Below are 115,343 nucleotides of genomic sequence, written 5' to 3'. Positions count from 1 at the left end.
ATCGGCACCGGCGGTGTTGGCCTGTCCGTTGGCCAGCGCCAGCGCCTGGCCCTCACGCGCGCCCTCGCCGCCCACTCCCAGCTCGTCATTCTTGATGAACCGACCGCCCACCTCGATGCCCTCAGTGAGGAGACCGTCGTACGCGCTATCGATGACATGCGCCGCGAGGGACGCACCGTGATCGTCATCGCCCACCGCGCAGCCATGATGGAGGCCGCCGACTCCGTCATTGCCGTCCGCTCCGCCGCCGACGAGGAGGCACACGCATGAACCTCTTCCTGACCCGCACTGAGTCGGCCGCACTGCGCCGCTGTATCTCCATGCTCCAGGTGTCGCGCTCCGGGTTTGTTCTCTCGCTGCTCCTCGGTGTCACGGCCCTCGGATCGGCCATCGCGCTCGGCGGCACCGCCGCATGGCTGATTGCTCGCGCATCCCAGCAGCCTCCCGTCCTGTATCTGACCGTCGCCGCCACCGCGGTGCGACTGTTTGGCGTCTCGCGCGCGCTTGCCCGCTACCTCTCCCGTCTCGCCTCGCACAAGGTCGCATTGGCGGGCATGGACGCGCTGCGCGGTAACCTCTACGATCGACTGTCCGAGGCCCCGACGGCAACGCTGACAACACTGCGACGCGGCGACCTCATGACACGCGCCGGCTCAGACGTCGACGAGGTGGGAAACGTCGTCGTCAAGACGCTGCTCCCCTCCCTCGTCGCTGCCATCGTGGGCGTGGGAACGGTTGGTGTCGTCACCGTCATTTCTCCCGCCGCTGGGGCAATTCTCGCCTGTGCTCTCATTATCTCCGGCATCGTGGCGCCCGCGCTGATCGCGCGATCGGTTCGACTCGCAGAATCGCAGGGGGCGCAGGCCCGCACCGACATTGCCGCCACCACACTCGCGGTGCTGGAGGGCGCCACCGAGCTGTCACTGGCGGGTACTCTCGACCACGCGAAGCACTCTCTCGCTCGCTCCGAGAGCCACCTGTCCGCCGCTCTGGCCCGCTCGGCGCGTCTGTCTGCGCTGGCTCGAGGCCTCGACGTGTGCGCGATGGGCGCAGCCGTCATCGGCGCTCTGCTGATCGGCATTCCACAGACCACATCGGGCGCTCTCGCTCAGGTACTCCTCGCCGTCATCGTCCTTGTCCCACTGTCGTCTTTCGAGGGAGTCGCCGAGCTAACCCCCGCCGCTGCACAGTTGGTGCGAAGCGCCCAGGCTGCGACCCGCATCTGTGCCCTTCTCGAGGATGAAGCAACCCCTGAGCCGCACGACATTCCCGAAGGACACACCGTCATCGAGGCACGCGACCTGTCCATCGGCTGGCCGGGTGGTCCGACGCTGGCCAGCGGCATTTCGCTCACGCTGCGTCCCGGTTCTTCCCTGGCCATCGTGGGAGCCTCCGGCATCGGGAAGACCACGCTGCTGGCAACGCTCACGGGCGTGATCCCGCCCAAGTCTGGATCCGCTCTCATCAACGGCGTCCCCGCGTGGGGAGCGAACCGCGACCAGCTCACCGACCACATCACGATGACGGCCGAGGACGCCCACGTCTTCGCGACCACCATCTACGAGAACCTGCGCGTCGCCCGCGCATCGCTCACCCGCGACGAGGCCTCGGACCTTCTGACGCGAGCTGGCCTCGATCAGTGGGTCGAGTCTCTGCCTGACGGGATCGACACGGTCATCGGCTCCGGTGGAACGACGGTGTCGGGAGGCGAGCGCCGCCGCCTGCTCATGGCTCGCGCCCTTGCGGCTCCCGCTCCTATCCTGGCGATCGACGAGGCATCCGAACACCTCGACGCCGCCACCGCGGACCGCCTCATGGAAACGCTTCTTACTCCGTCCGCTGACCGCGCTACCCTGGTCGTCACGCACCGACTGAGCGCACTCGACCAGGCCGACCACGTCCTCGTCCTGTCTGCCCCCGAGCCCGGCGGCTGTGCACGCGTCGCCGCGCAGGGCACGCACGAGGACGTGACACGTACTCTGCCCGCCTACCAGTGGGCTCTCGAGCAGGAGGAACAATGAGCCACGAACGCACGGATTTCACGCTTCTCCGAGCGGCTCTCGACCTGACGAGTTCGCTCGACCTGAAGTCGGGACTGCAGAACTTCGTTGATCAGGCCTGCGCGCTGACCTCGTCGCCGCACGCTACGATGTGCGTGCTCGACACCTGGGGCGCCACCACCCTGCGCCTGGAGCACCACGACTCCTACCCTGCCCCGCCCGTGCCCGAGTCACTTCCGGCGGTCATCCCCGTCAACACACCGCTCCTCGTCAACTCCCCGCAGGACGCGCCCGACATCGATCTGCCCGCCTCCACCCCGCCCTTCCTCGGGGTCTCCGTCCTCGTGCACGAACAGGTCTACGGGCGCCTCTACCTGATGGGAAAGCCCGGCGGCTATACGGACGAGGACGCGGCCGTGGTCGCAGCCCTGGCCCCCGCGGCCGGGATCGCCGTCGAAAACGCGAACCTCTATGCGGATTCCAAGCGCACCGCCCGATGGATTAGCGCCTCCCAGTCCCTGACAACGACGATGCTGGAGGGCGCGGACGAAGAAGAAGCTCTCGAGCTCATTGCGAAGACGGTGCGCGAGGTCTCCCACGCTGACACCGCGATCATCGTCCTGCAGTCCGTGGGCGACACCTGGGCTGCCGAAATCGTCGACGGCAAGAACGCCTCCACCCTGCTTGGCCTGACCTTCCCGCCCGAGGGACGCGCGATGAGTGTTCTGCACGAGGGAACCGGTATGATCGTCGACTCCATGTCGCGCGCTCAGACGATGCGAGTGCCGCAGCTGGCGGCCTTTGGTTCCGCGCTCTACGCCCCTCTGCGCTCGCGCGGGGTCTCCTCCGGCGTGCTCATCCTTCTGCGCCAGATCGGTGCCCCGGAGTTCGACGCCTCGGAGCTCTCCCTCGCGGAGTCTCTCGCCTCCCAGGCGACGCTCGCCCTCGAGCTTGCCTCCGCTCGCCACGCGCAGGACGTGGCAGCGCTGCTCGATGAGCGTGACCGCATCGGGCGCGACCTGCACGACTTCGCCATCCAGCAGCTCTTCGCGACCGGCATGGCCCTGGACGCGGCCAAGCAGAAGGTCGCAGCCGGCCAGGCAGATCCCGCCTCCGTCGAGGTGCTCATCGATTCGTCCCTCGCCTCCATCGACGAGGCGGTCCGCCAGATTCGCACGATCGTGCACAATCTGCGCGAACGCGACAAGGCAGTCGGCCTCGTTGAGCGCATTCGCCGCGAGTCTTCGCTCACCCGATCCGCCCTGGGTTTTGCGCCGTCTCTGGTGATTACCCTCGACGGGACCGCCATCAACTCCGACCTGGACAACGAGCTGGTCGTCATCGATGAGTTCGACGGACGCGTCGACCCCGACCTCTCCGACGACGTCGTCGCAATCGTGCGCGAAGGCCTGTCGAACATTGCCCGTCACGCCCACGCGACTGCGGCGACCGTGTGCGTGGACGTCTCCGGGCAGGGAAAGTCCGGGCGCGTTCGCATCACAATTTACGATGATGGGCGCGGCATCGATCCGAGCCGGACACGTAACTCCGGGCTAGCCAACATGGCCGAACGCGCCCGTCGGCACAACGGCAGCTTCGACACGGACACGGGCGACGGCGGTGTCGGCACGCAGATCCGCTGGATCGCACCGCTCGAGGGTTGAGCTGTCGCGACCGCGAAGATGACGGTGGGGGTGGATGTTCCAATTGGAACATCCACCCCCACCGCGTTGTGACGAGAGCTATCTATCTCCCGGTTCTCAGCTGAGTATCACCCCAGCCACCGGCCGTCGCTCCCGAAGGTGTACCAGCGCCAGCCAATCCAGTGGCCACCCGTGTACATGTCGCCTCCGGTCCCGAAGTAGTACCAGGCGCCGCCGATCTGCTGCCAGCCGGTGGCCATCTGGCCCGAGGCATCGAAGTAGTACCAGGTGCTTCCCATCGGCTTCCATCCGATAGTCATAGCTCCACTGTCGCTCAGGAAGTACCAGCGCGAGCCCATCTGGAGCCAACCGGTATGCATCGCGCCAGACGGATCGAGGTAGTACCACGCACCGCTCGTGTAGAGCCAACCAGTCTTCATGACACCGTTAGAGGCGAAGCAGAACCACTTGTCTCCCACCATCTGCCAGCCGGTGACCATCGCACCGGTCTCGGGGGTCAGGTAGAACCAGGATCCTCCGAGGTTGACCCAACCGGTCATCTGAGCGCCAGCCCCGTTGTGGTAGCGCCACGCGCCGTCCCAGTACACCCAGCCCGTCAGCATGTAGCCGTTCTGGTCGAAGCGGTAGACGTTGCCACCGAGCGTGAGAGTCTCGTTCTTGGCGTAGCCGCCCGAGGTGATCTTCCACCACCAGCCGGCGCCGTCGTTCATCCAGGTGCCGACAGTGTGATCAGGCGCGGGTGCCGGGTCGGGAGTCGGGTCCGGGGTGGGTGCCGGGTCGGGAGTCGGGTCCGGGGTGGGTGCCGGGTCCGGGGTGGGCGCGGGGTCCGGGGTCGGATCCGGGGTGGGAGCCGGTTCCTCGGCCAGGGCGAGGGTCACGAGACCCGATTCGGCGAACCCGGCCTCGTTCATGGCCATGACGCGGATGACCGAGCCGTTGTTCTCTCCGTCGATGGTGAGGGTCAGCTCGGGGCCGTTTTCCTCTTCCAGGATGGACCACGAGTCGGATCCCTCGCGCTTGATCTGCCAGAACAGTGTCGGGGCGGGCTTGCCGGTCGCCTCGGCTTTGATCGTAACCTGCGTGCCTTCCTTGGCTGTCACAGTGCGGAAGGCACCATCGCCGGAGATCTGCGCATCCTCCGCGGGGTTGGCGGTCACGGTGAGGGGCTTGATGACCGGGGGCTCCTGATCGCCGGGGTCCGGCGTGGGAGCCGCTGCCGCGAAGGCCTCGACCTCAGCGAGCGCGAACTCGCCGAACTCGGTGGGCTGGATGACGCGGATGAAGCGCGCGTCGAAGCCCTCGAAGTCGACCGCGCTCGGACGACCTCCGACTCCGTCAACCTTGATCATGTGGACGCCGTCCACCGCGCCGGCAGTCGCCGGGTTGAAGTTACCGGACAGTCGCGTCGTGGAGGCGACGACCCAGAAGTCGTGCAGGCGCTGGTCGCAGGAGATTCCCTGGCAGTTGTCGGAGGAGGAGCGGTTCCAGACGTTGACGACGCCCAGGGGGTGGGTCTCGCCGAGGTCGACCTCCCACCAGGGGTTGGCCTGCTTGCCCGTGTGGGCAACCGATCCGTTGTCCCACACGCCGTCCGTGTTGCCGTCGACGGCGCGTGAGGCGGTGCCTCCCCAGCCGACCGAGGACATGGACGCCGTCTTGTTGAGGGCCAGGTTGTCGCTGCCCTTGGTGACAGTGAGGGTCGCGCGCTGAGAGGTCGTAGAGCCGTTGGCATTCGTGGCGACGGCGTAGAACTGTGCGCCGTCATCCTCGAGCGTCGTCGTCAGGGTGTACATGGCGTTCGTGGCGTCCGGAATCGCCGTTCCTTCGCTTGCACCCTTGGGGACTCGGTACCACTGGATGGTGGCGGCTGGTCGGCCCGAGGCGACGACAGTGAAGGTGGCGCTCTCACCCGCCTGCACGGAGACCGAGGAGGGGTCCGCGGCGATGACGGGAGGCTGGGTGGCCGCATTCTCGCCGTAGACGTGCAGGGTTGCGCTCACGGAGCGCAGACCGATCGGGTTGGCGTAGTAGGAGGGGTGTGCCAGCTCGAGACGCAGGGGCGTCACCTTGCCGGGCTCAAGAGTAAGTCCCTCGCCGACTTCTCCGGCCTCGATCTGTGCACCGGTCACCTCAATGGACGTGGTCCCAAGGGTGATCTTGTAGGTCGTAGAGGCGTCGAAGTTGCCCGAGAACTTCAGAGTCAGGTCGGTGATGGCCTTGTCCGTCTTGTTCACGAGGTAGGCGTCGTACGCCTGTGCGCCGGAGTAGCGCAGTGCGGAGGCGCGTCCGAAGAACTGCTCCGAGGAGATGGTTGCGCCGTCAACGGCGGTCACCGTTTGCGTGGGCACGTACGTCGGAGCGCTATCGAATGTCACCTTGACGACGGGGCGCAGGTTCGGCTCCGGGTTCTCACCCGACATCGTCACCGTGAGGGTGGTTCCATCCTGGGTGAACTCAAGCGAACGGTCGGTGCCGTCCACGGTCACAGCGGTCACGTGGCCACCGACGCTGGGAAGCGTCAGCGTCTTGCCAGGGCTCCACAGCTCAGGGAAGAAGTACAGGTCGTTGCCCTTGGTCATGACCTTGCCCCAGTTGGGGGCCGGGTACCACGTCGGGCGGGCTCCCGTGATGGCGTCGGGATGGCGCTGCATCCACTGGCCCACCTCGGTGACGACTCCGGAGTCGAAGGCGTCGATCGTACCGTCACCCCTGGGGCCGATGTTGTAGGCGAACTGGCCGCCCGAGGCAACCGTGCCGATGAGGTTGTTGATCAGCTCGCGTTCCTTGTAGCTCTTCGCGCTTTCGTCGCGGTTAGCCCACGAGCAGTATCCCCAGCAAGCCGGGTAGATCGAGCGAATCGACTCCCAGGGCCCCATGTGGAAGTCCGTGGTCACCGAGTTGTCGCCGCCGACCTCGAAGTCGCCGGCCTTGTTCCACACGCGGGAGTTGACCATCGTGTCAGGCTGGAGCTCGTGGACCCACTGGGCCATGCGCTGGGACTGTTCGGCGGTGGGGCCGCCCATGTCGAACCACAGCTCGGCGATCGGGCCGTAGTTGGTGAGGAGCTCGGTCAGCTGGGGCTTGATGACGGTCGTCATCAGATCTTCATCGATGGGGTTGACGTTGCCGTAGGGCTCGGGGGTCTGCTTGGTCCAGTCGATGATCGAGAAGTAGAAGGCGAGCTTGACGCCGAGCTTGTTGCACTCGGTAGACAGCTCCTTCATCGGGTCCTTGCCGTAGTTGGACTGCTTGACGATGTTATAGTCGGTCGTCTTCGTGTCCCACATGGCGAAGCCGTCGTGGTGCTTCGACGTGATCATCAGGTACTTCATACCCGAGTCGTGGACCGTCTTGCAGATGGCGGAGGCGTCGAAGTTTGCAGCCAGGTCCTTGGCCTTGAGCAGGTAGTCGTCGGTGGGGATGTTCTCCCAGGCCTTGATCTGCTCGGGGTAGCCCATGCCCTGGCGGTGGCCGTTGTAGTAGCCGCCGTAGACGGAGTAGACGCCGAAGTGCATGAACATGCCGTACTGGAGTTCTTGCCACTTGGCGATCTTGGGGGTGGAGCTCAGTGGGACCGCTGCGGGGACGCCGGTGGGCGCTGGTGGCGCGTCGGCAAAGGTGGGGGCGCTCATGGGTGCGAGCACCAATGCCGTAGCGACCGCACAACCGGCAAGCATTCGCTTGAGGTTCACGGGGTGTCCTTTCAAGGGGTAATGGTGGACGACAGTGTCCGTCCTCAACGGTGAGGATGAGGCGAACGTTACCCCACAGAGCTTTCCCATGAATCAGTTTGATAGTAGCTTTCTCACAAATCAGTGATTCCCCTGTTTAGTTCGAAACTAGAACGGCTATACAATTCAAGCTTCCCTCCGCGCGGACATACGACAAGCGGGCCGGATGATCCGACCCGCTTGTCATCCTCACTCCCCGCAGGGACGAGGCATTGGCTCAGTTACGCCACGCGGCAGCCCTCTGCCCAGCGACCCAGGCGGCGACCTGCGTGCGACGCTGCAGGCCCATCTTGGACAGCAGCGACGTGATGTGGTTCTTCACGGTCTTCTCCGCGACACCGAGCTTCTCACCGATCTCACGGTTCGAGAGGCCATCACCAATCAGGTCCAGGACCTTTCGCTCCGAGGGCGTCAGATCAGCCGTCGGATCCTCATGATCGACGCGCCGACGCGTGAGCGTACGCTCGTCCAGTAGGACGCGGCCATCTGCAACCGCCTTGATGACGTCCGTGATCTCCGCTCCGCGCACAGTCTTGAGGATGTACGCACGCGCACCAGCCTCGAGGGACTCAGCCAGGGCCTCGTCATCATCAAACGACGTCAGGACAACCGGGAGGATCTGCGGATGAGAGGAGCGCAGACGGTTCATGATGTCGATACCCGTGCCGTCGGGCAACTGCAGGTCAACGAGGATGACATCGGGGCGCACGAGGTCGGCGCGACGCACCGCGTCCGCAACGGACCCAGCCTCAGCGACAACCTCGAGGGCCTCGTCTCGATCAACGATCTCAGCAATGCCGCGTCGGACGATCTCGTGATCGTCGACGATCATGACGCGCGTACGCGCAGCGGTATTTTCACTCACGTGTCTGATTCTAACGGTCAGGAGGGCGAACGCCCTCGGTTACTACTGTTTACTGCCCCGGAGACAGGCGGCTCATCGCATCCTGCGCGGCCGCGTTCTCCGCGTGCTTCTTCGACGAGGCCTGTCCGGAACCGATCGCATCCGAACGCTCGGAGACGAAGGCTTGCGCCGTGAAGACACGCTGGTGATCCGGCCCCTCACCCTCCACCTCGTAGGAGACCTCGCCCAGGCCATGCGCCTGCGCGTACTCGATGAGGATCGTCTTCCAGTCCTGGTGCTGCCCGCGCGAGGGGGCATCCACGAGCAGGAAGCTCAGGCGCTCGAGGATGACGCGGCGTGCCTCTTCCAGGCCACTGGTCAGGTAGGTCGCGCCGATCAACGCTTCAAAGGTGTCGGACAGGATGGAATCCTTATCGCGCCCACCGTGCATCGATTCGCCTTTACCGAGGAAGACGAAGTCACCCAAGCCAATGCGTCGGGCCGCCGCAGCGAGGGGTTGCTGCGAGACGGTGGCTGCGCGCATGCGCGACAGGTCCGACTCGGCGACGTCGGGGTACTGCTCATAGAGCTTTTCCGCGATGACGATCGACAGCACCGAATCACCCAGGAATTCGAGGCGTTCGTTGTTGGCGATCCCGCCGGCCTCGTTCGCGTAGGAACGATGCACGAGAGCGAGCTGCAGGAGCGGGGCATCGATGCGAGTCCCCCATGCTTCCACGAGGGCATCGGTGTCCGTGCGCGGCGGTACCGGCAGGTGCTTGGAACGGCCCATCAGGAACGCCCCGACTCGGAGTCCTCCCCCAGCAGGGACGCCAGAGAAGCCAGGCGCGGATCAACGACAAAGTGGTCGTGGTCCTCGGGCAGGTCTGCCCACTTCTCGCCGCACACGTCGCACAGGCCCGCGCAGTCGGGCGCGCACAGCGGGCGGGGATCAACGAGGGGGACGATGGCGTCGCGCAGCTGGGTCTCGATGGAGATCGTGTCGCGCTCACCGATGACGAACAGGTCGTCTACTTCCTCATCCTCATCGTCCGTGGGAGTCAGGGCGGGGGCACCGGGTTCGAAGTAGACTTCGGCGCTTGCGACATCGTGATGGTCGCGCACCTCGTCGAGGCAGCGCACGCACTCTCCGACGAGGTCGACGGAGGTGGCCAGCTGAACGAGAACACCGTCCTCGACACTGGTCATATCCACGGAGATGTCCAGCGGAACGCCCGGAACGGCAGACATGGAGGGAGTCCCCAGGTCATCGGGAGTCGCCCACACGAGATCCTCGTGCAGGGTGGACCCGAGTGCGCGGGGCAGGCGCGCCAGGGACAGAACCAGCGTCTTGTCACTCATTGGTCAGGTCCACATCGGTGACGTCGACGCCGCGACGCTCGGCAATCGTGCGACGGCCAGCGTCCGTGCGGCGCGCCAGATCGGAGATGAGGTGGGCGAGCTCATCGAGGGAGTTCGCAACGTAGTCGTCGGCGCCCTCGCGCAGCGAAGCTGCCGATCGCTTCGCCTCGGAGACGATCTCACGCGCGCGGTCCTCAGCCATGCGCACGATATTCTCGGTGGAGACGATGCGCGCAGCCTGTGCGTTTGCATCGGCGATCGTGGCCTCGGCATCCGAACGTGCCTGAGAGATCAGAGCGGTCGCCTCATCCTCGGCGCGCGAACGCGTGCGCTCCGCTTCTTCCTCCGCATCGGCCAGGATCTGCGCGGCGCGCTCGTTGGCCTGGTCGAGGGTGGAGGACGCGCGCGAGTTCGCCTCGGCAATGCGGGTCTCGGCGGCCGAGTCCGCGCGGCCCAGGACGGCGTCAGCATCGGCCACGACGGCGTCGGCGGCGACGAGGTCTTCCGGTAGAGCCTCGCGAGCCTGATCCAGCAGGTCGAGCAGCTCGGCCTTGTTGATCATGATCGAGGCCGACAGGGGGACGGTACGCGAGGACTCGACGAGGTCCTCGATCTGATCGAGGGCGGCGATCACCGTGGAGGGACCGTAGACGGTTTCCTCGTTCCACTCGTCCTGAGTCTGGTTGTCGGTCGTGTCAGCCATGGCTGCCTCCTGCGTTCCACCGGGCATGATTCAGCTTCTATTGTCGGTCAGATATCGCTCAACTGCTGGAGGGACATACCGAGAAATATCCTTTTTGAGACCTAATAACTCACGGATAGCACTCGACGAGACGTGCGCGAGGGCGGGACGGGTGGGGATCCACCACGTATCGATGCCGCCGACCTCGTCGTTGAAGAAGGCCTGGGGCGCCTCGTAGTCGAGGTCGGTCGCCGAGCGCACGCCCTTGACGATGAGGGTTGCACCAAGGCGGGAGGCCTCGTCCATCGTGGCGCCCTGCAGCAGGACCACGTCAACGCCCGTCAGGTGAGCGGTGGCGTCGCGAATAAGGCTAACGCGTTCAGCGGGATCGATGAGTCCGCGCTTCGCGGGGTTCGCTCCGACGCCGATGATGAGGCGATCAGCGACGGCGCTCACGCGCTGCGCAACATCGAGGTGCCCGTTCGTGAAGGGGTCAAAAGAACCGGGGAACAGCGCGATCATCACTCCCCCTCATTCTCATTCATCGACGAGGCCGGGGCATCCGCGAGCGCATCCGCACCGTCCTCGGGTTCGTTCGTGGGCAGGGGCGGACCGGCGAAGTAGGCGACGGTTTCGCCCCAGGTGCGATGATCCTCCAGGACGAGGAACGGGGGCCACGTCGGGGCGGGAGCGCGTGTCGAGCGTTCGACGACGATGAGGGCGTCGGGGCTGAGCCACGGGCCGAGCAGGGAGAGCACGGCGGTCATGTCTGCCTCGGCGATGTCGTAGGGCGGGTCGATGAAGACCAGGTCGATGTCTCCGCGCAGGTCCTCCCCGGTGCGCGCGGCCAGGAACGAGCGGGCATCGGCCGTGACGACGCGGGCGGGCAGGCCCGTTGAGCGGACGTTGGAGGATGCGACGCGCGCCGCCGCGGCGGCTTTTTCGACGAGGATTGCGTGGGCGCTCCCACGCGAGAGGGCCTCCAGGCCAAGCGCCCCCGTCCCGGCGTACAGGTCCAAGACGGTGGTCCCATCAAGAACATTCATGTGGTCGAGGCGCGAAAAGAGTGCCTCGCGCACGCGCTCGGACGTGGGGCGCGTGCCGGACTTGGGCACGGCGAGGGTACGCCCCTTGGCGCTACCTGCGACGATTCTGGTCATGCCTCTACCCTACCGGGCACGCCTCACGAGCGTTGCATCCACTCGACCTGACCTTCGGATGCCCCGCGCAGGGCACGCGCCAGCTCCGGATGACACTCGAGCATTGGATCGGCGTCGAGGAGAGCATCGGCTTCCTCCTTCGCCGAGCGAATGAGGGACTCGTCGCGACGAACGGAGAGGAAGCGCAGGTGCGTGGCTTTGCCCGACTGTCCCGCGCCGAGCACGTCGCCTTCCTTACGCAGGCGCAGATCGGCCTCGGCCAGCTCGAAACCGTCTGTCGTCTGCGCGAAGGCCTGCAGCCGCGCGAGCCCCGACTCGGTGAGTTCGTGTCGATGCATGGCGATGCACAGGGAGGGAAGGTCGGAGCGCCCGACGCGGCCGCGCAGCTGATGAAGCTGCGCGAGACCGAATTGCTGAGCGTCGAGGATCACCATGAGGGTCGCTTCGGAGACATCGACGCCGACCTCGATGACGGTCGTGGCGACGAGAAGCGGAGCACGCCCGGCAGAAAAGTCCTCCATGATCTGTGCTTTCACGGGCGCGGGCGTGCGTCCTGTCAGCTCATGAATGGCCACGCCCGCGAGCGCGTGGTGCCCGCGCAGGTAGGCGGCGACTTCTTCGACGGAGGCCAGCGGTCGCGCGTGCTCTTCGTCGGCGTCGCTCACATCGTCACTGGCGTCGATGCGCGGGCAGACGACGTAGACGCGCCGCCCCTGAGCGATTTCCTCGGCGGCTCGCGCCCATGTGCGCTCCACCCACGCGGCGTTTGCGGCGTCGGCGAGGTAGGTGGCCACGGGCGTGCGTCCCTTGGGCATGCCGCTCATACGCGTCTCATCCAGGTCACCAAACACCGTCATCGCGATCGTGCGCGGGATCGGAGTCGCCGTCATGACCAGCTCGTGGACGCCGCGGCCATCTTCACGAGCGCGGCGCAGGGCGGCGCGTTGCTCGACGCCGAAGCGATGCTGTTCGTCGACGACGACCAGGGTAAGGTCGGCGAAACGCACAGATTCTTGGAACAGGGCGTGCGTGCCGACAACGATGAGTGGCTCGGCGGAATTCATGGCCATTTGAATCTCGCGGCGGGCCGCCGGGGTGGTTGACCCCGTCAGGAGACGCACGTCGGGAGCCTCCTCCCCCAGTGGGGCGAGAAGGGCACGCAGGGAGGCCGTATGCTGCTCAGCGAGCACCTCGGTCGGGGCGACGAGTGCGCCCTGATGGCCGGCTGCGACGACCTGCAGGAAAGACATGAGCGCGACGACTGTCTTCCCCGAGCCGACATCTCCTTGTAGGAGGCGCTGCATCGGGATCTCGCGCTCGAGGTCGGCGCCGATCTGTGCGACAGCATCCTTCTGAGAGTCGGTGAGCTGGAAGGGCAGGGAATCGCGGAAACGGTCCAGGAGCGGAGAGCTGTGAGGGGAGGCGACCGCCGGGGTCGCGCGCGCTCCGCGTCGGCGCATCGCAAGCCCCACCTGAAGCACAAATGCTTCCGTGAAGGCCAGGGCACGGCGGGCCTGCTGGTAGTCCTCGTCCGTCTCGGGCTGATGCAGACGACGCAGGCACTGAGCGTGTGCCGGGATGCGAACGCGTTCGCGCACCTGCGCGGGAACCGCGTCGGGAACATCGCTGTCATCGAGCTGGTCGAGAACCATACCAACCGCGCGGGCGATCGCCCACGATGCCAGGGACCCGGTCGCTGGGTAGATCGGAATGGGGCGCGAGGCGATGCGCTCGATGTCTTCCCCGTCAACTCCCTCGAAGGACGGGTGAGTGAGCTGCAGTTTGCCGCGGTAGGCCCCCACCTTACCTGCGAAAAGAAAGGACTGGCCCGGAGTCAAGATCCTCTCAATCGGCGCGAGCTTGTACTGGTTTTTGGCAAAAAACGTCGCGGACAGGAACTGAAGGCCGTCGGTGAGGGTGACCTCCAGGCGTACACCCGATCCGGAACGGTTTGCAATCAGGTGAGCGGAGGCAACCTCGGCGAGGATCGTGACGTCTTCGCCCTCACACAGGGAGGACAGGGGCGTGAGCCGACCCCAGTGGTAGTACCTGCGAGGCGCCACCATGAGCAGGTCGCCGACCGTCGCAACGCCAGCGCCCTCGAGCGCTTTCGCGGTCTTCTTGGGCAGGCGCAGGGACAGGGGAACATCGAGCGCGCTCACGACGAGCACCCGGCCACGAGGCTTGCCCCGCTCTGTCCGCCGTCCCATGTCTCCAGGTCGATCGAAGACGACGCATCACGCGTGGACAGCAGCTGACGCACCGTCGCCACCGTGTAGGGACCGTCATCGTCACGCGAGACCAGCAGGCGCCACGACTGTCCTCCCCCACGCGCGGCCTCGGCCAGAGCCTCGGCGATCCCTTCGGGGTCACCGTCCAACGGCAGCGGGGCGCTCGTCCACGCGGAGAGGGCATCGTGGGCGCCGTCGCGCAGCATCCGTGCAAGCGTCGGGGCGGCCGCGATGCCACCGGGCTGCGGAACGAAGAGCGGGGCACAGGCACGAGCAACCGCGAGGACACCGAGGTCATCATTACTGGCCGCCCGCAGAATTGCGGGTACACCAGGCGCGGAAGCAGGAAGAACGGAGGCAACTGTACCGACCAGGGCGGCACTGGCCTCGTCGCAGGGAGCCACGAGCGTCACCCCTGTGCGCGAACTGGCCGCGGAGACAATGCCGGCGGCATCGCTGGAGTTCAGGTTCAGAAAGACGACGGCTCCGGCACGAGCGAGGTCTTCGACCAGGCCGGGGGCACGCGTGCACGCGATGACGCGCGCACGCTCGACACGCCGCATCGGGCGACGCTGCAGGAGGCGCACGCCGCGGTGGCTCAGGCCCTCGTCGGCCAGCTCGTCGATGCCAATCTGCGCGTCCGGGCGCGCGTCGCAGACCTGGAAGCGCACGACCTGCCCGGAGGTGGGGTGTGCGGCCAGCGGGGCAGAGGTGTCCACGTGCAGGCGCCACTCCCCCATCCCGAACAGGTCAACACGACCCACGTAGGACAGGCGCGCTCCCAGGCCACCGAGGCGGGCGAGCAGCGCGCGCAGGTCTTCCTCGGTTCCTTCCACGATGATGTCGACCGTGAAGTCGCGTCCGGGCGGAGGCGAGGCAGCCTCAGGGGCTCGCGAGTGACGCTCGGCCAGGTCGGCAAGCATCGCTGTGAAGGACTGCAAGATTCCGGCGTCGTCGCGCATGGCAGCATCGATGCACGCGAGGACCAGGGCAATGAAAGCACCACCCGGGTCGATGCGCCCCGTCGCCTCATTCGTCGCCTCCACGAGCCCGATCTGCGCCTGGGACGAAAAGCGCGAAAACACATCCTCGACCTCGGGGAGCGTATCGCCCATCTCGTGAAGCTCGCGAACGGCACCGCCGAGCATTTCAACGAGGGCGTCCGACCACTCGATAGACGAGGCAACGGGCGTCAGGGATGCCGCCAGCATGCGGCGCGCCACGAGAGGAGTCACCCTGTGCTCGTCCCCGAGGGCACCAGCCCACGCTTCAAACAGCGCACCGAGCGCAAGGCCGCTGTGCCCAAGGCCTCGACGGATGATCGTCTCAACACCGGCCTCAAGCGCCACGCGCAGGTGGGCACGGGGTTCGAGGGAGTCCATCGCCGCGGCGAGGGCAGCCATCGTGGCCGCAGCGTTCGTCCCCGTATCACAGTCGGCGCCATCCCATCCATCCAGGTCATCCAGGAAAGGCGCAAGCCTCGCCGCTTCCTCGGCACCGGCGCGGCACGCCTCGATAATGACCGCAGCATTGAGCTCCATGACTCCCCTTTCCTGCCCCGTCCCATTGTCCCCGCGACGGTTGCTGTGTGCGACCTGACACGACCGATCACCCGTGCGACTTGTTGAAAGCGCGCATCATCCGCTATTCTGTCATGGTTGCCTTCGGTTCAAGCACCGGAGGATGCGTTCCCCGCGACCGTGGGGAACCAAAGACTGAACTGGAAGACATACCGAGGAGAACATCGTGGCTGCCGTTTGTGACGTGTGCGGTAAGGGACCCGGCTTCGGCAAGAGCGTGTCGCACTCGCACGTTCGCACCAACCGCCGGTGGAATCCGAACATTCAGCGCGTTCGCGCCCTGGTCAATGGGACGCCCAAGCGCCTGAACGTCTGCACCAAGTGCCTGAAGTCCGACAAGGTTGCGCGCGCGATCTGAGTCGACGACACTGACGTAACGCTGGAGGGGCGAGCCAATGGCTCGCCCCTCCAGCGTTTACCTATTCCAATCAATGAACCAAGGTGCCATCGCAGGTATGGTGAATGCCCGTGACTCCTCGTCACGGGCATTCACCGTTGAGTGTTGCGCCGGGCAACGGAACCGAGGGTTACAGAAGCTCTTGTGCCAAGTCGAGCGGGGTTCCGAAACGGTGGTTCGTGATCGAGACCGCCTGCTCGCGCAGGAAGGGCAGCAGCTCCGCATGCGGGCACGACGTCACGTCACCCGTGTACAGCGCGACGTCGGGGCTTCCCGAGCTCGCACGGCTTGCATGCGCCCAGCGCTGTGCCGATGTCTCATCACGCGGGCCAAGGACGCGCACGCGCATCCCCAGGCCACCCGAGTTCGCCACCATCGACAGGCGCGACTCCCACGAGCTCGCATCCTCGACAGTCACCTCAATGTCCATGGACTCCAGCAGCTCCAGCACGGGCTGGGGCAGTGTGTCGGCGACCGACAATCCGATGGGGCCACCGGCGAGGAGGCCGGCTGCCAGGACACGAACAGTATCTACCAGCGGCGTTCCGCTGCCCGCTCGCAGCAGAACCGGCGTGGGACGGTAGCGCAGGATGTTACGCTCACACGCCATGCCGGTCACGTCGCGATTCGCCCCGTAATCACAGGCCCAGGCGGCCGCGTCTGCGCGAACGGCACGGGTCAGCTCGGCCGCTTCTTCCTCGCTCAGATGTGGCGCGACAGCTCCGCTCAGGGCGAGCACACTCGGGGCAAGAGTCTCAGCGTTCGTGGCTTCCACCGCAGCGGTGGCACCGCGGTCCGACTCGATGTCGCCCAGACCCAACAGGTACGACGGGCCGCCGGCCTTCGTGGTCGATCCGATGGCCGAGCGCTTCCACCCACCAAAGGGCTGGCGGCGCACGATAGCGCCGGTGATGCCGCGGTTGACGTAGAGGTTACCGGCCTCGATGCCCTCCAGCCACGTGGCCAGCTCGGCACTATCGAGGGTGTGGAGGCCCGACGTCAGTCCGTAGTCGACCTCGTTGACGGCGTCGATTGCATCCTCGAGGGTGTCCACGCGCATCACGCCGAGGACGGGTGCGAAGTACTCGGTCAGGTGGAATTCGCTGCCGGGCACGACGCCCGCACGGATACCAGGGGTCCACAGCCCATCACCCAGGTAGCGGGGCTTGAGCACCCAGTGCTCACCCTCCCCCAGAGTCGTCAGGCCTCGCACCGCCTTCTCATCGTCGGGCACGACGACGGGACCGACCTGAGAGTCCAGAGATGACGGCAGGCCGACCCGCAGCGAGGCTGCCGCATCCACAAGCTGGCGCGCAATACGCGAGGAGCGTCCCGCCGAGCCAACGAGGATCAGCAGTGAGGACGCCGAGCACTTCTGTCCCGCGTGCGCGAAAGCCGAGTGGACGATGTCGCGCACCGCTAGATCGGGGTCAGCCGAGGGGGTAACGATGATGGCGTTCTTGCCACTCGTCTCACCCAGCAGGTGCATGTCGGTCTTCCAGGAGCGGAACAGACGCGCCGTGTCATACGAGCCGGTCAAGATGACGCGGTCGACACCCTCATGCGTGACCAGATGGCGCGAGACGTCCCCGTCGTCGAGCGGGGCGAGGGCCACAAGCTCGCGGGGAAGCCCGGCCTCGTGGAAGGCCGCAACAAGCTCCGCGGCGCAGCGCTTGGCCGGCGGGGCCGGCTTGAGAATGACGGAGCTGCCCGCCGCCAGAGCAGCTGCGACGCCGCCCACCGGAATGGCCACGGGGAAATTCCAGGGCGAGGCGACGACAGTGACGTCCACGGGCACAAAACGCGCCCCCGACATGTACGCCTCATCGGCGAGCTGCAACGACGCATTCGCGTAGTGATGGCAGAAGTCGATCGCTTCGCTCACCTCAGGATCGGCCTGATCGATAGTCTTGCCGGCCTCGGATCCGGCAACCTCGATGAGCTCGCCCCGGCGCGCGGCAAGAACATCGCCGACGCGATGCAGCGCGGCTGCGCGCTCCTCGGGGGTCAGGGCCTGCCAGTCACGTGCCGCCTTGGCGCTGGCCTTGATGAGACCATCGATCGCCTCGCTCGAGGACAGCGCCTGCTCGCCAGCGCGCACGGCCTCGACACCCCGCGTCGAGGTGGGGATGGCCGCAGCGATGTCGCGCGCCCACTGGCGGTTAGCAGCCAGAGCGGGATCGGAGTCCGCTTCGGAGCTAAATGGACGACGCGCGCGCTCGGCAAGGCTCCCCCGCTCGGGGCCCACCCCTGCCTCGCGCTCGGCCAGACGGTCCTGGACACGGTTGGGAACGGGCAGCGGCGCGTCCGGATCAACGTCGGACAGCGCGGCGAGGAAGCGGTCGCGCTCACGGGCGAAGACATCCTCGTTCGTGGCGATGTCGAAGACCCCGGACATGAAGTTCTCGGGTGCGGCGTTCTCCTCGAGGCGGCGCACCAGGTAGGAAATGGCGACGTCGAACTCACGAGGATTAACGACCGGGACGTAGAGAAGGAGGGAACCAACGTCACGGCGCACAACCTCTTGAATGCCAGTAGCCATGCCGGAGAGCATCTCGAATTCAACGCTGTCTTCGACGCCGCGCGCGGCGCGCAGCTCATAGGCGAAGGCAATATCAAAGACGTTCTGTCCGGCCACACCCAGTCGGATCGCACGGGTACGCTCGGGCGTCATCGCCCAGCTCAGCATCCGCTTGTAGTTGGTGTCGGTAGCCTGCTTGGACGGCCACGTCGTCAGCTCCCAGCCGTGAATCTCGGCGTCCACCCTCTCCATGGACAGGTTCGCGCCCTTGACGATGCGGACCTTAATACGCGAACCCCCCGCGTCCACGCGTGCCCGTGCCCACTCCTGGAGACGCTGGAGGGCACCGAGCGAATCAGGCAGGTAAGCCTGTAGGACAATACCGGCCTCGTAGCTGCGCATATCCGGCTGATCGAGGATGGCCGTGAACACCGCGATCGTCAGGTCGAGGTCCTTGTAATCCTCCATGTCGAGGTTCAGGAAGGTCCCGTTGTCGCGAGCGAGGCGGTAGAGCGGCAGGAGGGCACTCACGCCGTGATCGACGACCTCCTCGAAGCCCCACGGGTTGTGGGGGCCGGTCACCGCGGAGACCTTGATGGACACGTAGTCGACATCTTCACGGGTCACGAGGCGCGAGACCTCAGCCAGGCGATGGGCCGCTTCCTTTTCGCCAAGCACAGCCTCACCGAGGAGGTTGACGTTCAGGCGGTGACCGCCCTTGCGCAGGCGCGCGAGCGCGGGGCCGAGGCCCTTGTCGGTCGCGTCAACAACGAGGTCGCCGACGATCTCGCGGAACACTCGGCGCGCAGTGGCTGTCACAGTACGAGGAGCGAGGAGCGAAGCAGTCGAGCCGAGGCCCATCGCCGCAGCCAGAGCCGGGGGCAGGAAGTTCTTGCGGCCGGCCGACAGGCGCTTCATGGCCGCGCTGGCGACGTCCAGGTCCGCGGGACGCACGACGTCGTCGACGAATCGAGTGGTGAAGGTCAGACCATCCGGATCGGCGAGGATACGGGACAGGAGCTTGGCCGAGCGCGGCGTGGGCTCATGGGCTGACTCGTCGGCCCACCGGCGCGCGCGTAGAATTGCGCGCTCCCCCAGCGCCCACAGGTCATCGGGGCAGCGTCGAGCGTTGGAATCGTGGTGGGACGGGGTGGGAACAGCGGTGTTCGCCATGCGTAGACCTCCAGGCGTGGATGTGCGACGGTTTATCGGCCTCGCGTGGAGCGTCAACGCTGGACACGCTCAGCACAACTCCCGACGTTGTGAAGGATGCTGGTTTGTCCATCGTAACGCGCGTCAGGCTTACCTGGGCGGGCATCACGGAACGCCGACACGATCTATCAAGGGACCTAAGCCCCAAATCCCGCGAAACACTCACAACGCCAGATCATGAGTGTTGCTTCTCACATAAGGCCCGTCGCCCTACGCGGCGACGCCCCGCCTCACTCGGGGCGAATGAGCCACCGCTCTTTCATGTCAACGGCGACGCCAGCCATGACCTCGTGCATATTGAGCGTACGACCACCGTCCGCGCGCGAGCAGAGCCACTGGACCTGAAGCCCGTCCGATATCGCAACGAGGCGGCGCGCGATCTGCTCACTCGGAGCGTCCTCACGCACCTCGCCCGTGGTCTTGCCGTGCTCGAAAGCCTCAACGAGGTAGGAAATCGCACCGATGAGGTGCTCGCGGAACCAGGGGTGCGCCTGATGCTTCGAATCGATGACGGCGGCCGACATCGCCGTGTAGAGAGCCACGCCGTCGGGGTGACGCTGGTTGTGCGCCACCATATCCACCCAGGCGTCCAGCGCGGCCTCGGCCCCCTCCTCGGGGCGCGGGAGTCGGCTGACTATGCGGCGATCACGCTCATCCAGGACTGCGGCGAGCAGCTGGTCCTTCGAGGAGTAGTGATGCAGGAGCCCCGCCTTCGAAATATCGGAGGCGCGCGCGATGTCTGCAAGCGAGGTTGCCACGTAGCCCTGCGTTGAGAAAAGGGTCAGTGCCTCCGACAGGATGCGCGCCTTCTTATCCTCGCTACCGGCCTTCGGACGGCCGGGCCGACGGGTGCTCGTTGCCTTAGCATCGTTGCTCATGCGGGCTGCTCCATGTTCATTGTGACAGAGTTACCAAAAACCCATCATAGCGTGCAACCGCCTACGCGCCACCGGGTATGCGAACTTCTTTCGTCGAGTCCGCATACCCGGTGCGTCGATAGTCTCATTCGAGGCCTTACTATCCGAATCGAACATCGAACTGGGGCTTGCCCGACGCGTCCAACTCGGGGATTCCGTCCTTATCGGTCTTCAGCTTCGCGGTCACGCGAAACGTCATGTCATGCCGCTTCGACCCGCTCAAGGTGCCCTGGATCGTGTACGTCGGCTCGGCGACGTACACACCCCCATCCGCCACACTCACGGTCGTGGGCATCGTCTTGAGCTCCAGGAAGGACAGTGGCCGAGAACTAATCGCACCCGGGCAGGCGGTGTCAGTGCGGCCAGAGACGGTCGCACACGAGTTGATCAGCGGACCCATAGCCTCGAGCGCGGCGGCAGCCACCTTGTCGTTATAGACGCCCTCCAGGTACACCCGTGGGCCGGTGCGCGTGCTGTCAAAGTCCTCGTTACCTCTAACCAACACCGTCTGGGGCTCAGCGTCGATATACTCGCCCGTCTCCTCCGGGGTGACTGTGTAGACGCCCGGGTAAAGCACGATGTATGCACTGGAGGATTCCGTCAGCGTCGCGACCGACATCTTTTCACCACCGATCGAGAAATGCGTGACCTTTCTTGGCTCCACAAACACCCGCTCAATCATCGCGTTCTCAATCTTCCAGTTGGTCACCAGACCAAAGGTCTTCTTCTCCTCACTGACGCGGAACCAATGGGTGAAGCGTTCGCCGCCGAGGCGTATCGTCGCCTCCACCACGCGCTCCTTGGAGTTCTCCTCGTCGTCAACAGTCACGTCCTCCACCTCGATGCGGGCACTCGCCGAGGCCATAACCTTGTCGGAGAGGAAACCACGCTGGTCGTCGGGCAGCCCCGGATCAACCATCGCCGTCGCAGCGCTGGCCTTACCGTCCGCGAGCAGATCAAGATACTGGCGCACCTTCGCCTCGGGCGTACTCGTCCAGTTCGCAACAGTGAGGGCAATGGTTCCGACGATGACGACAGCAACGAGGGCCACAGCGCCCACGACGATGCGCTTGATACGACGGTGGCCCGTGTCCGACATCGGCGTGACCGTCACCCCGGTCTGAGGAACATCGGCCGCAGGGTCGGCCGCGTACTGGGGGTTGCTAGGAGTAGAAGGAGGCGTCGGAATCCCCGAAGGGTCCGGGGGCGAGGGCACCGCGCCTTGATTCGAGTCGTACTGCCGCTGAGACATTGCTCGTCCCCCACTCTCTTCCGCACAGATGGAATGCCCCCGACACGGTCGAATACTCGCCCAATGGCGCATCGGAGCCGCTAAATTTTCTCATACGGTATTTATTTCATCAACTGAATAATTGATGCACGAACGCATGGAAAACGCACGCGTGTCATCCCACCATGAGAAAGCGACGCCCCACCAAGGTTCCCCCGCCTGCACAAGGAGGTTTCGCGGCGGATTCAGCGCTTCTGCATCGTCACGGTGATGTTCGGTTTCCCGTCGATATCAACCTCCGGAATACCGTCCGCATTCATGATGACCGTTGCCTGTACGCGGACCGTCAGGTCGTGCACCGAGCCGTCCTGATAACGGAAGACGGCGTCTTCAAGCTCGTATGTTCCATCATCACTGGCGCTAGTCAGCGTCTGCGGTGAGCTCAGCAGCTCAATCCCCGTCACCGCTGAGGACCGCAGCTCAACTGGGCAGGAGGGACGCATGTTTGTCCCGAGTGTCGCGCAGTCCTGTAGGTTCTTGTGCGCAACGCGAAGGACATCGCCCCGCAAAGAACTCGCCAGTTGCCCGTTGAAAGACACGGATGTCGTCTCATAAGACGAGGCATGTGATCCGTTCTCCACAACCACCTGAGTTGCTTGAGCATTCACATACGGTCCAAGGCCTTCCGGCTGGAAGGTGTAGACGCCCGGAAAGAACAGATATTCGACCGGAGAAGAGTCGGAAGAACCGGCGTTTGCTGACACGCCACCGACGCTAAAGGAAGGAACGCGCAGACCAGAGACGGGAACCTTGACAAACAAGCCATCACGTATCTTCCAGACAGACGAGTCACCTTTTTCCTTGTGCCGTCGCTCCAGCGAGAAGGTATGAGTAAAACGGTCGCCATTGAGGCGCAGCGTTGCCGTCACTTCCTTCGTGTCGATGCCTCCATCGCCATAGGTCGGCTCACTGACCGATTCGACGACAATCCGAGATGAGGCGGCCGTTAGTACCTCGTTCGTCAAAAACAGACGCTGTTCGTTCGGGATGCCCGGGTCGACCATCGCCAGCGCGCCCGCTGCATCCCCCTCGGCCAAGAAGCTGAGATACCGACGCACCTCACCGTCGGGGGTTCCTTCGACGCGCTCGATTACCCACACAACCGGCATGAGAGCGAAGCTGAGGGCGAAGAGAGCAACGATTCCGACAAATGTGTTCGCCTTCTTGCGGCGCTTGGGCTCCATTCCCCGATACGCTGCAAACAACATTCCGGCGGACCCAAGGTTGGATCCACTGTTGGGCACAGCTCCGGGAACGCCGAACTGCGGTACCGCCTTCTTCCTCCACATTGAGAAGCCCCTACATCCTCGGTAACTACTTCGTAGGGGTAGCGTACGCCATCACTGTCTCTCGCACAAAGAAACGCTGCGGGCTGTGTGTCCTTCCAAAGCGGAGACGACCTCGATGGCCTCCGACAGTCAGTTAGTTGAAGCGCACCGTCGTGTTTTCGGTGGCGGAGGTACCTGTCCCATCAATGGCGACGACCGTCTGGGGGTCGACACTGCCTCCATCACTTCGACCTTCGGGCGTCAGGGTGTAGACACCGGGGAAGAAATAGTACTCCTGCCAACCTGTCGACAGCGGCTCGACGCCCGCGGAATCACCGGTCACGCTAAATCCGGGGACTCCATCACCCGTCACGGCCACGTGCACCAACAGATCGTCGAACAAGTACCACTCCTCCGGACGGTCCTTCGTCGGCTTATGGTGATAGACGGTGAAATCGTGAGTGAAACGCTCGCCGTTCACGCTCATCGTCGCCCGCACCGTCGCGCGGGAGACCACGCTCCATTTACTGGTCAGGCTTTCGACCGATTCAATGGCGATACGAGAGTCCGAGGCCGACAAGACATCATTCGTCAGGAAACGCTTCTCGCGATCTGTCATCGGCCTCGTGAGCATCCCAAGCGCTGATTCCGCGTCCCCATCGGCGAGGTAGGTCAAGTACTGCCGCACGGTGTCTTCGGGATTTGTACGCGGCACATCCATCAGATAGAACACGCCGAACACGAATAGGCCGCAGATAACCACGAGGATGACTCGCACCTTGGTATCAGCCTTGCGCTGTTTCTGAGAGACGACAGGAGGCGGCGCCGAGGACCATCCTCCGACAGGCTGCCCCGGTTCGCCCACATGCATCGCGCTCATCGCGCCCTCTTTCCCAATGCTCCGCTACGAGGTCTCAGTCAACTGCGTCGTCGTTCGGATCAACGACGGGCAACGCCTTCGTCGGCGGCACGCATGCATCGCCCTGCAGCGCGGGTAGGGACAGGCCGGCGGTCGCCGGAATCTCCTCCGACGACTCCGCGAGCTTGCGTGCCACGCGCGACATCGGACGGGACGAGGCCTGGGAGCCTTCCGTCGCTCGATTCATCCTCACACTATTCCTCTCTGGCACCGATGCCATTCATGTCATCCAACAGCGAGGACGCGTTCCTCGCGGCCCACATCACACTAGTCTACGGAATCGGCAGCGAAATGATCCCATGCCCCGCGCAGGACCGCCCCATCCATCATCGCCTGAGGTTCTTCCTCAGCCCGGCATGCTCGCACCGCGCCGACAACGCGGAAACCATCGGGCAGCTGCGCATCCGGCGGGAAAACGGCGATCATGCCATGTTCCTCTCCCCCTTGCAGGACCCACCGCACGGGATCGACCGCGCAGACGCGGGCTGCGGGAGCCAGGTGGGATGCCTCCGCCTCGATGGCGTCACGATCAAACTCAATGACGACGCCCGAGGCCTGAGCGATGCGCGCTGCGTCCGTCGCTGGTCCATCCGACAGGTCCATCATGGCGCGAGCGCCCGCAGCCGCGGCAGCCACGCCAGAGCCCAGCGGAGGCCTCGGCGCACGGTACGTTCCAATGAAGGGCGCCAGATCGCCCAGCTGCGCTTCCCCTCGCGCTGACGGATCGACGTGCCCACCCTCCAGGAGATCGAGGCCCGCGTAGGAGTATCCAAGGGTGCCGCTGACCGCGACGACATCTCCGGGGCGCGCGCCATCACGGCGTACCACCGGGCCCGGGCAATAGCCGAAGGCCGTGATCGAAATGACGAGCTTCTCCCCCGCACTCAGGTCTCCGCCCACCACACCGGCTCCGACCTCGCGCGCGCGGTCCCCCAGGCCTCGAACAACGTCCAGGAAAACGTCCGCGTCCATGTCACGCGGAGCCACCACCGAGGCGACGAGGGCCGAGGGGCGTCCGCCCATCGCATCGATATCCGCGAGGTTCTGAGCGGCAACGCGCGCGCCGACCTCGTAACCGGTCGACCACGACAGGTGGAAATGCTGATCCTCCACCATGACGTCCGTCGTCACGATGAATGATCCTTCGGGAGCCGCAACCTGGGCGCAGTCGTCGCCGATGCCGATCATCGTGCGCTCGCCGCGCGGGAAAGACTCGCGGAAATGAGACACCAACTGTGCCTCGGATAGCTCAGCTAACTTCATAGGAACCAGACTAGTCGCGGGCGCAGCTGCGCGCCGCAAAGCCGCCTCAGTTCTCGACGCATCGCACAGTCTGGGAGGTAAAGAGGCAGGTCGCGGCCGCGCTGGCCACGTTGAGGGACTCCGCGTCCCCCGTCATGGGAATGGACACGAGGGCGTCGCACAGGCGCATCTCGTCGCCCGAGAGGCCACGTGCCTCGTTGCCGAACACCCACGCGTGCGACTGGGACAGACGCGAGCGCGCCGACACTCCCTGCACGAGGAGGTCGGACAGGCTGAGCGAACCGGCACCACCGCTGGTGCCCAGCAGGGCCGCGCTGCGACCGTGAATGAGTGCACGTGCATCCGCGAAAGACGGAACCACGCACACGGGAATGTGGAAGACGGAGCCGGCACTCGAGCGCACGACTTTCGGGCTCGCGGCGTCCACCGTGCCCGCGACGGCCACGACACCGACCGCACCGAATGCGTCGGCCGTACGGATGATCGTGCCGACGTTGCCGGGGTCGCGTCCCTGAGCGATCACGACGATCGTCTCACCAACGCTCGGCTCGGGCATCTCACGGGAAATCGCATCGAGTGAGGCAACCGCGCAGATGCCCTGCGAGTCCCCCGACAGGGCCACGGACACCTCGGCGGTCACCCGATGCACCCAGCGCGTCGCGCGCCAGGCGGCTTCCACAACGTCCGCGTGGGTGTCCCATGCGTCCTCGCGCACGTACACGTCACGCACCGCATCCGGTCGGTGCAGGGCTAGTTCGCGCACTGCCTGAGGGCCCTCGACAAGCATGAGGCCCGAGCGTGAACGCGCCGAGCGCCCGACCAGACCCGATACCCTACGCACGCGATCGGCGCGGGGATTATCGAGAACGGTCAGGCGCTCGGCGAAAAGGCTCACCTATCAGGCCTTGGGGGCGTTGATGTCGGCGGGCAGCGCGTCCTTGGCGACCTTCACCAGGGCGTTGAACGCGTTGATGTCGTTGACAGCCAGCTCGGCCAGCATGCGGCGGTCGACCTCGACGCCAGCCAGGTTCAGGCCCTGGATGAGGCGGTTGTAGGTCAGGCCCTGGGCGCGGGAGGCAGCGTTGATGCGCTGGATCCACAGACGACGGAAGTCGCCCTTCTTAGCCTTGCGGTCGCGGTAGGAGTAGACGAAGGAGTGAGTGACCTGCTCCTTGGCCTTGCGGTACATGCGCGAGCGCTGGCCGCGGTAGCCGGAGGCCTGCTCGAGTACGGTACGACGCTTCTTCTTGGCGTTGACAGAACGCTTAACACGTGCCATTTTCTACTGTTCTCCTCTTACTCGAGCTCAGATGCCCAGCATGCGCTTGACGCGCTTGACGTCAGCGGTCTCCAGGACCTGGTCGGTCGCCAGACGGCGGGTCTTACGGCTGGACTTGTGCTCCAGCAGGTGGCGGGCGCCGGCCTGCTCGCGCATGATCTTGCCCGAGCCGGTCGTGCGGAAGCGCTTCTTAGCACCGGAATGAGTCTTGTTCTTCGGCATTTCTATTCCTTCGTTGTGAGGCGATGGGTATCGCCGTCAGTCCTGTTCGTCAGCCTTGTCGGCTGCCACTCGGGCCTGGTCCTTGCTGGCGCGCTCCGCGCGCTTGCCCCGGCGCTCAGCGCGCTCGGCCTCGCGGCGCTTGCGCTGCTCAGTCAGGGCGTCAGCCTTGCGCTTGGTGGGGGCCAGCACCATCGTCATGTTGCGCCCGTCCTGACGGGGCATCGATTCGACGGTGGCAAGGTCACCAATCTCCTCGGCGAGGCGCTGCAGGAGGCGAACGCCAGCCTCGGGGCGAGACTGCTCTCGACCGCGGAACATGATCATGACCTTGACCTTGTCGCCGGCGGACAGGAAGCGCTCAACATGGCCCTTCTTGACGCCGAAGTCGTGATCGTCGATCTTCAGTCGGAAGCGGATTTCCTTCAGCTGCGTGTTCGCCTGGTTGCGGCGAGCATCGCGGGCCTTCTGGGCGGCTTCGTACTTGTACTTGCCGTAATCCATGAGCTTTGCGACGGGCGGCTTGGCGTTCGGCGCAACCTCAACCAGGTCGAGCCCGGCCTCTTCGGCCAGACGCAGCGCGTCCTCAACTCGGACGACGCCGACCTGTTCACCTCCGGGTCCCACGAGGCGAACCTCGGGGACTCGAATACGCTCATTGATGCGAGTCTCGCTGATGAGCGGCTCCTTCCACAGAATCCTTATGCGTGTAACGAAAAGCCTCCGTTACGCGACGCGCACGGAGGCTTCCATAGGGTCAACACACACGGGTGTTGACCGTCGTACCCGATCCCCTGCGCAACGCCCTTGCGGGCGGCATCCTCTCTGTCGAGAGGCGGGTATCCAGGTGGGATTTCTCCGCTTGCGTTCCGGGCTTTCGCCCAGACGGTCATATGTACTCTACCAGAAACAGCACAAGAGCGCCAGATCAGCAATCATTGCACGCCTCACGCTGTGCTGGGACTACTCGATGCCGATTCAGCGCAGCACGGGCGCGATCTCGACCCGGTCGGCCGCAGCGATGAGGCGCGGGTTCGACCCCAGGGCGTTCAGGGCGGCCGACAGGCTTTCTTTCATTGACGAGGCATCGGCCCCCTGCGCGAAAGACGTGCGATCCACGGACACGAGCACGCGCGTGAGTCCGTCGCCCGCGTAGGCGATCTCAACGTCGGCGATGGCCGGGCACGCCGCGGAGGCCTCGGCGAGCAGGAGCTCACGCAGAGCCTCGTCGCACCAGGCAGGCAACCACTCATCCCCCTGCGCGAGCGCGGCCACGGCGGGACGCGGCAGTAGCACCGCGTCGGTACCCGGGTTGACGACAATGCGCCCACCCGTCTCGACGAGGGCGGTCAGCCCGATCGTGCGGAAGTCCAGGGCCATCGGACGGTCACCGGGGCGGTGAGCGGACAGTGCCTGCGCCGACGAGTAGATCGCGAGCGCCTCCCCCGCAGGGGTCTGCGCGCGCACGAAGTCGATCGGATTATGACCGTTTTCGCCGGCGTGAACGCCCGTCACGCGCGGGTCTGGTTCGACGTCGATGGGAACGATCACGCGTTCAAAGACGAGAGCATCGACGAGCGCCTCAAGCCTGGCCGCCCCCGCGTCGCTCCCCTGCCCCAGCGCGAGCGCCCGGGCGGTCCGAGGAAGCCCCTGCCCCACGTCTGCACGGTCGTGGCTCATCATCGACAGGCGCTGCGCCAGTCGGTTCTTCTGTTCCTCGGTGAGAGAAGGTGGCGTGTGAGTCATGAGAGTTCCTCGTATCCGGCAACGTCCAGCGCATCGGCCAGAGTGAATGCGCCCTGGTACAGGGCCTTTCCGACGATCGCGCCCTCGATGCCGAGGGCACGCAGGGCTTCGATGTCGGCCAGGGAGTTGACCCCACCCGAGGCGATGATACGTGCGGGGGTCTGGTCCGCGACGCGGGCCAGCAGGTCTCGATTGGAACCATTCATCTGACCGTCACGAGTCACGTCTGTGACGACGAGGCGGGCCACACCCGCCTCATTCAGGACGCCCAGGGCTTCCCAGACGTTGCCGCCCTCGCTACTCCCGCCACGCGCGGCCAGGCGATCGCCGCGCACGTCCAGGCACACGGCGACGCGCTCACCGAAAGCGTCAACGGCCTCGCACACAGCGTCGATGTCACCCAGAGCCTGCGTCGCAATGTTGACGCGCTCGGGGCCCATCGCCAGCCCGGCCTCGATGGCCGCTCGGCTCGTGATGCCTCCCGACAGCTCGACGCGCACGGGAACCTCACGGATCACCCGGGCGAGCAGCTCAGAGTTTTCGCCGCGACCGAACGCTAGATCCAGGTCCACGAGGTGCACCCAGCGGGCCCCGGCCTCGTTAAACGAACGAGCGACATCAATCGGGCTCCCCCAGGAGCCCTCGTCGATCGATCCGGAGGACAGGCGCACGGCCTGACCATCCGTCACGTCGATCGCGGGCAGCAGTTCGAGGATCGTCATGATTGCTTGCGTCGCAGCCAACCGAAGGGGCCACCGCCCTGGCAGCTGCCGTCGGCGGCCACGGAATCCTTATAGTCGGCGGGCGTCGTACGACCCAGCAGGAGATCCTCCGTCGCCGCGGGCATTGCACCCAGCAGCAGGCCCGCGGGAATCGTCTCCTCGGGCTCGCCGCTCACGTAGCGCTGGGCGGAGATACGACCCGAGACGCCCGGCTCCACGCCGTCCCCCTCGACGAGCCAGCTCATGAGAGCGACCGCCCCGTACTTCGACAGGTTTGAGACGGCGCGGGCCACGCGATCCACCGCGTCGGGCATCGGACGCTGGCCGGTCAGCAGAGCGTCGAGTTCCTCCTCGTCGGTCGGCGTCGTCTCGACGCGCAGCCACACGGCGGTCCACGGCTTGAGACGCACGATCGACTCACGCACACCCGTCAGCGCGAGCAGCGAGTGCAGCGCCTCCGGATAGGAAATCGGGGCGAGCACGAGGGCAACCGACAGGCGGCCACCCTCCAGGTGCAGGGACTCGTCAACGGGAGTGTCGTCCGGATCGAGGGACGGCAGAGAATCGCCCGCGGCAGGCGTCGATCCCAGCGATGCAACCAGCGACTGGAACTCCGCATCGATATCGTCGTTGTGAGCGCTCACCGCTCCTCCTTATACTGTGTGTCTCTACCCAAGGATACTGTCCATCCACGCCCTCGCGCGTGATGCGCTCTCCACCAGCGAAAGGATTCACCATGAGCACACCGACGATCCCCGTGCGCGGGGAGATCAAGCTCGGCCAATTCGTCAAGCTCGCCTCCCTCGCGGAGGACGGCGCACAGGCCCGCGAACTCATCCAGGCCGGCGACGTGACTGTCAACGGCGAGGTGGAGACACGCCGCGGCCATCACCTGAGTGCCGGCGACCTCGTCGAGGTCGACGCCCCCTGGGGAAAGGCCTCCGCTATCGTCGGATCCGCCTCCTGAGCACGCCCGTCGACGACGCGAGCCGAGTCCCATCGGGGCCCGGCTCGCATCATATTAGGACGAGGTCACGACCCCACCCGCGCCGACGACTGCCTTGATGTGGCTGAAGAAGGCGCTCGTCTGTTCGACGCGCAGCTTGGGATCCAGCTCGACGACCGTCGTACGCCCAGGCTCCGTCAGGTGCAGGCGCACCGGGGAACCGCCGGGATAGGACTCGAGGACACCGCGCAGGTCGGTGAGAAGCTCGGGCGTGCAACGCGCGGCCGGCAGGCGCAGGTCGAGGGGCAGGTCCGCCCCACCTGACAGATCCAGGAGCGTCATCGACTGGCCGTAGATGGTCATACCCTCTTCGCGCACGTTCACCTTGCCCTCAATCTGGACGATGATGTCCTGCGCGAGGTAGGTCTGAATCGACTCGTAGGAGCGCGGGAAGAAGAGCACATCCACCGAGCCCGACAGGTCCTCGATGGTCGCGATCGCCCACGCGTTACCCTGCTTCGTCACCTTCGTCGTCACGCCCGAAATAAGGCCCGCGATCTTCACGACGCGGTCCGCCATCGCCCCGTCGGAGCCGACGACCTGGGCGATCTCGTAGTCTTGGTGGCGAGCCAGCGCTGCCTCCACGCCGCGCAGCGGGTGGTCGGAGACGTACAGGCCCAGCATCTCGCGCTCGGCCGCCAGCTTCGTCTTGCGATCAAACTCGGGGAGGTCCGGGATGTCGATCGTCAGACCCGAGCCCGTGTCCTCATCCTCCCCCAGAGCGCCGAACAGGTCGAACTGTCCGATCGCCTCGTTGCGCTTAACGTCGATGATCGCGTCCACGGCCTCGTCGCAGCGCGCGAGGAGGGCACGGCGCGTGTGCCCCATCGAGTCGAAAGCGCCGGCGCGGATGAGGGACTGGATCGTGCGCTTGTTGCACACCACCTGAGGCACCTTGTCCAGGAAGTCCTGGAACGAGGCGAACCGCCCCTTCTCAGCGCGGGTTTCCACAATCGCATCGACGACCGGGCCGCCCACGTTCTGGATGGCGTTCAGGCCGAAGCGGATCGCCTCGCCGTCAGGCGCAAAGTTACCCATCGACGCGTTCACGTCCGGAGGCAGGACCGTGATGTCCATGTGACGGCACTCCGCCAGGTACAGGGCTCGACGATCCTTGTTGTCCTTCGTCGAGGTCAGCAGGGCGGCCATGTACTCCGTCGGGAAGTTCGCCTTGAGGAAGGCCGTCCAGTAGGAGACGAGGCCATATGCGGCCGAGTGGGCCTTGTTGAAAGCGTAGGCGGAGAAGGGAACGACGACGTCCCACAGCGCCTTGATCGACTCCTCGGAGTAGCCGTTATCGACCATGCCCTGGCGGAAGCCCTTGAACTGCTGGTCCAGGACCTCCTTCTTCTTCTTACCCATGGCCTTACGCAGAATGTCTGCCTGGCCCAGCGAGTAGCCCGCCAGCTTCTGGGCGATCTGCATGACCTGCTCCTGATACACGATCAGGCCGAATGTCGTACCCAGAATGTCCTCGAGCGGCTCCGCCAGCTCCGGGTGGATGGGCGTGATCTCCTGGCGCCCGTTCTTACGCAGCGCGTAGTTCGTGTGGGAGTTCGCACCCATCGGGCCGGGACGGTACAGGGCGCCGACGGCCGAGATGTCTTCGAAGTTGTCGGGCTTCATGAGCTTGAGGAGGTCGCGCATACCGCCACCATCCAGCTGGAAGACGCCGAGGGTGTCGCCTCGTCCCAGCAGCTCGTAGGTTTTCTTGTCGTCGAAGGTCAGGTGGTCGAGATCCGGGTCCGGCTTGCCGTTGAGCGCGATGTTCGCAAGGGCATCGGACACGACGGTCAGGTTACGCAGGCCCAGGAAGTCCATCTTCAGCAGGCCCAGCGTCTCGCACGTCGGGTAGTCGAACTGCGTGATGATCGCGCCGTCCTGCGGGCGCTTCATGACCGGGATGATGTCGGTGAGAGTGTGGGAGCTCATGATGACCGCACACGCGTGCACGCCCCACTGGCGCGTCAGGCCCTCCAGGCCGAGCGCGTACTGGACAACCTCGTGCGTGTCCGGGTTCTCCTCGTAGAACTTACGGAACTCCGCGGCCTCGGCGTAGCGCTTGTCCTTCTCGTCGAAGATGCCGTGGACCGTGATGTCCTTGCCCATGATCGCCGGGGGCAGCGCCTTGGTGAGCTGCTCGCCGACCTTGAAGTCCTTGCCGAGGATACGCGCGGAGTCCTTCAGGGCCTGCTTGGTCTTAATCGTGCCGTAGGTGACGACCTGGCTGATGCGGTCCTCGCCGTACTTGCGCTTGACGTAGGCGATGACTTCGTCGCGCCTGCGTTCGTCGAAGTCGACGTCGAAGTCGGGCATCGAGATTCGCTCGGGGTTGAGGAATCGCTCGAAAATCAGGCCGTGCTCGAGGGGGTTGAGCTCGGTGATCTTCAGGGCGTAGGCCACCATCGAGCCCGCGCCCGAACCACGGCCAGGTCCCACGCGGATGCCCTGGGACTTCGCCCAGTTGATGTAGTCGGCGACCGTGAGGAAGTAGCCGGGGAAACCCATCTTGATGATGACGTCTTCCTCGTACTGGGCCTGCTTGCGCACGTCGTCCGGGATGCCGCTCGGGAAGCGATCGCGCAGGCCTCGCTCGACCTCCTTGATGAACCACGAGGTCTTGTCTTCACCCTCGGGCACTGGGAAGTCGGGCATGTAGTTGGCGCCCTCCTTCGTGGTCGTGAAGTGCACGTCGCAGCGCTCGGCGATCTCGAGGGTCGAGTCGCAGGCGCCGGGCAGCTCGCTCCACAGCGCACGCATCTCGTCCGAGGAGCGGATGTAGTAGCCGTCGCCGTCGAACTTGAATCGGTCGGGGTCGTTGATGCGCGAGCCCGAGTTGATGCACAGGAGCGCGTCCTGGATCTTGCGGTCCTCGCGCTTGACGTAGTGCGCGTCGTTGGTCGCCACGAGGGGCGCGTTCATGAGCTTGGCGATCTCGAGGACCTGCTGGTGGGTGCGTCGCTCGATGTCGATGCCGTGGTCCATGACCTCGACGTAGAAGTTCTCCGCGCCGAAAATGTCGCGCAGCTCCGCGGCCTCAGCCACGGCCTCATCCCACTGCCCCAGGCGTAGGCGCGTCTGCACGGCGCCCGAGGGGCAGCCCGTGAACACGATGAGACCCTCGTGGAACTGGCTGAGCAGCTCCTTGTCGGCGCGGGGCCACTTGCCGAACTGGCCGTCCGTCGAGGCGTAGGACCCCAGGCGGAAGAGGTTGTGCATGCCGGTCGTGTTATACGCGACCAGGGTGAGGTGGTTGTAGGAGCCGCCGGCGCTCACGTCGTCGGAGCGCTGCCACGGCTCGCCCCACAGGACCTTCTGGCGATCGAAGCGCGACGTCCCCGGCGTCACGTACGCCTCCAGGCCGATGATCGGCTTGACGCCCGCGTTCTTGCAGTTCGTGTAGAAGTCGAAGGCGCCGAAAAGATACCCGTGATCCGTCAGGCCAATCGCAGGCTGCCCGAGGCGAGCGGCCTCCTCCGCCATCGCTTTCGTCTTCGCCGCCCCGTCGAGCATCGAATACTCGGAGTGGTTGTGAAGGTGCACGAAGGAATCAGCCATGCGTCGATTCTACTGTCCGGGGCGCGCGCACCCACGGTGAACGCCCCGAGCGGAGCGGTCGTTCATCTCACGGCGTGACGGCTACGACGAGGCCGGGGCCGGGAAGCGGGCAAGCCTCGCCATCGGGGGATCAGTCGCGCGGGTGGCGCAGCTCCTCAAGGGCATCCGCGAGATCAGCCGGGTACGGGCTGGACACGCTCATCGGCATGCCCGTGCGGGGGTGGGCGAATCCGAGGCGAACGGCGTGCAGCCACTGGCGGGTGAGCCCCAGGCGCTCCGCCTGGGTGGGGTCGGCACCGTAGAAGGTATCGCCCACGCACGGGTGCCCGACAGCAGCCATGTGGACGCGGATCTGGTGGGTGCGTCCCGTCTCCAGGTGTACCTCGGTGAGCTGGGCGCCCGCCATGAGCTCGAGCGTGTCGTAGTGGGTGATAGCGCGCTTACCACCGTCGATGACGGCCATGCGCCATTCGCGGGAAGGATGACGACCGATAGGCGCATCGATCGTGCCCGAGGCCGGGTCGAGGTGCCCGGCCACAACGGCGTGGTACACCTTCTCAATCGTGCGTTCCTTGAACGCGCGCTTCATGACCGTGTAGGCGAGCTCGGACTTGGCGACCATCATCGCCCCCGAAGTACCCACGTCGAGGCGGTGCACGATGCCCTGACGCTCGGGCGGGCCGTAGCTGGTGATGCGATAGCCAGCCGCTTCCAGGTTCCCCAGAACCGTGGGGCCTTCCCAACCGGGGCCGGTGTGTGCGGCGACGCCGACCGGCTTGTCGACGACGACGATGTCCTCGTCGTCGTACAGGATCGCCATATCGGTGACCGGCGTCGGCTTGTTCTCGGGTTCGGGGATGCTCACCTCGATAATGTCCATAGCACCGAGACGATCGGACTTTCCCGCGCTCACGCCGTTAATGAGGACGTGTCCCTCCCCCGCCAGCTCCGCGCAGCGCGAGCGCGACAGGCCGAGCATGCGGGCCAGAGCAGCGTCGACCCTCTCACCCACGAGGGCGTCGGGGACGGGAAGCATACGCGAACTCACTGCGCGTCCTCCTTCGAGGGCTCACGGGAGAGCGCGAGGGCCAGCAAAGGCGCCCCGAGAACGATCCAAATATCCGCAACGTTGCCGACGAACCAGGTGCCGTAAGCGATGAAGTCGGTGACGTGTCCTATGCCGAAGCCAGGTTCGGCAGTCAGTCGATCAATGAGGTTGCCGACGGCACCGCCCGTCAGCAACACGATTGCCAGCAGGGTCGACGCACGATGAACGCGCCGAGCAAGCACGACGAGAACGCCAATGATAACGACGGTGAAAATCGTGAGAATCCAGGTCTTCCCAGCCGCAAAGGAAAAAGCGGCGCCCGAGTTGTGGACGAGCCGCAAAGAAAGCCACTCCCCGATCAGAGGGCGCGGCTCCTGCCCGTCGAGGGCAACGCGCGCCCACATCTTCGACGCCTGGTCGGTAACAATCGCGGCCACAAATACGAGGCCCGCGTAGATCCACGTCGAACGGGAGTGGGTCGGGTGGGAGGAGTCAGCCATGGTTCCCTATCTTAAACGAGCGGCGGCGGCGCACCGCGAAGTGCACCGCCGCCGGTCAAAGCGATTGCGATCAGTTCTCGCCGTTGCCGACCTCGTTGAGGAGGGTCTCGAGGTGGCTGCGCAGGTTCGTGCGGTACTCGGCTTCGAAGGTACGCAGACCGTTGATCTTGTTCTCGAGCAGCTCGCGCTCCTGGTCGAGCTGGGAGAGCAGCGAATCCTTCTGCTTCTGAGCGTCGGCAATGATCGCCTCGCGCTCGGCGTTGGCCTCGGCGATGATCTTCGCGGACTGCTCTTCGCCGTCGCGCACGTACTCGTCGTGGACGCGCTGGGCAAGGGCCAGCATCGAGGTGGCGGACTCGGCGTCCTGAGGGCCGGTGATGGCCGGGGCGGGGGCCGGGGTCTCGACGACCGGAGCCGCAACGGGGGCGGGGGTCTCGGCCGGGGTGTAGTCGGAGTTGGACAGCTCGGCAATGCGACGCTCCGCAGCTTCGAGCTTCTCCTTCAGATCCTGGTTCTCCATCTGCAGGGAGTAGATGGTGGAGACAACCTCGTCGAGGAACTCATCAACCTCGTCCTGGTCGTATCCCTCGCGGAACTTGACGTACTGGAACTTCTTGTTGAGGACATCCTCGGTGGTGAGCAGGGCCATTTCTTCGCCTCTCGGTCGTTTCGATTGGACGCGCGGGAGCCGCACGCCTGGACGACCGGGAAGGCCGCCCGCTATCACGTCACGAAAATAATAACTGAAATTGTCACACTAGCAACATCCATCACGAGAAGAGGTCCATTTTTGTGGGGCCTCTCATCTCGAGATTTAGGTACTACAGGCTCATGAAGTACAGAACATTAGCCAAACGCTGCGTAACGATGAGGACCAGGAACAAGACCATGAAACCGACATCAATCGCCATGCCGCCACCGACGCGCAGCGGCGGAACATAGCGCCCAATCCAACGAATCGGAGGATCGGTCAGCGCGTAGAGAACATTCGCAAGAACGAGCAGAATCCCACTCGGGCGCCATCCGCGCGCGAAAAACTGAACCCAGTCCAGAATGACGCGCGCGAACAGCACCATCATGTACAGGTTGATGAGGACGCTCAGCCCCCACCCGAACCAGCCGAGGATGATCACAGAGATTCTCAGCCCTGGTTATACAGCGAGCCGCGTCGGCCCGACGTGTTGTCGCCCTGGACCTCGACGGAAGCCGGGGACAGGAGGAACACGCGGTTGGTGACGCGCTCGATAACGCCGTGCAGTCCGAAGGTCAGACCGGCGGCGAAGTCGACGAGGCGACGCGCCTCCTCTTCACCCATGTCGGTGAGGTTGATGATGACGGGCGTGCCATCGCGGAACGCCTCGCCGATCGTCACGGCATCGGAGTAGGCGGTGGGGTGGATCGTCACGATGCGCGTGAGGTCCTCAGCCGGCTCCTCACGGCGAATGCTCGTCAGGGTCGGGCGGGACACGGGAGTAATGTCGGCCACGGGTGCTACCTCTTCCACCTCATCGAATTCTTCGAATTCATCGATGGGCTCCTCGGGTGAGTACCAGCCCATGAACTTACGTGCGCGTGCACCGAACGACTCGCTCATTGTTCCTCCTTCAGCCGATGCATAGCCACAAGCTACAGTTACCGAGCGGCCTCGCCTCGCAGGGCGCTCGGCGCGTCGCGAGTAGGGGTGCTGGCGACCCTCATCACGGGGCATTCATCGACGAGGCCGTGGCACAGCGTGGCACGTTCACGGGACCCTCGCGGACGGGAGCCGAGGTCAGGCGGGAACGATAATCAGCGCTTGACGCCCGCACGAGGAGTCGCGGCGATAGGAGAAAAGAGAAGGGTCTTCTCGGGTGCATCGCGCATCGATATCGACGTCCACCCCCAAGGCTTCAAGGGAGGAGGCTGCGGCATGAGGCAGGTCAAGCGCGGAGGTCCCCCAAGACGTCAGAGTGCGAATGCCGGGCATGAGGGCCTCGCTCTCCTCGGCCATTCCTGCGGGCACCTCGTAGCAGCTCCCACAGATTGCCGGGCCAATGAGAGCGTCGATGGGACCGTCAGCGAGGGAGCGGATGCGCTCCACCGCACGAGCGATGATTCCTCCGAGGAAGCCGCGCCTGCCCGCATGCACGGCCGCGACGATCTGACCGGAAGCGGCAGAAAAGACGACGGGGAGACAGTCGGCTGTTTGAACGGCAAGGGCAGGAGCCCCCTGACAACCGCGAGCGTCGATGACGACGCCATCGGCATCGACGGGACCCCACTCCCCCGGCGCTGGATGCTCGAGCGCGGCCTCACTATCCACGTTAACGAGCTCATCACCACACACCCGAAGAAGCTCGACCCGGGTCGAGTGAGTTTGATCCATCCAGACGACGTCGCGGCCCAGCCGTTGCGCGAGCGACTGACGCCGCTCGCGAACGAGGGATGGATCATCACCCACATGCAAGCCAACATTGCCGCATAGCGCACCGGTGCCCGGGTCCACCTCAGTAAGGTGGACCCGGGCACCGGCCCAGAGCTGTTCAGTCATCAGCGCAGGAAGGGGGGAATATCCAGCTCTTCCTTCTCCGGGGCCTCAGGGTAGACGCGAGGAACCTCGAAGGAGTGCTCGGACTCGGACTCCTCGTATTCCACGGCCGCAGGCGCCTCGACGGGGGCAGGAGCAGCCTCGCGAACCGGCGCTGCCACGTCGGCGCGGTGCAGCGGGCGACGCGTGGACACCTGGCTGATGCGAGTGGTCTCGGCAGCGGGAGCCTTCGCCTCGGGAGCAGCGGGACGCTGCTGAGCGACGGGTGCCGCAACGCGGGCAGCGGTGGGACGCGACAGCTGAGCGTCGGTCGCGTCGTCGAAGCCGGCAGCGATGACCGTGACACGAATCTCGTCTCCGAGGGCATCGTCGATGACGTTACCGAAGATGATGTTGGCCTCGGGGTGGGCGGCCTCACGCACAAGCTGCGAAGAAGCGAAGACCTCCTGCAGGGTGAGGTCGGAGCCTCCCTGGAAGAACATGAGCACGCCGTGCGCACCGTCGATCGACGCTTCGAGCAGCGGAGACGAAATCGCGCTCTCGACAGCGCGTAGCGCGCGATCCTCGCCGGTCGCGGCACCGATGCCCATGAGGGCCGAACCGGCATCCTTCATGACCGACTTGACATCGTTGAAGTCCACGTTGATGAGGCCCGGCGTCGTGATCAGCTCGGTGATGCCCTGAACACCCGATAGGAGGACCTGGTCGGCAGCGCGGAAGGCATCGAGCACGGAGATGTTCGCGTCGGAGATCTCCAGGAGACGATCGTTGGGGATCACGATGAGGGTATCGACCTCTTCGCGCAGCGTGGTCACGCCACCCTCGGCCTGGGCTGCACGGCGGTTACCCTCGAAGGAGAAGGGACGCGTGACGACGCCAACCGTCAGGGCGCCAGCGTCGCGGGCGATCTTGGCGACGACGGGGGCAGCGCCAGTACCGGTGCCACCGCCCTCACCGGCGGTCACGAAGACCATGTCCGCACCCTCGAGCGCAGCGGTGATTTCGTCGATGTGGTCCTCGGCAGCCTTACGCCCGACCGCGGGATCCGCGCCGGCTCCCAGGCCGTGCGTCAGTTCGCGGCCGATGTCGAGCTTCGTCTCGGCATCAGACATGAGCAGAGCCTGCGCGTCAGTGTTGACCGCGATGAACTCAACGCCCTTGAGGCCGACCTCGATCATTCGGTTCACGGCGTTAACTCCGCCGCCCCCGACGCCGACGACCTTGATCACTGCCAGGTGGTTTTGCGGTGTCGCCATGGATGTCTCCCTTGCATCAGACCCTCAACCTTTAGTTGAAGGTTGATGTTTAACGTGCTTCGTGTCGGAAAGAAGTTAGGGGTCCGCGAGCGATCCTTCAAGCCAACACGCGGACAACAAAGAAGGCTTAACTGGTCACAGGGTGATTCGGCGATGACACGTCGTAGGTCGTCGCCTTCACATTCGCCAGCAACGTGGCGAGCACTCTCGCCTTTTGAGGCGCATCCGCGTTCGTTCCCCACTTGACAGTCTGACCGCCACGCAGCGTGAAACTCACCTGCGTGCCCGTCGACGTCACAGTGGCCACCTGCGCGCGCGTACTGTCATCCAGCGCGCCCAGTGCTGAGGCGATATCGGCGGCACCGACACTGCGATCTTCTGGCAGCGTGACCACCGGGTAGTCCCCCGCACTGGCAACCTGCTGGAACGCCACACCCTGGTCGTCCACCAGCTGATAGCCGCCGGTGCCTGCCTCCACAGCCATAGGCGTACGCATCGTCACGGAGATACGCAGGCTCGTCGGCCACCGACGAGTGACCGTCGCCGAACGCACCGCAACATTCGATTCGACCGCGCGCGCAACCGCAGACGTGCTCAGACGCGTCAACGGCACGCCCTCAAAAGACGCAATCGACGAGCGCACGGAGTCAGCGGTCACGAGTGCGCCGTCCTCACCCGAGACGATCACCGCTGACGAAGAGAACGCAAAAATCGGCGAGAAGAACGCAACCCATGCACCGCCGCCAGCTAGAGCGAGCGTCACAAGTGTGAGCGCAATACGACGCGCAACGAGCATACGACGCGCACGATGACGCTCGCGCAGGCGATCGCCCAGGTCCGCCGCTTCCTCGCCTCCCAGCACGGACGCAGCATCGGCAACCGGCAGTGGCCGGTCAACCACCGAGCGCGCGCGGCGGCGCTCCACCAGCGAGACGGGACGGCGGGTCGTTTTCTCTGCCTCCCCAACTTCCTCGGGCTCGGGCGTCGAAGCGATAATCTCGTCGAAAGGTGAGCCGGCCTCACCCGTATCAGACGGACGCTCGTCACGAGGGCGCGAGCCCCCCGGACGCCTTGGGGAAGGCGGCCTCATGCCTCCATCCGCTTCCACTCATCCAGCACGTCCGACGCGCAGTGAGTGATGGAACCCGCACCCATCGTCAGGCACAGGCCACCCTCGGGGGTCAGCGAAGCGGCCAAGCGAGCGGCCTCGTGCATGTCCTCGATGTAGGACGCCCCCTCGATGCGCGACGCGATCAGCGTGGAGTCCACGCCGGGTTCGGGATCCTCGCGTGCACCATAGATACCCGCCAGGACGACGTGGTCCGCGCCCGACAAGGCCTGCGCAAAGCGCTCGGCGAAGATACGGGTCCGCGAGTACAGGTGCGGCTGGAACACGACGGTGACCTCACCCTCTCCGGAGACGACCTGCGCCTCGCGGATCGCAGCCTCGACCTCTGTCGGGTGATGGGCGTAGTCATCAAACAGGCGACGCGTACCAACCTGGCCACGCGCCTCGAAGCGACGGGCCGCGCCCGTGAACTCGCCCAAGCCATCGGCAATCACCTGGGGTTCGAGCCCGCACTCAATACCGGCCACCCACGCAGCAGTCGCATTGAGAACATTGTGTTCACCGGGCACTCTCAACGTCAGCGACGCGCTGCGCTCCCCCCACGTCAGGGACGCGCCGGCTCCGTGAGCCTCGACGCGTACATCGGAAATCACAACATCGGGTGCCTGGAGCGCGCGCTCCGCACGCCCGTACGTCACGACGCGCAATCCTTCGCTGCGAGCAGAGTCCGCCAGACGCACAGCGCCCTCATCCTCCGCACACGTCACCAGAAGGCCACCGGGGACCAAACGACGAGCGAACTCGACGAAGATCTCTTCGAACTCCTCGCGCGAGTGGTATCGGTCCAGGTGATCGGGCTCCACATTCGTGACGATCTCGATCGCCGGAGAGTAATTCAGGAACGACCCATCGGACTCGTCGGCCTCGGCAACGAACACGTCGCCGGCACCCAGGTGAGCACCCGTTCCCAGCTGCGGCAGCACGCCGCCCACGGCGACGGACGGATCCAGGCCGCACGCCGACAGCGCGATCGCCAGCATGCCCGACGTCGTCGTCTTTCCGTGCGCGCCAGCAACGCCCACAAAGCGCATGCCCGACGCCGCCAGCGCGAGCGCCTGCGAACGGTGGATCACCAGCTGGCCGCGCTCGCGCGCGATCTCCAACTCCGGGTTGTCTTCGCGGATCGCGGTCGACACAACGACCACAGAGGCCGGGTCCACGTGCGAGGCCTCGTGCCCGACGAACGCGCGCACACCAACGGAGCGCAGATGTTCAAGAACCGCGGATTCCTCGCGGTCCGAGCCCTCCACGGTCGCACCGCGCGATACCAGCAGCTCGGCAACAACGCTCATGCCGGCACCGCCGATACCAATCAGATGAAAACGATCCTGCAGCGTCGGCTCACTCATGGCCGCCCTCCTTCACCTGTTCCAGGGCCAGATCAGCCAACGCGCGAGCCGCACCCGCGCGGCCCAGGGACTGCGAGGCGGCAGCCATGTCCGCCAGACGCGTCGAGCCCAGCAGCGGGAATACATTGCGGCGCACGAAGTCAGCCGTGAAGTCCTTATCGTCGATGAGCTGCGCTCCACCGGCGGCCACGTGGTCCGACGCATTCAGGCGCTGCTCGCCGTTACCGATCGGCAGCGGCACGTAGATGCAGGGCAGGCCCAGGGCCTCCATCTCGGCCACGGTTCCCGCACCCGAACGGCACACGACGAGATCCGCAACGGCCAGCGCGTCCTCCATCGTGGTCAGGTAATCAATGACGTGCCAACGATCCGACAGGCCCGCTGCCTCGACGGCGGCGCGCACAGGCTCATCCTTGCCCCGGCCCGTCAAGTGCACGACCTGGGCACCCTCCGGAAGAGCATCGGCGGCCCCGGTCATCGACTCATTGACGTGCAGTGCGCCTAGGGAACCACCCGTGACGAGCAGCGTCGGCACATCGGGGTTCACGCCCAGACGCTCGGCAGCCTCCCGGCGCGCCTGCGCCGCCCCCTGCGCATCTTGGCGGCGGCTCGCCAGATCTGCAATTGCCGCACGCAGAGGCAGGCCCGTCACGACCGTGTTGCCGCTACGCGCACTCAGAGGGGTCGATGGGAAGGTGAGGGCGACGACCGCCGCATTGCGCGCTCCCACCTTGTTGGCCAGGCCCGGGCGAGCATTCTGCTCATGGATGACGATCGGGACACCCGCGCGCTTGGCCGCGATGTACGCGGGCGTTGACACGTAGCCGCCGAAACCAACGAGGACGTCGGCCCCTTCCAGGGCACGCGAGCAACGCTTCACGGCGTCCGAGAAACGCGACGGCAGGGTGAAGAAGGCGAGGGAAGGACGGCGCGGCAACGGCACGCGAGGAATCTCCACCAGTGGGAAGCCGGCAGCCGGAACCAGATCCGACTCCAAACCAGCCGACGTCCCCAGAACCACGACCTCGGCACCACTCTCACGCAGCTGTGCTGCTGTCGCGAGCAGAGGATTCACGTGGCCGGCGGTCCCGCCGCCAGCCATCACAACCTTGACCATAAGCGTCTCCTTTACGCGTGCGTAGCCCCAGTTTAGCGAGCCGCGCGCCGACGGGGTGCCACGCGGGGGTCGCGCCCCGCCGACGCCTCGTCCGGCCGACCGATCATCCGCATGCCTGCACGGGCGCGCGCAAACGACGCCACGACCGCGATCGCAGTGATCGTAAAGAGGAAGGATGATCCGCCGTAGGACACCAGCGGCAGCGGAACGCCGATAACAGGGCCCAGACCCGTCACCGACAGCACGTTAATGGTCGTCTGAACGCCGATCCACGAGGCGACACCCGAAGACACGACGACGACAAACAGATCCGAGGACTCGCGGGCCACGCGAATCATGCCCCACACCAGCAGGCCCAGGCACACAAGGACAGCGAGGGTGCCAAGCAGGCCAAATTCCTCGCCGACAATCGCGAAGATGAAGTCCGTGTGGGCCGCCTGCAGGTAGTTCCACTTCTCTCGCGATGCCCCGGGGCCAAGTCCAGTCAGACCACCCGAGCCCAGCGCCCATAGCGAATGGTCGATCTGTTCGGGAGCCGACTCATCCGGGCCTTTCGACGTGCCCGGCAGGATCGCGAGGATACGACGAATACGAGTGGGGTTCGACAGAACGAGGAGCACCATCGTCGGCACAGCGAGCATGACGAGACCGCCGAACCAACGCTTCGGCAGGCCGGCCACCCACACGGCACCAAGAGCGCCCACCGCAACGACCATCGCCGTGCCCATGTCGCGGCCGAGCATGACCGCACCCAGGGCGATAAGGATGGGAAGGCCAACCGCTACCGCCATCGCGCGCAAATCCGAGCGCTTCGACGCCGACTTCGAGACCATCAGTGCCAAGAAGACGATGAGCGCGAGCTTCAGGAATTCCGACGGCTGGGCCATGATCGGACCGATCTTCACCCAGTTCGCGTTACCGCCCTCGGAACGGCCCAACGGGCTCAGGACCAGCGTCTGGAAGCCGAGCGCCCCCACAAACATGACCGGCGCGAGATAGACGAACCAGCGCTGGGGCACCAACTGGACGATCATCGCGATCAGCAGGGAGACGACGATGATGAGCAGCGGGCGTGCATACGCCGTGTAGGGGTTCTCCCCCTGCGCGATCGACGTGACCGTTTGCGCCGAAAAACCCATCACAAGACCAAACACCGAGAGCACGATGGCCGGAAGGACGACGAGATAGTACGTCGTCACCGGATCCTCTTGACGTTCCTGGCCGGACCCAAAACGGATTCGAGGCAGCGTGACCGTCGGGATATGCCACCCCCGCTTATTCGTCGCCACCGGCGCTCCCCCACTGGGTAGCCAGGCGCGACACCGCGTCAGCGAACGCATCGCCACGCTGACCGTAGTTGTCAAACTGATCCCACGACGCACACGCGGGTGCGAGCACGACGGTATCGCCCGGCATCGACAGTGCCACAGCCTCGTTCACGACGGAGAACATCCAGTCCTCGTGGCCGTCAACCTCTACGAAGGGAACCTCAGGGGCGCCTTCCGCCAGGGCAGCAACCAAGGCAGAACGGTCCTCGCCGATAACGACGACACCGCGCAGGATCGGCTCGACCTGCTTGATGAGCTCCGTGAAATCCTGACCCTTCGCGTCGCCTCCAACAATCCAAATCGCGCTGCGAGGAGGCAGCCCCGCCAGCGAGGCGCGTGCGGCGTGAGCGTTCGTGGCCTTAGAGTCATCCACCCACGTCAGATCCGCAGCATGGGCGATGATCGCGCGGCGATGACCTGCCGGACGGAAGGACCGCAGCCCCTCCTCCACGGCCTCGGCCTCGACGCCGTACGCGCGGGCAAGCGCGGCAGCCGCCAGCGCATCGCACAACACGGCAGCCGACGGGTGCGCCCCGTAAGCCCCCGACAGATCGGACACGTGCGCGAGGGCAGCCGCCTGCCGCGCGCGGTTCTCCACGAATGCGCGGTCGACCAGGAGCCCCTCAACGATGCCGAACTGCGACACCGAGGGGGCTGCGAGCGTCAGGCCGATGGCGCGCGCACCCTCAACGACGTCCGCGTTCTCCACCATGGCCTCAACGCGTCGATCGGACGCGGGATAGATACACGCCTTGATCGTGTTCTCGTAGACGCGGGCCTTGTCGGCTGCGTAGGCCTCGACGCTCCCATGCCAGTCCAGGTGATCCGCGTCCACGTTCAGACAGACCGACGCCAGCGGCGACACCGTGTGTGCCGTGTGCAGCTGGAAGCTCGACAGCTCAACCGCGAACACCTCAGCATCGGAATCAATGGCCCGCGTGATCGGAGTTCCGATATTGCCGACCTCTTCCACCTTGACGCCCGCGCTTCGCAGGATCTGACCGAGCATACCCACGGTCGTGGTCTTGCCGTTCGTGCCCGTCACCGTCAGCCAGGGACGTCCCGCGTGCGGGCCCTCCTCCTGCAGACGCCAGGCGAGTTCCACCTCTCCCCACAGGTCGATTCCTGCCTGCTCGCAGGCAGCAAACACAGGATGGTGCGCGGGCACGCCCGGGGACACGACGACGAGGTCGGGGCCGGCCTCGATGATCGCGCTCGTGAGGGCGGTCGGGTCCTGCTCAGCGTGGACCTCAACACCGGCGACGTCGTCAAAGAAGAGTGACTGCCCGCCGCGCGCGTCAAACGCACGCACCTGCCAGTCGCGGGCAAGCAATGCTCCCGCCGCACCCTGACCAGACTTGCCCCAACCGACAACAGCAGCGAGACGACTCATCGACGAGACACCCACTCCGCGTAGAACATACCCGCACCGGCGACCGCGACGATCGCAGCAATCAGCCAGAAACGAATCACGATCGTGACTTCCTTCCAGCCCAGCAGCTCGAAGTGGTGATGCAGAGGAGCCATACGGAACACGCGCTTTCCGGTGGCTTTGAAGACGCCGATCTGGATGACATCCGACAGCACGACAGCCACGAACAGACCGCCGACGATGATGGCGAGCAGCTGGGTCTGAGTGAGGATCGACAGGCCGGCGACCGCGCCACCCAGTGCGAGAGCGCCCGTATCACCCATGAAGATCTGCGCAGGCGACGCGTTCCACCACAGGAAGCCCGCCAACGCACCGATCAGCGCGGCACAGAAAATCGCCAAGTCGAGAGGGTCGCGCGTCGAGTAGCAATTCGCCTGATTCGCGCCCAGCTGCGTGCATGCCTGAATACGCTGGAAGTAGGTGATGAAGGTGTAGGCCCCGAACACGAAGATGGACACACCCGCCGCGAGGCCGTCCAGGCCGTCGGTCAGGTTCGTCGCGTTCGACCACGCCGTCACGATGAGGTTGGTCCAAATGAGGTACAGAACGATGCCCAGACCCAGGCCCGCAAAACCCAGGGTCAGGGCAGTGGGACGCGCGAAAGAAATCTCGAGCGTACCCGCGTACTCACCGAATTCGTTCGGCATGATCAGGGTGCCCAGCGCAAAGAGCGACGCCACTGCAACCTGTCCGATGATCTTCCCCGACGGGTGCAGACCGAGGGAACGCTGACGCATGATCTTGATGCCGTCATCGAGCAGGCCGATGACGCCCAAGCCCACGAACAGGAACACGAGCAGCAGGCCGGACCACGACGGGCCCGCACCGGCGACCGCTGAGCCGATCAGCCACGCGACAACGGTCGCCAGAATGATGACGACGCCACCCATCGTGGGCGTGCCACGCTTGGTCAGGTGCTGGGTCGGACCGTCCTGGCGAATGAACTGACCGTATTGGTGCAGCACCAGAAAACGGATGAGCAGCGGCGTGCCCGTCACGGACAGCGCCATGGCGATAATGAACGCCGAGATAAGTCCAATCACCGGTTCGTTCCCTTCTCTCGCAGGATGTCTGCGACCTGCCACGAATGTGACCCGTAGGAGCCTTTGACGAGGATGACGGCGCCATCCACGGCGTGTTCAATCACCAGGCGCGCGGCCTGCTCGGGATCCGATGCGACCTCACGATGAGGCACGCTTGGTGCTCCCTCTAGATAGTAGTGGGCATCCGAGCCCAGGCCAATGAGTGTGTCGACACCCGCATCGGCGATCAGCGACCCCACCTGCTCGTGCAGCGGCTGGGAGTCTTCACCCAGTTCCAGCATTTCTCCGAGAACAGCAATCTTGCGAGCGTCCGAGCCGATCGAGGCCAGCGCCGCGATGCCCGCGCGCATCGAGTCGAGGTTCGCGTTGTAGGAGTCATCGATCAAAGTGATCTCTGTGCCCTCCACGGTGAGCTCGTGCACGTCCATGCGGTGGGGGCTCAGGGCACGGGCGCTCGACAGGACTGCGGCCACGGTCTCCAGGCCGACGCCGAGGGTCAGCGCGCCGGCAGCGGCGGCCAGCGCGTTCGCCACGTGGTGCCGTCCGACGATCTTCAGGTCGATCTGCGCTTGGCCCTGAGGGGCCACGAGGGTGAAAGAAGCACGATCCGCACGATCGAGGCGCACGTCGAGCGCGCGCACGTCGGCGCGAGGATCGCCCGAGGCGGAGAAGCGGATCACCTCACCGGTTGCCAGAGGTGCCATTGCCTCGACGTTCGGGTCGTCGGTGTTGAGAATGACGGGACCACCCGGACGAGTGCCGCGGATGAGTTCGGCCTTTGCTGCGGCAACTCCCTCGAACCCGCCGAAGCCGCCGACGTGGGCATGTCCCACGCACAGCTCAATGGCCACGTCCGGGGCGACGATGTCCGTCAGGTAGGTGATGTGGCCGGGGCCCGAGGCGCCCATCTCGAGAACGAGGTGACGCGTCGTTTCATCAGCCAGGAGAACGGTTAGCGGCAGGCCGACCTCGTTGTTAAAGGAAAGCTTGGGGGCCACCGTCGGCCCGTCCTCGCTCATGATCTGGAGCAGCAGGTCCTTCGTCGTGGTCTTGCCCACCGAACCCGTCATCGCAATGACGTCGAGGTCGCCCCCGCTGCGCAGCTTGTCAACGTGTGCCCGCGCCAGGGCTCCCAGCGCCTCGGTCGAATCATGCACGACGATCTGAGCCACGGCCTCGTCGACTTCATGCTCAACGATGACGGCAACGGCACCGCGCTCGACGGCGCCCGACACGAAGGAGTGCCCGTCGGCGGCCTCGCCGCGGCGCGCGACGTAGAGCGATCCCTCGCCTGCCTCACGCGAGTCAGTGACCACCGGGCCTGTCACGAGCACATCGGGACCGACCAGGCGACCCGACACTGCCTCAGCAATCCACTGTGCTGATGTCTGCATGCTCTACTCCTTCAGACTCACGGCGTCGTCGGATACAGGTTAGCGGACGACGTGGAGGCGGGGATACCCAGGTTGCCGACGGCGGTGCGCGCAATGTCGCCAAACAGCGGCGCCGACGAATCGGATGAGACCGACGCCACCCTCGGGTTGTAGAGTACGACCGCGATCGCCAGACGCGGAGCATCCGCGGGAATGATGCCTGCAGTCGTCGACACAAGGCCCGATGCGCCGTCAATGATCGTTTCAGCGGTACCGGTCTTGACACCCACCCGGTATCCCGGAACCTTGGCCGCACCAGCGGTGCCCAGGTCATCTTCGACGACGGATTCCATCATGGTGAGCAGCTGCGAGGCCGCCGTTGCGTCCATCACCTGCACCGGCTGGCTCGTGTCGGGAACCTCGACCGTTCCATCCGCGTTCGTCCACGACTTCACGATATGCGGAGCAATGCGCACTCCCCCGTTCGCGATCGTCGCCATCGCGGATGCCTCCTGCATCGCGGTGATCGCGTAGGCCTGACCGAACATCGTCACGTAGCGGTCACGCCCCTGCCACTGATCCGAACTGCGCATCAGGCCAGCGGACTCGCCGGGCAGCTCAATACCCGTCTCCTGACCGAAACCAAAGGCGCGCATCATGGAGTAGCGCTGCTCATCGCTCATCGTCTGACCGATCAAGACGGTGCCGGTGTTTGACGACTCCGCAAGAACGCCCGTCGCCGTCAGAGTCTCGCCATCATGCTCATGGAAATCGGTGATGGGACCGCCCGCGTCGGGCAGATCCAGGGCATAGGGCACCTGGAAGACACTGGTGGGCGTGATCGTGCCCTGGTTGAGGGCTGCACCCACGGTAACGAGCTTGCCCACGGAACCGGGCTCAAAGGTGTCCTGAACGGCGTGCACCTTCTGGGGGTTAGCGTTGTCGGGTTCCTTGGAGTTCGAATCCGCCATCACGAGCACGTGACCCGTTGCCACGTCCTCGATGACGACCGCACCCCAGTCGGCCTGGTGCTTCGCGACACGCGCATCCAGCAGGTCCTGGACCTGATGCTGCAGGTCAGCGTGCAACGTGAGCTCCACGTTGCCACCGTTCTTCGGCTCGACGGTCGTCTTCTTGCCGCCGGGCATCACCGCACCATTGGGCGCAATCTCGAAGGCCTGTGCGCCGGGCGTACCCGTGAGCAGCGCGTCGAACTGGGCCTCCATGCCGGAGGAGCCCTGCCCCTCGGCGTTGACCGTCCCAATAACGGGGGCTGCCACGTTGCCGTTGGGGTATTCGCGCTCGAAGACGGACTCCCACTCAATGCCGTAGATGTCAAGCTTGCGGATCTCGCGATAGGACACCGCATCCACGTTGCGCTTGATGTACACGTAGGTGGAGTCACCCAGCATCATGCCGCCAAGCTCCGCCTCGTTCATGCCGAGGATCGGAGCCAGGAGGCGCGCCGCTTCCGCAGGACCACGACCGACCTCGTTACCATCATCGTCGCGGTGAACGAAGGCACGAATGTTCACCTGGTTGACGGCGATGTCGTACGTCTGGATCGAGTTCGCCAGGACGACGCCCGTCGCGTCGGTGATCGTGCCGCGCGCAGCAGCCACCTCCGTCGAGGAGGTACGCACGCGCTGGCCCTGAGCGGCCAGAGACGGCCCCTCGATGATCTGCAGCTGAACCAAACGCACGCCACAGATACACAGGGCACCAACAAGGATGCCTACGATCCATCGCGAACGGGTAATGACGGTATCCATTGGTACTCGCCTTCCGGGTTACTTCGCGGGAGTCCCAGCCTCGACGGTACCAGTTTCGAGGGTAATGAAGCCCGACTTACCCGCGGGCACCATTCCGTTTGCCTTCGCAGCCTTCTCGAGCTCCGTCGGCGAGGCCTTGCGATCGAGTTCCGCACGCATCGTCCACGACTGGGCCTCCAGCTCGTTGAGGACGAGCTGCTGCTCGCGAATCTCGAACGAGGTCTGAGCCATGCGCGTATTGAGAACCATCGACACGACAACGGAGGCCACAGCGACGGCCACGAAGAGCATGAGGATCGCGGCGACCGAACGGCGAGGACGGGTTCCCTCGACGATGCGCAGCTCGTGGGCCTCTTCGCGGCGCAGCTCGGGACGCGCTGCAGGACGTGCCTTCGCAGTTGCTGCACTCATGAGAGGTCCTTCCATTCGCGGATGAGTTCCGCACCGCGCAGTCGCACGGATGCGGATCGGGGGTTGTGGTCTTGTTCGGCCTGATCGGCCTTGTTTGCACCCTTCGTCAGCAGGCGCAGGCTGGGAGCCATCTCCTCGGGGATGATCGGCAGTCCAGGAGGAGCGCTACTGGTCGACCCGCGACGCAGAACATCCTTGACTATCCGGTCCTCGAGACTCTGGTAGGACTCCACGACCAGGCGTCCACCCACTCGAAGGCTTCCAAGGGCCCTGGGAAGCGCCCGTTCGAGGATGGTCAGCTCGTCGTTGACGGCGACGCGCAGCGCCTGGAAGGTGCGCTTGGCAGGGTTACCGCCGGTGCGCCGCGCGGGGGCGGGGATCGCCTCGCGGATAATGTCCACGAGCTCCCCGGTGCGCGTGATCGGCGCAGTATCGCGGCGACGGATGATGAGCCGAGCGATACGCGGCGCAAATTTCTCTTCGCCGTAGGTGCGCAGGATTCGGATCAGTTCACCTTCCGAGGCCGTGGCCAGCAGATCGGCTGCACTGGGACCGGTGGTTGAATCCATCCGCATATCCAGGGGCGCATCCTTGGAGTACGCGAAGCCACGCTCGGCCTCGTCGAGCTGCAAGGAGGACACACCCAGGTCCATGAGGATGCCGTCCACGCGCGCACCCTGACCGAGCTGGTCCTCGACCGCCTCATCAATGTTGTCGTAGGTGGTATGGACCGCGCGGAAACGCGTCCCAAAACGCTCAAGTCGCTCAGAGGCGAGGGCGATCGCCTGAGGGTCGCGGTCGATGCCGATGACCGTCAGGTTCTCGAAGCGCTCGAGCGCACCCTCGGTGTGTCCACCCATCCCCAGGGTGCCATCCACGAGGACAGCGCCGGGACGATCAATCGCGGGGGCCAGCATGTCGAGGCACTCCGTGAGGAGTACGGGAACGTGGCGTTCGCTCGCGGGGCGCGACAAATCGCGCACCGAGTCCGATGCATCGCGCATGCCGCGCCTCCTTTACGTCTCTTGCGATCCGTGCACCCAGGTCCCCCACCGTGCTCCGCCATCGGGGAAGTGATGTCGGAACAGCGGGCGGAGACCTGAGAACACGGGTCAGAACATTCCCGGAATGATCTCTTCCGCTGTATTGGAGAAGACCTCTTCCTGAACCGCGAGGTAGTCGCGCCAAGCCGAGGCGTTCCAGATTTCGGCTCGCGATCCCGCGCCAATGACGGCGAGTTCTCGATCCAGACCCGCATACGCACGCAGGTCTGCGGGGACGCTAATACGCCCCTGCTTGTCCGGAATCTCCTTATAGGCTCCCGAGAGCATCACGCGGATCCAGTCACGCGCCTGCTTGGACGACAGGGGCGCGCGGCGCAGTTCCGCGGTCATGTTCTCGAATTCCGCGGCAGGGAATGCATAGATGCAGTGCTCTTGGCCGCGAGTGAGGACGATTCCACCCTCCATGTCCTCGCGAAAGCGCGCAGGCAGGAACATGCGACCCTTGTCGTCGAGCTTGGGCTCGTACGTACCGAGGAACATGTCACCGCCCTCCCCTGTTCGGAACTTTCCCCCACTTTAACCCACTACACCCCATGTTTACACAAAAACTTACGGCGTGGCGTGAAAAACATAGTCCAGAAACGGCTTGGTTTCAGGGAAAAATTCAGGTGGAGAAAAGTGGGGGAAATCTTGCACACATTCGGTGCGTCACGCCCACGACAACACCTCTCACCACTGGCCGTATCATCGGATGAAGGAGCGCATTTTCATTGCAATCACAATGTTTTCACGAGGTTTGGGCGCACTCAGAGAACAGCGCCCCCCTCTCAGGGAGGACAGTGGGGAGCGCGGCGGGGAACCCCGGGGAGCAGGGTGGGGAGCAAGGTGGAGGAACACCGAGCGACTCACACAACACCACAGAGCAGGGAATCTCAGGTGGATCCGATGGAACGTCTCAGCCCGTATTCGCCACAATCACATGCGACATATCAAAGTGGGGCGCCCCGGTCTCCCGGCGCGCCCCACTTCGTCAGCTGTGTGCGTACGACGTCAGTCGTTATCCTTTCGATTATCCCAGCGTCGTTCCTGATCCTGGATGAAGGAATCCCAACCACCGCTCTCGTTCTTCTTGTCGGAGGCGGACTTCTCGGTGGCACTCGCCCTGCCCCCGGGCCGCGACAGCGCATAGAGCACACCGGCGACGGTCAGAGCAAAACCGGCGACCCCCAGGAGGATCGACAGCACGGAGTAGCCCAGAGAGACAGCGGCAACCAGAACGATCATGCCCAGGACGGCGCCCGTCAGGCCGAGCGCGATGCGCCGCGGACCACGAGGTGCCGCAGGCGCCTCGGATTCAGGTTCGTCAGAGACAGGGGCAGACATCTGCGAGGCCAACGCCGGGTCTTCCTCGCGCAGAGATGCTTCCATCTGCTCAAGGATCTTCTTCTCATACTCGGTGAGAGCCATTGGGCGCCCCTTTCACATGGGTGTTACCGACAGCTTAGCGCGTCCACGATGCCAGAGACTAACTGGCCTTACAGGAGGGTCCCCTGCTGCGGCTCGCCAACACCCACACCTGGCCCATCCGTGCCCGTGCTTCGTCGGTCAGAGGAAACCTCAGTGGAGGACGCCTGCCGGTCATCCGCGCCGAAGGACCGCCTCTCGGGTGTTTTCTTACCGAGCAGGGTGGCCGGAGCGAGCGCGCCCGCGCCAAACTTCGTGCGAATCTGATCCATCGCCCGCTCCGAAGCAGCCGGGCGCTCGTCACGATCCAGAGTGACGGCCACTCCCCCGGAGCGTGCCTGCAGCCCCTCAACGCGCACACCAAACAGGCGCACCCCACCAATTGGCATGTCCTCGCGCGCAAAGAGCTCACGCGCAGCCCTCGCGATATCTCGCCCCGTGTCCGTGGGAGCCACAAGGCTCACGCTGCGCGTGATCGTATGAAAGTCCGCGCCGCGCATCTTGATCCCAATAGTCCACCCGACGACCCCACCCGCGCGCAGCCGGCGCGCGCAATCGTGGGAGGCCGCCAGGATGAACTCCTCGATCTGCGCCCGCGAGCGCACGTCCTCCTCAAAGGTGCGTTCCATACCAACAGATTTTTCGGCGCGCGCGGGGGCCACCGGGCGCGGATCGATGCCCCACGCGAGGTCGTGCAGGTGATGGGCGGAGGCGACCCCAAGAAGCTTCGTCAGGCGCGCGAGGGGCGCGTGGGCGAGGTCGCCGATCGTATCGATGCCTTCGCGGTCGAGAATCGCCCCGGTGCGGCCGCCCACTCCCCACAGGGCCCCCACGGGGAGGCCGTGGAGGAATTCGACCGTGGCCTCGTGCGGAATGAGCAGCAGGCCATCGGGTTTTGCGTGCGAGGAGGCGATCTTCGCAACCGACTTGGTCGAGGCGATGCCGACGGAGGCGGGAAGGCCAACGCTGTCGCGGATGCGCGTGCGGATGAGGGTCGCGATCTCGAGAGGCGATCCGAGGCGCCGCCTCGCCCCGGACACGTCGAGGAAGGCCTCGTCGATGGAGACCTGCTCCAGCGCGGGAGTGATTGTCGCGAGGATCCCCATTACTTCCTGTGAATAGCGCCGATACAGGCCGTGGCTGCCGGGGACGAAAGCCGCATGGGGGCACAGGGCGCGGGCGCGCGAAGTGGGCATGCCGGCGCGCACGCCCAGGGCGCGGGCCTCGTAGGTGGCGGAGGTGACGACTCCGCGTCCGGACGTGCCACCCACGATGATGGGGCGGCCAACGAGGCTGGGGTCCTCGCGCATCTCGACCTGGGCGAAGAAGGAGTCCATGTCAACGTGGAGGATCGGGGTAGCAGAGTCGTCCGAACCCCAGTCGCGTTTGGCGCGCGCGTCCCTAGGAGCGTTTGACATGTCACCTCCTGCGCCTGTGGCCGTCGTCCATGGTTACAGTGTCCACCATGGCACGCTCATCTTCGTCACGCGACATCTCCTTCGACACGGATTTCGGCTCGGCGCGTATCCGGTGGGACGGGCCGCGCGCGACGCTGTTCCTGGGAGACGTGGAGTCGTCGGCGGTCGACACGTCGGATCCCACCTACCTGGAGTTTGAGTACATGCAGCACATGGATGCCGTCGTGTCCTCGCTGTGGGAGCCACAGGAGCGTTTCCGCGCACTTCACGTGGGTGGCGCGGCGTGCGCGCTCGCGTGCGCCTGGTCGGCGTCGCACCCGCAGTCCCGCCACGTCGCCGTCGAGGTCGATCGCCTGCTTGCCGACCAGGTACGCGAGCACTTTCCCATCCCCAAGGCCCCGCAGGTCAAGATCCGCGTTGGAGACGGGCGCGCCGTCCTTGATCAGACACGCGAGGATTCTTTCGACGTCATCGTGCGCGATGCCTTCGCGTCGGGGGTCACCCCCGATCACCTGCGCACGCGTGAGTGCGCGCAGCGGGCACGCGCAGCACTCACCGCACGGGGCATCTACCTGGTGAACTGCGCACACGGCGGACCGGCTAACGCGCGCCACGACATCGCGGCGCTACAAGAAGTCTTCCCCTTCGTGGCGTCCATCCAGGACCCGAAGGTCGGGCGGAGCGGACGCCGCGGCAACGTCGTCGCCCTGGCGAGCGCCACAGACGTCGTCGACGTTGATCGCATCGATCGCGCCCTGCGCACGCTGGCACTTCCGGCGCGCATCACACGTCCTCGGGACCTGGAACGGTGGGTGGCTGGAACTCCCGCGCTCACGGACGCGCAGGCGGGGTATCCGCAGGCCGACTAACGAGGCTGTGGCGCGCAGGCGGAGACACGCCCCCAGGGCATGGGCTCAGCCCGCCGCCGACGCCGCTCTCTTAGGCGCGGTGACGCGGAGAGGAAGGACCGGGACCCTCTCCCCTGCGGCGTGCCTCGACGCGAGCGAGAACATCTTCGAGGGTGTCGGGCTTAGCGGGTTCCTCGACCTCTTCGGCGCGCGGCGCGCGCTGGACGGACTCGATTTCTTCATCCTGGGCGCGAGAGACCTGCGCGAGGTAGGCCTCAATGACATCACCGATATCCTTCGGGGTCTTCTCCTCGGCGCCGGTCACGGGAGGCTGCCCCATGCCGGGAAGCGGGATCGCCCCTGCGCCACCGGTCCACGCATCGAAATGTTCTTCGAGGGCGGACACGGTATGCGAGATCTCCGGATTGCCCTCGACGAGCTTCTCGATGCTCTCCTGATCCTGGGCGGCCCCCTGTTCGAGATCACCGACAGGCAACGACAGGTCCGCAAACTTCGCGAAGGAGGTCAAGAGAGCCGAGGATGCGGCCGGGTAGCCGGTGTCCGCCATGTAATACGGCACCGCCCCGAGCAGCGCGAGCCCGCCAATTCCCTGCTGTCCCATGCGGATCTGCATGAAGGTGGACAGCGGCGAGGGGAACTGCATGTGATTCGAGATCGCGTTGGACCCCGACGGCAGGAGCGACTCGTCCGTCGCCTGGACGTGGACGGGCGTGGGACGCGTGTGCGGCACACCGGAGGGAACACCATGCAGCGAGAAGGTGATCTCCACACCCGCGCGTTCGCAGATATCGCGAATCGCGGCAGTGAAAGACTCCCAGTGGGCATCCGGCTCCGCACCATGCAGGACCAGGATCGGATTGCCCATGTCGTCTTCGACGAGGTCGAGGACAGTCTGCGGCATCACCATGTCCGGGGAGGACACCCAGTTATCCACGGTGACGATAGGCCGATGCGAGCGGTAGTCCATGAGCGTGTCGGCATCAAACGTGGCGACTCGCTCGTTATGCAGGGAACGCAGCAGCTGGCGGATCGCCATGCGCCCCGCCGCTCCGGCGTCAATCGCCCCATCGAAATGAATGAGGAGAATCTTCGCCTTCGCGCCGGCGGCAGGACCGTCGGCATACAGGTCAGTGGCATTCATACTCACGTCTCCTCCTCATACTCATTCTTCTGCCTCATGTCTAACGTACCTGTGCTGCACCCGCCACGTCACGCGGGAATCAATTTTGAGCTTGGGGCGAAGTCGCACACACGCGCCGGACAGTGGAAGCGCCGACGGCAAAAGTAGGGGACAATAGAGGGCCACAGAAACGAGGAGGAGCCATGGCCACGAGCACTCATGACGAGTCGTCGACCGACCTTCCGTTGCCCGAACAGGATTTCGTCGACCGCGCCTACGAGCGCCTGGATGCGCTGCGGGCCTCCTACCGCGAGCGCCAAGGACGCGTTCACTCCACCCACGGCGTCGGTAATGCGCAGGGCTGGACTGAACGTGAGGCCCTTTCTGCTCACCTGGGGGAGATGGCTGCTCGCCTCGAAGGCGTAGAGGAACGCCTCGTGTTCGGCCGCCTCGACATGGTGGATCAGTCGGTACGTCACGTGGGTCGTCTGTCACTGTCACACGAGGACGGCACTCCCCTCCTCGTGGACTGGCGCGCGCCCGCCGCGCGTCCCTTCTACCAGGCCACGTCGGCCGAGCCGGACGGCGTCGTACGCCGCCGCCATATTTCCACGCGCGACCGTCGAGTCACCGGCCTGGAGGACGAGCTGCTGGACGCATCGAACGCGTCTGGCCTGGAACTCCAGGGCGAGGGTGCCCTCATGCATGCGCTGAGCGAGGCCCGCGACGGCCGCATGGGCGACATCGTCGCCACCATTCAGTCCGAGCAGGACCGCATCATTCGTGCGTCCGATAAGGGCCTCATGGTGGTGCAGGGCGGTCCCGGCACCGGTAAGACGGCAGTCGCGCTGCACCGCATCGCCTACCTCCTGTACGCCCACCGCGAGCGCCTCGAGCGTTCGGGCGTTCTTCTCGTCGGCCCCTCGCGTCTGTTCCTGCGTTATATCGAGCAGGTGCTCCCCTCCCTGGGCGAGACGGGTGTCGTCTCGGTGACGTTGGGCGATCTGGTGCCCGGTGTGCATGCTCGAGCCGAGGACGACGAGGCCGTGGCGCGGATCAAGGGCCTGCCAGCGTGGGCGAAGATCGTCAAGGAAGCCGTGCGCGCGCTGGCCAAGCTCCCCAAGGAAGACCAAGTTCTGCGCGTGTGGAACCGCGAGGTGACGCTGACGCGCACCGACGTGGAGAGCGCGAGGCGCAGGGCGAAGCGTTCGGGCCGCGCGCATAACGTGGCGCGAGAGTCCTTCGCGCGCGAACTCATGGACGTTTTGGCCCTGCGCCTGGCGCGCGAGGCCGGGGACGCGGACTCCGAGGGCGGCGTCGATCCCGAGGTCAAGCGCTCGTGGCTCATCGAGATCCGTGATTCGGTGGATTGCAGGCGTGCGATCAACACGGCGTGGATGCCGACGAGCGCTCAGACTCTGCTGCGTCGCCTCTACGCTCGCCCCGAGGTGCTCGCGGCGGCAAACCGTAAGGCTGGCTCTCCTCTGCGCCCCGACGAGCTCGCTGCCCTCGTGCGCCCCCGCTCGGCGCCGTGGACGGTCTCGGACGTGCCGATCCTGGACGAGTGCGAGGAGCTCCTCGGCCCCATGCCGTCGTCTTCCTCCTCGTCGCGCGAGGCCGACGAGGGAGCGATCGAGCGCGCCCGCGAGGCGATCGAGGCCCAGAACCTGGGCGGCGGCATCGTGACCGCCCAGATGCTCGCCGAACAGGTGGCCGGGCAGGACACCTGGACGCCGCTGTCCGAGCGCGCCGCCAAGGACCGCACGTGGGCGTACGGCCACATCGTGGTCGACGAGGCTCAGGAGCTCTCTTCCATGGCTTGGCGCGCCCTGCTGCGCCGCTGCCCCTCCCGTTCGTTCACGGTCGTGGGTGACCTCGACCAGCGTCGCGGCTCCAAGCGCCCGCCCACGTGGGAGAAGGCACTCGGCCCTGCCGCCCGCGCCCTGGCAGCCGAGTACGCACTGACGGTCTCGTACCGCACGCCCGCGACCCTCACGACCCTTGCAGAAGGTGTCGTTGCGCGCGCCGGCGTCCCCGTCCTCTACCCGATGACTGCCGTGCGCGACGTCGAGGATTGCTACCGCGTCACCCACGTAGACGCGCCCGAGGACACCCCGGCCTCGTCGAAGGACAACAGCCCCCTGTGGCACGCCGTCGCCCAAGCCCAGCGCGAGGCCGAGGAGCGTCTCGATCGCGAGGCGGGGACCTCCCGCGGCCGCATCGCCCTCATTGTCGGCAACGAACGCGCCCGCGCGTGGGGAGCCGACGTGGACGGCGAGACGGCCCTCTCCGAGCGCGTCAGCCTCCTGTCGGCCGTGGCCTCCAAGGGCCTCGAGTTCGACTCGGTCATCCTCGTCGAACCCGCGGAAATCCTCGGTGATGGCGTCGGTGACCTTTTCGTCGCCCTCACCCGCGCCACCCACGACGTGCACGTCATCCACTGCGCTCCCCTGCCCGCCGGCATGGAAGAGTGGTAGGAGCGACCACACCCTGACACCGCGTGTCCCTTTCCGCTCCCGTCTGCCATGATGGGGACATGACACGCGCACTGCTCCTGGAAAACCCGCACCACGTCGCCGACGATATTTTCGCCAAGTTCGGCATCGAGGTCACCCGCGTGACGGGCGCCCTGTCCGAGGACGACCTCATCGACGCGCTCGAAGGCGTGGACTACCTGGGCCTGCGTTCCAAGACCGAGGTCACCGAGCGAGTGCTGCGCGCGCGCCACGAACTCAAGGCCATCGGAGCCTTCTGCATCGGCACAAACCAGATCGATCTGGCGACGGCTACCGAGATGGGCGTCGCCGTGTTTAACGCCCCCTACTCCAACACGCGCTCCGTCGTCGAGCTCGCCATCGGCGAGATCATCGACCTCTCGCGCCGCGTCACCGTCAAAAACTCGCGTCTGCACCGCGGCGTGTGGGACAAGAGCGCGGACGGCGCCCACGAGGTGCGCGGGCACACCCTGGGCATCATCGGCTACGGCAACATCGGCACCCAGCTGTCAGTCCTGGCCGAGGCCATGGGCCTCAACGTCATCTTCTACGACGCCGCCGAGCGCCTCGCCCTGGGCAACGCCACGCAGATGCCGACCATGGAGGCCGTCCTGCGCGAGGCCGACATCATCTCCGTGCACGTGGACGGCCAGGAATCCAACACGAACCTCATCGGACGCGTCGAGTTCGAGCTCATGAAGCCCGGTGCCCTGTTCATTAACCTGTCTCGCGGTCACGTCGTCGACGTTGATGCGCTACACGCCGCGCTCGTGTCCGGTCACCTGGGCGGTGCGGCCATCGACGTGTTCCCCGAGGAGCCACGTGCCAACGGCGACCCCTTCGACTCGCCCCTCGCAACCCTCGACAACGTCATTCTCACGCCCCACATCGGCGGCTCGACGGAGGAAGCGCAGTACGACATCGGCCGTTTCGTGGCCGCTAAGATCGGCGAGTACCAGGCCAGTGGCTCCACGGACATGAGCGTGAACCTGCCGAACCTGACGATGAATATCGGCAAGCGCTCGCGCTACCGCGTGCGCCTCATCCACCGCAACGTGCCCGGCGTCATGGCACGCGTCAACCAGATCTTCGCTTCCTCCGAGGCGAACGTCGACGCCCAGATCCTGGCCACTGTGGACGAGGTCGGCTATGTGCTCACCGACATTTCGGCGGGCCTGGGACGCGAGGCACTCGAGGAGCTCAGCCACCTGCCTGAAACGGTCCGTCTGATCGCGACGCCGCTATAAACTGTCGCGTTCATCGCGTTTCCACCTGGTCAACAGGCACGGCGGTTACGGTATCGTAGGTATATCGTTTCCAAAGGAGGACAGATGGACCTCACGTCGCAGCTGCGCGGCCTGTACGCGCCCGGTGTTGCCTACGAGATCGCAACCCCCGAGCGCCCCATCCCAGAGATGGTTCTGGAGGTCGCTTCGCGCTACCCGGAGCGCGCTGCCATCGACTTTTTCGCACGCCAGCTCACGTACGCGGAACTCGCTCAGGAGATGCGCCGCTGTGCGGGCGCCCTCCATCAGGCGGGCGTGCGCCCCGGCGACCGCGTCGCCCTCATCATGCCGAACTGCCCGCAGCACGCCGTCGCCGTCCTGGGCACGATGCTCCTCGGCGCCGTCGTCGTCGAACACAATCCCCTGGCGCCCGAGGGCGAGCTGGAGGGCGAGTACGCACGCCACGGCGCGCGCGTCACAATCGCATGGTCAAAGACACTAGAAAAGCTCACCTTCCTCGGCCGCGGCCACACCACCTTCTCGATGGACCTGACGACGGCTCTGCCCACGGCCTCGCGCCTGGCGCTCAAGCTCCCCGTCAAGGCCGCCCGCGATAAGCGCGAACAGCTCTCCAGCCCACGCCCCAGTTGGGCGCGCTCCTGGACGCGAGCCATGCGCTCGGCCACCCCCTGGCAGGGAAACTGCCCCTCCACCATGGACGACGTCGCCCTCCTCATCCACACGGGCGGCACCACCGGAGTCCCGAAGGCCGCCGCGCTTACGCACGCGAACCTGTCGGCAAACGTCGAGCAGTCGATCGCATGGGTTCCCGTCCTGCACGAGGGCGCCGAGGTCTTCTACTGCATCCTGCCCCTCTTCCACGCCTTCGGCTTCACAATCGGTTTCCTGGCGGGCCTGCGCCTGGGCGCGACGATCGCCATGTTCCCCAAGTTCGACACGGCAATGGTCCTGGCGGCGCAGCGTCGCCTACCGTGCACCTTCTTCCTGGGTGTTCCACCCATGTACGAGCGCCTCCTGGCTGCAGCCGAGGGCACAAACGTGGACCTGTCATCCATCCATTTCTCTCTGTCGGGCGCGATGCCACTGTCGGCCTCGCTGGCCGACCAGTGGGAGCAGGCGACCGGTGGCCTGATGATCGAGGGCTACGGCATGACGGAGGCCTCCCCAATCATCCTGGGATCACCGCTCGCTTCCTCGCGAGCACGCGGGGCGCTGGGCATCCCCTTCCCCTCCACCCAGGTGAAGATCGTGGATCCAGAAAATCCGAGCCGCGAGGTCACCGAGGGCGAGGTCGGTGAGCTCATCGCGCGCGGCCCCCAGGTTTTTTCGGGCTACTGGAACCAGGACGATGAGACCGCCGAAGTATTCACTCAGGACGGCTGGCTGCGCACGGGCGACCTGGTCCAGGTGCGCGACGGCTTCATCTACATGGCCGACCGTCGCAAGGAGATGATTAACTCCTCCGGATTCAACGTCTACCCCTCACAGGTCGAAGAGGCCGTGCGCTCAATGCCCGGTGTCCTCGACGTCGCGGCCATCGGCGTGCCAGCCGGCGAGTCCGGCGAAGACGTCGTCGCAGCGGTTGTACTCGAGGCCGGCGCGTCCGTAACGCTCACCGACCTGCGCAAGTGGGCAGAGAAGTCCCTGGCCCACTACGCCCTCCCCCGTCAGATCGTCGTCATGACGGAGCTGCCTCGCTCGCAGCTCGGCAAGGTCATGCGTAAAAAGGTACGCGAGCAGATCATGGGCGCGCAGGCGGCAGCAACGGATGCCGTGGCGGGTGCGCGCGAGGCCGTGGCGGGTGCGCGCGAGGCCGTGGCGGGTGCGCGCGAGGCCGTGTCCGAGAAGGTCGCCGAAGCACGTGACGCCGCTTCCGAGGCCATGGCCGGAGCCCGCGAGTCCATGTCCGAAAAGGTCGCCGAGGCGCGAGAGGCTGCATCCGAAGCAGTGGCAGGTACCCGCGGCGCCGTCTCCGATGCTGTCGCAGGGGCCCGCGAGTCCGTGTCCGAGGCTGTCGCAGGAGTTCGCGGAGCACTGAACGATGAGCAGCCGCGTCCCGTGACTGACGAGCAGGTCGACAGCTCGGATGCGCCTGAGCAGGCACTCGAGCACTAGCCGCACCTGACGAACAGATAAAAAAGTGCCCGGTCCCCGCGTGGGGACCGGGCACTTCTCATGTCACACGATCAGTCATCTCCGAGCAACGTGGGTTCATTGGAGACGGAACGCTTACGAGGGGCGCGAGCCTTGCGAGGCTTCTTTGTGGGCGCAGGAGCAGGAGGCACGGCATGGGTCGCGACCTCGGGGACGTCGGATGCAGACCCATCACCCTGGGAGCGCTCACGCAACGCGTGAATGGCCTGCTCAAAATCGTCGAGGGTATCGAACTGGCGATAGACCGAAGCGAAGCGCAGGTAGGCGATGACGTCCAGGTCCCTCAGGAACGGCAGAATCGCCTGACCGACCTCGTTCGTCGACACGTTAGAGACGCCGGTGGAGCGCAGCTGTTCCTCCACCTGCTGAGCAAGGATCGCGAGCTGATCGTCTGATACAGGCCTGCCCTGGCAGGCTTTCTTCACGCCCGAGACAACCTTGTTGCGGGAGAATGACTCGACGACGCCGGAGCGCTTGACGACCTGGAAGGATGACGTTTCAAGCGTCGTAAAACGCTTCTTACAGTGCGTGCACTCACGACGGCGTCGAATCGAGGCGCCGTCGTCCGCGATGCGCGTATCGACGACGCGCGAATCCGGGTTATGACAGAAAGGGCAGTGCACCCCTCAACGGTACACGTTCAGACACCCATCTGTCACAGGAGTCCCACGCGTCACCGTCATCGGACAGGAACGACGACACGCTGCCCGGGCTGCAGAGCTCCCTCAACGTCATTGAGGCGCTCAATATCAGCCACAACCTCTTCGAGTGGACGATCCGTCTTCACATTCTGCGCAAGCGACCACACGGAGTCACCACTGACAACAGCCTTCGTGACCGTCGGGCCATCGTAGGCAGCGGGCTGGATGGCCAGACCGAGGGCGCCGGCACCCACGGAGAGCACGAGCGTCGCAAGCGCGCCCGCAACAATACTGCGGCGAGAGGAGCGGGCGCGAGTACGCGGCGCAGCAGGAGCACGCAGGAATGATGGATCGTCACCGCGCTGAGCATCGAGACGACGACGCGCAGACGGAGCGGTGGAGATGTCACGAACGGTCGCCAGTGGCGCCTCCTCGACAGTACGAAGCGGAGAGCGACGCGCAGGGAACGAGACGGCAGTCTGCGTTGCAACGGGAACACTCATGAGAACCTCCAGAAAACTCAATCGAACATCTGTTCGTCGAACACCTGTACGATAGCAGGCGCCGTGCGCAATGTCGAGACGCACTCGAACATATGTTTCATTTTGCGTGAAATCGGCTTATCCTTGACGTATCCAGTGGACACCGAGCCATGCACATCTGCGTCCACCCCGATGCGAAGGAGAGGCCATGACGGAGCGCTCGATCAGCGATCGACACCGTGCGATCTTGCGAGTTATCAACGAAAAGCTGGCGTCGAGCGGCTTTCCTCCCTCTGTGCGCGAGATCGCATCCGCAGTCGGTTTGGCTTCACCGTCGACGGTGAAGCACCACCTCGACGCACTCGAGGCCGACGGGTACCTGGTCCGCGAGCCCGGTCTGCCTCGTGCCCTCGATCTCACCGATCGGGCACGCACCGAGCTCGGCATCGCTTCCTCGTCGCAGCCTTCCGAGAAGATTGTTCGTATCGAGGTCCCCGTCTCCCACGTGGAAGAGGAAGGCACGGCGATTCCGCTCGTTGGACGCATCGCTGCGGGTGCCCCCATCACGGCTGAGCAGCACGTGGAGGATGTCTTCCGTCTTCCCACGTCCATGACCGGACACGGCGATCTGTTCATGCTCGAGGTGAGCGGCGAGTCGATGGTCGATGCGGGCATCTTCGACGGGGACTACGTTGTCATCCGCTCGCAGAACGAGGCCCGCAACGGAGAATTTGTCGCCGCCATGATCGACGGCGAAGCAACAGTCAAGGAACTCTCCATCACGGGCGGTCACGTATGGCTACTCCCCCACAACCAGGACTACTCCCCCATCCCCGGCGACGAAGCCACCATCCTGGGCAAGGTCGTGACCGTTATCCGTTCTCTCTGACGCACCGCATAAGACAGTGGCACCACCCAACAAGGGTGGTGCCACTGTCTTATGCGAATGAGACTCAGAAGCCCAGGTCGCGGGCAACCTGACGCAGGCGCTGGGCCGAGGCGGTCAGACCGTCGCGCTCGTTGAGCGTGAGCGGCGGGTTAAGGACGCGCCCGGCGCCGTCGCGGCCCACGATGGTCGGGGCAGCCATGACGACGTCCGAGATGCCCTCCCAGTCCTCGAGCAGGGTCGAGATGGTCAGGACTCGCTGCTCGTCACGCAGGACAGCACCCGCGATGTTCGCGGCGGACAGACCGATCGCGTAGTTCGTCGCGCCCTTGCCCTCGATGATCTTGTAAGCGGACTGAACAACCTCCTGCGCGATGGAGTTGCGCAGCGCGGAGTCGAAGACGCCACCGGACAGGGTCGGGCCCCACTGCGACAGCGGGACGTTGCCGATCTCGGCGCTAGACCACAGGGCGACCTCGGAGTCGCCGTGCTCACCCGCCACGTACGCGTGAATGTTCTGGGTGGCCACACCGGTCTCGCGCGAGACCAGGTAGCGCAGACGGGAAGTGTCGAGCACAGTGCCCGAACCGAAGACCTGGTTGCGGGGCAGGCCCGTGAGCTTCAGCGCCACGTAGGTGACGACGTCGACGGGGTTCGTGACGAACATGAAGCGGGCATCCGGAGCCACATTCTGCAGGTTCGGAACGATCTTCTTCATCAGGTTCACGGTCGAACCAGCCAGCTCCAGGCGGGACTGCCCGGGCTGCTGCTTCGCGCCAGCCGTCACGATGATCAGGTCGGCACCACGAACGATTTCAACGTCGTCCGAGCCTTCGATCGAGCCGGCCGGCGTGAACTGGATGCCGTGGGCCATGTCGAGGGCTTCGGCCTCAACCTTGGCTTTGTTGATGTCCTGAAGAACGATCGAGCGGGCGTCGCCGCGCATCGCACAGGCGTACGCGACCGCCGTGCCAACGGCACCGGCACCGATGATGGCGATCTTGGAAGGACGTCCGGAGGACTTTGACGGGTACAGGGTCTGCGCTTTGTTTTCCACGAGTGTCTCCTAGAGTCTGCGGGCACCTTTATTGTCTCAGATAGGGGCCCGTGCGCGCCCGTTATCTGCACGACGTTTTACTGGCTCGAGGAGCACCCGCCCCTACTGGTTAGAACCCTTCGCGAGGCGTCGCAGGGCACCGCGAACAACGTCCGGATCCATCGTCGGCCACATGGCAGGCAGGGAACGCATGATGAAGCCGCCATAGCGCTTGGTCACCACGCGCGGATCGAGGATCGCCACGACGCCCCGGTCGTCGGTCGAGCGCAGGAGGCGCCCCACGCCCTGGGCCATCATGAGCGCCGCATGCGTGAGCGAGACCGACACGAAACCGTTACCGCCCCGGCGCTCGACATCCATCGAGCGGGCGCGCGAGACGGGATCATCCGGGCGCGGGAACGGGATCTTGTCGATGACGACAAGGCGGCAGGCATCCCCCGCGACGTCGACGCCCTGCCACAGGGACATCGTGCCGACCAGGCACGAGTCACGTTCCTCGCGGAACCGCTGGATCAGCTGTGCCAGGGTCTCTTCACCCTGCAGGTAGACGGTCAGGTCCGTACGCTCGCGCAGGGCCTGCGCTCCCGCCATCGCCCCGCGTCGTGACGCGAAGAGGGCGAGCATCCCGCCGCCCGAGGCCTGCGCCAGTTCCACGAGCTCGTCGAGCAGCTCCTCGGAGGGGCCGTCTCGCCCCGGCAGCGGCAGGTGGGTCGCCACATAGCGGATTCCCTGTCGACCGTGGTCAAAGGGGGAACCCACGTCGATACCGTGCCACGGCACCCCAGAGACCGCCATGCCGGCCTGGGCGGCCATGAAGTCGAAGTTTCCACCGATCGCGAGGGTCGCGGAGGTGAGGATCGCCGGTCGTTCACCGATGCCGGTTCCACCGATCGCCGCCGATACATCGAGGGGCCCCACCGTCAGTCGCGCATTGTCCGATTCGTCCTTCGTGATGTAGGCGATCGACTGGTCGGGGTCTCGTCCCCACGCGTCAAGAGCTCCGATCAGCTCGTCGATAGCGGCGCGGGCCAGGAGCTTGGCGGCGGGTTCTCCCTGCGCCTCGGAGACCTCGTGGCTGGCGCGACGGGCCGCGCCGTCCAGCACGATCATCGCATCGACGAGGGCGCTCGGCCGGTATTCCAAGAGCCCCGCCTCCAAGGGGGCCATCGCTGCACCCAGCCCGGCCCCGGCCTCGTCCAGGTCGGTGGAATCGATCGAGAGATTCGAGCGCAGGGAGCGGGCCACACGGCTCACGCGGGCGACCGTCAGGTCGGCTGCAGCCTGGGAGCGCACGCGGTCGGCCAGCTCGTGGGCCTCGTCGATGACGACGGCGTCGTACTCGCCGAAGAGTTCGCCCTCACCACACGCGTTGATACCAAAGAGCGAGTGGTTCGTGACGACGACGTCCGCGTCCGCGGCCTCCATGCGTGCCGCCTGCGCGAAGCACTCGTCGATGAGCGGGCAGTGCTTGCCCAGGCACTCGGGTTTGGCGACCGAGGCGTGGTGCCAGGCGCGATCCGAGACGCCCGGAACCAGGTCGTCGCGATCCCCCGTCGTGGTCTCGCTGATCCACTCGCGGATGCGCAGGATCTCCTTGCCGAGCTCGCCCGTCGGGCCGACGCTCACGTCCCGATCCTCGAACAGAGTGCCCTCGGTAGGGTACCCGCCGTCCAGCTTGTGCAGGCACGCGTAGTTCGACCAGCCTTTGAGCACCGCGACCTTCAGGCGCGCGCCCGTCTGTGAGGCGACCGCATCGACGACCACCGGGGCGTCCTTGACGAGGATCTGGCGCTGCAGCGCGAGCGTCGCGGTGGAGACCACCCCGCGCACGCCGTTCGTCGCGCAGTGCGTCAGCAGCGGCACCAGGTAGCCCACGGACTTGCCCGTGCCCGTGCCCGCCTGCACGAGAAGATGCTGGCGGTCCTCCAGGGCAGCGGCGCCTTCGGCGACCATCGAGGCCTGCCCCTCGCGCGGGGACCCGCCCATCTGGGCGACGACCGCGTCGAGAACGCGACCCGAGGCCTCGACCAGGTCCGCGCTCACTCCCCGCTCACCGCCGCGTCACCCACGGTGCCGCCCACCGCCTCGCGGGCGATGACGGCAGCCAGGGCCTCGTCGACGCGCGCGACGATCCGGGTGCCCGTCTCGACGTACTCCTCGCGCTCGACGTCGCCCTCCTCGTGGATGCGGTGCACGAGTGAGCCGGCCGAGTACGGCAGGATCGCATCGACGGCCACGCGTGGCCGGGGCAGCATGTCTTCGAGGGCCGCGCGCAGCGCCTCCACGCCCCAGCCCGTGTGTGCGCTCAGCGGAACAGCGTTCGGGAATACGGTGCGCAGCAGCGCGATCTGCTCGGGCGAGGCAAGGTCCGCCTTGTTCAGCGCGATCAGCTCCGGGATCTCCGAGGCGCCCTCGATAGTGTCGATGACCGCGCGCACGGCCTGCACCTGGGAGACCGGGTCGGGATGGGCGGCGTCCACGACGTGCAAGATGATGTCGGCTTGGCCGACCTCCTCCAGGGTCGAGCGGAATGCCTCGACCAGCTGGGTGGGCAGGTTGCGCACGAAGCCGACCGTGTCGGTGAGGGTGTATTCGCGACCGTCCGCGGCGCGCGCACGGCGCACCGTCGGGTCCAGCGTCGCAAACAGCGCGTCCTGGACGAGGACGCCCGCGTCCGTCAAGCGATTGAGCAGCGTCGACTTGCCCGCGTTCGTGTACCCGGCGATGGCCACCGAGGGCACTGCGCCACGGCGGCGCGAATTGCGCTGGGTTCGACGGGCGGGTTCCATGCGCGCGATGTCCGCGCGCAGCTTCGCCATGCGCGTGCGGATGCGGCGACGGTCCAGCTCGATCTTGGTCTCACCGGGGCCCCTGGAACCGATACCCGCGCCGCCCGCGACGCGGCCGCCGGCCTGACGGGACATCGACTCACCCCAGCCGCGCAGGCGCGGCAGCAGGTACTCGAGCTGCGCGAGCTCGACCTGCGCCTTGCCCTCACGGGACTTGGCATGCTGGGCAAAAATGTCGAGGATGAGGGCCGTGCGGTCGACGACCTTGGCGTCGACAACGTCCTCCAGCCCACGACGCTGGGAGGGGGCCAGCTCCTCGTCAACGATGACGGTGTCGGCCTCGACGCCGCGCACGATGTCGGCCAGCTCGCGGGCCTTGCCAGACCCCAGGTAGGTTGCGGGGTCGGGCTTCATGCGGCGCTGGATGATGCCGTCGAGAACGCGCGAACCGGCGGTCTCCGCGAGCGCGGCCAGCTCACGCAGCGAGTTCTCCGCCTCTTCCTCACTCTGCGTGGTGCGCAGGCCCACGAGCACGACCTTTTCGAGTCGCACCTGGCGGTATTCGACCTCGGAGATGTCCTCACGGTCGGAGGCACCTGTGTCGACGCGGCGCGTGCCCGCGCGGGCCTCGCGCTCGAGGGCACCGGCGTCCTGGGAGGTGTCCTGACCCGTCGTCGATGCGAGCGCCGTTCCCGAGCGCGCGAGGATACGCGCGACAACGCCGTTGACGCGCTGGTCGCGCTCCTCTTTCGAAGAGTCCGCACCTGTATGGGTCGTGTCCATAACCATCCTTTTCGTGGGGGATTCTAGTGTCGCACGCGCCGCCCCCATCTGCGCCTGCGCGCGCGGGCGCGATAGGCTTTCTTCCGTGGACGAACAGTATTTCACCGACTCTTCCCCTGCGAGCGCGGAGGAAATCCGTACGATCGAGGTGAGCGCACGCGGCTTCGACCTGTCGATGCGCGTATCGTCGCGCGTCTTCTCAGGCTCTAAGCTCGATCTGGGCACGCGTCAGCTCCTGGAGATCGCCCCGGACCTGCCTAAGGACGGGACATTCCTGGACCTGGGCTGCGGGTGGGGTCCGATCGCGACGATCATGTCTCTGGAGTCCCCGAACGCCGCCGTGTGGGCGGTGGACGTGAACTCACGCGCGGTGGATCTGACGCAGCGCAACGCGCAGTCCAACGGGGCGAACGGCGTGCGCGCACTCAAGGCGGAGGAGGCGCTGACCTCCTCGCAGCAGACAGACACGCTTTTCGACGTCATCTGGTCGAACCCGCCCGTGCGCATCGGCAAGGACGCGATGCACGAGATGCTGCTGGCATGGCTGGGCAGGCTTGCCCCCACCGGCGTCGCCTACCTGGTCGTCCAGCGCAACCTGGGCGCGGATTCGCTCATCACGTGGCTGAACGGCCAGGGCTTCCAGGCCTCGAAGTACGCATCCAAGAAGGGCTTCCGCATCATCGAGGTCCGCCCCGCCTGACACCCGCCTCTTCCCCGACGAGGCCGGGGCCTCGTCGCGCTCCCCGGTGCCGTTTTCTGGATGCCGGTCTCAGGGCAGGCAGATCTCCGCAACTCGGGTCGCGGGTCCGGTGAGGAACACCGACGCGTCCGTGATGCGGGGGCTCTCTCCCGTCCAGTCGATGACGCCGTCGAGGCCGACGATAACCGTTCCGCCCGGAATGTCCACGACCCACTGGCTGGGGGCTTCGGGGCCGCGTCGCAGGGCGGTGGCCAGGGCCGCCGCGCAGCACCCGGTGCCGCACGCCTGTGTCTCCCCCACGCCTCGTTCGAGCACGCGCATCTCGATGTGTCCGCTCTCCGCACCGGCTTCGGTCAGGTCGACGACCAGCTCGAGGTTGGTCCCCGCCTGGGGCGCCGGATCATACGAGGGGCGCTGGGCCTGCGGGATCTGGGAGACGTCAACGGTCGGCAGGAAAACCTCGCGCAGGGTTTCCTCGTCGGCAAGTTCGACGACCGTGTGCGGGTTGGGCATGTCCACCCAGATACCGCCCAACACGCCGTCGATGCCCGGGACTCGCACGTCGATCGTCTCGCGCGCCGGAGACGCCGCCGGACCCATGTCGACACGGTAGCTCGCCCCCTGCCCCTCGTCCTCCGATTCGGGGGTCACGCGCTTGATGCCGCCGCGCGTGGCCACATCCAGCGTCTGTCCAACCGACAGATCCACGAGGCCCTCGCGACGCAGGTGATCAACGAAGACACGCACGCCGTTGCCGCACATCTCAGCCTTCGAGCCGTCCGCGTTGCGGTAGTCCATGAACCACAGGCCGTCACGTTCAACCGCCCGGATAAAGCCATCCGCACCGATCCCGAAGGCCGGCGAGCACAGCGTCGCCACCTCGACCTCGCTGGGGTCGTAGTCGTCGTATTGGTCCGTGGCAACGACGAAGGAATTACCGGCACCGTGGGCCTTGACAACGCGGGCGTGGGCGGGCAGCTGCGTGTTCATCATGACTCCACCGTAGCCCCCGGCTCCCGGGCGCGCAGCCCCCGCCCGTGTTACGAGCGCCCCAGGGTGGCCTCGGCCTCGCGCTGCGTCAGCTCGACGACGTGGCGCACCACGGCCTCGTTCGAGTCGAAACTCTCCACGTCCAGCCAGTGCACGCGAGGATCCGGTCGCAGCCACTTGACCTGGCGGCGTGCCAGCTGACGCGTGGCCAGCGCGATAGATTCCACGGCCTCGTCCTCACTCATCTGCCCATCGATGACGGCGAGCGCCTGGGCGTACCCCGTCGCCCGCGACGCGGTCTTCGCCTCGCGCAGGCCCACATCGATGAGGGCGCGCACCTCCTCGATGAGGCCACCGTCCATCATGGCGCGGGTACGCACCGCGATGCGCTCGTCGAGTTCCTCCATCGGGCGACGCAGCGCCACCATGAGTGAGGGCGCCACGAACTCGTGGCGCGGCATGGATGCCGAATAGGGGCGCCCAGTCAGCTCGATGACCTCAAGGGCGCGGATGATCCGGCGGGCGTTGTGCGGGTCGATACGCTCAGCTGAGATCGGGTCGAGCTGGGTCAGGCGATCGTGCAGGCCGCGCGACCCCATCGGCCCCTCGGCTTCTTCTTCGAGTCGGGCGCGCACGGCCGGGTCCGTGCCCGGGAACTCGATGACGTCCAGGAGGGCGCGCTGATAGAGGCCGGAGCCTCCCGCGACCACCGCGACGCCCCCGCGCTCGTGAATGCCCGCTACATCGGCGCGCGCGTGCTTCTGGTAGGCGGCCACCGATGCCTCGTCCCGAACCTCAAGCACGTCGATCTGGTGATGGGCGATCCCGCGGCGCTCCTCCACCGGAGTCTTAGCCGTCCCCACGTCCATGCCTCGGTAGAGCTGCAGGGCGTCCGCGGAGACGATCTCGCCCGCGCCGCTCGCACCCAACGCACCCGGAAGCACGCAGGCCAGCTCCAGGGCCAGGTCCGATTTGCCCGAGGCCGTGGGCCCCACAACCGCGCACACGACGTCCGACGCGCGCCTCACCGATGTCTCCATGGCCACCAGTGTACGGGTGGCTCCCACAGATACCACCCAACAACGGCTAGTCTTAAGACCATGAGCACAACTGACACTCTCCCGGTCACCCTCGACCGGGTCATCGAAGCGGTCGAGGCCGTGGGGCTTATCCCCTTCGTGTCCAACACCGGCCAGGTCGCGGCCATCCTGCCGAACCGCACCGTCCGCATCGCTGTCCCCGAGGGACACCCCGTCCAGGGAGTCGCGGACTACCCGCGCTTCTTCGACCCCTCGCACGCCGACGCCATCGCCTCCGCGGTACGCCGCCTCAATGCGTCGACCTACCTGCCGAAGATCACCTCCGGCACGACCGAGACCGGCGCCATTGCCCTGCACCTGCAGCACACCTTCAACTGGGTCGTGGGTGCCACGGATGCGCAGGTTCACGCCGAGGTCTCCCAGTTCATCATGGCCGCTGTCGCCATGATGAACCAGCTCGACATCATGTTCCCCGACCAGTGGACCAAGGAGGGCTCCAATGCCTGAGTGGAAGAGCTTCACCTTCGGCGATGACGGCGAGGCCAAGGCCTCACCGCTGCCCACCCCCGCCGCTCCCTCCCCCGCGATGGAAGCCGACGAGTACGCCGCCAAATGGGGCACCGAGGTGTCCGAGCTGACGATCGAGCGCATCGAAAAGGTGCTCGAGGGCGACGGCCTGCCGCACGGTTCGAATGAGTTCATCGCCGTCACCCAGCTGGAGGACGTGCAGTTCCAGATTCATCGCGAGCCCGCGGATGCCCCCTGGGCGCAGATCGAGACGCGCATTGCTGTGCCCGGCGAGGGGCACACGGAGGTCTCCCTGCAGGAAAAGGCGAACCAATGGAACAACGCCCACCTGCAGCCGACCGTCTTCCCGATCGAAGATGGCGATGGCTGGGCCCTGATGGCCGCGTCGCGTTTCTTCGTCGGCGAGGGTCTGTCGGATCGTCAGATCCACGCGATGCTGCGCCGCGGCCTGATCATCGGCCTGTCCGCCGCTCAGGAAGTCCCCGCGCTCTTTGGTGAGGGTGCCGAGGAGTAAGCCTCCGGCTCGACGCAGATGAGTAGTGCCCCGTTCCTCCACCTGGAGGAACGGGGCACTCTCAGTTGAGTGTGCGCCGACTACATGCGAAGGCGCGGCAGGTACCGCGTGTGCGGAGGGGCCACGGGTCGCATAGGGGGGCTCGAATCGACCCGCACTACCGAGAGTGCTCCCGCATGTCGATCGCCTCGTCGTCGTGACGATCGCCACGACACAAAAGTAACTCAGGAGTCGTGGGTCACACATTTGTTTGATGAAGACATTTTCCCATCTTTTGTCACCATCAAGCGAGCAAACGTGCAGTATTTCTGGTGGGTAGCCAATACGTGAGCCTCCCCAGGTCGTTCACCTGAGGAGGCTCGAAGCGGTTGGGTGCCCGATCAGCTCGGGGGACCCACGCGCAGCGTGGGAATACCCAGCGATACCGTGTTGTCGGGTTCGTCCGAGGCCTGGCGTGCCTCCCACGCGTCACCGGCGCGCGTGCGGCGCACCTCGAACAGGCCGCCCTGCGCGCCCGAGTCAGCGATCAGGTGGTGCGGCGCGCCGTAGGTGACCGTCGCGCGGATCATGTCGCCCGGGCGCGGACGATCCGCCTCGGCCATACCCTCGGGCAGGGCGACGTGCACGAGACGGTTGTCGCGGGCGCGTCCCGAAATACGGTGTGTGGCACCATCCTTACGGCCATCACCCTCGGAGACGAGGACCTCGACCTCGGTCCCGGCCAGCGCGGCGTTATCCTCGGCGCAGATACGCTCCTGGAGCTTGATGAGACGCTGGTAACGCTCGAGCGCAACGTCGTCCGGCACCTGATCCTCGCGGTCCGCCGCGGGCGTACCCGGGCGTGGAGAGTAGAGGAACGTGAAGGCGGAGGAGAAACGAGCCTGCTCGACGACGTCGAGAGTCGCCTGGAAATCCTCTTCCGTCTCGCCGGGGAAGCCGACGATGATGTCCGTCGTGATCGCAGCCTCCGGGATGGCGGCGCGCACGCGCTCCAGGATGCCCATGAAACGATCACGGCGGTAGGAGCGGCGCATCTGACGCAGGATCGCATCGGAACCCGACTGCAGAGGCATGTGCAGGCTCGGCATGACCGTGGGAGTCTCCGCCATCGCCGCAATCACGTCGTCCGTGAAGGCTGCGGGGTGAGGCGAGGTGAATCGCACGCGCTCAATGCCCTCGACGCGGCCGACAGCGCGCAGCAGGTCAGCAAACGCACCGCGCTCGCCGAAACCCACGCCGTAGGAGTTGACGTTCTGTCCCAGCAGGGTCACCTCGATGGCACCCTGGGAGGCGACGGCCTCAACCTCGGCGAGAATATCGCCGGGACGACGGTCGCGTTCCTTGCCGCGCAGGTGCGGGACGATGCAGAACGTGCAGGTGTTGTTGCAGCCCACGGAGATGGACACCCACGCGGCGTACGCGCTCTCGCGATGGGTGGGCAGGGTCGACGGGAAGACCTTGAGGGATTCCTCGATCTCGACGGCGGCCGCGCGGTTATGCTCGGCGCGGCGCAGCAGCGCCGGGAGCACGTCGATGTTGTGCGTGCCGAACACGGCATCAACCCACGGGGCCTTCTCGACGATGCCGTCGCGCATCTGCTGGGCGAGGCAGCCGCCGACCGCGATCTGCATGCCCGGGCGCGCTCGCTTGACGGAGGCGAGCTGGCCGAGATTACCGAAGAGACGGGTCGCGGCGTTCTCGCGCACGGAGCAGGTGTTAATCACGATGACGTCGGCTCCCATGTCGCCGGCGTCGGTCGCGCGGGCGGCGGCCTCGGGGACCTTCTCAACGGGAACGAGGCCGGCCTGCTCCAGCAGACCCGCCATGCGTTCGGAGTCGTGTTCGTTCATCTGGCAGCCGAGCGTGCGCACCGCGTAGGTGCGGGGAAGCACGGTGCCGTCCTGCATCATCGTATTCATCGCATTGAAGTTTAGTCGTCAGCCACTGTGGCGGCGAAGTCGAGCACGTCACGCACGAGAGCGAGGGCTGCGCCAATCGCACCCGCACGCACGGCCGCGCGATCACCGCCCAGGTGCAGAAGGCGGTGCTCCTCCCCCGTCGGGTGCGCACAGGCGATGTGGACGGTCCCCGCTTCGAGTCCGTCGGCGGGACCAGGACCTGCGACCCCCGTCGTCGACACACCGATATCCGCGCCGAACAGCAAGCGCGCGCCGCGAGCCATCTGGCGAGCGACCTGCTCATCGACCGGACCCGTCGCCGCCAGCTGACTCTCCGAGACACCCAGCACCGAGGCCTTCGTATCGACCGCGTAGGTGCAGGCACCGCCTCGCACCACGTGAGAGGCGCCGGGCACGTCCACGAGGCGCGCAACGAGACCACCGCCCGTCAGCGACTCCGCCGTCGCGATCGTCAGCCCACGCTCCGTCAGCTCGCCGATCAGCTGAGCGAGCTCCACGTTGCTTATCTCGGTCACAGTCCCCACTGCCAGGTCTCCTCTGCGCTTTCGTCGTCGTCACTCCACGTATCGAGGGCCTCGCGCACCGCCGCGGCCGCGACAGACGGCGAATACCCCTTGCGCGCGAGCATGGAGCTCAGTCTACGGTAGGCGGTCTCACGAGGAACGCCCGCGAGAGAGCGACGCTTGCGGGCCACCAGCTGCGCAGCACGCTCCGCCTCGTCGTCCCGATCAATCTGAGAGAGAGCCCGCTCGATGGTCGCGGAGTCGAGCCCCTTGCGCACGAGGACCTCGCGCAGCGCTCGACCAGACGCACCCGTCCCGGAAAACCGCGAGCGGACGAGCGCATCCGCGTAGGCCTGATCATCGACGAGGCCAACAGCCTCCAGGCGGCCGACAACCTCGGTAGCGAGCTCCGCGCTGAAGCCTCGCCCTTCAATCGCGCTGGTCAACTCGAAGCGAGAACACGCGCGCGCGTCGAGCTTACGCAGGGCGACTTCGCGCGCGGCCTCGATCGCCGCCGTGCCCGTCAGGGCCGCATTGCGTTCGCGAGCGCGCGCAAGCCGCTCGCCCGGGGAGGAACGCCTGCGACGCTCCTCCCCCAGCTCGGGATTATCTTCGGGATCCAGATAGCGGACCACGACTCAGAAGCCCGCATCCTCATCAGGATCAATGTCGGGCACGTCCTGGGACGCCTGGTCCGGATCCGGGGCCTCGCCAATACCCAGCGAGACGAGGATCTTCTGCTCGATCTCGTTGGCCAGCTCAGGGTTGTCCACGAGGAACTGACGCACGTTCTCCTTGCCCTGGCCCAGCTGGTCGTCCCCGTAGGTGAACCAGGAGCCGGACTTGCGCACGATACCGGCCTCGACACCCATGTCGATGATCGAGCCTTCGCGCGAGATGCCCTTGCCGTAGACGATGTCGAACTCTGCCTGCTTGAACGGCGGGGCCATCTTGTTCTTGACGACCTTGGCGCGCGTGCGGTTACCGACGGGGGCGCCGGCTTCCTTGAGGGTCTCGATGCGGCGCACGTCGATGCGCACCGAGGCGTAGAACTTCAGGGCCTTACCGCCCGTCGTAGTCTCCGGGGAGCCGAAGAAGACGCCAATCTTTTCGCGCAGCTGGTTGATGAAGATCGCGGTGGTGCCGGTGGCGGACAGGGCGCCCGTGATCTTACGCAGGGCCTGGCTCATCAGGCGGGCCTGCAGGCCGACGTGGGAGTCACCCATCTCGCCTTCGATTTCGGCCTTGGGCACGAGGGCCGCGACGGAGTCGATGACGATGATGTCAATGCCACCCGAGCGGATCAGCATGTCGGCGATCTCGAGGGCCTGCTCACCCGTATCGGGCTGAGAGACCAGGAGGGAGTCGGTGTCCACTCCCAGGGCGCGCGCGTAGACGGGGTCAAGGGCGTGCTCGGCGTCAATGAATGCGGCGTTGCCGCCGGCCTTCTGGGCGTTGGCGACTGCGTGCAGAGCGACCGTGGTCTTACCGGAGGATTCGGGGCCGTATACCTCAATGACGCGGCCGCGCGGGAGGCCGCCGATGCCGAGGGCGACGTCGAGTGCGAGGGAACCCGTGGGGATCACCTGCACGGGCGGGCGATTGTCATCGCCCAGGCGCATGACGGAGCCCTTACCAAACTGCTTGTCGATCTGTGACAGGGCGACTTCGAGCGCCTTATTGCGGTCGTTGGTCGCGGGCTTTGCGGCGGGTGCTTTACGGGCTGCCATGGTGATCCTTTCGTCTGCGGCCTCTCCGGCCTGCGGGTGTCCTGGCCTGGAATGCCACCCCTCTCCGAGGCGACATGACGAGTATGCGACCGGCCATCGTCATCTGCGTCCCGCGCGCGTCACCCCTGTGGATGACACGCGTCGGAGCGTCGTCGCCCACAAGCTTAAATGGAACACATGTTCGACTACTGTTCGACACGCCGTCTGCGCGACTTGCAGGTATCGATCACAGGAATCGAAATGACAGAGGTTCAGCGCCCTCGCTCGCGCGGATCGACACGATGAATCCAGCGCGCATCCTCGCGCCCGGTTTCTTCGCACAGGGTTGCCCAGACCTCATCCGGATTCACGCCGATGGACAGGGCGTCGCGCGCGGTGGCCCCCAGAGAGGCGAGGTAGAGATCGGAAACATACGAGCGGCCGAGGGCTGACCCGAAGGTCGCCTCGACCGCCTCGTAAAACTCAGAGTGCTTCACGCGTCAGGAAATCAGCGTGACGGGCATGATGTCGTCGGGCACCGCGTCGGGGATGACCGCGCCGTCGATGATCGCCATGCGCTCGGAGACCTCGCGCAGGACGAACCAGAGCGGAACACGCAGGGCCGAGGTGATGGCCTCAAGCAGTTCCGAGGACGCTTCCTTCTGCCCGCGCTCAACCTCGGACAGGTAGCCGAGGGAGACCTGGGCCTCAGAAGAGACTTCGCGCAGGGTTCGACCCTGGCGCTGGCGGATGCCACGCAGAACATCGCCCAGCTCGCTGCGCAGCAGCGGGGTTTCGCTCAGTGTCTTTTCCATAGTGTTACTGTAGCCGTTCTGTTGTGAGGAGTGCAGTGTTAGTTCGCGCATCGAAACGCTGTGACGCTGCGCGTTCATTCCTCGCCTTGCATTCATACCCGTACAACGCGAGCCCTCTCAGGATTATTCCGCCGCCGAGTCGATGAGCGCATGCATTGCGTCACCCACGCTCAACTCTGGACGTGCTGCCCCGCAAGGCCACGCTTCGGAGACTCAGAAGCGGCTTCCTGGGTCGCAGGCACCTCCGGAGCCTGAACCTCGGCCTCACCCGCGGACGAACCGCGCATGAGGCGCACCCCCTCGATGACGTACATAACGCCCGAGTAGAGCGTGAGCGCCAGGGCAACACCTGCAAAAATCTGGCCGAGGCGGATCAGGATAACGACCCACCCCTCGTTCACTTCATTCAACGCCGTGAAGTGTGCCCACGGGATTAGCAGCATGCCCAGAGCGATCATCTGCATGAAGGTCTTTAGCTTGCCCGCCTGATTCGCGGACACGACGACGCCGCGGCGCAGGAAGAAGGCGCGCATCGCCGTGATGCCGAGCTCTCGAACGGCAATGAGGATCGTCAGCCACCAGGGCAGGAAGCCCTGGTAGGACAGCAGGGCGAAGCCACACAGGGTCAGTGCCTTGTCGGCGATAGGGTCGGCGATGCGACCGAAGTCGGTGATCTGACCCCACGAGCGCGCGAGCTCTCCGTCGAAGCGGTCCGTGATCGCGGCGACGGCGAAGACGAAGAAGGCCGCCCACAGCGCGCTCCACGACTGACTTTGCAGCCCCAGAACGACGAAGATAGGGACGAGGACCAGACGCAAAACGGTCAGCGCGTTAGGCAGGTTCACCACGGGAACCTTGCTGTTTCGCTGCACGCGCGACACATTATCGCTCATGACCGTTTCCTTTCCTCTCAGCGGCCTGTGAGCTGCCAAGCGTCCTCGTTATCCTCGGGCTCCTCATCGACCCAGTCGGGCGAGGACCCACCAAAGTTATGACCAGAGTACGGGTCAACCCCGCTGCCGCGCGAATCGCCGGCGGATGCCGTGCCCATTTCGTAACCGGAAGCGGGCGATTGCGTGGGAGCGGACGAGGCCGGAGCTTCCCCCGCAACAGCAGCGGGTGCACCGATGGCCGGGCTGGGTGCCCCCTCGGGAGCGGCCGGAGCGGGCGCGGGGGCGGGCTCAGGCTCGGCGATGCCGGCTGACTCTCCGCGCAGCATGGCAAGGACCTCGGGCAGCTGTTCGGGGGTGACGAGCACCTGGCGTGCCTTGGATCCTTCGGAGGGGCCGACGATTTCGCGCGACTCGAGCAGGTCCATGAGGCGACCGGCGCGGGCGAAGCCGACGCGCAGCTTGCGCTGGAGCATCGAGGTGGAGCCGAGCTGGGTGGAGACGACGAGCTCGGCTGCCTGCAGCAGGTCTTCGAGATCGTCTCCGATGTCCTCGGCGACCTTGGCTTCCTTCTTCTCCGGCACGACGTCGTCGCGGTAGTGCGTCTCCATCTGGCTCTTGACGTGGGCGACGATCTGGTGGATCTCGGATTCGGAGACCCAGGCTCCCTGGACACGCATGGGCTTGGAGGCACCCGCGGGCAGGTAGAGGGCGTCGCCCTGGCCGATGAGCTTTTCGGCGCCGGGCTGATCGAGGATCGTACGCGAGTCGGTCAGCGAAGAGGTCGCGAACGCGAGGCGCGAGGGGATGTTGGCCTTAATGAGGCCGGTGACGACGTCGACGGAGGGGCGCTGCGTGGCCAGGACCAGGTGGATGCCGGCGGCGCGCGCCAGCTGCGTGATGCGCTGAATCGACGCCTCGACGTCGCGCGGCGCGACCATCATGAGGTCGGCGAGCTCGTCGACGACCACGAGAAGGTACGGATAGGGGTGCAGCGTGCGCTCCAACCCGGGCTTGGCCTGCACCTGTCCGGCGGCCACCGCCTTGTTGAAGTCGTCGATGTGCTTGAAGCCGTAGTCCGACAGGTCGTCATATCGCGCATCCATCTCCTTGACGACCCATTCGAGGGCCTCGGCGGCCTTCTTGGCGTCGGTGATGATGGGCGAGATGAGGTGCGGGATGCCCTCGTAGATCGTGAGTTCCACGCGCTTGGGGTCGACCAGGATCATGCGCACCTGCTGGGGCGTCGCACGCATCATGATCGACGTGATCATGGAGTTAACGAAGGAGGACTTACCGGAACCGGTCTGGCCGGCCACCAGCATGTGCGGGGTCTTGGCCAGGTTGGTGACGACGTAGCCGCCTTCGACGTCCTTGCCAACGCCGACGACGAGCGGGTGCTGGTTGCGCCGGGCCGCAGCCGAGCGCAGGACGTCGCCGAGGGCGACGTTTTCGCGGTCGGCGTTGGGGATCTCGATGCCGATGGCGCTCTTGCCCGGGATCGGCGCGAGGATACGAACGTCGGCGGAGGCCACGGCGTAGGCGATGTTTTTCGACAGGTTGGTGAGCTTGTCAACCTTGACGCCGGCGCCGAGGACGACCTCGTAGCGGGTGACTGTCGGGCCTCGGGAGAAACCGGTGACGCGCGCGTCGACATTGAAGTCGGCGAAGACCTGTCCCAGGGCCGCGACAACCTGGTCGTTGACGGCGGATCGGGTCATGTGGGGCGGTCCGGAGACCAGGAGGTCCTCCGAGGGCAGCGTGTAGCTGATCGAGTCGTCGAGGTTGGGCTGGAAGGCCCCCTCGGGTTCGTCGGTGATCGGCGGGGGCGCCGACTCATCCTCGGGCTCCGGTTCGGGCTCGGGCACGTGCGCGGGCACCTGGACGGGCGCGGGGGCCACGGCGGGACGCATCTGGGTGAGCATCTCGGTGGGGGCGTCCGGCGTGGACTGACGAGGCCGGGGCGCGGGAGTCGGGGCGGGCGCGGGAGCCGCGATGGGGCCGGATTCCAGCAGGCGGGTCTCCCCCACCGACTCGGTGTCGGTGGCCTTGCGGAAGGACTCGTCTCCGTCGTATTCGTCGAGGAACGCGTCGTCTCCGGCCGCGAGGTCTTTGCGCGCCTTGCGGCGCGCTTCCTTGGCGGGATCGCCGCCGACCTGATCGGCTGCCTCGGCGTCGCCCGCTGGGCGCTCACCGCTGAGGTGGGCGGCGAGGTCGCGCAGCCGCGCGGGGACATCGGCGACAGCCGTCCGCGTGGCGAGCAGGATCGAGTAGGCCAGGAGCAGGATCATCAGGGCTCCCGCACCCCAGCCGGACAGGAGAAGGGCCAGGGGGCGCGCGACGAACCAGCCGAGCAGGCCACCAGCCGCCTCAATGCCGGGATCGGCACCCATCGCGGGGTTGCCGCGGGAGATGTGCACGAGGCCCGTCAGCGCCGCGGTGATGCCGATACCGCCGGCCACGTGGTGCGGCAGAGCCGAGCGCCCGGAGCGTGCCGAGACAAGCTCGACGGCGAGGGCAATCAGGACGAGGGGCAGGACAACCGAGAAGATACCGAACAGGCCTGCCGACGCGTGGTGAATGGCATCCCCGGCCTCGCCGGAAATCTGGAACCACTCGCGCAGCGCGATGACGATGGCTGCGGCGACCGCAACGAAGGCGGCGGCGTCACGCTTGACCTGTGAATCAGTCGCCTTCCACATGCGGACGGCGCCAACGGCCGCACGACCGACCGCCGAGAAAAAGCGCGCCAGGAAACCCGGCTGCGTCGGCTCGGGCTGGGGCGTGTGAGCGGAGCGAGAGGCGCCTCCCTTCGCGCGCGGGCGCGCGGGAGCCTTGCCTGACGAGGAGCGTGGAGACGATTGTGCCATGATCGTTCCACCATATCGCCCACGGTGCCCCCGCTCCGCCAGGCGCGCCGCGTGAGATCAGCGCAGGATGTTCGTAACAACCCCGGTTTCGAGCACGTTCTCAACCTGATCACGGGTGGGGACGGGCAGGGCCGACTCGTGGGAAATCGCAAGAGCCGCGCCCGCGTTTGCCATCAGGCACGCGGTCTCCAGGTCGTAGCCCATGACGAGACCCGCGCACATCTCGGCGATGTGCGTATCCCCCACGCCCGCGGTGTCCGCGATGGGCGCCTGGAACGCAGGAATCGAAATGACGGGGGCGTCGGCGAACTTCTGCAATTCGCAGCCTCGGTCCCCCGAACGCCGCACCGTGGCAGCGTCGGGACGCATGTAGGTGCGGATCGTCGATCCGTGCTGGTTGGCGTCCAGGATGCCGGCCAGGGCAGCGGCCTCCCAGCTGTTCATCGTCACGACGTCGGCGCGCGGGAAAATCGTTTCCCAGGCCTCGACGGGCACCTGGGCAACAGCCGGAGACACCGAGACGACGAGGGTCACGTAGGGAGGCAGAGCGGCGGCCCACTCGCTGAGCTCGGAGGCGGCGTGCGCGCTCGTCATATCCGATGCGGCCACATGTACGACGTCGCCCTCGCGCAGCTCGATACGGTCGAGAGCCGCGCGCGACGGCTCAGATTCGACACCGGCCGTCACGACCGAGCGCATCGAGCCGTCCTCGACGATCAACTGGATGACCACGCCGATGTCACCAACCAGCTCGGGGGTCAGGACGTCGACGCCGGCCTCGACCAGCTGCTGACGCACCGCGAAGGAGTTCGGTCCCGTGCCCAGGGGCGAGGCGGCAGCCGCGGGCACCCCCATGGCAGCTGCGGCGCACAGGGTCGTAAAACCGCCGCCGGGACGCGAACTAGCCGCATCCGCGTGAACGGACCCTCCTCGCTCCGGCATGTACGCGATATGCATCGGCAACACAAGAGCGACAGAATGCGTCGAAATGAAACGACCCGACACGTAGATTCCTTCCTTCAAGCGCGCGCTAACGCCCAGCACGCCAGGGCCTCGTCAATGAAGAATGCCTGCCTACTGCTCGGTCACGACCGGGACGATCATAGGACGACGACGCAGACGGCGCGCAACCCAGCGCCCGATGACGCGGCGCATGGCCTGCTGCAGAACGTAGGGGTCCTGGCCGCCGGGCGCCGCCGCATCCTTGAGCGCCTGCGTGACGTCGGGGAGGATCTCCTCAAATACCGAATCGTCCTCGGCCATGCCGATCGCGCGAATCTCCGGGCCGGCCAGGACCATGCCCGAATCGTGCTCGACGACCGCGAAGATCGAGATGAAGCCCTCCGACCCCAAGGTGCGGCGTGTCTCCAGCTCGTCCTCGGAGATTTCTCCGATCGAGCGGCCGTCCACGTACACGTACTCGCAGGGCACGATGCCCGACACGCGCGCGACGCCGTCCTTGAGGTCGACCGTCACGCCGTCCTCCGCCAGAACCACGTTCTGCGGGTCGATGCCCGTCTTGACTGCCAGCTGACCGTTGCCCACCAGGTGACGGACCTCGCCGTGGATGGGCATGACGTTCTTGGGCTGAACAATGTTGTAGCAGTAGATGAGCTCGCCGGCGCTCGCGTGACCGGACACGTGCACCTTCGCGTTCTCCTTGGACACAACGCGCGCCCCCAGGCGGGTCAGGTCGTTGATGACGCGGTACACGGAGTTCTCGTTGCCGGGAATCAGCGAGGAGGCCAGGACAACCATGTCGCCCGGCTCAATCGTCACGGTTCGGTGCGAACCCACCGACATGCGCGACAGGGCAGCCATCGGCTCGCCCTGCGAACCGGTCGCCATGTAGACGCGCTCGGAGGGCGGCAGCTCACCGATACCCTTGAGATCCACAATGAGACCCTCGGGAATCGACAGGTAGCCCTTCTCTTCCGCGATGCGCATGTTGCGCTCCATGGAGCGGCCCACGAAGGCCACGCGACGCCCGTGGTGGGCAGCGGCGTTGATGACCTGCTGGACGCGGTGCACGTGCGAGGCGAAGGAGGCAACGACGATCTGGCCCGTGGCCTCGCCGAACACCTGGTCGAGGACCGGGCCGATCTCACGCTCAGGCGTGATGAATCCGGGCACCAGCGCGTTCGTGGAGTCCACCATGAACAGGTCGACACCCTCCTCGCCCATGCGGGCGAAAGCGCGCAGGTCGGTGAGGCGACGGTCCAGCGGCAGCTGATCCATCTTGAAGTCGCCCGTGATGAGGACGTTGCCCGCATCGGTACGCACGAAGACCGCGAGCGCATCGGGGATCGAGTGGGTGACGGAGACGAACTCAAGGTCGAAGGGTCCGACGGTGAGGCGGTCGCCCTCGGCGACGACGTTGAGGCTCGGGTCGGGCAGGCGGTGTTCGCGCAGCTTGGGGGCGACGAAGGCCAGGGTCAGGTCGGAGCCGTAGACCGGAATATCGCTGCGCAGCTTGAACAGGTAGGGCACCGCGCCAATGTGGTCCTCGTGGCCGTGCGTGAGGACGAGGCCGACGACGTCGTCCATGCGATCCTCAATCCAGGAGAAATCCGGCAGGATAAGGTCGACGCCGGGCTGGCTCTCCTCGGGGAAGAGAACGCCACAGTCCACGACCAGGAGCTTGCCCCGATACTCGAGGACGTTCATGTTGCGGCCGACCTCGCCGAGACCTCCCAGCGGGATCACTCGCAGTGCGCCCTCTTCCAGGGGCGCGGGTTCGCTGAGGTTCTCGTACAAAGACTTCATGATGCCAGTCTGCCACGTTGGCGCTGCTTTGCCCGCATCGGGAGACATGTTGGGCAGGTCGCTCCCCTCACATTTGGCGTATTCGGGGACGCCGAGCCGTTAGTTCTCGCTCAGGTGTCCGTCTTCCATGGTGTAGCAGCGGTCGGCAAAGCTGCGGGCCTCGGCCTCGTGGGAGACAACAAGGACGGCGGCCCCCCGATCCGCGGCGTCGCGCAGGAGGGTAAGGACGGCAGTCGCGTTCGCGCTATCGAGGCCGGCGGTCGGCTCGTCTGCGATGACGATGGCGGGGTCCATGAGGAGGGCGCGCGCGATCGCCATGCGCCGCAGTTCGCCGCCCGACAGCTCGGTGGGTGCGGCATCGGCGAGGTCACCCAAACCCACGGCGGCCAGCAGCTCGCGGGCACGATCCGCGGGTGCCTCGGCCTTGGCGTAGAGGATCGAGGGGAGCAAGACGTTGTCAAGGACCGTCAGGGCACGCAGGGCCGTGTGCCCCTGGGGGACGAGGCCGATGCGCTCGTTGCGCAGGCGCGAGCGCTCCTCGTCGCGCAGTGAGTACAGGTCCGTGCCGTCCAATCGTACGTGCCCCGCCGTCGGCGTGAGGATGCCGGCGAGCATGTTCGCCAGGGTGCTCTTGCCGCTGCCGGAGTGTCCCGAGACGAGGGTCAGTAGGCGTTCCTCCAGGTCGATATCCAGCGGGTGGACGGCCGTGAATAGGCGCTTTCCCCCGCGGGCTCGGGCGAATTCTTTCGTGAGTCCCGTTGCCTCGATGATCATGTCATTCCCCTTCCTTCAGGGCCAGGCTGGCGTCCATTGTCGTCACGTACCGTAGCGCTATCCACGAGGAGACGAGGGCGACGAGGCCCACCGACGCGAGCGCTCCCAGAGCGAGCAGCGCCAGAGCGGGCAGCGACGGGACGAGGAATCCCCCTCCCAGACTTTGACGTACGAGCCCGGAGAAGGACATGAGGAGGACACCGGAGACGATGATGCCGCCGATGCCACCGAGTGCGTTGACCGCGAGGGCCTCGCGAATGATGATGCGCGAGATCATGCGACGGTGTGCACCGGCGGCGATAAGAGTCGCGAATTCTCTCCTGCGCTCGACGACCATCAGGACGAACATGAGGGTGATCATAAGCAGGCCGGCTCCCCACGCGACGGCGATGAGGGTGGTGACGGTGCGCGAGGTTGCGTCCAGTGACGCCGCGATGCCGCTCACCAGCTTCGTCGAGGTGGCGACCGAGACGCCGGGGACCTGCTCACGGATCTGCGCGGCCACGGCCTCGGCGTCGTATCCAGGTGCCACCTTGACCATGACCGAGGAGATGATGCGGTCGGTTTCGAGCGTCGAGTACTTGTTGAGTCCCTTGCGCAGCGACGAGTCGATAACCTTCTTCGCGGTCTCAAAGTTCATGTAGACCGCGTTGTCGAGGGTCGATCCGGTCGGGTCGAATTGGCCGACGACCCGCAGGGTGTTGTCGAAGAGCTGGAAGTTCTCCGGGTCGTTGGCGAGCACGTTGGCGCCGACGATCACCTCATTCTCCCCCAGCTGCGTCTGCCCGACGGCGTCGTTCATCCACGGCTGGATCGTGAAGTCGGTGGCCGGGTCGTAGGCGATCACCTGGTAGCGGCCCGAGCAGCAGCTCGCCCTCGCCGAGGCGAGGAACAGCTGGGAGGAGGCGGCCTCGACCCCATCGACGGCGGCGACTGCCTCGCGCGTGGACGCGTCCATGTAGAAGTACGACGGTTCGGCGTTCACGAGGAAGGTCTGCGCGTCGAAGTCGGTGTCTGCCTCGTCGGGCGTCACCATGATGTCGGCTCCGAGGCGCGACTGAGTCGTGCGCAGGCCATGTTCGATACCTTGGACGACCAGCGTTCCACCAAAGATCGTCATCGTCATGAGCATGGAGAAGAAGACCAGAGTCCCCGTCCGCACGGGGTATCCGCGCAGGTTCATCCACGGTAGTCGCGACAGCGACAGCATTGCGTCATTCCTCCTTGACAATTGTCCCTAGATCAGGACCGATTTGTTCCCCGCGGCCGCCCGGCTCACCCGAGCGAGCGCGAGCCGAGTGCCGACGATGCCCACGCAGGTCACGACGACGATCGACAGCCCGGCGAGAGGCAGCGACGTAGCGAGGACATGAAGAGCCTCAACCACGCTCCTCTCCCCCACCAAGGGCAGGACGAGGGCCGCGAGCCCTGTGCCCACGAGTGCACCCGCCGCATGGAGGAGCCCCGATTCCCGCAGCATGATGCGGCTGACGATGGCGCGTGAGGCTCCGATCGAGCGCCACACGGCGAGTTCCTGGCGGCGTTCGTTCATGAGGCTGAGCTGAGCGACGGCGAGCGCTCCGAGGAGCACCAGCCAGATAGCCCCCAGCACCCCGATTGCGACGAAGCGATGCGATCGGATGCCCGCCCCCGCATCAACGAGGGCCTCGCTGCTGCGCACGGCTTTCACCTTGCGCACGTAGAGGTTGATCCAGTTGGTAACGCTCTCGATCGCGTCACTGTCCGAGGCGCGCACGAGCGCCGCGGAGTAGTCGGTAGCCGGGTCGAGGGAAGCGTCGACGTCTTGCCCCGCCGCGGAGGCGTCCGCGACGATGTCGGCGAGAGTGTCCATGGGGACGAAGACGGCGCTGTCCAGCTCCGATCCGGTGGCGAGCAAATGCGCGCCGATCGGGCGCTCGCGCCCAAAGACGGAGAGGGTTTGCCCGTCCGCGCCGGGCACGGCGCTACCGACGAGGACCGATCCGCGCGGCAGCGACGTCCCTTCCCCCTCGGCAATCCACGGCGAGAGCACGAAATCCGTCTCAGGTTCGAAGCCGACGATCCACCGAGTAGTGCCATCCGCCAGCGTTTCGGACACGTAGAGCTGATAGGACACCGCGGCGATGTCCTCGTTGGACGACATGCGCGCCAGAGCCGAGCGCGGCTGGTGGCAGACCACCGGGGTTCCGAGCATGAGGAGGCGCTTCTTCTCCACCCGGTTCAGGCAGGTCGTCGGATAGACGACGAGGTCTGCTCCGAGCCTGCGCTCAGCCAACGACAGCTCGCTCCTCATCGCATCGACGAGGACGAACCCACCGAACACACAGGCTGCCTGGGCGAGTGCCAGGATTGCAATGACGAGGGATCGGATGGGGTGGGCGCGGATGTTCATGAGAGGAACTCGGCGCAGTGACAGCGCCTTGCTCATCGGCTCTCCTCACCAGCCCCCGCGACGTTGATCCACAGGGCCGGGCGCACCCCGTACTGCAGGTCCACATTTGCTCCACTGAGCGAGGGAGTGCCCGAGGCATCAACGAATTGGGTCGCGAATCCGTAGGTTCCAGGAGAGCGCAGCCACCAGTCGGCCGTGCCATCCTCGCTGACGCTCAGAGGCCCGGCGGCTGCGTGCTGGCTCGCGAGGGCCACTCCGATGTCACTGCGCGCAGCGGGCGTGTTGAAGTAGATGACGCTCTCGGTCTCGCTGAGCGCAAAGACCCGATCGTCGGTCGCGGCCCCGCCACTCGCGCCGGTGATCGACTGATCCGCGTTCTCGTTGTGCACCGTCTCGATGAGCCCTCGCTGAACGGGGGTGAACGCGCCCTCGTAGAAGTCGCCGTTCATCCACGCACGCAAATCGGAGTTCTCCCACGTGACTTCCTCGAAGGGCACGTGGTGGTACTGGCGCGCCTCGAGAACGTCTGCACTCAGGAGCAGGAGCTGGCCATCGATGTTATCGAGGACGATCCACTGAATCGGCTCCGGCCCGTTATCCGCGTTGCCGTCCTGCTCGTAGGACCCGAAGGACACGGTGTCGCCCTTGGATGCCGAGCGGTACGGCAGCGCGGGATCGGCTTCGACGAGGGCCTGCGCTCGCTGGGCCGCGTCACCGTACCCGCCGAGCGCATGGAAGAGCTCGTACGCCCCCTGGGTATCCCCGGCCTCGTCCAGGGCGACGGCCTCGCGATAGCGCACTGCGTTGCGCACGACGATCGTGAGAACGGCGACGAGGGATAGCACGAGGAGAACCGCGCCGATGCGCACGGTTGTCGAACGTCCTAGGGCCCTCACGCCGCCATTGTCTCCTATCCGGGGCGATACGTCAGGCGGAGGGCTTCGCGTCCTTCTTCCAGGACGCCACCAGGGCTCCGATACCGCTGCCGGCGACCAGGACGCTCATGATGCGCACGAAGGGCTGGAAGACGGTGTGGCAGCGCATCGTCTTCATCGCGCACAGCGGGCAGATCCCGCCGGGGATGAAGAACACAACGACGCTGGCGATGACCGCGAGCGCGAGCAGGGCCAGGCGCGCAGGCTTGTTCTTGACGAGGGAGGAGGCGCCGTACAGTGCGATGAGGCCGACGGCGCTGCCGGCCACCATGTTCTGGCACTGGTGGCAGTGCATCCACGAGCCGTCGGCCCGTTGCTCGCACGCCGAAAAGACGGTCACACCTCCGGCGAGCAGCAGGGCGCTGAGAGCGGCCGGGACCAGGGGAATGATGACGTCCTTCTTTGCCACGGTATCCATTCCTTGAAGACAACGATCAGTATTGATGAGCTTTACCTAAGTATATTAAGCATAACTTTCAACACTCGTCAACGAGCAATAATGCCACCATGGCGCCCCGAACATACACCTCGCCCCCGCCGGGTCTCGACGGGGGCGAACTATATGTCAGAGTAGACCAGCGGTGCACAGGGCGCGACGCAGGGCCGACACCTCATCGTCGCTGATGCCCACCATCGGCAGGCGCACGGCCGGGCTGTCGATGACACCCTGGAGCCACAGGGCGTACTTCGCCATGACCGCTCCCTGTCCGCCGCCCATGATGGCGTGCACGAGGGGACGCAGAGAGTACGACAGCTCGCGCGCCTCCCACACCTGGTCGCTGTCGAGCAACTCGATCATGCGACGGTACTGGGCCGAGGCCACGTGCGTGACCACGGAAATGAAGCCCGAGGCACCGCCCGTCATCCACGCGAAGTTCAAGCCGTCGTCGCCCGAGTAGTACTCCAGGCCCGTGCGGTGCATGCGCTCCACGCCGGTCTCCACGTCACCCGTCGCGTCCTTGACGCCCAGGATCCGCGGGTGCTGGGCAAGGATATCGAGGGTCGCGTCAGAGAACGCGATGCCCGTGCGCCCCGGAATGTCATAGAGCATGACGGGCAGGTCGGTCGCATCCGTCACGGCGCGCACGTGCGCACGCAGGCCCTCCTGGGAAGGACGATTGTAGTACGGGGACACGATCAGCAGACCGTCCGCTCCGTGCTCCTGAGCGCCCTCTCCGATACGCACCGCGTGCGCAGTGTCGTTCGAACACGCGCCGCACAGGATGAACGCTCGATCCCCCACGGCCTCACGGACGGCGTCCGTCAGGTCGTTCTTCTCCGGCTGGTGAGTCGTCGGCGACTCGCCCGTCGTGCCGGACAGCAGAATCGTGTCACACCCTTCATCGACCAGCTTGGTCGCCAGGCGCTGCGCAGAAGGCAGATCAATCTCGCCGGTGTCGGTCATCGGCGTGACCATGGCGGCTGCGAGGGAACCGAAGCGGCGGGGAGGAATGTTACTCATGCGTTCCATGATACGCATGGCCCCTCACAATGGGCGCGCACCGCCCCCGACGTGGACGGAGCACCACGCACGCAGCCGCGTGGCGTCGCTCGCGCCGTGGGCCCTTAGTCGCGCTCCGCCCACCACATGTGCTGCGTGGGGCCATCGCCCAGCACTCGCACCGCGCCCGAGGGCGCAAAGCCCGCCGACGTGTAAAAACGCTGGCGCTCCTCATCATCCACGCCGACCCACACGCGCAGCTGGCCACTCGTCAGGTCCGCGACCGCCGACAGCAGGCGCGACGCATGCCCCGACCGGCGGAAGTTCTTATCCACCGCCAGCTCATACACCTGCGTCGCGGCCACCGCCGCCTCACCAGACTCAGCGTCGGGGGCCGAGGCTTCCCCGGCCTCATCAGGACCGGCCAGAGCGAAACCCACGATCGTATTGCCGTGGAGGGCGACGAGGAGGGCGGTACCGCCCGGCCGCGGAGAGGCCAGCGTCGCCTCCCACTGGGCGGCGAGCGCCTCCTCGGTAATGCCCTGGGCATCGAGGGCGTCCTGCCCCATGAGGGAGCGCCAGGCCTCGCGCTGCAGACGAGCGATCGCGCGCGCGTCGCCGCTCTGAGCGGGGCGCACGGAGCGGTCCGGACCCGCGCTGCGGCTCACAGGCCCATCACCTGGTCGAGGCCAATCGTCAGGCCCGTGCGGCCGACCACGCGGCGCACGCCGAGCAGGACACCGGGCATGAAGGAGACGCGGTCGAAGGAATCCGTGCGGATAACCAGCTGCTCGCCCGCGTTGCCCAGGAGGATCTCCTCCGAGGCGGTCAGGCCGCGCAGGCGCACGGCATGGACCGGAATGCCATCCACACGGCCACCACGGCTGCCGAGCTCGTCGGTTTCGGTCGCGTCGGGCATCTCGCCCAGGCCGGCCTCAGCGCGCGCCTTCGCGATGCCCCGCGCGGTCGCCACGGCGGTGCCGGAGGGAGCATCCACCTTAGCGGGGTGATGCATCTCGATGACCTCGGCGGACTCGAAGTAGGGGGCGGCCATGGCGGCAAACTTCATGGCGAGCACCGCGCCCATCGCGAAGTTCGGGGCGATCAGGACGGCGCGCCCAGCGGCCTGCGCATGCTCGCGCACGCGCGCGTAGGACTCTTCCGTCCAGCCGGTCGTGCCCACGACCACGTCAACGCCCGCGTCGAGGAGCGCGTGCACGTTGGACTCGGTGACGCTGGGGATCGAAAAGTCGACGGCGACCTGCGCGCCGTTGACGCTCTGCGGCGTGATCTCGTCGCCCGCATCGAAGAGGGCAACGACCTCCATGTCCGGGGCGTCGGTCACCGCCTGAACGACGGTCGAGCCCATGCGGCCTTTGGCTCCTGTCACTGCGACGCGAATCATTGCGCTCTCCTTCTTACGGTTATGTGGCTGTCTTCAGGGTATTCCCGCGTTCGGCGCGACGAGCGCGGATGGACAGGGGGTATCTCACTCCCCCACTGTTCACTCGGTGGGCAGGACGAGGGCGCGGCAATCCAGCTTGGCGATGAGGGAGGCCGCCAGGGCGCGCACGTCGGCGGATTCCACCGCGTCGAACTCGGCGAGGGACTCATCGATGGGCCGGTAGCGACCGATGATTTCCGAGCGGCCCAGTCGCATCATGCGCGACCAGTTGTCTTCGAGGCCCAGGACGACGCCTCCGCGCACCTGTCCGCGCACGCGCGTCATCTCTTCCTCGGTCGGGCCGTCCGCGGCGAGGTCTTCCAGCTGAGCGCGCATGATGGCCTCGACCTCACCAACCTTGTCGGGGCTGCAGCCCGCGTACATGCCGAAGGTTCCGGTGTCGGAGTAGGCGACGTCGAAGGCGTAGGTCGTGTAGGCCAGGCCGCGCTTTTCGCGCACCTCCTGGAAGAGGCGCGACGACATGGAGCCGCCCAGGACCGACAGCAGGACGCTCATGGTCGGGCCCGCCGGGTCCGTTGCCGCCAGGCCCTCACAACCGATGATGACGTGCGCCTGGGTGACGTCGCGGCGGCGGGTGATGTCCTTGTCGTGGTCGGCGATGGGGTTCACGGTCGTGGATCGACGAGGCCGGGGCGAGGCCGCGCTGCCCACGTCCCAGGGCGATCCCTCCAGGGCGGCCTGCACGCGCTCGCACACTGAATCGTGGTCGACGTTGCCGGCGGCGGCGACGATGAGGGATGAGGGGCCGTAGTGGGCCTGGTAGTGCTCCCAGACGTCCGCGCGCTCGACCTCACGGATGGCCTGGGGCGTGCCGCCGACGGGGCGTCCGATCGGGCGGTCGCCGTGGACGGCCAGCTGGAAGGTGTCGTGGACCGTGTCCGTGGGCGAGTCCTCCCCCATCGCCAGTTCGTCGAGGATGACGCCGCGCTCCATCGAGAAATCTTCCTCGTCGAGGCGTGAGTCGGTGACCATGTCGGTCAGCGTCTCAATCGCCATGTCGAGGTCCGCGTCACGCACGCGCGCCCAGTAGGCGGTGTGCTCGCGAGCAGTCTCCGCGTTTGACTCGCCGCCCACGCTGTCGAAGGCGACGGCGATGTCAAGGGCGGAACGCTTGTTCGTCCCCTTGAACAGAAGGTGCTCGAGGAAGTGGGTCGACCCGGCCGTGCGCGGCCCCTCGTCGCGCGACCCCACGGGCACCCACAGGGACACGCCCGCGCTCTTCGTTGCGGGAATCTCCTGGGTCAGGACACGCGTCCCGGCTCCCAGGATCGTGCGTTCAATGCGGGTGTCGCCATCCTCGATGGATAGGCGGGCCTCGTCGAGCGGCAGCGGCTTGGGCGTCATACTTCTCCTCTTGCGTCCCCCATAATCCGGGGGTTGGCACGAAACGTTCACAGTGTAGCCGCAAAAAGGCCGGTGGCCGGGCGGAGCACACGCTCCGTCCCGGCCACCGGTCCGATTTAGCTAGCGGGAGCTACTCACTCCTCGGAAGCGCCATCCTCGCGCTCGTCGTCACGGCGGCGACGGGTGCGGGTACGGGGGCGACGCTCGCGACGCTCGGAGCGATCGCGGCGCTCACGGCGCTGCTCGGTCTGCTCGCCCTCGGCGGCCTCGAGCTCGCCGGCCTCGCCGTCGATGACGGCGTGCAGGCTCAGCTTGCCGCGGTCGCCGATCTCAGCGATCTCGACCTCGACCTGCTGGCCGACCTGCAGGACATCGTCCACGGAGTCGATGCGCTTGCCGCCCACGAGGCGACGGACCTGCGAGATGTGCAGGAGGCCGTCCTTACCGGGGGTCAGCGACACGAACGCGCCGAACGAGGTGGTCTTGACGACCGTGCCGACGAAGCGCTCGCCGACCTCGGGCATCTGCGGGTTCGCGATCTGGTTGACCATCGTGCGGGCGGCCTCGGCGGAGGCGCCGTCGGAGGAGGCGATGTAGACGGTCCCGTCGTCCTCGATGGTGACGTCAGCGCCGGTCTCGTCCTGGATCTGGTTGATCATCTTGCCCTTGGGGCCGATGACCTCGCCGATCTTGTCGACGGGAACCTTGACGGTGATGATGCGAGGAGCGTTGGGGCTCATCTCATCCGGGCCGTCGATCGCCTGGTTGATCAGGTCGAGAATTGCCAGGCGGGCGTCGCGGGCCTGGGCCAGCGCGGCGCGCAGCACCTGGGAATCGATGCCGTCGAGCTTGGTGTCCAGCTGCAGGGCCGTGATGAAGTCACGGGTACCGGCAACCTTGAAGTCCATGTCGCCGAAGCCGTCCTCGGCGCCCAGGATGTCGGTCAGGGTGACGGCCTTGAACTGGCCATCGACCTCACCGGTCATCAGGCCCATCGCGATGCCCGCGACGGGGGCGCGCAGCGGCACGCCGGCCTGGAGGAGGGACAGGGTCGAGGCGCAGACGGAGCCCATCGACGAGGAGCCGTTGGAGCCCATGGTCTCGGAGACCTGACGGATCGCGTAGGGGAAATCCTCACGCGAGGGCAGGACGGGAACCAGGGCGCGCTCGGCCAGGTCGCCGTGGCCGATCTCGCGGCGCTTCGGGGAGCCGACGCGGCCAACCTCGCCCGTCGAGAACGGAGCGAAGTTGTACTGGTGCATGTAACGCTTGGCGTTGACGGGCGACAGGTTGTCGATCTGCTGCTCCATGCGCAGCATGGCCAGGGTGGTGATGCCCAGGATCTGGGTCTCGCCACGCTGGAACAGGGCGGAGCCGTGCACGCGGGGCAGGACCTCGACCTCGGCGGAGAGGGAACGGATCTGGCGCGGGGTACGGCCGTCCATGCGGATCTCTTCGCGCAGGGTGCGGTTACGGATCGTGGCCTTCTCGAGCGAGCGGAAGGCAGCCTTGAGGGCCTTCTCCGACTCGGGGAAGCGCTCGGCCAGGGCCTCAAGCATCTCTTCCTTGACGGCGTCAACGGCCTCGTCGCGAGCGAGCTTGCCCTCGGTCAGCAGGGCCTGGGCGACCTTCTCGGCCGCGAACTCCTCGACCGCCGCGTACTCTTCGTCGGTGTAGTCCAGGAACAGCGGGAACTCAACGGTCTCCTTGGAGGCCTTCTCGGCCACCTTGAGCTGAGCCTCGCACAGGGCCTTGATGAAGGGCTTGGCGGCCTCGAGGCCGTCGGCCACGACGTCTTCGGTGGGGGCGGTGGCGCCAGCCTGAATGAGCTCCCACTCGTTCTTGCCGCCGCCGGCCTCGACCATCATGATCGCGACGTCTTCGGAGCCGTCTTCCTTGGTGACGATGCGGCCCGCGACAACGATGTTGAACACGGAACGCTCGAGCTCGCTCCAGCGCGGGAACGCGACCCACTGGTCGTCGATGAGCGCCAGGCGGGTGCCGCCGATCGGGCCGGTGAAGGGCAGGCCGGCGATCTGGGTGGACATGGACGCGGCGTTGATCGCCAGAACGTCGTAGGCGTCGTCCGGATCGATCGTCAGGACGGTCTCGACGACCTGGACCTCGTTACGCAGGCCCTTGACGAAGCCGGGGCGCAGCGGGCGGTCGATGAGGCGGGCGGCCAGGATGGCCTCGGTGCCCGCGCGGCCTTCGCGGCGGAAGAAGGAACCGGGGATGCGACCCGCGGCGTACTGACGCTCTTCAACGTCGACGGTCAGCGGGAAGAAGTCGAACTGGTCCTTGGGGTTCTTGCCCACCGTGGTGGCGGACAGAACGGTGGTGGAATCGTCCAGGTAGGCCAGGGCAGAGCCGGCGGCCTGCTTGGCGAGACGGCCGGTTTCGAAGCGCACGGTGCGCTTGCCGAAACGGCCGTTATCGATAATCGCCTCTGCGGCGATGATGTCGGAGCCTTCCATCATGGGGCGTTTCTCCTTGGTTTGTTGGTGTCGCGCTCCACTTCGGCCTTCGATCGAAGCCCACGGATAGACGCTCCGTAGGCCACTGTCGAAAACCGGCGGCTTTCGCGCGAGAAATAACGGTTTGCCCGAGGCGGGCGTGTGAAAACCGGCCCGTCTCCGCTACGGGAGGCGGGCCGACCCAAAATCAGCGGCGCAGGCCGAGACGCTCGATGAGCGAGCGATAACGCTCGATGTCGATGTCAGCCAGGTAACCCAGCAGGCGGCGACGACGGCCGACCAGCAGCAGCAGGCCACGACGGGAGTGGTGGTCGTGCGTGTGGGTCTTGAAGTGCTCGGTCAGATCCTTGATGCGGCGGGTCAGCAGCGCGATCTGCACCTCGGGGGAACCGGTGTCGCCCTCATGGGTCGCGTACTCGGCGATGATCTGGTCCTTGACGTCCTTGCTCAGCGGCACAGGCTTCTCCTTTGTGTTCGTTGCGCGGGGCATCCGGGCTTTTCCCGGGTGCTGACAGTCCGCGGCCGGTGTACGGCCTTTCTACAGTAGCACGCCACCGGCATTATCCCCACAATGAGCGACCAACCTAACGATTCTGCCTTCTCACGAGGCCTTCTCCCCTCCCCGCTCTGCGCTCCCCCGGCCTCGGGCTGGGTGCGTGCGCCCCCTTGGGAGCGAGACCAGGCGAAGCGGAGGGCGCCCTATCGCGCGGTGACGGAGTCGGGATCGACGCGCCCGGCGACGCCGATGCCGAGGACGGAGGCCGTCTGGCGCAGGTCATCGTCCATCTGGGTGAGCAGTTCGTCGAGGGAGTCGAAGGAGAGCATGGGGCGGATGCGCGATACGAAGGTCACCGCGATACGTTCGCCGTACAGGTTGAGGTCGGAGCGGCCCAGGACGTGAGCTTCGACGGTGCGTTCGACGCCGTTGAACTGGGGGTTGGTGCCCACGGAAATGGCGGCGGGGAGGAACTCGGCGGATTGGGTGCCGGGCACGGCGCGCACGACCCACCCGGCGTAGACGCCGTCGGCGGGGATGACGCCTTCGACGTCCTCGGACAGGTTTGCGGTCGGGAAGCCGAGGGTGCGGCCGCGCTTGAAGCCGTGGCACACGGTGCCGCGGATGCGGTGAAGATGGCCGAGGACGCGGGCGGCACCGGACACGTCGCCGGCGGCGAGGAGCTCGCGCACCCACGAGGAGGACCAGCGGCGCCCCTCGGGGGCCTCGATGTCGGTGACCGTAATGACGTTGAAGCCGTAGCGGCGCCCGAGCTCGCGCAGCGTGTCGATGGTGCCCGCGTTGCCGCGTCCGAAACGGAAGTCTTCTCCGACGACGACCTCGCGCGCACCGCAGCGCTCCACCAGGTACTCGTAGACGAACTCGTCGGCTTCGAGGCTGTAGACGCTTGCGTCGTAGTGGGCGACGAGCGTGGCGTCCAGTCCTGCGGCGGCCATCGCGTCGAGGCGGTCGCGCAGCGGGGAGATCAGCTGGAGGCCCACCTCGGGCTTGTGGACCTGGATCGGGTGCGGGTCGAACGTGATGGCCACGGCTTCGACGCCGAGCTTATGGGCGCGCTCGATGCAGGTGGAGATGACCTTCTTGTGTCCGTTGTGCATGCCGTCGAAGTTGCCGATGGTCACGACACTGGCTTCGTTGCCGGGGATGTCAGTGAGGGAATACCAAACGTTCATGAGTCTCTTTCTAGAAAACCAGGACGGTACGCAGGCGAGTCCCGTCAATGCGGAGCAGGCCGAGAACAGTGCCGTCGGGCGCGACGGCGGCGATCGGCGCGGCCTCCTCCTCAGGGGTGCTCTGCGGGCAGTAGCCAGCCTCGACCGCCCACTGTGCCAGCTCGTCACGCGAGCGCCTCGGGGCCTGGCCGTGCGCGAACGCCCCAGCCTCGGCGTCGGACAGGAGGAGCGAGGGGAACATCGTGCGTGCAGCCTCGCCCAGGGGGACGAGGGGCAGGACCGGTTCTGCGTCCACCTCCCCTTCCGGGGTGGCTGCCCCGACGGCGGCGCTCAGTTCCTCGAGCGTCATCGCCGTCTCCAGGGGCACGTCGCCCACGCGCGTGCGGCACAGCGCGGTCAGGTGGGCACCCACACCGAGCGCCTCGCCGGCGTCGCGCGCGAGGGCGCGCACATAGGTGCCCGAGGAGCACTCGACGACGACATCAACATCGACCACGCGAACGGGGCCGGAGGGAACCTGTTCGTCGGGCGCATTGTCCGCGTCGGATTCCTCCAGCACGCACTCGACGGGGCGCGGGGGCGAAAGGACCTCCAGGCGCGAAATGCGCACCGGACGCGCCGCCAGCTCGACGTCTTCACCGGCGCGGGCAAGCGCGTAAGCGCGCTTGCCGTTCACCTTGATCGCCGAGACGGTCGAGGGCACCTGCATAATGTCCCCGCGCAGCGGCGCGAGCGCAGCCTCGAGCTGCTCCTCACTCAGCGAGGCGCAGCCAACGGCCTCGGTCGCGACGCCCTCAGCGTCGTCCGTGTTGGTGGCGACGCCGAAGCGGATCGTCGCCCGATATTCCTTCGAATGACCGCTCACCCAGGTGAGCAGCTTCGTCGCCTTGCCAATGCCGATGACGAGGACTCCCGTGGCCATCGGGTCCAGGGTGCCGCCGTGCCCCACCTTGCGGGTGTGGGCCAGGCGTCGCACGCGCGAGACCACGTCGTGGCTGGTGAGCCCCTGCGGCTTGTCGATGACAAGCAGGCCGGGACGAGGATTATCGGGGCGACGAGCCATGAGGGTCAGGCCCAATCCTTCGCGTCGGCCTCGTCCTCTTCGTCGTCGTGACGGTAGGGGTCGGCGTCGCCGGCGTAGGTCGCACCCGCGGACGCGGCAGCGATGGCCTCGTCCTTCGCCTTAGCCTTTGCCAGGGCGTCCTCGAGCGCGGCGGCGCTCTCGGGCAGGGCATCGGGGATGAACTCCAGGGTCGGGGTCAGGCGCAGACCTAGCGCCTTGCCCACGCGGGAGCGGAAAAGACCCTGCGCGGACGCGAACGCGCGCGCTGCCTTCTCGCGCTGCTCGTCGTCACCGAGCACCGTGTAGAAGATGGATGCGTGCTGCAGGTCGCCCGTCACGCGCACGTCCGTGATGGTCACGAGCTCCAGGCGAGGATCCTTCACCTGGCGTCCGATCATCGACGCAACGGTCTGCAGGATTCGCTCCTGCACCTTTCGAACGCGAGCTTCGTCAGCCATCGCGCCCTCCTTCCGGGCGGTATGCCCTGGTCAAAACACTTGGGTGGGAGAAGATCGGGGTCCGAGCGTGCCCGGACCCCGATACTTCAAGCCATGCGATCAGTCACGAGCCTTCTCGCGCATCTCCCAGGTCTCAATGATGTCGCCTTCGGCGATGTCCTTGTGACCCAGCGTGATACCGCACTCGTAGCCCTCGCGGACCTCGGTGACGTCGTCCTTCTCGCGACGCAGGGACGCGATCTCGAGGTTCTCGGCGACAACCACACCGTCGCGCACCAGGCGAGCCTTGGTGCCGCGCTTGATCGTGCCGGAGCGGACGATCGAACCGGCGATGTTGCCGAACTTGCCGGAGCGGAAGACCTGACGGATCTCCGCGGTACCCAGCTGGACCTCCTCGTAGATCGGCTTGAGCATGCCCTTGAGAGCAGCCTCAATGTCGTCGATCGCAGAGTAGATGACGTTGTAGTACTTGATCTCGACGCCCTCGGCATCCGCCATCTCGGCCACGCGCTCGGCGGGACGGACGTTGAAGCCGATGATGACCGCGTTGTCGACGGTCGCCAGGTTGACGTCGTTCTGCGTGATCGCACCAACGCCGCGGTGGATGATACGCAGCGCGACCTCGTCGCCCACGTCGATGCGCAGGAGCGAGTCTTCCAGGGCCTCGACGGCACCGGACACGTCGCCCTTGATGACCAGGTTGAGGGTGTCGACCTCGCCCTCGGCCAGGACCTTGTCGAAGTCCTCCAGGGAGACGCGCTTGCGACGCTTGGCCAGCAGGGCCTGACGCTCAGCAGCCTCACGCTTGTCGGCGATCTGGCGGGCCGTGCGGTCATCCGACGCGACCAGGAACGAGTCGCCGGCGCGCGGGACGGACGTGAGACCGAGGACCGCGACGGGCATCGACGGACCAGCCTCGGAGACGTCGTTACCGGCGTCGTCGAACATCGCACGCACGCGACCGTAGGACGAGCCGACCACGAGGGAGTCGCCCACGTGGAGCGTGCCGCGCTGGACGAGCATGGTCGCGACTGCGCCGCGGCCCTTGTCCAGGTTCGCTTCGATGGCGACGCCGCGCGCATCGGTGTTCGGGTTGGCCTCGAGGGTCAGCGCCGCGTCGGCAGTCAGCAGGACGGCCTCGAGCAGCTCGCGGATGCCCTGGCGCTGCTTGGCGGAGATGTTCACGAACATGACGTCGCCGCCGTACTCTTCCGCGACCAGGCCGTACTCGGTGAGCTGGGAGCGGATCTTCTCCGGGTTCGCCGTGTCCTTATCGACCTTGTTCACCGCGACGACGATCGGAACGCCGGCGGCCTGCGCGTGGTTGATGGCCTCAACCGTCTGGGGCATGACGCCGTCATCGGCTGCGACCACGAGGATCGCGATGTCGGTGACCTGGGCACCGCGGGCACGCATGGCCGTGAAGGCCTCGTGACCGGGGGTATCGATGAAGGTGATCGGGCGGGCGGTGCCGTCCTCAGCCTTGACTGTGACCTGGTAGGCGCCGATGTGCTGGGTGATGCCGCCGTGCTCGGTGTCGACAACGTCCGTGTGACGGATCGCGTCGAGCAGCTTCGTCTTACCGTGGTCGACGTGACCCATGACGGTGACGACCGGCGGACGGGGCACCATGTTCTCGGCGTCGTCGAGTTCTTCGGCCTCGAGGTCGATGTCGAAGGACTCGAGCAGCTCGCGGTCCTCGTCCTCGGGGGAGACGACCTTGACGTCGTAGCCGAGCTCCGCGCCCAGGGCCTCGAAGGTGTCCTGGTCGAGGGACTGCGTGGCGGTTGCCATCTCGCCCAGGGCGAAGAGGACCGTCACGAGTGCCGCGGGATTGACGTCGATCTTCTCGGCGAGGTCAGCCAGCGATGCGCCCTGGCGGATGCGGATCTGCGCGCCGTTACCGCGCGGGATCGACACGCCGCCGATGACGGGTGCGTTCTGCTGCTCGTACTCTTGGCGCTTCGCGCGCTTCGACTTGCGTCCGCGCTGCGAACGGCCGCCTCCGCGACCGAATGCGCCCGGCGTGGAGCCGCGACCGCCGCGGCCACCGCCGCGGGGACCGCCGAAGCCGCCGCCGTTGTTCTGGGGTGCGCCGCCGCCTGCACCGGCGCCGGGACGCGCGCCGCCGCGACCGCGGCCACCGCCGCGACCGCCGCGCTCTGCGCCACCGTTACCGGAGGCGGCGTTACGAGCGAAGTTCGCCTGGCCGGGCATCATACCCGGGTTGGGGCGGTTGCCGCCGGGACGCGGGCCACCGTTACCGGAAGCACCCTGACGCGTAGCGCCGGAACGCGGGCCACCGTTACCGGAAGCACCCTGACGCGTAGCGCCGGGACGCGGGCCACCGTTACCGGAGCCACCCGGACGCGGGGTGCCGGGACGCGGGCCACCTGAGCCACCCGGACGGGGCATGCCCTGCGAGGATGCGTAGGGGTTGTTGCCCGGGCGCGGTCCACCGGGACGGGGGCCGCCGGGGCGAGCCGGGCGCGGAGCGTCGGTGCGACGCGGCGCGGGCTTGGGGGCGCCAGCCTCTGCGGGCTTACGGCCAGCGGGCTTGGGGGCACCTTCGGGCTTCTTGGCACGAGGCTTGGGCGCGCTCTTCGCGGCCGCGGCGGGCTTAGGCGCGCCGGGCTTGGGAGCGTCCGCCTTGGGAGCGGCCTTGGGGGCCGCGTCAGCGGTCGCTTCTGCGGGAGCCGCAGCCTTCTTTGCGGCGGGCTTGGCCGCACTGGGCTTGGGGGCCTTAGCGGCGGGCTTTGCGTCCGCCTTCTTGGTCTTGGGGGCCGCCGCGAACTTCTCGCGCATCTGCCGCACAACGGGCGGTTCGAGCGAGGACGACGACGACTTGACGAATTCACCTGCTTCCTTCAGGTGACCCATCAGTTCTTTGCTGGTGATTCCGAGCTCTTTGGCGAGCTCGTGGACACGCAACTTTGCCACATTTCTCCATTCCGGAAGCGTCTCCGGTCCGGAGACGCCTTACTGATATTGCTGGCAGCTCATCGCTGGGTACTCATCGGGTGCCCATCAGCTTCCAACCCGCTTCCATTTTCTCGGCGTTGATGGCCCGTGGCCATCACTGGTGGTTGATCAACTCCTCCACGTCGTCCCACACGCCATCCGGAACGTTTCCCGTTCGGAACGAGCGCGCGAGGCCGCGTCTGGCTCGGGCTTTCTGGACACACCCCGCGTCGGGGTGGATCCAGGCTCCTCGGCCTGGAAGAGTCGCCGTTCGATCAAGGTGAATCGATCCGTCCGGCGAGCGAACGATCCGCACGAGGGCGGCTCGGTTCGCGTGCGTGCCGCATCCAATGCAAGTGCGCTGGGGCCCAGGGGTGGGCACTGGCGGCACAGAATACGACACAATCCCCTAGCTTAGTCCAGCTAGGGGATTGCTCGTCTCAGATTCTATGAGCGACTTGTCACGTCGTCGGGGGTCGAGACGCGCGAGGCGATCGCGTCATCGCCGGTTTCCGTGTCGGCGTGGATGTCGATGTGGTAGTTCGTCAGGCGCGCGGCGAGGCGAGCATTCTGGCCTTCCTTGCCGATCGCGAGGGAGAGCTGGAAGTCCGGAACGATGGCCGTCGCAGTGCGGTTGTCCACGGAGTGGACGACGACGCGGGTGACGCGGGCCGGAGACAGCGAGTTGGCGACGAAGCGCGCCGGATCGTCGGAGTAGTCGACGATGTCGATCTTCTCCCCGCCCAGTTCAGCCATGACGGAGCGCACGCGCGCACCCATCGGGCCAATGCATGCCCCCTTGGCGTTGATGCCCTCGCGGGTGGCGGCGACGGCGATCTTCGTGCGATGTCCGGCTTCGCGGGCGATGGCCTTGATCTTGACGAGGCCCTGCTGAATCTCGGGAACCTCACGCTGGAAGAGGCCGGCGACGAGGTTGGGGTGGGTGCGCGACAGGGTGATGCGCGGGCCGCGCTCGGTGCGCTCGACGCCCACGACGTAGGCGCGGATGCGGTCACCGTGGCGGTAGGTCTCACCGGGAACCTTCTCACCGTCGGGCAGGACGGCTTCAAAGTCGTCGGAGACCTGGACCATCGTGGGACGTCCGGGACGCGGAGCCTGGACGGTGCCCGTGATGACCTGGCCTTCGCGTCCGGCAAAGTCGCCGAACACGCGCTGGTCATCGGCGTCACGCAGGCGCTGCATGATGACGGAGCGCGCGGTCGACTGTGCGATGCGACCGAAGTTCTTCGGGGTATCGTCGAATTCGCCGATGGGGTTGCCGTCTTCGTCCTCGTCCATGGCCATGACGGTGACGCGGCCGGTCTTCTTGTCGATTTCGATGCGGGCCTGGGAGATGGCACCGGGCAGGTTGTGGTACGCCTTGAGCAGCGCCTCTTCGATGGCATCGACGAGGGTCTCGAGGCTGACACCCTTTTCGTTTTCCACCATCCGCAGAGCGGTCATATCGATTTCCATGGTCTCCTACTTCCCCGTTCCAAAGTCGACGCGGGAGCGCGCCTTCCTCATGTCCTGATAGTCAATGGTAGTCGTTTCACCGTCAACATCGATCGTTGCGCTGGTCTCGTCTGCGGCAACGACACGTCCGGAGACGTAGCCACCGGCGCGCAGCTTGATGCGCACGAGACGTCCGATCTGTCGCATCCAGTGTCCGACCTTCGTCAGCTCACGTTCGGCCCCGGGAGTCGACACTTCCAGCAGGTATTCACCGTCGATCGGATCCGCTGCATCCAGGGCTTTCGACACGGCGCGGGACACGTCCGCGAGCGTGTCGGAGTCGATTCCGTCGGCGCCAATGGGCGCTTCGACGATGACCCGCAGGAGCGGCATCGCATCGGAGCGTGAGCGGGTCACTGAGTCCAGTTCCAGTCCCGACTGTGCGACCACGGGAGCCAGCAACTCCTCGAGCGGTCCCTCTGACGTGGACGATGCCATATGCGCCTATCTTTCTCTCGCGTACGCGGGTCAGTTCCCTATCCTACCCGGGGGTGTGGGATGATGCGGGTGTGCGTTTCGCAAAACTGACTTTGACCACACATCGTCTCCCCAGCCTCATCGCGACCGGAGCGGCGCTCGTTGCGCTGTCCGCGTGCTCGTCCTCGTCTTTGCCGACTCTGTCCGGTTTTGACGCGGTGCGTGACCAGGCCGCGCGCACGGAGTCTGCGGCATCCGATCGGGCGACCCAGCTCGCCGAGGTCGCGACGGACTGTGCGTCCTGCTCGGCGGCTCTGCGCGCCGTCGCGTCGGCATCGGGCGAGCGACTCGAGGCGCTCGGCGGACTGTGGGATCCGTGGGGCGGGGCAACGCCCGAGGGCCAGTCCGCTCCGGCAGCAGTATCCGAGGCACCTACCGACGTCTCGGCGTACGTGTCGTGGCTGGCACGCACGGCCACGCGCGACCTTGAGATCGCCGCCAACCCGGACAAGACCTCCGCAGAAGAGGCACGCACGCTCGGCGCCTCGGCGCTCGGACGCTACGCGAGCGCCGTGACGCTCGCCCAGGCGTACGGCATTGAGCTGGATGCTGGCCTGGACCAGGCCCTTCTTGTCAATGACCGTGTGAACGCAGCCTCGCGCCAGGGTGTCCAGACCTGGTCTATTGATCTCTTTGATGCACCGGCGCTAACCTCGTCGTTCGCACCCTCCGGCAAGAACCTGGCTGCCTCGCAGGAGCTGTCGGCTGCGGTCGCGACCTGGGACTGCACGGCGTCAACTCTGCCGAAGGCCCAGGTGAGCGCGGGTACCCTGACCGACGCCTACGCCGTGTCGGGCGAGCTTTTGGTGCGCGCAGACGTCGCCCTGCGCGCCGGTGCGGCGGATATGCGTACGCCTCGCTGCGACCTTGGTTTCCTCGATGCCCCGTCCCTGGCCGTGAACTTGCTGGCAGCAGACGCCGCGATGTTGACCAGCGACTCCGCTGATGTGCGCGCAGCGGGGGCCAGTGCGGCGATGGCAGACATTGAACAGTGGGCGCCTCGCACGACGCTGCCTGCCCTGATCGGCACGCGCTGAGAATCGCCACCAGCGCCGAGTAGGCGCTCCGTCATACACGCAACAGGGCCGCTCCCCATCCGGGGGCGGCCCTGTGTCATTGCCTGGGCTCAGACCCTGGCTGCGATGTCGTCACCGATCTGGGAGGTGGAGCGCACGAGCGGCGTTCCGGCCGCCGCGGCCTCGGCACGCGCTGCCATGTCGGCGTCGATCGCCGCGCGCACACGCTCGGCTTCCTCGGCGAATCCCATGAAGTCGAGCATGAGCGCGACCGAGGAAATGGTCGCAGTCGGGTCCGCCTTGCCCTGCCCCGCGATGTCGGGGGCGGAGCCGTGCACGGGCTCGAACATGGAGGGGAACTCACGCGCGGGGTTGAGGTTGCCGGACGCGCTCAGGCCAATGCCACCGGTGACGGCCCCGGCCTCGTCAGTGAGGATGTCGCCGAAGAGGTTGTCGGTGACGATGACGTCGAAGCGGCCCGGGTCTGTGACCATGTAGATGGTGGCGGCGTCGATGTGGCAGTAGTCGACGCTCACGTCGGGGTATTCCTCCCCCACCTCGTCGACGATGCGGCGCCACATGTGTCCGGCGTTGACCAGGACGTTGTGCTTGTGGACGAGCGTGAGGTGCTTCTTGCGCGAGGCGGCGGCCTCGAAGGCGTAGCGCACGACGCGCTCGACGCCGTAGGCAGTGTTGACGCTGACCTCAGTCGCGATTTCGTGGGGGGTGCCCACGCGCACGGCCCCGCCGTTGCCGCAGTAGAGGCCCTCGGTGCCTTCGCGCACGACGACGAAGTCAATGTCGCCGGGGTTGGCCAGGGGGCTGGGCACGCCCTCGTAGTACTTCGAGGGGCGCAGGTTCACGTAGTGGTCGAGGGCGAAACGCAACTTGAGGAGCAGACCGCGCTCGAGGACGCCGGAGGGCACGGAGGGGTCACCGACCGCACCAAGCAGGATGACGTCGTGGTGCTTGATGGCCTCGAGGTCCTCATCGGTGAGGGTGTCGCCTGTCGCGTGCCAGCGCTCGGCACCCAGGTTGAAGTGGGTGGTGGAGTAGTCGATGCCCTTGTCCGCCAGGACGCGGTCCAGGACCTTGAGGCCTTCGGGGACGATTTCCTTACCGATGCCGTCACCGGGGATTACTGCGATGTTCAGTGTCATGTCTCCATCTTCCCCCGCGTCTCCCCCGCGCGTCCGGGTGGTTCCAACCCGTGGTCTCTTTGGGCCGTGACGTCCCCCATAGACGAGGCCGGGGCCGGGAGGGCACTCACGCTCCCCCGGCCCCGGCCGAGACATCAGGTCAGATCAGATCCACGCACCCGAGGATGCGAAGTAGTACCAGCGACCGTCGATGGTCTGCCATCCGGTGACCATGTGGCCATCACCGGCGAAGTAGTACCAGGTGGAACCGATGTGCTGCCAGCCGGTGAGCATGGCGCCCGAGGGGGCCAGGTAGTACCAGCTGCCGGCGTGCTGCCAGCCGGTGCGCATCGCACCGGAGGCATTGAAGAAGTACCAGGTGCCGTCGACCTGGGCCCAACCGGTGGCCATGGCGCCGGTCGCGGGATCCAGGTAGTACCAGCTACCGGCGTCCTTGAGCCATCCGCTCACGCGGGCACCGAAGCCGTTGTAGTAGCTCCACGTGCCGCCCTGGTTATCCCATCCGGTAACCATCATGCCGTCCGCGTCGAAGCGGTAGGTGGCATCGCCGATGGTGATCGTCTGGTTCATCGCATAGCTGGAGTCCTCCAGCTGCCACTTCCAGCCCGAGCCGGTGTTCACCCAGTGCGCGGGGGTCACCGCGGGGGCGGGCTCGGGGGTGGGCTGCGGTTCCGGAGTCGGATCCGGGGTGGGCTGGGGTTCCGGAGTCGGATCCGGGGTGGGCTGCGGCTCGGGAGCGGGCTCCTCGCCGGGATCGGTCAAGCCAAGGTAGGCAGCGTCCACGCGCATGAACTCGATGTTCTTGTAGCCGCCGGACTCATACAGCAGGCCCCAGGTGCCGTCACCGAGGGGGTGCAGCGTCGAGTAGGCCATCTCGCCGCTCTCGAAGACCTTGCCGTCGTTCCAGGTGAAACCGTCGTCGTAGGACACGCGGATGGTGCCGTTGGCGCGGGCGCTGGAGGAGTCGGCGTTCGAGAAGAGCAGGACGCGAGCGCGGGCGGAGCCCTCGGGGGCATCCGGGTAGGCGCGCACGATGGAGGCGTTGTTACGCGGGTCCGTCAGGTCCCAGTTGTGGCGGAAGGGACCCCAGGTCTGCCCGCCATCGTAGGAGATTGCTTCGAGGCGCTGACCGGCGGTGCCCTGCGTGCGCGAGTTGAGGAGCAGGCGACCGTCGGAGAGCTCGACGACCTTGTTTTCGTCGGCACTGCCCTCGGTCGGTGCGCCGGGCTTCCAGGTCACGCCGTGGTCGTCGGAGTAGACGGAGACGGCCATGAGCGAGGTCGTTCCGGAGTTGGCAACGGCGTACTGCTGGATGAGGCGGCCGGCGTGGGCGCCGTAGCGCAGCTGGATGCCTTCACCGGAGGAGGCGAAGCGGGTGAACCACTGTCCTTCGTATCCGGCGGTCACCTGGTCGGTGATGGTGCGCGGGTTCACCCAGGTTTCGCCGTTGTCGTGGGACTCGACGACGTGGGCGTGCAGGATGTTACGGGCCGCGGGATCGGTGCCCAGCTGGGACTGGAAGAGGCCGGCGTCGTAGGACTTGACCGAGAACAGGAAGATCGTTCCGGTGGTGCGGTCCACGACGAAGGAGGGGTCGGAGTAGCCGATCTTCTCCGCACCGGGGGTTCCGGCGAGGGCGGCCTTGATGGGGGTCCAAGACTTACCGCCGTCCTTGGAGATGCGGTAGACGATGGAGTTGGCCTGGGGCGCATCCTGACAAGTGTTGGGGCGACCGTCCCACGAGGCGATGATCCAGCCATTGTTGGCGGTGGTCAGAGCGGGGATGCGGTGGCAGCTAAATCCTGCGAGGCCGGGGGACGCGAGGCGAACCTTGTCACCAATCGCGTAGTCATGCGGGGTTTCCAGCGGATCCGGGGCCGGGGGACGCTCGCCCTGGGCGACGGTCACCGGGTCGGCGTTGGCGGTAATGCCACCGGCGATGACGTCGGTGCCGTTACGGTCACGGGTGGCCGCCCACGTGGTCATCGGGGTGAAGGTGCCGGCCGCAACGTCGTCGGCGGTCACGGTGTGCGTGGCGGTCGTGCACTGCTTGGTGGTGTGCGCGGCGAGGTTGTGCCAGCGGCAGTTCGGAGCGCCGGTGGTGAGGACGCCGGACAGGTTCGAGTCCACCGGGAAGACGGTGAGCGCGCTGTCGGTGTTGTTGGTGTAGGTGACGGTGATGGTGATCAGGTCACCTTCGTACACCTTGTCTCCGTGGGAGTCGGTGCGCGTGACGGTGACGGTGATGGGGGCCGAACCTTCGTCGGTTGCCGAGGCCGTCACCGGAGCAGCTGCACCGGTGTCACTGGTCGGGGTCGCGAGCGCGGGAACCGAGAGAGTCGCGCACAGCAGCACGGCTCCCGAGGCAGCCGCGAGGGCGCGCCCGTAGTGGCGGAGGGTCATCATTGGTCCTTCCGATATGGGTTGTCAATCAGCGGTCAGTGAGTCATGACTCACTATCCACGAGATTCATCATACAAATTTAGATGCTCGCTAACCAGTTATAGGACAGACAATTTTATCAACGTCTAGGACAATTACCTTAGAACTATCAAGATTCATGCATGACCGTCAGACTCCCACCCCACAACAGTCCAAGATGCTCAGAACCCTCACCCCGCACCGCACAACAACACCAACCCCTCCCCCGTCAAACAAACCAACCCAACAATCAACACACCTCACCTGGACAGACTGACCAACATCAAGCAGTGGAACAGACCATAACTAGTTGCCCAGCAATCACTTACCTGTAAACTAGTTCTGTCAATCAGTCTTTCGTAGTAAGGAATGAGCGTGCGCCCCTCCCGTCGAACTCTGACACGCGTCGCGTCAGCCGCCGTCGCCTCCCTCGTGATCGTTGCGCCGATCTCCACCGTCTCCAACGCAGACGCCCTCTCCCCCGCTCCCCTTCCCTGGGTAAACGGCGCGGACGAGGCACCGGCGAACTGACCCCGCGGAAACCCTGCCAAACGTAACCGCGCCTGTGAGCACAAAAGAGCCCCGACCTCGTCCCACATTGGGAACGAGGCCGGGGCGTGACGCTATCCGAAACGGAGAGCGAGATCAGCGCGCGGCGCTGCCCTCGGTGTAGTCCTCGTCGGAGTCGGTCCAGCCGAAGGCCTTGCGCAGCTTCTGGCCGGTCTTCTCGATCGGGTGGGCCTCTTCCTCGGCGCGCAGCGCCTTGAACTCGAGGGCGCCGTTATCCTGATCGGCGATGAACTTGCGGGCGAAGGTGCCGTCCTGAATGTCGGCCAGAACAGCCTTCATGGCCTCCTTGGAGGACTCGCCAATGACGCGCGGGCCGGAGACGTAGTCGCCATACTCAGCGGTGTCAGAGCAGGACCAACGCTGCTTGGTGATGCCGCCCTCGTTGATGAGGTCGACGATCAGCTTCATCTCGTGGCAGACCTCGAAGTAGGCGATCTCGGGCTGGTAGCCAGCCTCGACCAGGGTCTCGAAGCCGGCCTGGATCAGGTGGGAGACGCCGCCACACAGGACAGCCTGCTCGCCGAACAGGTCGGTCTCGGTCTCTTCGGTGAAGGTCGTCTTGATGACGCCGGCGCGGGTGCCGCCGATGGCCTTCGCGTAGGACAGGACGAGGTCCCAAGCCTGGCCGGAGGCGTCCACCTCAACGGCGACGACGTCCGGGGTGCCCTTGCCCTGGGTGTAGGTCTCGCGGACCTTGTGGCCGGGGCCCTTGGGGGCGACCATGACGACGTCGTGGCCCTCGGGGACCTCGATGTAGCCGTAACGGATGTTGAAGCCATGCGCGAAGAGAAGGGCGGCACCTTCCTTCAGGTTGGGGGCAACCTGCTCGGCGTACACGTAGCGCTGGACCTGGTCGGGCAGCAGCAGCGAGACGACGTCGCCCTCGGCGACGGCCTCGGCCACGTCCTTGACCTGAAGGCCGGCGGCCTCAGCCTTGGCCCAGGAGGAGGAACCGGGGCGCAGGCCGACGACCACGTCAACTCCGGAATCCTTCAGGTTCAGCGCGTGCGCGTGACCCTGCGAACCGTAACCAATGATGGCAACCTTCTTGGACTGGATCAGCGACAGGTCTGCGCCGTCGTCGTAGATGATTTCTGCCATTTTCATTTCTCCTTCAGTTGATCCGTGATCGAGCGCGACCCGCGGCCGATAGCCACGGCGCCCGACTGGACGAGTTCGGTGACGCCGTAGGGCTCCAGGGCCCGCAGCAGCGCCTCCAGCTTGGATAGGGAGCCGATCGATTCGATGACGACCGACTCGGGTTGCACGTCGACGACGTGTGCGCGGAACAGGTCCACGATCTGCAGGACCGAGGTACGACGGGTCTCGTCAGCCTGGACCTTCATCATGAGCAGACGCCGTTCGACGGAGTCTTCGGGTTCAAGCTCGACAACCTTGAGGACGTTGATGAGCTTGTTGAGCTGCTTGACCACCTGCTCGATGGGCGCGGAGTCTGCGTCCACGATGATGGTCATGCGGGAGATCTCCGGGTGTTCGGTCTCTCCCACGGTCAGCGACTTGATATTAAAGGCGCGGCGGGCGAAAAGCGCGGCGACGCGAGTGAGCACGCCGGGCTTGTTTTCGACCAACACGGCCAGAGTGTGACGATTCGTCATCAGTCTTCCACCTCCCAGTCGGGCGCCATGCCCTTGGCGTAACGAATCTCATCGTTGGACACGCCCGCGGCGACCATCGGCCAGACCATCGAGTCCTTGGAAACGCGGAAGTCAATGAGAACGGGGCGATCGTTGATCGACATGGCCCATTCGATGGCCTCGTCGACCTCGTCGATGGAGCGAACGGTGCGCGCGGCCATGCCGTAGGCCTGCGCGAGCATCTCGAAGTTGGGGATCTGCTCGCCCTCGACGGGGTTGAGCGTCGTGTTCGAGTAGCGCTTGCCGAAGAACAGGGACTGCCACTGGCGGACCATGCCCAGCACCGAGTTGTTGATGAGGGCAACCTTGATCGGGATGTTGTTGATCGTGCAGGTGGCCAGTTCCTGGTTGGTCATCTGGAAGGAACCGTCACCGTCGATCGCCCACACGACCTTGTCGGGGGCCGCGACCTGGGCGCCCATGGCTGCGGGGATGCAGTAGCCCATGGTGCCGGAGCCGGAGGAGGAGATGAAGCTGCGCGGGTTGTCCAGCGTGATGAACTGCGCGGCCCACATCTGGTGCTGGCCCACGCCCGTCACGTAGATCGCCTCGGGGCCAACCTTGTCGGAGAGCTTCTTGAGGACCTCCTGGGGCGCCGTCATGCCGTCTTCGGGCTCAGCCCATCCGATCGGATACTTGGTACGCAGTCGGTCGAGGTAGCGCCACCATCCGGAGATGTCCGCCTTGTTGTCCGACGAGGCCTGGGCGATTTCCTCGGTGAGGATCGGCAGGGCGGTCGCCAGGTCTGCGACGATCGGGATGTCGGCGTGGCGGTTCTTCGAGATCTCCGCGGCGTCAATGTCGATGTGCACGACGGTGGCGCGGGGCGCGAAGGAGTCGAGGCGGCCCGTCACGCGGTCGTCGAAGCGGGCGCCGAGCGCCACGATCAGGTCGGCGCGCTGGAGGGCGCCGACAGCGGCCACGGTGCCGTGCATGCCGGGCATGCCGAGGTTGTGGCGATCGGAGTCAGGGAACGCGCCGCGGGCGGTCAGCGTGGTGACAACGGGGGCATTCGTGACCTCGACGAGGTCGGCGAGAGCGTCGGTGGAGCCCGAACGCACGATGCCGCCACCCACGTAGAGCACGGGAGCCTGAGCATCGGCGATCGCACGGGCAGCCGCGCGCACCTGCTTCATGTTCGGCTTGTCCGCGACGCGGTAGCCGGGCAGGTCGAGGGCGGGAGGCCAGGAGAAGTCCATCTCGGCGACCTGCGCGGACTTGGTGATATCCACGAGGACCGGGCCGGGGCGACCGGTGCCCGCGAGGTGGAAGGCCTCGGCCAGGCGCGCGGGGATCTCCGCGGGATCCGTGACGAGGAAGGAGTGCTTGGTGATGGGCATCGAGGCGCCGACGACGTCGGCTTCCTGGAAGGCGTCGGTTCCGATCAGGGATGCGCCGACCTGGCCGGAGATCACGACGATCGGGACCGAGTCCATGCAGGCGTCGCCCAGGGCCGTCAGTACGTTGGTGGCGCCGGGGCCGGATGTCACGATCGCGCAGCCAACCTTACCGGTGGCCAGGGCGTAGCCTTCGGCGGCGTGGCCCGCGCCCTGCTCGTGACGGACAAGAATGTGGCGGATGGACGTCGACGCCAGCAGCGGGTCGTAGGTCGGCAGAATTGCGCCGCCGGGCATACCGAACACGTCGGTAACGCCCAGGGCCTCGAGGCTGGCCACGATAGCCTCGGCTCCGGTCATGCGGGTGGTGTTGGCGGTGTCGCTCACCATTCGTCCTCTCAATCGTTGGGACCGTCTCAAAGAAAAAACCCCGTCAGGTCCGGCAGATGCGCGGATGCGGGGATTTCGGCGTGCGATCCATCCTCACGTTACACGGCAGGCATCGCACGCCCGGGTACGATGACCAGGGCGAGGATTCCAATTCCGCGAACGTCGAGCATGTATTTACCGTATCTTGCCTGAGCTCTACGCTCCGCGTCATCTCATTGTGCGGACCTTTGGGTTCTGATCGCCATCTAGGACGATGGACTGAGATGCACAGCACGTATTACTGGTTTAATTGACTCATACCTCATATCACAATCCACAACACGGAGATTTCATCGTGCACCAGGTGTTCGAGATTCTGAGCGAACAGCCAGTTCTGTTCCTCTTCCTTCTCATCGGTATAGGCATGGCGTTCGGCCATGTGAAAATCAGGGGCATTAGCCTCGGCGCCGCCGCCGTTCTGTTCTTTGCCATCGCGTTGGCTGCGTGGGCGCAGTCCTACGACATCGAGCTGCGGGTCACCCCCCAGCTGGGCACTCTCGGCCTGACGCTCTTCACGTTCGCGATCGGCATCAACTCGGGTGCGTCGTTCTTCCACAACTTGAAGACCGCCGTCGGCCCGATTCTGTCGATGGTTGCCCTCTACGGCATCACCGCCACCGTCGGCCTCTACCTCGGTAAGGCCATGGGTATGGACGTTCCGCTCATCGCCGGTACCTTCGCGGGTTCGGTGACGAACACGCCCGCTCTGGCCGCTGCCGGCGAGGCCTCCGGCGATCCAGCACGTGCGACGGTCGGCTACTCGATCGCCTACCTCTTCGGCGTCATCGGCATGCTGGCAGCTTCGATGGCTGCACTGCACTACGGCCGCAACGATAAGGATGCCCCCTCTCCCCTGTCGAACCGCACGATCCGCGTCGAGCGCGACGACCACCCCTTCGTTGGCGACATCTACGAGAAGCTCGGTGAGAAGGTCTCCTTCTCCCGTCTGCGCCGCGGCGAGACCGGCCCGATCACCCGTCCCCAGATGTCCGACACCCTGGATCCTGGTGACCTCGTGACGGTCGTCGGCCCCCGCGAGCTCGTCGCACGTGCGGCAACGGAGCTCGGCCACGCGTCCTCTCACTCCCTCATGCAGGATCGCTCCTACCTGGACTTCCGTCGTGTGACGATCTCCAACCCGAAGGTCGCCGGACGCACGGTCGCCTCGCTCGGTCTTGCCAAGGAGTTCTCCGCGACTATCTCGCGCGTGCGCCGCGGCGACGTCGACATGGTCGCCGAGCCGGGCCTCGTCCTCCAGGAGGGGGACCGTGTGCGCGTCGTCGCCCCCACGTCCAAGATGGCTGAGATTACGAAGTTCTTCGGCGACTCGTCCCGAGGCCTCACGGACCTCAACCCGATCGCCCTGGGCATCGGCATGGCGCTGGGCATCGCAATCGGCGAGCTGCCGATCCTGACCCCCTCCGGCGAGTACTTCTCGATCGGTTCCGCCGCTGGCACGCTCATCGTGGGCCTTATCTTCGGCCGCGTCGGCCGCATCGGCCCCATTGCGACGGCTCTGCCCTTCACGACCTGCCAGGTCATGGCTGAGCTCGGCCTGCTTATCTTCCTCGCGCAGGCGGGTGCCAAGGCAGGCGGCCAGATCCTCGAGGCCTTCGAATCGGGCGCCTGGATCCGCATCTTTGCTCTCGGTGTCGTCATGACATCGATTATGGCGGTCGGCCTCTACTGCACGATGCGATGGGTGTTCAAGATGGGCGGCACGAAGCTTGCCGGTCTGCTCGGTGGCGCGCAGACGCAGCCCGCCGTCCTCGCTTTCGCGAATGGCCGTACCAACGCAGATCCTCGCGTGTCGCTCGGTTACGCGCTGGTCTACCCGGTGGCCATGGTCGGCAAGATCATCGTCGCTACGGTCCTGGGCGGCATGTAGCGGCAACGTCTCCCGCGGGTTCGAACCCGCGACGCAATGGGGCTGGCCCTTTCGGGTCGGCCCCATTCGCATGCCTCGATCCCCTCTCCCGAGCCCGTACCGGGCACCGCGCCGCTCATGTGGAGGCCGTGGCCCGCACGAGCTGCAAGGCCGAGCTGCGCTACACGCAGGCGGTCACGGGGGTACCAAAAGCCGACACGTGGCCTGCTAGGCCTGGCTGCAGTGCCCGTGGGCGGTGGCGGGGCCTGGTAGCCAGGAACCAGAGCCTGACTTGCCGCGCTCAGCTGATCAATCCTCGCGGCGTCGCCTTTGTTCCGGGCACCGCATGGCCTGCCCGCCCGCTCGTCGCCCGCGCCGCGAGCTGCGCTCGGCGCGTCGCCTCGAAGCCCGGCCAGGCCCCACAGGCCCTGCGGCGCCCTCCACAAGGGCGACGCTTGCTCAGTACGTTGTCGTGGCCCTGTATACCTGCCAACTCGGCCTACGCACAAACGAAGCCGCGACCGGTTTCCCGGCCACGGCCTCGTCAATGAATGAGCGTCAGCGCGAAATCAGCGCGACGAGCACTCGAGCGGTCACCGCCGCCACGCACACGATTGCGATGTTGCGGCCGACGGCGCGAATCTCGTCGCGGTCGATCTCGTACTCAACCTCAAACGACGGCGGCTTCAGGCCCGCTTCGATCTCGAATTTCATGCGTGCTCCTCCTCGTATTCCCACAGGTTCGGGACTCGTTCTTGCTTCTCGACGAGCCAGTTCTTATCCGTCAGCATACGGGAGAGCGCGAGGCCCATGCCGATCGCGACGATCGTGAACATGACCGTGAAGAGCGCGGCGAGCGCATCGTCGATCTGCTGGTTGTTCAGGTAGGTCAGAGCACGATAGAGCGGCACACCGGGGATCATGATGACGACAGCAGGCACGGACAGGGTCACGCGCGAGAAGCGCGTCCTGCGGGCCACGAAGACGGCGAGAAGGCCAGCTGCGAGCGCGGCGAGGCCGACGGCAGCCGGGGCAGGAACGCCGAGTTCCAGGTGCAGGGCGATACGAGCGGTGTTGATAGCGGCACCGATGAGCGCAGCCGTCGCACACACGCGTTGCGGTGAATTGAAGAGCATCGCAAACCCGTATGCAGCAACAAAGCTAGCGAGGAAGCGCAGAAGGTAGTGCAGCCATGGAACGAGCGATACACCGTACTCGGGCGTCACAGACCAGCCGAAGACAGCCGAGATCGCCCAGACAGCCACGCCCGCTGACATGACGAGCATCGTCACGTACACGAGGCGACCGACGCCACCTTGGAAGTCTTGTCGCACCAAATCGATCAGGCCAGTCACCAGCGGGAAACCGGGGACCAGGAAGAGCAGCGCGGAAATAAAGCCAGCCTGATGCGTGGACTCGATGCCGAGGAACTGTTGAGCGGGAGCAACCAGCAAAATGTAGATCATCGCTGCAAGGGCACCGCACGCCATCCACACGCCGAAGTGGTTCATGTGGCGGATCAGCATCTGACGACGCAATGCCTGTCCGAAGAAAGACGCGACAGCGACAGCAGAGCACTCGACCCATCCCCCACCGTTGAGGAATGCAAACGCCGCACAGGCGAGGCCTGAGGCAAGCGCGTTCGAGAACCAGTCATAGAGGCCGGGAACCTTCGCGATCTTGTCCAGCTCGTCCGACACATCCTCGACTCGCACAGACTTGCCGTGCAGGGACGCCACGTAGTTATTAATACGGTCAATCTTGTCAGCGTTAACGCCCATGAGGCGCTGCTCAGCGAGCTCCGTGCGGAAAGTTCCGTTCGCATACGCGGTCGCGATAATCTCCGTGTACGTGACCTGTGCTCGGTGCTCAGAAATGCCGACGGCGCGTGCGAGATCAGCCATTGACTTCTTGACGCGATAGGCGCTCGCGCCAAACGACAGCAGCATCTGGCCGAGTCGGAGAACAACCTGGGACTGATGAGCAAGGCGATCGTGCGCCGCCATGCGCTGAGCGAGAACCTCGTCTTTGGGACCGTGATGGTGAGGCCCGTGCGGATGTGGAGAAGTGACCATGGGAATAGCATCGCACGCGTAGCGCCGTTATGTGGGCGACGTTGGTCCGTGACGTGTGGTTTTTCATCTAGTGGACACACGCGGAGATAAAACGCAGACGGATACGCCACCGCTGCGACACGATTAGCTGCGTCAGGCGCGCACCACGAAGTCGGCCGGTGAGGAGATAATGCGCGAAGGGCCTCATCCGTGTGGATGAGGCCCTTCGGTTTGAGGTGTGTTGTGGCGGTGTCCTACTCTCCCACAACCTGGCGGTTGCAGTACCATTGGCGCTGCCGGGCTTAGCTTCCAGGTTCGGAATGGAGGCTGGGC

General features: G+C 66.0%; 103 protein-coding genes and 1 rRNA gene (1 of these 104 running past the window's edge). 16 read left to right on the top strand and 88 right to left on the bottom strand.

What is annotated here, in order from left to right:
• The 3 genes in view from cydD to CYJ22_RS05520 are tightly spaced (each overlapping or abutting the next) and all read left to right on the top strand, a layout consistent with a single transcriptional unit that may run on beyond the window.
• Positions 1-270, top strand: the final stretch of a protein-coding gene (cydD, locus tag CYJ22_RS05530; RefSeq protein WP_207760513.1) for a thiol reductant ABC exporter subunit CydD. Its footprint begins 1,407 nt before the window's first position; 270 of the gene's 1,677 nt are visible here — the last part of the coding sequence; its start codon lies off the left edge, out of view; it ends in the stop codon at positions 268-270.
• Positions 267-2,021 (top strand): thiol reductant ABC exporter subunit CydC, encoded by a 1,755-nt coding sequence (cydC, locus tag CYJ22_RS05525; RefSeq protein ID WP_007588371.1) that lies wholly within the window; start codon positions 267-269, stop codon positions 2,019-2,021. The genes cydD and cydC overlap by 4 nt, the downstream gene beginning before the upstream one ends.
• Positions 2,018-3,664 carry a GAF domain-containing sensor histidine kinase gene (locus tag CYJ22_RS05520; RefSeq protein WP_101601666.1) on the top strand — a complete coding sequence of 549 codons (1,647 nt, stop codon included), beginning with the start codon at positions 2,018-2,020 and terminating at the stop codon, positions 3,662-3,664. The genes cydC and CYJ22_RS05520 overlap by 4 nt, the downstream gene beginning before the upstream one ends.
• 107 nt (positions 3,665-3,771) lie before the next feature.
• Here the strand turns inward: CYJ22_RS05520 and CYJ22_RS05515 are convergent, their stop codons facing one another.
• From CYJ22_RS05515 to CYJ22_RS05475, 9 genes are all read right to left on the bottom strand, one after another.
• A complete protein-coding gene (locus tag CYJ22_RS05515) occupies positions 3,772-7,356 on the bottom strand; it encodes an alpha-L-fucosidase (protein WP_101601664.1) in 3,585 nt (1,194 codons plus the stop codon).
• Between the two features lie 256 nt (positions 7,357-7,612).
• The gene (locus tag CYJ22_RS05510; protein ID WP_034496376.1) at positions 7,613-8,227 is read right to left on the bottom strand and encodes a response regulator; all 615 of its coding nucleotides are present in this window, start codon (positions 8,225-8,227) and stop codon (positions 7,613-7,615) included.
• Positions 8,228-8,309: 82 nt separating this feature from the next.
• Positions 8,310-9,032 carry a ribonuclease III gene (rnc, locus tag CYJ22_RS05505; protein WP_007588349.1) on the bottom strand — a complete coding sequence of 241 codons (723 nt, stop codon included), beginning with the start codon at positions 9,030-9,032 and terminating at the stop codon, positions 8,310-8,312.
• Positions 9,032-9,601, bottom strand: a complete 570-nt coding sequence (locus CYJ22_RS05500; RefSeq protein ID WP_007588370.1) for a YceD family protein — start codon at positions 9,599-9,601, stop codon at positions 9,032-9,034. The genes rnc and CYJ22_RS05500 overlap by 1 nt, the downstream gene beginning before the upstream one ends.
• Complete coding sequence (locus tag CYJ22_RS05495; protein WP_007588366.1) at positions 9,594-10,304, bottom strand: hypothetical protein; 711 nt, start codon at positions 10,302-10,304, stop codon at positions 9,594-9,596. The genes CYJ22_RS05500 and CYJ22_RS05495 overlap by 8 nt, the downstream gene beginning before the upstream one ends.
• Before the next feature lie 30 nt (positions 10,305-10,334).
• The gene (gene coaD / locus CYJ22_RS05490; RefSeq protein WP_007588345.1) at positions 10,335-10,805 is read right to left on the bottom strand and encodes a pantetheine-phosphate adenylyltransferase; all 471 of its coding nucleotides are present in this window, start codon (positions 10,803-10,805) and stop codon (positions 10,335-10,337) included.
• Entirely contained in the window at positions 10,805-11,443 is a 639-nt protein-coding gene (gene rsmD / locus CYJ22_RS05485) for a 16S rRNA (guanine(966)-N(2))-methyltransferase RsmD (RefSeq protein WP_101601662.1), read from the bottom strand. Before rsmD ends, coaD begins: the two co-directional genes overlap by 1 nt.
• 23 nt (positions 11,444-11,466) lie before the next feature.
• Entirely contained in the window at positions 11,467-13,614 is a 2,148-nt protein-coding gene (locus CYJ22_RS05480; RefSeq protein ID WP_101601660.1) for an ATP-dependent DNA helicase RecG, read from the bottom strand.
• Positions 13,602-15,215, bottom strand: coding sequence for a DAK2 domain-containing protein (locus tag CYJ22_RS05475; RefSeq protein WP_034496374.1), 1,614 nt, complete (start codon positions 15,213-15,215; stop codon positions 13,602-13,604). Before CYJ22_RS05475 ends, CYJ22_RS05480 begins: the two co-directional genes overlap by 13 nt.
• A 205-nt stretch (positions 15,216-15,420) precedes the next feature.
• Here CYJ22_RS05475 and rpmB point away from each other — a divergent pair, with 205 nt between their 5' ends.
• Positions 15,421-15,612 carry a 50S ribosomal protein L28 gene (rpmB, locus tag CYJ22_RS05470; protein WP_003792657.1) on the top strand — a complete coding sequence of 64 codons (192 nt, stop codon included), beginning with the start codon at positions 15,421-15,423 and terminating at the stop codon, positions 15,610-15,612.
• 169 nt (positions 15,613-15,781) lie between these two features.
• Here rpmB and CYJ22_RS05465 read toward each other — a convergent pair whose 3' ends face one another.
• The 14 genes from CYJ22_RS05465 to CYJ22_RS05400 form a co-directional block, all read right to left on the bottom strand.
• Entirely contained in the window at positions 15,782-19,345 is a 3,564-nt protein-coding gene (locus tag CYJ22_RS05465; RefSeq protein ID WP_101601658.1) for a proline dehydrogenase family protein, read from the bottom strand.
• Between the two features lie 269 nt (positions 19,346-19,614).
• Entirely contained in the window at positions 19,615-20,262 is a 648-nt protein-coding gene (locus CYJ22_RS05460; protein ID WP_007587779.1) for a TetR/AcrR family transcriptional regulator, read from the bottom strand.
• Between the two features lie 139 nt (positions 20,263-20,401).
• Positions 20,402-21,553 carry a hypothetical protein gene (locus tag CYJ22_RS05455; RefSeq protein ID WP_231283982.1) on the bottom strand — a complete coding sequence of 384 codons (1,152 nt, stop codon included), beginning with the start codon at positions 21,551-21,553 and terminating at the stop codon, positions 20,402-20,404.
• 224 nt (positions 21,554-21,777) lie between these two features.
• Positions 21,778-22,776 carry a hypothetical protein gene (locus CYJ22_RS05450; RefSeq protein ID WP_101601754.1) on the bottom strand — a complete coding sequence of 333 codons (999 nt, stop codon included), beginning with the start codon at positions 22,774-22,776 and terminating at the stop codon, positions 21,778-21,780.
• Positions 22,777-23,014: 238 nt separating this feature from the next.
• A complete protein-coding gene (locus tag CYJ22_RS05445) occupies positions 23,015-23,740 on the bottom strand; it encodes a hypothetical protein (protein WP_243390461.1) in 726 nt (241 codons plus the stop codon).
• A 34-nt stretch (positions 23,741-23,774) separates the two neighbouring features.
• Positions 23,775-23,966, bottom strand: coding sequence for a hypothetical protein (locus tag CYJ22_RS05440; protein ID WP_007587810.1), 192 nt, complete (start codon positions 23,964-23,966; stop codon positions 23,775-23,777).
• An 80-nt stretch (positions 23,967-24,046) separates the two neighbouring features.
• Positions 24,047-25,042: a thiamine-phosphate kinase gene (thiL, locus tag CYJ22_RS05435; RefSeq protein WP_101601656.1), complete on the bottom strand. Its 996-nt coding sequence runs from the start codon at positions 25,040-25,042 to the stop codon at positions 24,047-24,049.
• A gap of 46 nt (positions 25,043-25,088) precedes the next feature.
• Positions 25,089-25,937: a TrmH family RNA methyltransferase gene (locus CYJ22_RS05430; protein ID WP_101601653.1), complete on the bottom strand. Its 849-nt coding sequence runs from the start codon at positions 25,935-25,937 to the stop codon at positions 25,089-25,091.
• Between the two features lie 3 nt (positions 25,938-25,940).
• Complete coding sequence (gene rplT, locus CYJ22_RS05425; RefSeq protein ID WP_007587751.1) at positions 25,941-26,321, bottom strand: 50S ribosomal protein L20; 381 nt, start codon at positions 26,319-26,321, stop codon at positions 25,941-25,943.
• Between the two features lie 27 nt (positions 26,322-26,348).
• Positions 26,349-26,543: a 50S ribosomal protein L35 gene (gene rpmI / locus CYJ22_RS05420; RefSeq protein ID WP_003792667.1), complete on the bottom strand. Its 195-nt coding sequence runs from the start codon at positions 26,541-26,543 to the stop codon at positions 26,349-26,351.
• 36 nt (positions 26,544-26,579) lie between these two features.
• On the bottom strand, positions 26,580-27,203 hold the full coding sequence (infC, locus tag CYJ22_RS05415; protein WP_269501468.1) for a translation initiation factor IF-3: 624 nt from the start codon (positions 27,201-27,203) through the stop codon (positions 26,580-26,582).
• A 315-nt stretch (positions 27,204-27,518) separates the two neighbouring features.
• Positions 27,519-28,286, bottom strand: a complete 768-nt coding sequence (locus CYJ22_RS05410) for an SseB family protein (protein ID WP_101601651.1) — start codon at positions 28,284-28,286, stop codon at positions 27,519-27,521.
• On the bottom strand, positions 28,283-29,008 hold the full coding sequence (locus CYJ22_RS05405; RefSeq protein WP_101601649.1) for a HisA/HisF-related TIM barrel protein: 726 nt from the start codon (positions 29,006-29,008) through the stop codon (positions 28,283-28,285). Before CYJ22_RS05405 ends, CYJ22_RS05410 begins: the two co-directional genes overlap by 4 nt.
• Positions 29,005-29,652 carry a hypothetical protein gene (locus CYJ22_RS05400; protein ID WP_007587778.1) on the bottom strand — a complete coding sequence of 216 codons (648 nt, stop codon included), beginning with the start codon at positions 29,650-29,652 and terminating at the stop codon, positions 29,005-29,007. The genes CYJ22_RS05405 and CYJ22_RS05400 overlap by 4 nt, the downstream gene beginning before the upstream one ends.
• 92 nt (positions 29,653-29,744) lie before the next feature.
• Between CYJ22_RS05400 and CYJ22_RS05395 the strand changes: the two genes are divergently transcribed.
• The gene (locus CYJ22_RS05395) at positions 29,745-29,975 is read left to right on the top strand and encodes an RNA-binding S4 domain-containing protein (RefSeq protein WP_060567462.1); all 231 of its coding nucleotides are present in this window, start codon (positions 29,745-29,747) and stop codon (positions 29,973-29,975) included.
• Between the two features lie 54 nt (positions 29,976-30,029).
• Here the strand turns inward: CYJ22_RS05395 and dnaE are convergent, their stop codons facing one another.
• The 21 genes from dnaE to dinB form a co-directional block, all read right to left on the bottom strand.
• Positions 30,030-33,572: a DNA polymerase III subunit alpha gene (dnaE, locus tag CYJ22_RS05390; RefSeq protein ID WP_101601646.1), complete on the bottom strand. Its 3,543-nt coding sequence runs from the start codon at positions 33,570-33,572 to the stop codon at positions 30,030-30,032.
• 130 nt (positions 33,573-33,702) lie between these two features.
• Positions 33,703-34,608: an RluA family pseudouridine synthase gene (locus CYJ22_RS05385; protein ID WP_101601749.1), complete on the bottom strand. Its 906-nt coding sequence runs from the start codon at positions 34,606-34,608 to the stop codon at positions 33,703-33,705.
• Between the two features lie 8 nt (positions 34,609-34,616).
• Positions 34,617-35,120 (bottom strand): signal peptidase II, encoded by a 504-nt coding sequence (lspA, locus tag CYJ22_RS05380; RefSeq protein WP_101601644.1) that lies wholly within the window; start codon positions 35,118-35,120, stop codon positions 34,617-34,619.
• A gap of 70 nt (positions 35,121-35,190) precedes the next feature.
• Positions 35,191-35,769 (bottom strand): DivIVA domain-containing protein, encoded by a 579-nt coding sequence (locus CYJ22_RS05375; RefSeq protein WP_007587709.1) that lies wholly within the window; start codon positions 35,767-35,769, stop codon positions 35,191-35,193.
• A gap of 172 nt (positions 35,770-35,941) precedes the next feature.
• A complete protein-coding gene (locus tag CYJ22_RS05370; protein WP_007587858.1) occupies positions 35,942-36,253 on the bottom strand; it encodes a YggT family protein in 312 nt (103 codons plus the stop codon).
• A gap of 8 nt (positions 36,254-36,261) precedes the next feature.
• Positions 36,262-36,714, bottom strand: a complete 453-nt coding sequence (locus tag CYJ22_RS05365) for a cell division protein SepF (RefSeq protein ID WP_007587720.1) — start codon at positions 36,712-36,714, stop codon at positions 36,262-36,264.
• Positions 36,715-36,891: 177 nt separating this feature from the next.
• The gene (locus tag CYJ22_RS05355; RefSeq protein ID WP_101601641.1) at positions 36,892-37,650 is read right to left on the bottom strand and encodes a polyphenol oxidase family protein; all 759 of its coding nucleotides are present in this window, start codon (positions 37,648-37,650) and stop codon (positions 36,892-36,894) included.
• The gene (ftsZ, locus tag CYJ22_RS05350) at positions 37,650-38,903 is read right to left on the bottom strand and encodes a cell division protein FtsZ (RefSeq protein ID WP_007587808.1); all 1,254 of its coding nucleotides are present in this window, start codon (positions 38,901-38,903) and stop codon (positions 37,650-37,652) included. The genes CYJ22_RS05355 and ftsZ overlap by 1 nt, the downstream gene beginning before the upstream one ends.
• 127 nt (positions 38,904-39,030) lie before the next feature.
• Entirely contained in the window at positions 39,031-39,993 is a 963-nt protein-coding gene (locus CYJ22_RS05345; protein WP_207760512.1) for a cell division protein FtsQ/DivIB, read from the bottom strand.
• Positions 39,990-41,381 (bottom strand): UDP-N-acetylmuramate--L-alanine ligase, encoded by a 1,392-nt coding sequence (gene murC, locus CYJ22_RS05340; RefSeq protein ID WP_007587724.1) that lies wholly within the window; start codon positions 41,379-41,381, stop codon positions 39,990-39,992. The genes CYJ22_RS05345 and murC overlap by 4 nt, the downstream gene beginning before the upstream one ends.
• Positions 41,374-42,498 carry an undecaprenyldiphospho-muramoylpentapeptide beta-N-acetylglucosaminyltransferase gene (murG, locus tag CYJ22_RS05335; protein WP_007587873.1) on the bottom strand — a complete coding sequence of 375 codons (1,125 nt, stop codon included), beginning with the start codon at positions 42,496-42,498 and terminating at the stop codon, positions 41,374-41,376. The genes murC and murG overlap by 8 nt, the downstream gene beginning before the upstream one ends.
• 32 nt (positions 42,499-42,530) lie before the next feature.
• Entirely contained in the window at positions 42,531-43,787 is a 1,257-nt protein-coding gene (locus CYJ22_RS05330) for an FtsW/RodA/SpoVE family cell cycle protein (protein ID WP_207760511.1), read from the bottom strand.
• A complete protein-coding gene (murD, locus tag CYJ22_RS05325) occupies positions 43,774-45,219 on the bottom strand; it encodes a UDP-N-acetylmuramoyl-L-alanine--D-glutamate ligase (protein ID WP_101601636.1) in 1,446 nt (481 codons plus the stop codon). The genes CYJ22_RS05330 and murD overlap by 14 nt, the downstream gene beginning before the upstream one ends.
• Positions 45,216-46,301 carry a phospho-N-acetylmuramoyl-pentapeptide-transferase gene (gene mraY / locus CYJ22_RS05320; RefSeq protein WP_007587839.1) on the bottom strand — a complete coding sequence of 362 codons (1,086 nt, stop codon included), beginning with the start codon at positions 46,299-46,301 and terminating at the stop codon, positions 45,216-45,218. Before mraY ends, murD begins: the two co-directional genes overlap by 4 nt.
• On the bottom strand, positions 46,298-47,695 hold the full coding sequence (locus CYJ22_RS05315) for a UDP-N-acetylmuramoyl-tripeptide--D-alanyl-D-alanine ligase (RefSeq protein ID WP_007587849.1): 1,398 nt from the start codon (positions 47,693-47,695) through the stop codon (positions 46,298-46,300). Before CYJ22_RS05315 ends, mraY begins: the two co-directional genes overlap by 4 nt.
• A gap of 17 nt (positions 47,696-47,712) precedes the next feature.
• Positions 47,713-49,446, bottom strand: coding sequence for a peptidoglycan D,D-transpeptidase FtsI family protein (locus CYJ22_RS05310; protein WP_007587728.1), 1,734 nt, complete (start codon positions 49,444-49,446; stop codon positions 47,713-47,715).
• Positions 49,447-49,464: 18 nt separating this feature from the next.
• Positions 49,465-49,857 (bottom strand): hypothetical protein, encoded by a 393-nt coding sequence (locus CYJ22_RS05305; RefSeq protein WP_007587764.1) that lies wholly within the window; start codon positions 49,855-49,857, stop codon positions 49,465-49,467.
• Positions 49,854-50,861: a 16S rRNA (cytosine(1402)-N(4))-methyltransferase RsmH gene (gene rsmH, locus CYJ22_RS05300; RefSeq protein WP_007587830.1), complete on the bottom strand. Its 1,008-nt coding sequence runs from the start codon at positions 50,859-50,861 to the stop codon at positions 49,854-49,856. The genes CYJ22_RS05305 and rsmH overlap by 4 nt, the downstream gene beginning before the upstream one ends.
• Positions 50,862-50,969: 108 nt before the next feature.
• Positions 50,970-51,401: a division/cell wall cluster transcriptional repressor MraZ gene (gene mraZ / locus CYJ22_RS05295; protein ID WP_007587853.1), complete on the bottom strand. Its 432-nt coding sequence runs from the start codon at positions 51,399-51,401 to the stop codon at positions 50,970-50,972.
• A 510-nt stretch (positions 51,402-51,911) separates the two neighbouring features.
• Positions 51,912-52,328: a DUF3040 domain-containing protein gene (locus CYJ22_RS05290; protein ID WP_007587707.1), complete on the bottom strand. Its 417-nt coding sequence runs from the start codon at positions 52,326-52,328 to the stop codon at positions 51,912-51,914.
• A gap of 68 nt (positions 52,329-52,396) precedes the next feature.
• Entirely contained in the window at positions 52,397-53,743 is a 1,347-nt protein-coding gene (gene dinB, locus CYJ22_RS05285; RefSeq protein WP_101601634.1) for a DNA polymerase IV, read from the bottom strand.
• 47 nt (positions 53,744-53,790) lie between these two features.
• Between dinB and CYJ22_RS05280 the strand changes: the two genes are divergently transcribed.
• On the top strand, positions 53,791-54,612 hold the full coding sequence (locus CYJ22_RS05280; protein ID WP_231283984.1) for a spermidine synthase: 822 nt from the start codon (positions 53,791-53,793) through the stop codon (positions 54,610-54,612).
• 70 nt (positions 54,613-54,682) lie between these two features.
• Here the strand turns inward: CYJ22_RS05280 and CYJ22_RS05275 are convergent, their stop codons facing one another.
• On the bottom strand, positions 54,683-55,759 hold the full coding sequence (locus CYJ22_RS05275; RefSeq protein WP_101601632.1) for a PAC2 family protein: 1,077 nt from the start codon (positions 55,757-55,759) through the stop codon (positions 54,683-54,685).
• Between the two features lie 176 nt (positions 55,760-55,935).
• On the opposite strand from CYJ22_RS05275, the gene CYJ22_RS05270 reads away from it, so the two are divergent.
• The 3 genes from CYJ22_RS05270 (at position 55,936) to CYJ22_RS05260 (ending at position 61,589) form a co-directional block, all read left to right on the top strand.
• The gene (locus tag CYJ22_RS05270) at positions 55,936-58,209 is read left to right on the top strand and encodes a HelD family protein (protein WP_101601629.1); all 2,274 of its coding nucleotides are present in this window, start codon (positions 55,936-55,938) and stop codon (positions 58,207-58,209) included.
• 59 nt (positions 58,210-58,268) lie between these two features.
• Entirely contained in the window at positions 58,269-59,474 is a 1,206-nt protein-coding gene (gene serA / locus CYJ22_RS05265) for a phosphoglycerate dehydrogenase (RefSeq protein WP_101601627.1), read from the top strand.
• Positions 59,475-59,558: 84 nt separating this feature from the next.
• Positions 59,559-61,589, top strand: coding sequence for an AMP-binding protein (locus tag CYJ22_RS05260; protein WP_101601625.1), 2,031 nt, complete (start codon positions 59,559-59,561; stop codon positions 61,587-61,589).
• Between the two features lie 71 nt (positions 61,590-61,660).
• On the opposite strand, the gene nrdR is transcribed toward CYJ22_RS05260, so the two are convergent.
• Both nrdR and CYJ22_RS05250 read right to left on the bottom strand, forming a co-directional pair.
• A complete protein-coding gene (nrdR, locus tag CYJ22_RS05255; protein WP_101601623.1) occupies positions 61,661-62,251 on the bottom strand; it encodes a transcriptional regulator NrdR in 591 nt (196 codons plus the stop codon).
• 56 nt (positions 62,252-62,307) lie between these two features.
• The gene (locus CYJ22_RS05250; RefSeq protein WP_101601621.1) at positions 62,308-62,772 is read right to left on the bottom strand and encodes a LysM peptidoglycan-binding domain-containing protein; all 465 of its coding nucleotides are present in this window, start codon (positions 62,770-62,772) and stop codon (positions 62,308-62,310) included.
• Positions 62,773-62,959: 187 nt separating this feature from the next.
• Between CYJ22_RS05250 and lexA the strand changes: the two genes are divergently transcribed.
• On the top strand, positions 62,960-63,640 hold the full coding sequence (lexA, locus tag CYJ22_RS05240) for a transcriptional repressor LexA (RefSeq protein ID WP_101601616.1): 681 nt from the start codon (positions 62,960-62,962) through the stop codon (positions 63,638-63,640).
• Positions 63,641-63,704: 64 nt separating this feature from the next.
• On the opposite strand, the gene CYJ22_RS05235 is transcribed toward lexA, so the two are convergent.
• The 3 genes from CYJ22_RS05235 to hflX form a co-directional block, all read right to left on the bottom strand.
• On the bottom strand, positions 63,705-64,694 hold the full coding sequence (locus tag CYJ22_RS05235; RefSeq protein ID WP_007587840.1) for an L-lactate dehydrogenase: 990 nt from the start codon (positions 64,692-64,694) through the stop codon (positions 63,705-63,707).
• Between the two features lie 102 nt (positions 64,695-64,796).
• Positions 64,797-66,737: an ATP-dependent DNA helicase gene (locus tag CYJ22_RS05230; protein WP_101601613.1), complete on the bottom strand. Its 1,941-nt coding sequence runs from the start codon at positions 66,735-66,737 to the stop codon at positions 64,797-64,799.
• The gene (hflX, locus tag CYJ22_RS05225) at positions 66,734-68,266 is read right to left on the bottom strand and encodes a GTPase HflX (protein ID WP_101601611.1); all 1,533 of its coding nucleotides are present in this window, start codon (positions 68,264-68,266) and stop codon (positions 66,734-66,736) included. The genes CYJ22_RS05230 and hflX overlap by 4 nt, the downstream gene beginning before the upstream one ends.
• 85 nt (positions 68,267-68,351) lie before the next feature.
• Between hflX and CYJ22_RS05220 the strand changes: the two genes are divergently transcribed.
• Entirely contained in the window at positions 68,352-68,966 is a 615-nt protein-coding gene (locus CYJ22_RS05220; RefSeq protein WP_101601608.1) for a class I SAM-dependent methyltransferase, read from the top strand.
• Positions 68,967-69,035: 69 nt separating this feature from the next.
• Here the strand turns inward: CYJ22_RS05220 and dapF are convergent, their stop codons facing one another.
• On the bottom strand, positions 69,036-69,959 hold the full coding sequence (gene dapF / locus CYJ22_RS05215) for a diaminopimelate epimerase (RefSeq protein ID WP_101601607.1): 924 nt from the start codon (positions 69,957-69,959) through the stop codon (positions 69,036-69,038).
• Between the two features lie 47 nt (positions 69,960-70,006).
• Complete coding sequence (gene miaA, locus CYJ22_RS05210) at positions 70,007-70,996, bottom strand: tRNA (adenosine(37)-N6)-dimethylallyltransferase MiaA (RefSeq protein WP_101601605.1); 990 nt, start codon at positions 70,994-70,996, stop codon at positions 70,007-70,009.
• A gap of 60 nt (positions 70,997-71,056) precedes the next feature.
• On the opposite strand from miaA, the gene CYJ22_RS05205 reads away from it, so the two are divergent.
• Both CYJ22_RS05205 and CYJ22_RS05200 read left to right on the top strand, forming a co-directional pair.
• Positions 71,057-71,503, top strand: a complete 447-nt coding sequence (locus tag CYJ22_RS05205) for a histidine kinase (protein ID WP_101601602.1) — start codon at positions 71,057-71,059, stop codon at positions 71,501-71,503.
• A complete protein-coding gene (locus CYJ22_RS05200; protein WP_007587824.1) occupies positions 71,496-72,038 on the top strand; it encodes a YbjN domain-containing protein in 543 nt (180 codons plus the stop codon). The genes CYJ22_RS05205 and CYJ22_RS05200 overlap by 8 nt, the downstream gene beginning before the upstream one ends.
• Before the next feature lie 380 nt (positions 72,039-72,418).
• Here CYJ22_RS05200 and miaB read toward each other — a convergent pair whose 3' ends face one another.
• The 28 genes from miaB to rimP form a co-directional block, all read right to left on the bottom strand.
• Positions 72,419-73,957 (bottom strand): tRNA (N6-isopentenyl adenosine(37)-C2)-methylthiotransferase MiaB, encoded by a 1,539-nt coding sequence (miaB, locus tag CYJ22_RS05195; RefSeq protein ID WP_101601600.1) that lies wholly within the window; start codon positions 73,955-73,957, stop codon positions 72,419-72,421.
• An 11-nt stretch (positions 73,958-73,968) separates the two neighbouring features.
• Positions 73,969-74,481, bottom strand: a complete 513-nt coding sequence (locus tag CYJ22_RS05190; RefSeq protein WP_101601598.1) for a CinA family protein — start codon at positions 74,479-74,481, stop codon at positions 73,969-73,971.
• A complete protein-coding gene (locus tag CYJ22_RS05185) occupies positions 74,469-75,095 on the bottom strand; it encodes a regulatory protein RecX (RefSeq protein WP_007587760.1) in 627 nt (208 codons plus the stop codon). Before CYJ22_RS05185 ends, CYJ22_RS05190 begins: the two co-directional genes overlap by 13 nt.
• Before the next feature lie 3 nt (positions 75,096-75,098).
• The gene (gene recA / locus CYJ22_RS05180) at positions 75,099-76,190 is read right to left on the bottom strand and encodes a recombinase RecA (protein ID WP_003796169.1); all 1,092 of its coding nucleotides are present in this window, start codon (positions 76,188-76,190) and stop codon (positions 75,099-75,101) included.
• Between the two features lie 251 nt (positions 76,191-76,441).
• Complete coding sequence (locus CYJ22_RS05175) at positions 76,442-76,666, bottom strand: DUF3046 domain-containing protein (RefSeq protein WP_007587862.1); 225 nt, start codon at positions 76,664-76,666, stop codon at positions 76,442-76,444.
• Between the two features lie 3 nt (positions 76,667-76,669).
• Positions 76,670-76,984, bottom strand: coding sequence for a helix-turn-helix domain-containing protein (locus tag CYJ22_RS05170; RefSeq protein WP_034496157.1), 315 nt, complete (start codon positions 76,982-76,984; stop codon positions 76,670-76,672).
• 170 nt (positions 76,985-77,154) lie between these two features.
• Positions 77,155-77,877, bottom strand: a complete 723-nt coding sequence (gene pgsA / locus CYJ22_RS05165) for a CDP-diacylglycerol--glycerol-3-phosphate 3-phosphatidyltransferase (protein ID WP_101601596.1) — start codon at positions 77,875-77,877, stop codon at positions 77,155-77,157.
• A 17-nt stretch (positions 77,878-77,894) separates the two neighbouring features.
• The gene (locus tag CYJ22_RS05160) at positions 77,895-80,744 is read right to left on the bottom strand and encodes an FtsK/SpoIIIE family DNA translocase (RefSeq protein ID WP_007587872.1); all 2,850 of its coding nucleotides are present in this window, start codon (positions 80,742-80,744) and stop codon (positions 77,895-77,897) included.
• 57 nt (positions 80,745-80,801) lie between these two features.
• Positions 80,802-81,701, bottom strand: coding sequence for a PfkB family carbohydrate kinase (locus CYJ22_RS05155; protein ID WP_034496159.1), 900 nt, complete (start codon positions 81,699-81,701; stop codon positions 80,802-80,804).
• Between the two features lie 117 nt (positions 81,702-81,818).
• Positions 81,819-83,510: a ribonuclease J gene (locus CYJ22_RS05150; protein ID WP_034496162.1), complete on the bottom strand. Its 1,692-nt coding sequence runs from the start codon at positions 83,508-83,510 to the stop codon at positions 81,819-81,821.
• A 99-nt stretch (positions 83,511-83,609) separates the two neighbouring features.
• Entirely contained in the window at positions 83,610-84,284 is a 675-nt protein-coding gene (locus CYJ22_RS05145) for an ABC transporter ATP-binding protein (RefSeq protein ID WP_007587704.1), read from the bottom strand.
• A gap of 1 nt (position 84,285) precedes the next feature.
• The gene (locus CYJ22_RS05140; protein ID WP_101601594.1) at positions 84,286-85,494 is read right to left on the bottom strand and encodes an ABC transporter permease; all 1,209 of its coding nucleotides are present in this window, start codon (positions 85,492-85,494) and stop codon (positions 84,286-84,288) included.
• A 27-nt stretch (positions 85,495-85,521) separates the two neighbouring features.
• Positions 85,522-86,712 (bottom strand): FtsX-like permease family protein, encoded by a 1,191-nt coding sequence (locus CYJ22_RS05135; RefSeq protein WP_101601591.1) that lies wholly within the window; start codon positions 86,710-86,712, stop codon positions 85,522-85,524.
• Positions 86,709-87,590 carry a DUF6273 domain-containing protein gene (locus CYJ22_RS05130; protein WP_101601589.1) on the bottom strand — a complete coding sequence of 294 codons (882 nt, stop codon included), beginning with the start codon at positions 87,588-87,590 and terminating at the stop codon, positions 86,709-86,711. The genes CYJ22_RS05135 and CYJ22_RS05130 overlap by 4 nt, the downstream gene beginning before the upstream one ends.
• 13 nt (positions 87,591-87,603) lie before the next feature.
• Positions 87,604-88,029, bottom strand: coding sequence for a DUF4418 family protein (locus tag CYJ22_RS05125; protein ID WP_003792733.1), 426 nt, complete (start codon positions 88,027-88,029; stop codon positions 87,604-87,606).
• Between the two features lie 147 nt (positions 88,030-88,176).
• Positions 88,177-89,073, bottom strand: a complete 897-nt coding sequence (gene dapA / locus CYJ22_RS05120) for a 4-hydroxy-tetrahydrodipicolinate synthase (RefSeq protein ID WP_034496168.1) — start codon at positions 89,071-89,073, stop codon at positions 88,177-88,179.
• Positions 89,074-89,177: 104 nt separating this feature from the next.
• Positions 89,178-89,720, bottom strand: coding sequence for a GNAT family N-acetyltransferase (locus tag CYJ22_RS05115; RefSeq protein ID WP_007587697.1), 543 nt, complete (start codon positions 89,718-89,720; stop codon positions 89,178-89,180).
• Positions 89,717-90,457 (bottom strand): 4-hydroxy-tetrahydrodipicolinate reductase, encoded by a 741-nt coding sequence (gene dapB, locus CYJ22_RS05110; RefSeq protein ID WP_007587815.1) that lies wholly within the window; start codon positions 90,455-90,457, stop codon positions 89,717-89,719. The genes CYJ22_RS05115 and dapB overlap by 4 nt, the downstream gene beginning before the upstream one ends.
• 99 nt (positions 90,458-90,556) lie before the next feature.
• Entirely contained in the window at positions 90,557-91,861 is a 1,305-nt protein-coding gene (locus CYJ22_RS05105; protein ID WP_101601586.1) for a M16 family metallopeptidase, read from the bottom strand.
• A 134-nt stretch (positions 91,862-91,995) separates the two neighbouring features.
• The gene (locus CYJ22_RS05100) at positions 91,996-94,341 is read right to left on the bottom strand and encodes a polyribonucleotide nucleotidyltransferase (protein ID WP_101601584.1); all 2,346 of its coding nucleotides are present in this window, start codon (positions 94,339-94,341) and stop codon (positions 91,996-91,998) included.
• A 184-nt stretch (positions 94,342-94,525) separates the two neighbouring features.
• A complete protein-coding gene (rpsO, locus tag CYJ22_RS05095; RefSeq protein ID WP_007587851.1) occupies positions 94,526-94,795 on the bottom strand; it encodes a 30S ribosomal protein S15 in 270 nt (89 codons plus the stop codon).
• A 242-nt stretch (positions 94,796-95,037) separates the two neighbouring features.
• On the bottom strand, positions 95,038-96,027 hold the full coding sequence (locus CYJ22_RS05090) for a bifunctional riboflavin kinase/FAD synthetase (protein WP_007587817.1): 990 nt from the start codon (positions 96,025-96,027) through the stop codon (positions 95,038-95,040).
• Positions 96,028-96,037: 10 nt separating this feature from the next.
• Complete coding sequence (truB, locus tag CYJ22_RS05085) at positions 96,038-97,090, bottom strand: tRNA pseudouridine(55) synthase TruB (protein WP_034496145.1); 1,053 nt, start codon at positions 97,088-97,090, stop codon at positions 96,038-96,040.
• A gap of 5 nt (positions 97,091-97,095) precedes the next feature.
• A complete protein-coding gene (rbfA, locus tag CYJ22_RS05080) occupies positions 97,096-97,548 on the bottom strand; it encodes a 30S ribosome-binding factor RbfA (protein ID WP_007587739.1) in 453 nt (150 codons plus the stop codon).
• A 99-nt stretch (positions 97,549-97,647) separates the two neighbouring features.
• Positions 97,648-100,488: a translation initiation factor IF-2 gene (infB, locus tag CYJ22_RS05075; RefSeq protein WP_101601582.1), complete on the bottom strand. Its 2,841-nt coding sequence runs from the start codon at positions 100,486-100,488 to the stop codon at positions 97,648-97,650.
• Between the two features lie 136 nt (positions 100,489-100,624).
• A complete protein-coding gene (locus CYJ22_RS05065) occupies positions 100,625-100,891 on the bottom strand; it encodes a YlxR family protein (RefSeq protein ID WP_279354644.1) in 267 nt (88 codons plus the stop codon).
• A 65-nt stretch (positions 100,892-100,956) separates the two neighbouring features.
• The gene (gene nusA / locus CYJ22_RS05060; protein ID WP_007590322.1) at positions 100,957-101,985 is read right to left on the bottom strand and encodes a transcription termination factor NusA; all 1,029 of its coding nucleotides are present in this window, start codon (positions 101,983-101,985) and stop codon (positions 100,957-100,959) included.
• Between the two features lie 6 nt (positions 101,986-101,991).
• Positions 101,992-102,462, bottom strand: coding sequence for a ribosome maturation factor RimP (gene rimP, locus CYJ22_RS05055; RefSeq protein ID WP_034497234.1), 471 nt, complete (start codon positions 102,460-102,462; stop codon positions 101,992-101,994).
• Positions 102,463-102,533: 71 nt separating this feature from the next.
• Between rimP and CYJ22_RS05050 the strand changes: the two genes are divergently transcribed.
• Entirely contained in the window at positions 102,534-103,538 is a 1,005-nt protein-coding gene (locus CYJ22_RS05050; RefSeq protein WP_101601580.1) for a hypothetical protein, read from the top strand.
• Between the two features lie 89 nt (positions 103,539-103,627).
• On the opposite strand, the gene CYJ22_RS05045 is transcribed toward CYJ22_RS05050, so the two are convergent.
• Both CYJ22_RS05045 and CYJ22_RS05040 read right to left on the bottom strand, forming a co-directional pair.
• Complete coding sequence (locus CYJ22_RS05045; RefSeq protein WP_007590338.1) at positions 103,628-104,677, bottom strand: 3-isopropylmalate dehydrogenase; 1,050 nt, start codon at positions 104,675-104,677, stop codon at positions 103,628-103,630.
• A 144-nt stretch (positions 104,678-104,821) separates the two neighbouring features.
• Positions 104,822-107,080 carry an exo-alpha-sialidase gene (locus CYJ22_RS05040; RefSeq protein ID WP_101601744.1) on the bottom strand — a complete coding sequence of 753 codons (2,259 nt, stop codon included), beginning with the start codon at positions 107,078-107,080 and terminating at the stop codon, positions 104,822-104,824.
• 393 nt (positions 107,081-107,473) lie between these two features.
• Here CYJ22_RS05040 and CYJ22_RS10170 point away from each other — a divergent pair, with 393 nt between their 5' ends.
• Entirely contained in the window at positions 107,474-107,629 is a 156-nt protein-coding gene (locus tag CYJ22_RS10170; RefSeq protein WP_165782127.1) for a hypothetical protein, read from the top strand.
• Between the two features lie 114 nt (positions 107,630-107,743).
• Here CYJ22_RS10170 and ilvC read toward each other — a convergent pair whose 3' ends face one another.
• The 3 genes from ilvC to CYJ22_RS05025 are packed head-to-tail and all read right to left on the bottom strand — an operon-like array spanning position 107,744 to position 111,050.
• Complete coding sequence (gene ilvC / locus CYJ22_RS05035; RefSeq protein WP_101601578.1) at positions 107,744-108,769, bottom strand: ketol-acid reductoisomerase; 1,026 nt, start codon at positions 108,767-108,769, stop codon at positions 107,744-107,746.
• Positions 108,770-108,771: 2 nt separating this feature from the next.
• Complete coding sequence (gene ilvN, locus CYJ22_RS05030; RefSeq protein WP_003792759.1) at positions 108,772-109,284, bottom strand: acetolactate synthase small subunit; 513 nt, start codon at positions 109,282-109,284, stop codon at positions 108,772-108,774.
• Positions 109,284-111,050, bottom strand: coding sequence for an acetolactate synthase large subunit (locus tag CYJ22_RS05025; RefSeq protein ID WP_101601575.1), 1,767 nt, complete (start codon positions 111,048-111,050; stop codon positions 109,284-109,286). Before CYJ22_RS05025 ends, ilvN begins: the two co-directional genes overlap by 1 nt.
• A gap of 403 nt (positions 111,051-111,453) precedes the next feature.
• Between CYJ22_RS05025 and CYJ22_RS05020 the strand changes: the two genes are divergently transcribed.
• Positions 111,454-112,977, top strand: coding sequence for an aspartate:alanine exchanger family transporter (locus tag CYJ22_RS05020; protein ID WP_243390463.1), 1,524 nt, complete (start codon positions 111,454-111,456; stop codon positions 112,975-112,977).
• A 537-nt stretch (positions 112,978-113,514) separates the two neighbouring features.
• On the opposite strand, the gene CYJ22_RS10165 is transcribed toward CYJ22_RS05020, so the two are convergent.
• From CYJ22_RS10165 to rrf, 3 genes are all read right to left on the bottom strand, one after another.
• Entirely contained in the window at positions 113,515-113,670 is a 156-nt protein-coding gene (locus CYJ22_RS10165; RefSeq protein WP_007590318.1) for a hypothetical protein, read from the bottom strand.
• On the bottom strand, positions 113,667-114,962 hold the full coding sequence (locus CYJ22_RS05015) for a threonine/serine ThrE exporter family protein (protein WP_101601572.1): 1,296 nt from the start codon (positions 114,960-114,962) through the stop codon (positions 113,667-113,669). Before CYJ22_RS05015 ends, CYJ22_RS10165 begins: the two co-directional genes overlap by 4 nt.
• Positions 114,963-115,251: 289 nt before the next feature.
• Positions 115,252-115,343, bottom strand: a 5S ribosomal RNA gene (gene rrf / locus CYJ22_RS10440); the annotation flags it as partial.

The organism is Schaalia odontolytica, assembly GCF_002847525.1.
GTDB lineage: Bacteria > Actinomycetota > Actinomycetes > Actinomycetales > Actinomycetaceae > Pauljensenia > Pauljensenia odontolytica_B.
Note: the sequence above shows the minus strand (reverse complement) of the source record. Positions and strands in the feature narration are given on the sequence as shown.

Excerpts from the sequence above, each read along its gene's own strand:
- CYJ22_RS05020 (WP_243390463.1), top strand. The coding sequence starts at position 111,454 with ATGGCGTTCGGCCATGTGAAAATCAGGGGCATTAGCCTCGGCGCCGCC.
- ilvN (WP_003792759.1), bottom strand. The coding sequence starts at position 109,284 with ATGACGAATCGTCACACTCTGGCCGTGTTGGTCGAAAACAAGCCCGGC.
- truB (WP_034496145.1), bottom strand. The coding sequence starts at position 97,090 with ATGGCTCGTCGCCCCGATAATCCTCGTCCCGGCCTGCTTGTCATCGAC.
- ftsZ (WP_007587808.1), bottom strand. The coding sequence starts at position 38,903 with ATGGCGACACCGCAAAACCACCTGGCAGTGATCAAGGTCGTCGGCGTC.
- dapB (WP_007587815.1), bottom strand. The coding sequence starts at position 90,457 with ATGATTCGCGTCGCAGTGACAGGAGCCAAAGGCCGCATGGGCTCGACC.
- murC (WP_007587724.1), bottom strand. The coding sequence starts at position 41,381 with ATGAGTGAGCCGACGCTGCAGGATCGTTTTCATCTGATTGGTATCGGC.
- CYJ22_RS05045 (WP_007590338.1), bottom strand. The coding sequence starts at position 104,677 with ATGACACTGAACATCGCAGTAATCCCCGGTGACGGCATCGGTAAGGAA.
- rbfA (WP_007587739.1), bottom strand. The coding sequence starts at position 97,548 with ATGGCTGACGAAGCTCGCGTTCGAAAGGTGCAGGAGCGAATCCTGCAG.
- CYJ22_RS05500 (WP_007588370.1), bottom strand. The coding sequence starts at position 9,601 with ATGAGTGACAAGACGCTGGTTCTGTCCCTGGCGCGCCTGCCCCGCGCA.
- CYJ22_RS05250 (WP_101601621.1), bottom strand. The coding sequence starts at position 62,772 with ATGAGTGTTCCCGTTGCAACGCAGACTGCCGTCTCGTTCCCTGCGCGT.
- rpmI (WP_003792667.1), bottom strand. The coding sequence starts at position 26,543 with ATGCCGAAGAACAAGACTCATTCCGGTGCTAAGAAGCGCTTCCGCACG.
- rsmD (WP_101601662.1), bottom strand. The coding sequence starts at position 11,443 with ATGACCAGAATCGTCGCAGGTAGCGCCAAGGGGCGTACCCTCGCCGTG.
- CYJ22_RS05405 (WP_101601649.1), bottom strand. The coding sequence starts at position 29,008 with ATGACGATCCTCGAACTGCTGCCCGCGATCGACGTGACGGATGGTCAG.
- CYJ22_RS05105 (WP_101601586.1), bottom strand. The coding sequence starts at position 91,861 with ATGACGCCCAAGCCGCTGCCGCTCGACGAGGCCCGCCTATCCATCGAG.
- CYJ22_RS05410 (WP_101601651.1), bottom strand. The coding sequence starts at position 28,286 with ATGACTCACACGCCACCTTCTCTCACCGAGGAACAGAAGAACCGACTG.
- cydC (WP_007588371.1), top strand. The coding sequence starts at position 267 with ATGAACCTCTTCCTGACCCGCACTGAGTCGGCCGCACTGCGCCGCTGT.
- hflX (WP_101601611.1), bottom strand. The coding sequence starts at position 68,266 with ATGGACACGACCCATACAGGTGCGGACTCTTCGAAAGAGGAGCGCGAC.
- CYJ22_RS05205 (WP_101601602.1), top strand. The coding sequence starts at position 71,057 with ATGAGCACAACTGACACTCTCCCGGTCACCCTCGACCGGGTCATCGAA.
- CYJ22_RS05305 (WP_007587764.1), bottom strand. The coding sequence starts at position 49,857 with ATGAGTGCAGCAACTGCGAAGGCACGTCCTGCAGCGCGTCCCGAGCTG.
- CYJ22_RS05155 (WP_034496159.1), bottom strand. The coding sequence starts at position 81,701 with ATGCATATCGCGTACATGCCGGAGCGAGGAGGGTCCGTTCACGCGGAT.
- CYJ22_RS05455 (WP_231283982.1), bottom strand. The coding sequence starts at position 21,553 with ATGTCTCAGCGGCAGTACGACTCGAATCAAGGCGCGGTGCCCTCGCCC.
- CYJ22_RS05450 (WP_101601754.1), bottom strand. The coding sequence starts at position 22,776 with ATGGAGCCCAAGCGCCGCAAGAAGGCGAACACATTTGTCGGAATCGTT.
- CYJ22_RS05200 (WP_007587824.1), top strand. The coding sequence starts at position 71,496 with ATGCCTGAGTGGAAGAGCTTCACCTTCGGCGATGACGGCGAGGCCAAG.
- CYJ22_RS05315 (WP_007587849.1), bottom strand. The coding sequence starts at position 47,695 with ATGCAGACATCAGCACAGTGGATTGCTGAGGCAGTGTCGGGTCGCCTG.
- CYJ22_RS05290 (WP_007587707.1), bottom strand. The coding sequence starts at position 52,328 with ATGGCTCTCACCGAGTATGAGAAGAAGATCCTTGAGCAGATGGAAGCA.
- pgsA (WP_101601596.1), bottom strand. The coding sequence starts at position 77,877 with ATGAGCGATAATGTGTCGCGCGTGCAGCGAAACAGCAAGGTTCCCGTG.
- CYJ22_RS05150 (WP_034496162.1), bottom strand. The coding sequence starts at position 83,510 with ATGAAGTCTTTGTACGAGAACCTCAGCGAACCCGCGCCCCTGGAAGAG.
- miaB (WP_101601600.1), bottom strand. The coding sequence starts at position 73,957 with ATGAATACGATGATGCAGGACGGCACCGTGCTTCCCCGCACCTACGCG.
- lexA (WP_101601616.1), top strand. The coding sequence starts at position 62,960 with ATGACGGAGCGCTCGATCAGCGATCGACACCGTGCGATCTTGCGAGTT.
- dapF (WP_101601607.1), bottom strand. The coding sequence starts at position 69,959 with ATGATGAACACGCAGCTGCCCGCCCACGCCCGCGTTGTCAAGGCCCAC.
- CYJ22_RS05270 (WP_101601629.1), top strand. The coding sequence starts at position 55,936 with ATGGCCACGAGCACTCATGACGAGTCGTCGACCGACCTTCCGTTGCCC.
- rimP (WP_034497234.1), bottom strand. The coding sequence starts at position 102,462 with ATGGCATCGTCCACGTCAGAGGGACCGCTCGAGGAGTTGCTGGCTCCC.
- CYJ22_RS05520 (WP_101601666.1), top strand. The coding sequence starts at position 2,018 with ATGAGCCACGAACGCACGGATTTCACGCTTCTCCGAGCGGCTCTCGAC.
- coaD (WP_007588345.1), bottom strand. The coding sequence starts at position 10,805 with ATGATCGCGCTGTTCCCCGGTTCTTTTGACCCCTTCACGAACGGGCAC.
- CYJ22_RS05090 (WP_007587817.1), bottom strand. The coding sequence starts at position 96,027 with ATGAACGTTTGGTATTCCCTCACTGACATCCCCGGCAACGAAGCCAGT.
- CYJ22_RS05260 (WP_101601625.1), top strand. The coding sequence starts at position 59,559 with ATGGACCTCACGTCGCAGCTGCGCGGCCTGTACGCGCCCGGTGTTGCC.
- CYJ22_RS05445 (WP_243390461.1), bottom strand. The coding sequence starts at position 23,740 with ATGAGCGCGATGCATGTGGGCGAACCGGGGCAGCCTGTCGGAGGATGG.
- ilvC (WP_101601578.1), bottom strand. The coding sequence starts at position 108,769 with ATGGCAGAAATCATCTACGACGACGGCGCAGACCTGTCGCTGATCCAG.
- thiL (WP_101601656.1), bottom strand. The coding sequence starts at position 25,042 with ATGAAGTTAGCTGAGCTATCCGAGGCACAGTTGGTGTCTCATTTCCGC.
- CYJ22_RS05135 (WP_101601591.1), bottom strand. The coding sequence starts at position 86,712 with ATGAGCAAGGCGCTGTCACTGCGCCGAGTTCCTCTCATGAACATCCGC.
- CYJ22_RS05460 (WP_007587779.1), bottom strand. The coding sequence starts at position 20,262 with ATGAGCAACGATGCTAAGGCAACGAGCACCCGTCGGCCCGGCCGTCCG.
- CYJ22_RS05385 (WP_101601749.1), bottom strand. The coding sequence starts at position 34,608 with ATGCTTCCCGTCCCCGACGCCCTCGTGGGTGAGAGGGTCGACGCTGCT.
- recA (WP_003796169.1), bottom strand. The coding sequence starts at position 76,190 with ATGGCAGCCCGTAAAGCACCCGCCGCAAAGCCCGCGACCAACGACCGC.
- nusA (WP_007590322.1), bottom strand. The coding sequence starts at position 101,985 with ATGGAAATCGATATGACCGCTCTGCGGATGGTGGAAAACGAAAAGGGT.
- CYJ22_RS05440 (WP_007587810.1), bottom strand. The coding sequence starts at position 23,966 with ATGAATCGAGCGACGGAAGGCTCCCAGGCCTCGTCCCGTCCGATGTCG.
- CYJ22_RS05345 (WP_207760512.1), bottom strand. The coding sequence starts at position 39,993 with ATGAGGCCGCCTTCCCCAAGGCGTCCGGGGGGCTCGCGCCCTCGTGAC.
- murD (WP_101601636.1), bottom strand. The coding sequence starts at position 45,219 with ATGAGTCGTCTCGCTGCTGTTGTCGGTTGGGGCAAGTCTGGTCAGGGT.
- CYJ22_RS05365 (WP_007587720.1), bottom strand. The coding sequence starts at position 36,714 with ATGAGCGAGTCGTTCGGTGCACGCGCACGTAAGTTCATGGGCTGGTAC.
- CYJ22_RS05145 (WP_007587704.1), bottom strand. The coding sequence starts at position 84,284 with ATGATCATCGAGGCAACGGGACTCACGAAAGAATTCGCCCGAGCCCGC.
- CYJ22_RS05100 (WP_101601584.1), bottom strand. The coding sequence starts at position 94,341 with ATGATGGAAGGCTCCGACATCATCGCCGCAGAGGCGATTATCGATAAC.
- CYJ22_RS05280 (WP_231283984.1), top strand. The coding sequence starts at position 53,791 with ATGGCACGCTCATCTTCGTCACGCGACATCTCCTTCGACACGGATTTC.
- dinB (WP_101601634.1), bottom strand. The coding sequence starts at position 53,743 with ATGTCAAACGCTCCTAGGGACGCGCGCGCCAAACGCGACTGGGGTTCG.
- CYJ22_RS05495 (WP_007588366.1), bottom strand. The coding sequence starts at position 10,304 with ATGGCTGACACGACCGACAACCAGACTCAGGACGAGTGGAACGAGGAA.
- CYJ22_RS05140 (WP_101601594.1), bottom strand. The coding sequence starts at position 85,494 with ATGCTGTCGCTGTCGCGACTACCGTGGATGAACCTGCGCGGATACCCC.
- dapA (WP_034496168.1), bottom strand. The coding sequence starts at position 89,073 with ATGAGTAACATTCCTCCCCGCCGCTTCGGTTCCCTCGCAGCCGCCATG.
- rnc (WP_007588349.1), bottom strand. The coding sequence starts at position 9,032 with ATGGGCCGTTCCAAGCACCTGCCGGTACCGCCGCGCACGGACACCGAT.
- rsmH (WP_007587830.1), bottom strand. The coding sequence starts at position 50,861 with ATGCGCGATGCATCGGACTCGGTGCGCGATTTGTCGCGCCCCGCGAGC.
- lspA (WP_101601644.1), bottom strand. The coding sequence starts at position 35,120 with ATGGCTGACTCCTCCCACCCGACCCACTCCCGTTCGACGTGGATCTAC.
- CYJ22_RS05015 (WP_101601572.1), bottom strand. The coding sequence starts at position 114,962 with ATGGCGGCGCACGATCGCCTTGCTCATCAGTCCCAGGTTGTTCTCCGA.
- miaA (WP_101601605.1), bottom strand. The coding sequence starts at position 70,996 with ATGGAGACATCGGTGAGGCGCGCGTCGGACGTCGTGTGCGCGGTTGTG.
- CYJ22_RS05375 (WP_007587709.1), bottom strand. The coding sequence starts at position 35,769 with ATGGCCCTGCTCACCACCGAGGATGTCCTCAACAAGAAGTTCCAGTAC.
- CYJ22_RS05025 (WP_101601575.1), bottom strand. The coding sequence starts at position 111,050 with ATGGTGAGCGACACCGCCAACACCACCCGCATGACCGGAGCCGAGGCT.
- dnaE (WP_101601646.1), bottom strand. The coding sequence starts at position 33,572 with ATGGCTGATTCCTTCGTGCACCTTCACAACCACTCCGAGTATTCGATG.
- murG (WP_007587873.1), bottom strand. The coding sequence starts at position 42,498 with ATGGTCAAGGTTGTGATGGCTGGCGGCGGGACCGCCGGCCACGTGAAT.
- CYJ22_RS05040 (WP_101601744.1), bottom strand. The coding sequence starts at position 107,080 with ATGACCCTCCGCCACTACGGGCGCGCCCTCGCGGCTGCCTCGGGAGCC.
- CYJ22_RS05510 (WP_034496376.1), bottom strand. The coding sequence starts at position 8,227 with ATGATCGTCGACGATCACGAGATCGTCCGACGCGGCATTGCTGAGATC.
- CYJ22_RS05475 (WP_034496374.1), bottom strand. The coding sequence starts at position 15,215 with ATGGAGCTCAATGCTGCGGTCATTATCGAGGCGTGCCGCGCCGGTGCC.
- CYJ22_RS05310 (WP_007587728.1), bottom strand. The coding sequence starts at position 49,446 with ATGGATACCGTCATTACCCGTTCGCGATGGATCGTAGGCATCCTTGTT.
- CYJ22_RS05160 (WP_007587872.1), bottom strand. The coding sequence starts at position 80,744 with ATGGCACAATCGTCTCCACGCTCCTCGTCAGGCAAGGCTCCCGCGCGC.
- rplT (WP_007587751.1), bottom strand. The coding sequence starts at position 26,321 with ATGGCACGTGTTAAGCGTTCTGTCAACGCCAAGAAGAAGCGTCGTACC.
- CYJ22_RS10165 (WP_007590318.1), bottom strand. The coding sequence starts at position 113,670 with ATGAAATTCGAGATCGAAGCGGGCCTGAAGCCGCCGTCGTTTGAGGTT.
- CYJ22_RS05465 (WP_101601658.1), bottom strand. The coding sequence starts at position 19,345 with ATGGCGAACACCGCTGTTCCCACCCCGTCCCACCACGATTCCAACGCT.
- serA (WP_101601627.1), top strand. The coding sequence starts at position 58,269 with ATGACACGCGCACTGCTCCTGGAAAACCCGCACCACGTCGCCGACGAT.
- mraZ (WP_007587853.1), bottom strand. The coding sequence starts at position 51,401 with ATGTTCCTCGGTACGTACGAGCCCAAGCTCGACGACAAGGGTCGCATG.
- CYJ22_RS05125 (WP_003792733.1), bottom strand. The coding sequence starts at position 88,029 with ATGGATACCGTGGCAAAGAAGGACGTCATCATTCCCCTGGTCCCGGCC.
- CYJ22_RS05355 (WP_101601641.1), bottom strand. The coding sequence starts at position 37,650 with ATGACTGAACAGCTCTGGGCCGGTGCCCGGGTCCACCTTACTGAGGTG.
- CYJ22_RS05170 (WP_034496157.1), bottom strand. The coding sequence starts at position 76,984 with ATGGAAAAGACACTGAGCGAAACCCCGCTGCTGCGCAGCGAGCTGGGC.
- CYJ22_RS05395 (WP_060567462.1), top strand. The coding sequence starts at position 29,745 with ATGAGCACACCGACGATCCCCGTGCGCGGGGAGATCAAGCTCGGCCAA.